Here is a 113,002-nt window from a genome sequence, read left to right on the forward strand (position 1 = left end):
TACGTCTTCCATTGCCACAATCTTGAACACGAGGATATGATGATGATGGCCAATTTCGAGGTGATCTGAATGAGTATCGTAAGAGCGAGTAGCAGCAAATCACTACGGACTGGGAACACCCCCATTCGATTTACTGGGGCAGCACTCGCCTTAATGTCCCAAGTGATACACCTCTGGATTCTCCCCGGAGAATTCGTGGTTACGCTTGTACCCGGTCTATTCTTCCTTGTCGTAGGAATCAGTCAGGGGCTGCTTGGCATTAGTTTACTGTTTGGATCGAGGAAATGGGCACTACGTTTGGGAGTCATGCTCAACCTCCTCATCGTTACTGTCTGGGGCATTACTCGGATTATAAGCCTTCCTGCAATCACGGGGTCAGCACAGTTTAACATAGGAGTGCTTGGGATCGGGTCAGTAGCTGTAGAAATTGCTCTAATAGTGATACTCCTGAAATTACACAAAAACAGGAAATGAAATAGCATACCTCTTGTTGTAGCCGGACTGGAGATGGCATCTATATTCATCAAGCCGGAATTGCTACCGGTTGAAGACTTCATCAAAAACGGTTCAATCATTATTCCGAGGATTAGGTAGCAGTTCAGAATTAGATCCTTCTGATTAACTGTCGAGCAATTTTGAGTGGCTAATACCACTAAATTCGGTAAAATCGGAATATTACAAGCTCCGGAGTGCTGAGCTGAGGATCTTCTAGGGAATCAGAACAGATGTTGCAGCGTCCCGAACCAATTCAAATACCTCAGAGATCCCCGTTATTACCCCATCGTCGAGCAAATTTTGGAATCTCAGAATTATCCCCGAGCTCGTCGAGGTTGTTTTTACGCCCTCAAATCGGCCCGACGAGATTCTTCTTCGCTTTGAGGGCGTCATGTTGGCTTGCATATCGCGGATTTCGTCTAAAGAAAGAGGTGATATGCAATGTGCGAAGGCCGCTGGCTCTCTCAGGCCGAGGGGCCGTCACAGAGATATTGGATTCACGGAATTAGCATTAGATTGTACGTTCGTGGCGGATAGTCACTGATCTGGCTCATCACCACACCTGTGATGGATCGGCAGTACGATGAGCAGTCACACCCTGATACAAGGATTGACCATACTAGGATCCGCCGGGTCCCTTTTGGAAAGAAAGGGTCACTTTGTCTCTTCGAGGATGCGTTTCAAATTCCGGCCCTCCTCACGCATGTGTGTTCGGACGGCGTCGAACTCTCGACGGTTGAGTCGGGCGCCAATCGGGCCGGTTCGAACTTTGATTCGCTGGGTGAGTTCACAGCCGTTCGGACGAGGCTCGATCGTGAAACTGATGTGCGGCATGAGCAGTCCGATTAGCAGAGAAGTCGGCTTAAACTCGATGTATCGATCCGGATCGGCCTCCACGAATCGCACCGTTTTCTCCTATACCTTCCCTGCGATACGCTCCTTGAAATACGCCTCCGCTCCTGGCTCCAACCCGGTTCCCTCGGTCCACCGGAACGTGATATGATCGGGGTGCCACTCGACGTAGTTGTCCTCCATTTCCTCGAAGAATCGATACACCACGGCCGGCGGTGCCGCCACGGCCGTGGTCTCCTTCAATATCATTTCAACAGAGATAGGCCGTTCGGACGTAAATACTGTGCATCGCATCCCGGGAGGTGACCACTTCAGCGACCAAGGAGTTACCCGCACCTCTCGGTTCGGCGGAGGGCCCCAACTCGATATCGTCTGGCTCGAGGAAGGACCTGGCTGCATAATTAGCGCGTATCGATCACAACGACTCGACGAATTGACTCACGATCCGGTTGAATCGGTCGGGTTCCTCGAGGGTCAGACAGTGGCCACTCTCGTCGAAGAGTTCGAAGCTCCCCTCCGGAACGATCTCCGCGACGTGCCTCGTTGATCCAACGGATCCGCGCTTTTCATCTGCGCCAGCACAGACTACCATCGTCACGTCGATCTCGGGGAGGACGTCTCGATAATCGCGTGTGAGCGCGTCGAAGAGGATCGCGCTCTTGATCGGCGCTGGCACCCGGGAAAGTTCGTCGAACACCAGAGCCCTCGTTTCGCCCGAGGGAGGGTCCTTGAACACCTGCTCGGTGATCCGTTCGATGAGACTCGTCCGATCCTGCTGGGCCAACGCGAGCGTGGTTTGAAGGCCGTCCAAATCGGCGAGTCCGTAGTCGGAGTCGGCCCACTGAAATCGGGACGCTTCCATATCGACGTCCACCAACCCTCGGACTCCCTCAGTCCCGAACTGATCGACGTACTCCCACGAGACGAGTGCGCCCATCGACCACCCGACCAAGACGACGTTGTCGAGGTCGCGCTGGCTGAGAAAGGCCCGAAGGTCGCGGGCGTACTGCGCGACCGTGTGTCCCAACTCCGTCTTCGCTGACTGGCCATGCCCCCTGAAATCGACGGCAATCGTTTGATACTCCCTCGAGAGGGTCGTCAGTTGGGGCTCGAAGAACCGGTGGCTCGCCATGACGCCGTGTAGAAAGACGATCGGTGCCCCCTCGCCGTGGTCCTCGTAGTAGAGATCCGCCCCGTTGCACTGGCTGTACGGCATAACGATGATCGTACGAGAAACGCAATGATAAGCCTATCCCGTAAACCAACGAAATAACGGCAAAGAACACTGCAGAGTCAGAAAGTTCGATCGTCGGTAGGATCTCGTATGGACGAGGCGGGTATGGACACGGATCCAACTAGTGTTCCGGAAGCGGTACTAGCTGTCTACCGGATCGGGTCTCTCTGTGACCCAGTAGTTCGGTCACCCCCGTGACGAAGAGGACACCACCGACACTTGCGAGAAGTATCGCTACCATCGCCGTCGAGAGACCGGTCACGAGGAAGTTACCGAACAGTGCGCCTGCGATAAAGCTGAGCTGAGTTGCGATAACGCTCGCAGTACCCCAACCGCGGCTGACCGGAGCGTACAGGCCGCCGACGGCGACCGTCTCCGCGATCGCGTGGCCAGTGAGGATGGTCAGACCGATCAGGCCGAGCGCTGCGCTCGCTGCGTAGACGCTTGCGATGATCGCTCCTTCAGTAGCGCGGTGAACGAGTATCGCCCCGAACGCTACGTCAGCACAACCGTCGTGTGGCGATATGCCGCGAGCACGGCTATTCCAAGCGATCGTCCCACCGACCATTCCGCCGACGACCGAAAGAGCCCATAGCTGAGTGACGGACGACGCGAATGTTACGAGCCCTACCGCGATCACCACGATGGGCGTCAGTAAGTCGCGACCGCGTTCGACAGTGCGATTCGGTTGCCAGCGCGCGACTGTGTGTAAACCGATCGCGGCGCTGACCAGTGCCGAGAACCCGACCACTACGACGAACGGGACCGTTAAACCGTGGGCGCCAGCATCCCCAGCGGCGCCGTGGGCACTAACGACCATCGGCCACGCGAAGAGCGCAACGAGCAGCATTGGCAGAATCGCGACCGTCACACGGCTCGCCCGTCTCACGTCTCACCAACTCGGGAAGCGAAATTCATACGATTCTAATTCCGATATTTCCGCCGACTTATTTCGGCGGTGTCGTCCGCCATCGATCGGCGGAACCGACGACGGAAAGCCGATGGGGCGTCACCGACGGACCGATGGACGTCGGCGACGTTCGCGCCACCTACATCCAGACGTCGCTGGTGCAGTCGCCGTCGGGCCACCGGATCTCGTGGGCACGGGCCGGGCCTTCGGGGAGCGTTCCGAAGTCGACGAGGAACTCCTCGTCGAGGGTCATCGTCCCCTCGCGCGGGTTCACGTCGGCCTTGAGCATGACCGACCCCCGCTCTCCCTCCTCGGGGAAGAACTGGTCGTCCCACGAGGAGTACAGCGAGGTCGTGAAGTAGAGACGCTCGCCGTCCAGCGAGAGCTGAAGCATCTGCGGCCCGGCGATGATCTCCCGGTCCTTCACCTCGCGGACGTCGCCGAAGAGGCCGCCCACCGAGATCGTATCGGTCAGCCGCGGGTTCGACGGATCGGAGACGTCGTACATGCGGACCTCTCCGTGGAGCCAGTTCGCGAAGAACAGGTACCGATCGTCCATCGAGACCAGCAGGTCGGTGATTAACCCGGGAACCGGCATGTCCCAGTCCTCGTGGTCGCGGGGCTCGACGTCGATGACCTTCGTCGCGCGCCACTCGTCGTCCTCCTTGGACAGATGGAACATGTTCGACGAGAGCGCGGCGCCGACGTAGGCGTGTTCGGATTCGGGGGTGTGGAGGAAGCGAACCTCGAGGGGCACCAGTCCCTCCTCGCCGAGGTCGATCGTCTGTTCGACCGTCTTCTCGTCCCAGTTCCAGACGTGAAGCCGCTGTCCGTACTTCCCGGCTTCGACGTCTTCGAGATCGAATCCCGGTTGGTAGGTCGAGGGGGCGGCCCACTCGCTCGAGACCATCACGTTACGACGCGGCTGGTACCAGAAGTCGTAGTTCATCTCGATGTCCCCAGGCTTGTCCCAGCGGCCGTCGATTTCGAAGTCCTCGTTCAGCAGGAGGAAACCGCCAGGGAGTTCGCCGTCGTCGTTTCCGAGCATGCTGATCATGATCTTCCCCTCCGGGATGCAGTGGACGGTGTGGGGCGCTGAAAGGTCGTGCTCGAAGACCGCTTCCGGTTCAATGACTTTCACGAGTTCGGGGTGCTCCCGGTCTTCGGTATCAACGACGTGGATGCGCGAGGAGCGGTTTCCGGGAACGACGAGGTACCGCCGCTCCGCTCCCTCGACGTGGCAGGACGACGAGCAGGCGTTCCATCCGAAGTGGTGCAGTTCGTCGCCTTTGGTCGGCATCTCGATCCGATCGACGATCTCGCAGTAGGTCGACGAATCGGGGTCGACGTCGACGACGGTCAGCATGTCGGGCGCGTCGATGTCGGTCCCCACGTAAAGGGCCGGAACATAGGCGAGACGCTCGCGAGCGGACTGCTCGATAGCGGCCTGCGGGGTGTCGTATCCGACCGCTCCCGCGTGGTGTCCGTGGGCGTGGCTCTCAGTGGTGTGATGTGAGTCTGAGCTCATGGTATATATTACGAACCAATATACGATAAACAATCTCGTGGAAAACCATGTACATCCTCGCAGTCATGTATTACTGAGAGGTCATTTTCGGGAGGGGTTGGAAGACGTGCGATCGGTCCCGACCGGGCTGCGTCGGGAAGCGACGTCGCCGTTTCCCCGCCGACAGCGAGGAAGCCTCGAGCGGAAGAGACGAGAGACGAGCGGGAAGCCGAAATCGACCCCGCTTCTTGGAATAGCGAAATCGATCGTCGGATCACGGCTCGATTCGATCACGAATCGGGTCGGAGCGGTCTCGATACGTCTCGAAAACGCGTTCGGCCCAGCCGCGGGCGATCGCGGAGTCGGAGTCGACGAACACGCGCATCATCCCGGTCTGATCGTCGTATCCGGCGACGCCGATGCAGTCGTCGAAGATGGCGAGTCCGTACGGGAGCGCCTCGCGCGTCCGGAGGGTCAGATGGCCCGCGTCCATGGCCTCGCGAACCTGTTCGGGGTGGGTCTCGAGGAGAGAGTCGACGACCTCGGGGAGGTAGATGAGTTCCACGTCGCGCCCGTCGAATGGTCGGTCCGACGGTTCCGCGAGCGTCGGCGGGACCATGTGGGTCGTGTTGAACCCGCGAAACGCGTCGCTCCCGCGCAGTAACTGCACGAACCGGGCGAACGGTGCGTACGGGTCTTCGGGGGTCGCCGTCGTCACCGTCCCGTCGGCGAACGGCGCGACGACGAACTCGCGGTGGGCTTCACAGATCGATTCGAGCAACGGAGCGAGCACCGTCGCGGCCCGCAGGTCCCGCTCGAGGTGTCCGATCGCGTCGGCGTAGACCTGGCCCTTACCCGTCAGCGTGAACCGATTGTCGACCCTCCTCGCGAGGTCGTGGTCTTCGAGCCATCGGGTGAACCGGTGGCTCGTCGCTCGAGAGACGCCCAGTCGCGCCTCGAGGTCGTTCCGGTCGAGCGGTTCGTCCGCCAATGCCTCCAAGAGCTCACGGTGGCGGACGACGTCGAGCAGTTCGTCGGTCGCCATTCGCTCGCCGAGTTCGTATGCCGATACCGAAGCGGAGTCCAACTCGCGAGTCGTCTCCAGGATTTCGTCGAGGACTGTGGTTCCCATGTCGATCACGTCGGTGCAGACGATTACTGAACGTACGCGTCTCACTCAGATAGCTCTGTCTCAGCCTGTGAGATACGTCGAATTCCCTGATACCGAAGTTCGGATTCGATAGCACGCTCGGTAAATGACTACACGAGGCTCGGCCGCGTCTATTCGTTCATGGACCACGGAAACGAATCCAGCGGACGAGCGGAATCAACGGACGACCTGAACGAGACCGTGCCGTGGGGGTCTCGGACGGTCCAGATCGTGTTGACGAGCACGGCGCTCGCACCCCTCGGCGTGCCGCTTATCAGCCCCGCACTGCCGGTCTTTCGCGACGTGTTTGGGATCACCGACGCACAGGCGAGCCTCCTAGTGAGCACGTACTTCCTCGTCGGGATCGTCCTCTCACCGTTCATCGGCGTCCTCGCCGATCGAATCGGCCGAAAGCGGGTCCTGGTCGGGGGACTGCTGGCGTTCGGCGTTCTCGGCGGTGCGATGGCGGTCGCGCCGACGTTCGAGGCCCTGCTCGCGCTGCGCGTCGCACAGGGGACCGCAGCGGCGGCGATCTTCATCACGACCGTCACGATCGTGGGCGATGCGTTCGACGGCGTCCAGCGAAACGCGGTCCTAGGTGCGAACGTCGCGGTCCTTTCGGCTACCGCCGCGCTATTTCCCGTCCTCGGCGGGTTCCTCGCCGGAATCGCGTGGAACGCGCCGTTTCTCGCGTACTTGGCAGCAATCCCGATCGCCATGTTCGCGCAGGTCGCGCTGGACGAACCACACCGCGTCGACGACAGAGACGGGGTTTCGTACCTCGTCGACGCCGCACGAGCGGTTCTCACGCCGGCGCTCGCGACGCTGTTCGCCGTCGCGTTCCTCACGGAGTTCCTGCTGTTCGGCGTGATCTTCACGGCGATGCCGTTCGTTCTCGCGGCGACGTTTACTCCCGTACTGATCGGGGTCGTGATCTTGGTCTCCGAGACGGCCTCGATGGTGGTCGCGCTCTCGAGCGGCCGCCTGGCGCGATACCTCTCGAACGAGTGGTTGATCGCAACTGGATTCGCCTGCTACGCTATCGGATTCGCGGCCGCGTGGGCCGCGACCGGACTCGTCGATACGATGGGAGCGGTCGTGGTCATCGGCGTCGGCGTCGGACTCCTGATGCCGGTCGTCGACGCCGCCGTGAGCGATCGGGTCACCACCGAGTACCTAGCCGGGGCGATGAGCCTGCGTAACAGCACCACCTTCTTCGGTCGGACCGCCGGACCGATCGCGTTCGCCGGCCTGGCGATCTCCACCGGGATCGGATACGAACCACTCCTGCTCGCCTCGAGTTGCGTCGCTGTCGTCGCGGCCGGCGTCGCCGTCATCGCCGGACCGGTTCGCCTCGGTCGGGAGACTGCTCGTCAACCGCCGATGTGAGGGTGCTGCCGCGTTCTCAGTGGAGAGTGGATGTAGCACCGTCGTCGCCGCGGATCGAGTTGTCGCTCTATCGGCGGCTCGGAACCGTATTTTGTATTCGGCTGAACACCGGTGTATTGTAAAGAAGTGAATCAATTCATATTCATTGTGGTATGTTAGCGCGACTCTTACGTCCGTCGGCCCCGTATCTTCTCGTATGAACGTACTAGGATTCCTCAGAGAGGCCGATCGAGGAGGAGCCGTCGTCCGAACGTACGACTACGATGACGAGAACATTATCGTCGTCGATCTTGGGCAGACGAGCGATATCGAGACGGACTTGGTCGGAAAGACGGCGATCGTGGTGATCGGTGATCGACAGTTCGAGTTTGAACTCCCTCCCGACGCGAGGGATATATCGATCAAGAACGGGATTCTCACGATCTCAGAGTAATATAGCGCGCTCGTCACACCGACTATGGGACGAGTTTTCTGCCGGCTGATTTCGATTTTCAGACTACGGTGCTCGAGCCAAATTACGGATTCCAAACCACCGAGCGGTCGAACGGCAACTCGAAGAAGAACGAGTTCCTGTCGGATTACTTGACTTCAACGTTCCCGTCTGCCCATACTATGACGTCCCGCTCACAGAATCGGAATTTGACGACCCCCGACCGTCGCTCGTGCTTCGACGTCGGTTCGAACAATTTATCCAACGCAATGGGATCGATTACATCCGCTAATCGGCACTCGAGGTCGGTCGGGTCGACGCCGTTTTTCGCCGCGACTGCCTCGACCACGGCGAGGCTCGGCGGTTTGTCAACGGAATTATCGCGAGACATTCTCCCTATTTACGGCGGTAGTCGACTGTTTCCGACAACGCCGACACGTCGAAGAGTCCGGTCGGGTCCGGTAACGCTTGAGAGAGGAGATCCAGAATAGGGGTGACCGTAACGTTCTCTTCGACTCGGTCCCACTCGACGACGCCCGATTCGGAAAGTATCGGCAGATGAACGTGCTGCAGCTCGAGGAACGCTTCGAATTGCTGGTCGGCGGTCACGTCTTCGCTCGGAATCCCGCGTTCGAGGGCGGCGATCTCGGCAGCTAACCGAGAAACCGTCACTCGATCACGGTGAGTGAGGAGATACTGAAGCGCGTTTCGACGGGATGCGTCGGCCAAAATTACGTAAACCGTGTCGAGGAACTCGGGGCTCTCCAGTCGGTCAATGCTGAGTCGTTCAACCATGATCCGTGATGGAGTTGAACTGCGAAAGCCTTCGCTCCGTACTGCTCATGACCTTTATCTTCGTAGTACTGCTTGTCCTGAATATCGGTATTACCGGTTCCCGCTCCCGGATTGAAGCAACGCGGCACGAAGGACTTTGTCCGCTCCTCGACGTACCCGTTCGGAGAGTGCCTGCACTGAGACGTCAAGTTCTGCAGCGAGTTCGTCGTACTCGACTTTCCGAGGGACTTTGAAGTAGCCGCGCTCGACCGCGAGCGCGAGCGCTTCGTGCTGTGCATCGGTCAAATCGAAGTCGTGACCGTTGGATGGACGCTCGGCAAGCGAGGAAACGCGGTTGAGCCGATACGTAATATCGTGTTCGGCACAATAGTGGTTGAACTGAGCGAGTCCGGAGTGATCCTCAAACCGGATTCGAAATATCCACTCCTCGTCACTGTGCGCCTCGAGTATCGTAGCATTGGTGTTGGTGATCCCGGTAATCAACTGTTCGGCCGGATCTTCCCACACAATCTTGTAGAGCGCCCGATCGTCATATTGGTCGAGGACGGAAATCGATTTTACGTTCGGACTCTCTTCCATCGCGGCCTCGAACGTCTCGAGATCGCTCCCGTAGCCCCAGATATAGGGCATGATCCGTTTTTCGGCGGGCACCACACGTTCGAGTTCGACCGAGAGGCCGTCGTGTTCGGCGATGATCTGCCCGAGGAGAAATTGATTGGCTTGAATCGAAATTTCGGCAATAATAGTCATAGGAGGGATAGGCGTCAATAGGTAATAGATCCTCCCTCACTCGTTCAGACCTATCGACTCGCGTTCGTGCTCGGTCTCTTTTATCTTGTTGCAAGCCGCCCATACATGTGATAGGTTCACACACCACATCCGATCAGAAGTACAACATCGATCTCGGTAAGCTCGGCGCGAAATTGGAGATCGCCCGGACCGAAAACGAGGCGAATGTCGCCATCGTCGAACATACACTTCCGCCGCACACGCTCGCCGCCCCACTGCACCGACACAGCCGGGAGGACGAGATCTCTTACGTACTGGATGGTGAGATGACCGTGCTCGCTGGCGACGAAATCTGGACCGTCCCCGCGGACGAGGCTACCGTCAAGGGCCGGAACGTCTGGCACACCTTCTGGAACGCGGCCGACGAACCGCTCCGGTTCCTCGAGATTATCGCCCCCGGCGAGTTCTCGGAGTTCTTCGCGGAGATCGCGCACGTTTACCCGGTCGATCCCGCGGACGAGGAGGCGCTCGCTCGTTTCGAGGAAATCTGCGAGCGGTACGGCTTCGAGGCCGACCTCGAGAGCGTTCCGCCGCTCTGCGAGGAATACGGTCTGCGCATATAACTGACAGATAGCGGTCGGGTGCTGGTATGCGCAGCAGTACTTTATTTTGTCCGAAGCGCCATTTTCATGGGAATAAGATATTAAATCCATATTCTCGACACTATGTAAACACGTGGTCGCTGGCGGTCGAAAGCGGAACCAAATCTCGCCCACGGACTGGGCAAAGTGCGCCGATTGGCGAGTGCGCTCGAGCTCTCCGATTCGGTCCGTGACCAGGCGTGTCAGCTCTTCCGGAGCGCCCAGAACGAGGATCTGCTTCGTGGCAGACCCATCGAGGCCGTCGCCGCGGCCAGCGTGTACAGAGCCTGCAGGTGCAACGGCCGCTCACGGTTGGTGGGCGGCATCAGCGAGATGGCCCGCGTCGCGGATACCAGGAACGTCACACCAACTACGGTCCGGACGCATCATGAGACGCTCGATGAACTCGCGATCTAGACCGGCCAGGTAGGGAGCGAGGGCGTCCCATTCTCCCAGCGAATCGACTCTATCGCCGCCGGGAGTTGCTGTAGTCGGTCATCGAGGACGGCGAGTGGGTGCGCATCGAGAAACGTCGCGCTATGCCGATCGACCGGCATGTCTTCGTGATTGAGCTGGATGTGACAGGGCCCAAGATCCGGATGATCGGCATCATGGTGGAAGCCGAGCATCAGGTTCTGGTCCGGTTCGACCCAGTTGATGCGATAGTATTCGTGGTCGACACCGGCTGGGTACCAGAACCAAATCTCCAGTCGTGCGGTCTCTGCGTCGTAGGAGTTACTCAGGAACGTGGTTGGATCGATATCCGCGATGACGTACCGGGGTCGGCGTCGAGATGGGCGATAGAGCACGTCCTCACAACCCGCTTGATTCGTCAATCGGTCGTGAACGTCGTGGAGGAGGGTCCGCTGTGTATAGCGGTCGCGACTAGCGAGAAAGATCATACTGTGAGAGAGGGGGATTAGCTCGTAGCGTGGTCAGCCACATCGGTCATCTGTTCGCGAGCGGCTTCGACGTCGGAGTAGAGTTCCAGTGCGTGCTTGATGAGTCGGCGATCTTCCTCGTTCTCGCGCCAGAACGCGATGACGTCGCGGCGTTCGCGGAGTTCCTCACTTGCAAGGTCGCCGTCGGCGAGCGACTGTTCGAGGTCCTCCCACGTCTCGACGTCGTAGGTCGCCTGCCACTCCTCGATCTCCTCGGTGATCGCGGCCAGTTCGTTCCGAAGCTCCTCGCGCGTGTTCTCCTCGATGAGCGAGCGGATTTCCTCGAAGAGCAGTTGCGTGTAGTCCGGCTGGTAGAGCGTCGTCTCGCCGGCCTCGACCCGACGCAACTGCCCCTGCTCGACGAGATCTCTGAGTTCCTCGCTGGTCGTGCTCCAGGCTGCGTCGGCCTGTTCGCTGATCCAGTTGACGGACCGCGGTTCGCGAAGCGTCTCCGCGACCGCCCGAATACGGTCGCGGGCGCTCATCGACTCACTCCACGACTGGACCCCATCTCGCGAGGATTCGGACATGCTTGGCACCTCTTACTACAGTGTTGGCGCTGTACTCCCATATAAGTTTGTACTCTCTCGCATAATCAAGAGGGCGTTGCGAGCGAGGGCGTCCGTACGTTGAAATACGAAACCGACAGAAGTTATGAGCCAACCGATGAACAACCGATATTCTGACTTCGAGGAACTGCGGCCGACCGGCGAGGCACCCACATTCCGGACGAGAAGTTGGACGACGGCTGTGATGGTGACCCCCGGCGGCAACGCGTCGCGACGAGCACGGGGGCTACCCCGATGTACCGATGGCCGCCGACGGCGAGTGCCGATCCTGTGGGGCGTCAATCCCAGACGGGCAGACGAAATGCCGGTTCTGTATCACCAACCATCTCGGGAGTGACGCCACCAGCACGGATAAGGCGGCGACGACGTTCCCCGGAATCGTCCACCTGGTCGTCGAGTCGACCACGTTCTACGGCGCCGTGGCGAAGGGCGGCGGCGCGGCGACCCTCCTCACCGCCAACGAGGCGGAACCGGCCGTCGACGACTATACGCTCATCTACGACCTCGACGAGGCGCCGGCGCGCCAGCTGGCTGAGCAATGGCCCTGACTCCCTGACGCGGTACAGGTGTCGTCAAAAGAGGGTGAGCGGCTTCTCAGTGCCGCCCGTGACCGGACAGGCAGGAACGAGGAAGGAGTGTCGGAGCACCAGGAGCAGCCCCCGACGCGGCTCTACGATCAGCGTGGGAACGGCATCCGCGATGAGTCGCGTCTCGGTGCGGTCATCGACGACGCCGACAATACGGTGTGGCTGGTTCCAGCGATGGCGCTGACCGAATCCGCCGGCGAGGCTGAGGCTGATAGCCAGGTTTCGTCGGTACCGACGATGCAGCAACTGGACTGTCAGAACTGTGGGCGAGCGACCGACCACCGGTTCAAGACCCATGAATCGGTCCCAGATGAGGCGTGGACGGGACAAGCGAACTGGGAGTGCCGGGTGTGTGGCTCGGCTCGCTATGGACCCAGTCTCGAGTAGCCTCAGTGCTGAGCGTCGATTAACCAACAACCTGCGAGTACCGTCGAGGTTCGTTGGTGAAGGCCGCGAGCTCCTGCAAGCCCGACGCCAGTCTCGATGGGGAGTCTTTCCGCGCCGGCGAGCGGTGAGGCGCTTCCGATGGAGCAAGAGTTCAAACAGGGCTACCGGATGCATCGTGTACTCAGCAATATCAACCGACTCGACGTTGACCGGTTGGACGACGCGGATCGAGAACGAGTCGAGACCGCGAGAGGTCTTCTGGAAGAGGTGAGCCTTCTCACGCGGCTGGGCGACGGAGCCGGGGCGGACGCCCACGCAGATTCCTAACTGGAGTCGCCGGCCACGCCTCGGGAGGCACCTCTCGCGTCGGTTTATTGCCCCCGACAGGCGTGCGGGGGCGACCCCGTGAAGTCCAGACATGGCGACACTGCAAGCTGCGACGACGTCGACCGGCGCGATTGTATCGGATCCGTAAACAGTCCGCGAGCTCTGTGAGAGCTACTGCTTCGGGACGCTCGACTGGGAGGTCACTGAGGACGGAGAGCTCACCATCTGGGCGGACGACGACTTCGAGGTGTACGAGACGCGGGAGAACAGCCTCCCGGACTACGAGGGCGGCATCGTGACCCACGAATTCCTGCGAGAACCCGCCGACCACCCCGAAGCCGACGAAGAACTCGATATCCAGACAGCGGGGTTCACCAAGTGCCGCTTTCCTGTGCTGGCGAAGCGGTACGTTGTTCGCGACGGCGAAGTCCTCCACGCGGACCTCAGTTCTCCCGACCCGATCGACGAGTGGCAGTAGGTGATGATACGGTTTCTTTATTCAGATTTAGGGGTGAAACAGACGGTCAGTACAAGGTGGTATCTCACATCCCAAACATGAGGTCGGTAGCTTGCCGCTGCAAGCGAATTCCGGTGTGTGTCGTAATACGAGGGAGAGGTTGTTGTCTTTGACATGAGTGCCAGTAGGGGGTGGCGAACCAATACGACAATAAATCAATAAGTAATATACTATTGCACGTTTATAACGTCCTCTTTGGGGACATAGATGTTCTTACCGGGCGATGTTTTCCGTGTCTTTATTTCTGTATGCAAGGACCGAGAGTCAAATAAGGAGTCCCAATTGTCCTGTGTATAATAAAATATATTCTCGCATTTGGGGCATTCAATTTCAATATGTGTAGGTGGAATGCTCTCATTAGTTAACTTTGCTGACTTTTCATCAGGAATCGTTATAGAGTCGATTCGATGAGGGCAGTACCCACAATCTCTTTCGAACATCCCCGTCTCGATCTCGTGCATATCTGAGCATTATATGCCCTTTACAAATGGATATTGTGCCTCCCAATCATACAACATAAGCAGATTCACTTACCGATTTATCCCCCTGATTACAGTACTAATCTCGGGTAAAAATCCTCGCTAGCAACTACTGGAGCGTTGTTCGTCCCCCGGGAGGGGTGCGGGGCAATCGAGTCGCGGTCGCCCCGTGAGGTGATTGCTCGATAGAACACCGCGCACTCGTTGCGTATGAACGCACAGACGGACAGTACACGCTCCACTACAGCCATTGGGGCGCAGCGAACCTGAAGCTCAAACACCGAATCTCGGCGGAAACGCCGTTCGGTGGCGAAGACACCGATTCGAAGTGGGCGAAACAGCTGCTGGCGGAACTGGCCGATGGCCTCGAGGCAGATGCCGTCGCGTACTGGTCAAATGAAAGACCGGCATTAGATATGCGGTAGGAGAGTTCTGTTTGGGAAATTCCTGTTGATAGTGGCACTTGAGCTTCAATCAGTTTGGACCGAGCTGTGTCGGACTGCAGCTGTTCGCAGGCTCGTATGTCTGCTTCGATCACCGGCGCCGTATCAAGATAGGTTTGTTGAGCAGTGAGGTTCCGATCGAACACATCACGTTGAACACGAAGAGAGTCGGTGACTTATTGCTGACTTTGGACAAGTTTGCGGCCCTTGGGAGTAACCCTCAGGATCTTTTTTGCCTGAGTAAGTTGCGTTACGGACCCTTCGAATGTCCAAGATCGAAGGCGGCTACGGAATCATACCCCGTCAGCGATGGTGGAATTCCAGCACCTATTTTCATGGGACAGGGGTTGCTACGGGCGCGGAGCAGCCTTTTGTAGTGCTGTCTCAGCAATATTACCACCGTAGTCGGCGCTTCGAGAGAGCGAGTCGACGATCAGCCCTAGCAACTGGGCCTGAACCGGCTCAAGGTTGCGGAGCATGTCGTCGATCCGTCTGGTGGACTCATCAATATCGACGACGGCCGCAAGCGCATCATGGCCGAGCTGATTGGCTTCGTCGGTGTCGTCAGCGAGCAGTGCATCCATTGATTGCTCGAAAATGCTGCTGGCCTCGTCGTGGAGCCCGTTGAGAGCGTCGGCAACATCATCGGGGATCTCCTCGAGCTTGAGCGCGAGGTTGCTGATCTTGACGGCGTGATCGGCGATCCGCTCGAGCTGGCGGGCACTCGAGTGAAAGTCAAAACAGTCCTCGCGGGAGACACCGAGTTCTTCGACAGCCCGGGGCGAACGGAGGGTGGAACGGAAAATTCGGGAAACGACAAGCCAGAGACGGTCGACGTCGTCGTCGCGATTGATCACGTCGTGGGCGATGTCGTCGTCGTTCTCGATTAATGCCGTCACCGCGTCCTCGAACATCGACTTAGCGATCAGGCGCATCCGCGTAACAGCATTGACGATTGATAGCTCCGAGGAGTCCAGCAGGTCTTGAATCACCACACTGTCGCTCGTCTCCTCAAGCACTTCGACGCCAACGAGCCGCTGGGCCGCGTTCCGGATGGCGTTGCGCTGCTTGGTCGTGATATGTCCGGCCTCAAGGCGGATTATGTCGAAGCCGCTAACGTACATCGTCATCACAGCTCGCATCAGCTGTTCGTCTTCGAGTCCGGATACATCAAGCGTTCCCTCTTGCCGATACGTTTCGCGTTCGGGTGTCAAAAAGAGTTCCTCGCCCTCTGGATAGAACTCGACTGTCGTTCCGCTACTAATGTCATTCTCGGTCGCCCATGTCTTCGGGAGCGAGACCGTAAACGTCGACCCACCAGTTACTTGCACCTTCCGGGTCTCCATATAGGAGGCTTTCTACGGTCGGGATATAAAACTACTTGTGTCTATAGAGGTGTTTCTGGAATTCTTATTACCCCAATTAGGCAGTTTTCAGCGCTCTACTATCCCTGTTTGGTGTATAGGACTGTTCACAAATATATGACTATATATTATTATGAAAAGATAAATAGCCAATATCAACACAAGCAAAATAGATACTATACAAACAGGTATGATTCGTCTTAGAAGAGCGTTCGAAGATTTCACATATCGTTCTGATCGAAATGATCAATTCGACAGATTAGTGCGTAGCTCTATTGAGAATCTTTCACAACGTAGCGCGTATAATAGTCAATACGCCTAGCTTAGCGAGGTATAACTACACACAGTACCCGACTGCGAGTACAGGCATGAAAACAACGACTCCGCTTTGGGCCCGCCCAGATAGGCCAGCAAACCGATCACTTCGGCTCACCTTCGGCTTCCTGTGGCTCACCGACCTTGTCGCCACTGTCTGTCTCTTTCTTGTTCCGTTTGCAAGAGAACTCAATCCGATCACCATCTTCTTTTACGAGAGTATCGGCCTAACAGGCGTTGTGCTAGCAGGAACCACCTATGCAGCCCTCGTCGTTCTAACTGGGTCTTTTCTTCGGAAGCCGATAGACGGACTCTTCGTCGCAGGTGCAGTTTCAGTATACGCCGTTTGTGCCACCAACAACGTCGTCTTATTGGTAACCCGTGTCCCGATTGTACAAAACATGCTTCTCTGAAGCCCATGAACGACAAGACCTTCGGTGCGGTACAGAACAAACATTGCCGAGAATTGTTACCCGCACTCCTCAAACATAATCGCCGGAACCGTTACCAAAGAGATGCCTGCGAGTGGGAAGATAGCAGCTCGACCGCTCATCAAGCACCGCGAGTTCTCGTCGATTTACAAGGCGTGGAACGCTCGACTGGACGCCGACCTCTACGGTCAACGGAGTCAGAACGAGACGGTGAACTCCCGGCTTAAACGGAAATATGGCGCATTCATTCACTCACGATTCTGGTGGAAACAGTTCCGTGAACTCGTCGTCGGCTGTTTCACTCACAACATCGACAAGGCGATCTGAACGGTAGATATAGGGACAAACATCGGTCAGCGTGATATCACTCGCCAGTAATCGACTGACAGTCTGCTTCGAGCCGAATGTCCGGTGTCCTGTCCTGAGCATTCTCTACGTAGATCTCGATACCGGCCTCATTCGGGCCGTCGCAGGGAAGTGTCGATCGCTCAAAGCCGGGCCAGTCGCGTTCAAACCGGGTTCCGTCAACGGTCACCACGATTGTTTCGGGGTCGGTCGATGCTGGAAACGTCGCATCCTCGTCAGCCTCGTTACTGTCTGAGAGCTGGTATTCCTTCTCGAAAAGGACATCACCACCCTCGTTCGTAATCGTGACCGAGACGTGGTGGGTCTCATCACGGTCACCAAGATACATCTTCACCCAATGCGGGGCGGATTCTCCCTCGCTCTGATTCGAGGACGAACCTAGAGCCGAACAGCCGCTAAGAGAAGTGAGTACCGCACCTGTCCCCGCTAGAAGTGCACGTCGGCTAATGGAGGACATTGTATCCTGCTATTCAATCCCGTTTTCCCAAAATGGTTACTATTAGTGCTATATAGGTGGTCGAACTCAGTGACTATATCGCCCACCTACCTACCGACCGCTTCAGCGGGAAAGTGTCGAGGTAAGATGATTTCAACAGAGCCAATCAATTAAATGGTATTCATTCGCCGGTGAAGTCGGGACTCGGTGGCTCTGTACTGAGCAATTCTACTCGAGGCATTCGCAGTCGCGTGCGACCTGCTGAATGGCGATACCGGCGATGTTCGCCCCGTACTCGGCGGTCCGACGGATACTGTCGAGAAGGAGACCGACGACGTACGCCTCTGCGGGGTCGTCGTGCGTGTAGAGTTCCCGGTCCAACTTCCTGAGGTCGTCCGTGAGATCGTCCCGTTCGGTAAGTGCGGTGTGTGCCCCCTCGATACCGGTGTCGGCAAGGATTACGTCCGCGGCAGTATCGATGACATGCCTGGAACTCGAGGCCAGCAAATCGATTCGATCCTCGAAATTCGCCGGTATCGTGACCTCGGGATCGAGGGTGAAGCGAGCGATCTTCTCGGCGTGATCGGCAATGCGCTCGAACTGCCGGCTGACGTAGTAGTATTCGAACAGTTCGTCCCGGGTGTACTCGAGTTTCTCGACCTCGTGGAGGTTCGTCAGTGCCCGTCGGAAGTGGCGGGTCACCATTGCGAACAACTTGTCGGCTTCGTTATCCCGGTCGATGACGCGCTGTGCCAGCGTCTCGTCGTCAGTCAGGACGGCACTCACCGCGTCACGGTGCATCCCGAGCATTACGAGGCGGAGGCGCAGTGTCGACTTGCGTATGTCGACGTTCTCGGCGTCGATGAGGTTCGTCAGCTGGATCCTGGTGTCGCCGGCCTCCAGCAACTCGAATCCGGAGAGGTTCGCGACCGTGTCCTCAACAACCGTACGGCGCTCAGCGGAATGGCCCGTCCTGTCGACCAACGTTACCGTATCGAAGCCGACGGCGTGAAGCGCGTGAATCCACTGTCTGATGCCGCTGTCCGAGTCAGTCGAGACGTCTACGGTCGTCGACCGCGTCTCAGTCGACCGGTCGGCCTCCGCCTCGACCAGCAGCGAACCGTCGCCATTGGGATACAACGAGAGCGCTGACCCGGCGTCGATGCCGTGTTCCTGTGCCCACGACTTCGGAAGCGAGATCGTGTACGTCGTCCCTCCGGAGAGTTGGACTTTGCGTGTTTCCATACGTGAACCGTCATGGGCCGATGAAACCTTAGATTTGGTATGAATAGTCCGTGCCGATAATGAGACGCATATATCAGTACACCATGCACAAGAGAGTTGATTCAAGATGGGATCGATTCGATTCAGTCATGAAGCTATATAATCGTCCGAACAATTTGTGGACCAACCCTAATACCGGCAGCCGCGACCAGCAGGTATGTCCCGTCGAACATGGCAGCGCCCGCTGGGAACGGGTGGTCGTGACGCGACGCGTGCCCAGGTCGTCGAATCGATCGACAGGATCGCACCGGAAACCAAAGAAGAACTGGCGCGCACTGTCGGCATCTCCGAACAGTATCTCTCGGAGCTGCTGCAGGAACTCAAAGCCGAAGAGATAGTGCAAAAAGGCTACGTCGTTGACGACGCGGCGCTGTACGACAATTCGAGACATATCTCGAAACTGTTTGACGACGATCCCGACGGCGCGGAGATAGCATCGGACGGAGAGACCAGTGATCGCGGGACGGAAGTACTGGAACTTCTCGACCGCCTGGAGTCAGTGACCACGCGCCAGTATGACGCCGCCCGTGCGGCATTTCTCGGCGAGAGCGCAGAGCACTCAGCAAAGACTCTGGAGTCGCTCACCAACGAGCGCTACTCGGCGGTCCTCGCGGAATTGAAATCGTACACGTTGACCACCGATTGGCCGAGCAACCGCGTCGCAGCGGACCTGTCGACCATCGCGACGAACCTCGAGATCGTCGGGGATCGTGCCTGCTTCATCGCTGATGTCGTCGACCGCGAAGGCACCGGCCCGAATGGAATCGTCGGCGAGCGGATGGCAGACATCTTCGCGTCGGGTACGCAGATCAACGAGTACTTCTCGGAAATCCTGTTCGACTGTGAGCTCACGGTCCATCGACAGCTCCGCGATCAGGAGGAGACCGTCCACCGAGACTTAGACGAACTGTTTGAGCTCGTGACGGCGTACGATCCGGACATGTACGGCTATCTGGTGACGGTTACGCGGGCGCTCGAGCGAGCGATCTATTACTGGGTCGACGCCGCGGAACTAGCGGTGCAAATACACTCCGGCCATCAGCCGGATCACGTCGAGATTTGAAGTGCGCGGACTGACACCCATCCACGAACGACCGGCACGGGCTCCGTTAGGAACTGACCGAGCAAGCTCACAGCCGTCATCGACCCACGACTGAAGTCATGGGCTTCCGCCTTGCATCTCTGTGAGCGAGCCCAGCCACTGTGGTCCGTGAACAGCAAGCGTTAGCTGCCACAGAGCTAGTCGCAGTGTACTCGTAGAGACGGTCGACACCGATCCCCCGCTCAGGAAAGACGTCCCGTCTCTCGGCGCGAACATAGTTGCCAAGTGGCGATACATGTCGGTACTGACATTGGCGGCGGGGCATAGAGGCTTGACCTCCTCCACGCCCTGACGGACGTGGAATCCTACCATGGAATTTCCGCCGAGTGTGACGTTTGAGGTTCCAACCCGCACTTATGGGGAACCGGCGGCATACCGGAGAAACTCTCGTTTCCTCCCCTCTATAGGGCTGTGGCCCGGTCAATGAGACCCCATCAAATACCATGTCATCGCCGTGTGAGGAACAGACCGCCTTCCTCACCACCCCTTGTCTGTTCGGGGACGGCATCTCACGGTATTCGTTTCATTTTCTATTACACGGTGTCTCACCAAAATATTTACGAAAGAAATCCGGTCCAGCTACTGACAACAGGTGTCGAACAGACCCCATCGCTCGACCTGCGCCTGAAGACGCAGGTATGCGCTATTGGTCTGTATCAGTCCGGGGTTGCCCGGTCAGTCTCTGCAGGCGCGTATCTCGAGAGAAAGGTATCCAGATCGCGGAACGCGTCGAGTCGCTCGGCCAGCGTCGCGTGGTCCCAGTGCCACCACTCGGTTGCCTCAATGCGAGCGGCCACGTCCTGGGGGAACCGCCGACGGATCGATTCGGCAGGGACCCCACCGACGATGGTATAGGAGGGAACGTCCTTGGCGACGACGGCACCGGCACCGACGACCGCACCGTTACCGATAGTAACTCCAGGTAGGACGACCGCACCGTGCCCGATCCAGACGTCGTGACCGACCTCGACCGGCTGATCGGCCCGCCACTCGAAGATCGACTCGTCGTCGCTCCCGAGGTCGTACATCGCTGCCCGATAGGTGAAGTGGTGGGCCGTCGGGCGGTAGATCGGATGATTCGTCGGTCCGAGCCGGGCGTCGGCCGCGATATTGCCGAACTTCCCAACGGTGGCGTAATCGAGCTGGACGCGCTCCATGAGATAGGTGTAGTCACCGATGGCCGACTCGTTGAGCCGTGCGTTCCGCCGAACTTCGGTCCACGCACCGAGTTCGCTCTCGGTGATCGAGACGGGGTCGTGCAGCGTCGGTTCCGGCTCGAGCGTACGCGTCCGATCCGGTCCGTGGTCCTCGTAGTAGGTCATCATTCGCGTCGCCCCATCGTTGAGGCGAGGATGTTCCTCGGCGCGTTGGCGAACGCCTCGATGATGCCCGACTTCTCGACATCGTCGTCGTCGCGGAGGGCCGAGCGGACGCGCTGGCTGACCAATTCGACTGAGCCTGCCAGCAGGAAGATGAGGATGATACAGGCCATCATCTCCGTGTAGTTGAACGTCTGGCGCTGGACGTACAGTTCGAGTCCGAGTCCACCGGCACCGATGATACCCAGCCCGATCGCGGCCCTGACGTTGTGTTCGAGGTCGAAGGCAATCCAGGCGATGAACTGCCGGAATACCTGACTCAACATACCGAAGGAGACGATCTGTGAACTGCTCGCGCCCGTCGAACGGATACCCTCGATCGGGCCGTCTTCGATCTCTTCGAGTTCATCGGTAAAGAGCCTCCCGAGGTAGCCAGTTGTATCAACCATGATCGCCAGGGCGCCAGTAAACGGTGTGACACCAGCCAGCGGAATTAAGATCAGAAACCACACCAGTCCCGGAATCGCACGGATGAGGCTCATCGTCCCGCGAAAGACGAAATTGAAGGGGTACGGAATGACCCGTTCGCTGGACATGACGCCGAAAAACAGAGCGAGCGGCAGGCCAAGTACCGTCCCGGCGAAAGCGACGGCCATTGTGACGAACATCGCGCCCCAGATAATCTGACCTCCCTCGACCGTGAGGATCAGGTTCTCTTCGATTATGAAGCTCACGTAGGCGCCCAGATCGACGAACGGGATGCCGAAGTACGTCGTCGGTGGGAAATACCCAAGCAGCGCGTCGTAGAACTGGTCGAGTTGGCCGACCAGTTCAGCCAGCTTGAACTCGATGAGGCGAAGACTAGCAAAAAACAGCAGATATGTGATGACGATCCCGGCGAATGCCCAGAGCCGCCGTTTCGTCTTGCGGCGTTTCAGGTCCTGAAGCTTCTGTTCGGCTGGCGAATCGCCGATATCGGCGTAGCCGAAGTACGCTGCGAGTGAGCTCCACTTCGAGGGCGGTGCACTCATGCTTCGATCCCCCGCTCGATGTCGCCGAGCGGTACCTCCTCGTCCTCCCTGTTCTCGGTTGTGCTCGCTTGCTCGGCGAGGCTGACGGTCTCGACACTGCCATAGAGGTCGTCGATCAGCTCAGGGGTGAGTTCCCCCCGTCCGACATCGAACAGCTTCTGTCCATCACGGAGCCCGATAAACCGATCACCGAAGTAGGCGGCGACGTTCACTTGATGGAGGCTTACGAGCGCGGTCACATCGTGCTCCTTCGCCGCCTTACGGAGATACTCCATCACCGTCTCGGCACTGGAGGGATCGAGACTGGCGACCGGCTCGTCGGCCAGCAACAACTGCGGGTCCTGAACGAGTGCTCTGGCGATCCCGACGCGTTGCTGTTGACCGCCGGACATCTGTGCGACCTTCTGGTGACTCTCTTCCAGTAATCCGACTGTTTCGAGGGCTTCCAGCGCTCGGACCTTGTCCTCTTGAGACTGCCACTGGAGCATACTTCGGAGCATCGAGACGCGGTTGAGCGAGCCCGTCAACGCGTTGAGATACGCCGAGACACCCTCGACGAGGTTGTGCTGCTGGAAGATCATCCCGATATCAGTCTGCGAGCCCGAGACCTCCTCGTCCTCGAGATAGATGGCACCCTCCGTCGGCTCAGTCAACCCGTTGACACACCGCAGCAGCGTTGACTTACCTGCACCGGACTCGCCCAGCAGGACGACGAACTCGTCTTCGATCTCGAAGGAGACGTCTTCGAGTGCGGTCACGTCTCCGTAGTGTTTCGACACGTTTTCGACTGTTAATGTACTCATTTGATTAAAAATCACCAGGTTGACGGTTATTCTGAGGGATCGATACCGACTGCGTTCATGCGCTCGATGACCGGCTGGTAGTCGTCTATGGATGTGTCTTCCAGTGTCGTGAACGGCAGTTCTTCCTCGTTGTAGTCGTCAGGATAGTGCTGTTCGATCTTCTCTTGCGTAGAGTTGCGGAGGACCTCACCGACTTCCTCTTTTATGTCCGATTCCCAGGAGCTACGGGCGTACATCGGTTGTTTCGGTATCGGGAACGACCACCAGATCGGTTTGAACTCCGGCGTCTCGGTTCCCATCGTATCCAGGAACGAGCTGTTCTCCTCAACCCGGTCGGGTAGATCCGTTCCCTCTGGGATGTGCGGGATACCGTTGCCACCCCAAGTGGTCGCACCGTCGGCTTGGCCCTCGGCGAGTCGCTGGAGCGCTTGGTCGTGGTCAGTCCAACTGCCCTCGAAGTCGACCGGATCGTCCTTTGGCGCTCCACCGATATCGAGTCCGGCCTCCTGAAGCGTATAGAGCGCGAAGATCGAACCGCTCGTCGAGAGTCGGTCTGCGAAGGCCCACGTCTTCCCTTCGACGTCGGTGCGTTCTTCGATATCCGAATCCGGCTGGACGAGCATCATCGAGAAGTAAAACGCCGAGCCGCCGGTGACGGTCGTCCCGTAGATGTCCATCATGTCCGGTTTCGAGAGCACCGTCACGTCGTCCATCCCGATCTCGGCCTGCTCGCTTTCCAGTGCTGGACGGATTGCCGAGTAGTCCGTCGGGACTTGCATCTCGAACTCTGCATCGTCGATTTCTGCGTTGAGGAGGTTCTGAACGGGTTTGTACCGACGGCGAGCGTCTGCCGGTGTCCCCGGTGTCAACAGCATCGTAACGACGCTTTCGTCCGCGGTCCCGCCAATGACGCCCCCACAGCCTGCTAAACTCGCAGTGAGGGCGGTCGCCGCGGTCCCTGAAATGAACCCGCGTCGACCGACTGAATGTCTTCGACTGTTTCCATTGAGTGTTGATTCGCCCATTCCGTCGTCGCTCTGTCTGTCAGACATCAATTCGACACTGGAAAACCGACCGAATAACGATTGACTGGGTAGAGTCCGAAGGCTCCGTATCAGTCCTTCTGCCACCTAGATATGTATCCCGACTATCACGCGGAGTACGTACCCGACCGTACTCGACACACCGATCGGTGGGATCAACCCCGGCGACGAGCGATCCATAGAGAGTACCGAGAGAATCCTTATGCAGTCGTTTGGACGTGTTTCGACCGAGTGTATGGTTGATCCACACGACAGATCCGATCGGTTCGAGCTGATCGCCGCCTGCGAGGGGGCGACACTCGCTCAGTTCGCCAACGACGTGCTCGAAGGGGACCCGCCGCTGTCGGTCCGTCAAGAACCACGGCCACAGTTACTGATGCAACAGGTGTGTGACCCGGTCGAACGTCGCCCGTTCAACCTCGGCGAAGTTCTGGTGACACCCGCGGAGGTCGAACTCGAAGGGACACGCGGCTTTGCCATGGTGCCGGGCAAGGGCGAACGGGCCGCGCTCTCGGGCGCGATCGTCGATGCTGCTGTCGCCGCGGGCCACGAGGAGACGCCCGCGATCGTTGCTGCCCTCGAAGACGTGGCCGCTCGGGAACGCGAGCAGCGACGACAGGATTGGGCCCAGAGCAAACACACCGCCGTCGAATTCGAGACGATGGAGGGGCAAGAGTGAGAGCCCTCGGCATCGATCCCGTTCACGACACCCGCCGGACGTTCGACGGGCTACTGGAGGCGATGAGCCGGCCCGGAACCGTCCACGCCGTCCCAGCGCCCGCGGACCACGCCGTCGTGGCGACCCTCGTCGATCACGAGGTGACGCTGGCGACCGACGACGAGACCGTGCGGGCCGCCCTGTCCGATCAGGGCCGGCTTCAACGCGCTCCGTTCGGGGAGGCGGACATCGTCCACGCCCGCGAACACCTCGATTGGGATGTGCAGGACTGCAGGCGTGGCTCGCTGACCGAGCCCAGCGACGGGGCGACCGTCGTCTACCGCGTCGAAACACTCGACGACGACGCGGGCGACGGAACAACACTGAGCCTCTCGGGCCCAGGTGTCGACGGGACGGCAATGCTATCGGTGGCGCTGCCCGAGACGGAACTGTCCGCACTCGCTGCGGCCCAGTCCGACTACCCGCGCGGCGTCGACGCTATCTTCGCCACCGAGGATCGCGTGGCCGCACTCCCGCGGTCGGTAACGTTGGAGGTGGTCTGAGTGGGGTACGTCGCGGTTACTGCCGGGGAGGAACTCGTCGAGCGCGCCGAGCAGTTGTTCGAAAAACAGCGCATCGACGACGACTCCGACGATATCGGCGTCGATCAGATCGAGGGGCAACTCGGCCGCCTCACCGCACAGGCGATGAGTGAGGGCGGCCTCTACGCTCCGCGACTGGCCGCGCTGGCGATCAAGCAGGCCCAGGGCGACACGGTCGAGGCCGCGTTCCTGCTGCGGGCGTACCGCTCGACGCTGGAACGGTTCGACGAAACTGCCACAGCCGATCCGGCCGAAATTATCGCCAGTAGGCGGGTTTCACCGGCGTTCAAGGACGTCCCCGGTGGCCAGATCCTCGGTGCGACCAAGGACTACACCCAGCGACTACTGGATTTCGATCTCGCTGACGACGATCCCGAGGACCCCACTGCCGAGTGGGACCTCGACGACGAGGGTGATCCCGAGCGGCTGACTAACGTCACGGAACTGCTCCGGGAAGAAGGGCTGTTGCACGAACCCGACGAACCGATGGTCGACGAACCCAACGACACGACCCGGGAGTCGGTCACATACCCGCCCGAGCGCGACGAGGTCCTCCAAGAGCTAGCCCGCGGCGAGACCGGCGCGGTGACCGCGCTGGGCTACTCCGCGCTGCGGGGGTACGGCCAGGTCCATCCGACGCTGGCGGAGGTTCGGGTCGGACGCCTGCCTGTCCGGATCGAACACCCGTACACCGGTGAGGAGGTGACCGTCACCCACACCGAGGTCACCGAGTCCGAGGCGGTCGTCCCCGTCTACGAGAAGCGCGAGGACCCACAGTTCGCGTTCGGATACGGGCTGACCTTCGGCCGCAACGAGCGCAAGGCTATCGGAATGACGGTTCTGGACGCCTCAATCCAGCTCGACAGCGACGACGAACCCGCCGAGAACGCCGAGTTCGTCCTCGACACGGTCGACGGGATGGACTCCTTCGGGTTCATCGAACACCTCAAACTGCCCCACTACGTCACGTTCCAGTCGATCCTGGACCGCATCCGCGCCATCAGAGAGCGCAAGGGGTTGAGCGAGGGCGGCCGCATCGAAACCGGCGAACAACTCGCGGATCCAGCAGTCGCGGGAACGAGTGACGATGACTGAACAGACCACAACCGACGACGTATCGCCTGGCGGGGGCACGCCCATCGCGACAGACTCCGTCGACGCCGCTCTCGAGTCCCTGGACAGTGACGGCCTGGAGGGGTACAATTACGCGTACCTCGACGAGCACACCAAACGCGAGGTCCGACGCTCGATACTGAAAGCCGTCGCCATCCCCGGCCATCAGGTGCCCTACGCCTCCCGGCCGATGCCGCTGGCCCGCGGGTGGGGAACCGGCGGTATTCAGGCCTCGCTGTCGATCCTCGATCCCGAGGACACGTTCAAAGTGATCGACCAGGGCGCGGACGAGAGCGTCAACGCCGCCAACATCCGTCGGCTGGCGGAGAACACCGCCGACGTGGCGACGACGACCGACACCACTGAGGCGGACCTGATCCAGAGTCGCCACCGCATCCCCGAGGAGGTGCTGACCGACGAGCAGCGCCTGGTGTTGCAGGTTCCGATCACCGACGCGCTGCGGACGGTCGATCCCTCGGACGCGGCCAACCGTCGGCGACACGCTCACAAGAACTACGGGAAAATGTGGGTCCACCTGTACGAGAACATCGTCGAGTACGGCGAGATCAAGATCGCCTCTCGGTATCCGACGATGGTCGCCGGGCGCTACCTGATGGACCCCTCGCCGATCCCGCGATGGGACGTACCGAAACTCGATCACGCGGACCATCTCACGGTGTTGGCTGCGGGCCGGGAGGCGCGTATCTACGCCGTCCCGCCACACACCGAGGTCGAACCACTGGCCTTCGAGGACCGGCAGTTCACCGTCGAGCGCTTCCCCGAGCAGGCCTGCCACGCCTGCGGGTCGACCGACACATACCTCGTCGAAGTCTCAGAGGAGGCCACCGAGGACGGAGATGACGCCTTCGAAACCCGCTACGCCTGCAACGACTCGAGCTTCTGTGAGAAACGCCGCGAGAACCCCGACCTCCCGAAGGACCATCACCTCGACGAGGAGGTCGACTGGGGGCCGGGAACGCCCGACGCGGGCGCGGATGACGCCGGAGCAGCGACCGAACAGGGAGGTGCCGAGGAATGACGCTGTTGGAAGCCCACGACTTGCAGACGCGCTACGGACCCGGCTGTCCCCGCTGTGTCGAGTCGACCGGCGACCGCGCTGGGACGAACCAGTGCCCCCACTGCGGTAGCGTCGTCGCCTGTGCCGAGGCGGATCTCAGCGTCGAGGCCGGGGAGGTGTTGGGTATCGTCGGCGAGTCCGGGTCCGGTAAGTCCAGCCTCGCGGAACTGCTCGCGATCGAGCGCGACGACGACGCTACAACTGCCGGCGAGGTCAACTACGCGGGCCACGACGGTAATCTGCTCGAGGTAGACTACGAAACGCGCCACGATCTCCGCACGGGAGAGATCGCGCTCGTCCACCAGCACATCCGCGACGGCCTGAATCTCGAGTTCACTGGCGGCGGCAACGTCGCGGAGAAACTGCTCTCGGCCGGGAACCGTTCGTATGAGGATGTCCGCGGGCGCGTTCGGGATCTTTTCGATGAGACGGAGATCCCGGTCGCCCGGATGGACGACCCCACCAGCACCTACTCCGGGGGGATGCAGCGGCGCGTCCAGATCGCCCGCGCACTGGCGACCGACCCGGACCTGGTCGTGCTGGACGAACCGACGACGGGGCTCGACGTGAGCGTCCAAGCCCGCGTACTGGACATGTTCCGCCGCGTCCAGCGCGAAGAGGGCGTCGCCGCCATTGTGGTCTCACACGATCTGAGCGTCGTCCGCCTACTCGCCGATCGGACGCTCGTAATGCGCCACGGTCGCATCGTCGAGTCCGGTCTCACCGATCGCATCATGGAAGACCCGCACCACGAGTACACCCAGACCCTCATCAATTCAGTCATATGACAGTCCTGTCCGTCGACGGTCTCTCCAAAACCTTCGACATGCACGTGCTCGGCGACACCCAGGTCGTCGGTCTCGACGACGTATCGTTCGACGTCCGCGAGGGCGAGTTCCTCGCTATCGTCGGAGAATCCGGCAGCGGTAAGTCCTCGCTGCTGAAGTGTCTGTACCGCACCTACGATCCCAGTTCGGGCGAGGTCGTCTACCACGGTCCCGACGGCGACGTCGATCTGGCCTCGTGTCTCGACCGGACGGTCATCGACCTCCGAGGGGACAGCATCGGATACACCTCACAGTTCCTCGACGAAATTCCCCGGGTCCCCGCGGTCGACGTGGTTGCTCGGCCCCTAGTCGAACAGGGGGTCGACCGCGAGGATGCGCGGTCGACTGCTCGTGACCTGCTTTCGGCGCTGTCGGTACCCGAAGAGCTGTGGCAGGCGTATCCGGCGACGTTCTCCGGCGGCGAGCGCCAGCGAGTGAACCTCGCACAGGCCCTCGCACCGAAACCGGACCTGCTCCTGCTGGACGAACCGACCAGCGCGCTCGACCCCGACACCCGCCAGGCCGCGATCGACCTCCTTTCGACGTATCTCGGTTCGGAGACGACGGTCATCGGCGTCTTCCACAACACGGATGTGGTCGATGCCGTCGCGGATCGAGTGGTCGTCCTGGACGACGGTCGCCTCCAGCGCGTCGCCTCCATCGAGGCGTACGATGAGGAAGTGGTGATCGGATGAGTTCAACCGCCCAGACCACTGAGGGAAGTGTCGCCGTCGTCGGCGGACGCGTCATCACGCCCGAAGCCGTGCTCGAGGGCGGCGTTCGTATCGAGGGCGATCGCATCGTCGAAGTCGGAGATGTCGATGGCGACGCCGACACCGTGATCGACGCCGACGGCCGGCTCGTCCTGCCCGGTCTGGTCGATCTCCACGGCGACGACATCGAGAATCACCTCCATCCGCGCTCCGGAGCGCGAATGGCGCTCCCCATGGCGCTGGCCTCGGCTGACCGCGCGAACGTTGCGGCGGGAATCACGACGAAGTTTCACGCCATCTCGTTCGAACTTGACGAGGAAGCCGATCGGTCGCCCGAACTCGCGGCGACGTTGACAGCGGCAATCACCGCTGCCGACGACCTCCTCGTGGACCACCGCCTGCACGCTCGCTGTGAAGTCACGCAAAAACGCTGTGTCGACGCGGTTCTCGAAGTCGTCGAGAACGGCGACGCCGACCTCGTTTCGGTGATGAGCCACATCCCCGGCAAGGGCCAGTTCCGCGACGTCGAGGCGTTCAAACGGTACTACGAGAACGCCAGCGAGCACACGGCCGAGGAGGCCGAAGAGATGATCGAAGAGCGAACCGACATCGCGATGGCGACGCTGCGCGAGCGCGTCGACGAGATCGTCGAGGCCGCCCACGACACCGGTGCAGTGACGGCCTCGCACGACGATGAAAATCCCGCGGAAGTCGAGCGATTGGCCGAAGCCGGCGTGGACATCACGGAGTACCCGATCACGTTAGAGACCGCCGAACGCGCAGCCGAACTGGGTATGACGACCGCGATGGGCGCTCCGAATCTCGTCCGCGGAGAGAGCCAGTGGGGCAACCTCTCGACGGGCGACGCCATCGACGCCGGCGTCGTCGACTCTCTCGTGGCCGACTACCACCCGCCATCGTTGCTCGCGGCGGCGTTCGTCGACACCGGTGAACCACTGCCCGAGCGGGTCAACCGCGTCAGCGCAAATCCCGCCGACGCGGTCGGTTTCGACGACCGCGGTCGGATCGAAGTCGAGGCGCGAGCCGACTTGCTCGTCGTCGACCGTGACCCGACACCGACGGTCGCTAGCGCGCTCGTCGCGGGCCAGCCGGTCTACCGCGCCGATCGGGTGGTGCGATGACCCCGAGCGTCGGCGCAGCGATGGACATTCGCTTCGGGGAGACCGTCGAAGAGTTCATGCGCTACGTCACCGACATCGGACTGGACCACGTGGAGTTCAAACGCGAGTACCTCGCGGGCCATCCGGAGACGCCCGGCCCCGAGCGGATTCGGGAACTGTCCGACCGCTACGGCGTCAGCGTCACGTACCACGCGCCCTTCCGAGACTGGAACATCGGCAGTTATAACGAAGTGGTACGGCAGGACTCCGTCGAGCGGGTCAAGCGGACGATCGATGACGCTGCCGAGGCCGGGGCCGGGGCCGTCGTCGTCCACGGTGGGTCGGTCCCGAAGCGCTACCCCGAGTGGGTCCGCGACCGCGCGAAGCAGAACGCGCTGCACTCGCTTGCGGAGTGTGCCGAGTACGCTCAACTGGTTGGCGTGCCGCTGTGTCTGGAAAACCAGCCCATCAATGAGGAGAAGCGGCGCTACACTACGACGCCAGCAGATCTCGCGGCGATGCGGAACACCGTCGACGTGCCACCGCAGTACCTCGGGGTCACGCTCGACGTGGGCCACGCGAAGGTCAACGGCTACGACTGGCGCGCGTTCGTGGAGGAATTCGGCCACCGAATTCGGGTCTGTCATCTCCACGACAACGACGGCACTGCCGACCAGCACGAGCCGTTTCCCGACTACGAGTCGGTCGTCGAGGCGATTCCGGCGGACTACTTCGTCTTCGAGACGAAATCCGTCGACGACCTGGCGACAAGCGTCGGCACCGACGAAATGCCCCCGGAAACGGAGCTACCGGCCTATGAGTGATCGATGGGTGGGCGACTACGATGCCGTCGTCTTCGACAACGACGGTGTGCTGGTCGCGCCGACTGAGCACGAGATACTCGTCGACGCCGTCGTGGACTCGTTTCGAGCCTTCGGCGTCGAGATCGATCGTTCGATCGCCCGACGGACGGTCGCCGAGGATACCGTCCCGATCGAGGCGGCCCGCGAACACGGACTCGATCCGGAAACGTTCTGGCATCACCGCGAGTTGACCGCCAGCCTCGCCCAGCAGACCCACGTCCGGGATGGCGGCAAGCAAGTCTACGACGATGTCGCGGCGCTCGGACAGCTGGACCTGCCTCTCGGGATAGTGAGCAACAACCAGCACGCAACGATCGAGTTTCTGCTCGCACACTACGATCTGGACGGGTTCAGGACGGCCTACGGTCGACAACCGACGCTCGAAGGTGCGGACCGACGGAAGCCGGAGCCGGATTACCTCGAGCGGGCGCTGGCGGACTTAGACTCGAGTGAGGCACTGTACGTTGGTGACTCCGAGAAGGACGTCGTCGCGGCCCGGCGTGCCGGTATCGACTCGGTCTTTCTCCGCCGGGACCACATCGCAGACGTGGCCCTCTCAGTCGAGCCGACTGCTGAAGTGCCGGATCTCCGGACGCTGGTTGAAATACTGACCGAACAGCGCTGACAGCGACCGATACTCTCTTTTAGCTCCCGAAGCAGACGAAGTACGGACTCTACAGACGATAAGTTCACAGTGAGACTGTTCGGGGGTTGGAGTATGCACCGACGAGCCGTTCTCGGGACGCTTGCCGCAGGTTTCGGGACACTGGTTGCGGGCTGTTTCGGATCGAGAGTTGACGGGGAGGTCATCTCAAACGAAACACCGCTCGCCTTCTCCCACGAGTACTCGACGCAAGCGACGTACTCCGGTACCCGTGTCGTCGTCGATGTGACAGCCGAAAACCAAGGGATCGAACCAATTACGCCGGAGGGACGGGTCCCACGAGTCGTCTGCACGTTCTTGGACAACGGCGGCGAAACGCTGCACCGATCGGGGCTCGAGCTGAAGAGGTCCATCGGCGTCGAAGAAACGATCACGTTGGAGTTCACGCTGGCGGTCGATGTCGACGATGTGAGCCGCTATGCGCTCCGGAGCGAATGGGTCGAGGAGTGACAGTTCCTAGACCTTGACAAAGGGAATTCTGACACCGAGTCGACTGTCCCGGGAAACTCAGAGCGACGCCAGTAGAGATGTCGGATGCCACTCATCAAGAGAAATCCAGACGACCGTCCCTCAAGCCAGGTAGAGCATCTCAAGTAAATCTGGTTCTAACGTTCTCTTGGAGGTACTAACGATCACGATTTTGCTTTCCGAGGGAGCCGCCATTTGGCATCAATCGAGATTTTCGCAAATCCCATGACGGTTTCATCTGCTCCAAATGGCATCGCTACCTGCTGTCCGCTTCCCTTGCCCTGTACTGGTTGCCTATATGATGAACACTACACATTGATTTCTAAATTTCCAATATATATTACTAATATAAAATATGATTACGCGACTGGTCCCCGTTTCAGGTGATGTCACGAGAGACAGACCGAATTGCGAGTCACGTATCGCGACGCAATGTCGTCAAAGGTACTGGTACGATGCTCGGTATCGCATCAATTAGCGGTACTGGTGCAGCGGATCGAAATAAAGGCCACGAGCAAGGCTGGGGAGACGAGATCCGTATCACTGCCCACCGCGGGTTTAGAGACGTCTTCCCGCAGAATACGGTCGCCGCTATCGAGGGATCGTGTCGCCTCGGTACCGACCGTATCGAAATCGACATCGAAGCGACGAAGGACGGCGAGATCGTCGTTTTCCACGATGCGGCCCTAGACGCGCTCACAGACGAGTCAGGACTCGTCGGTGAAACGTCATCGGAAATAGTGTTGCAGGCGGAAGTCCTCAACTCCGGGGAGACAATCCCAACACTCGCCGAGACGCTCGAGGCGGCCAGACCGGACGTCACGATCAACATCGAGTTCAAGAATTCGGGCCCACTCACTTGGACGGAGTTCGCTGAGCGAACACTGCATATCGCATCGTACTACTCAGGCGAGTACTACGCATCCTCGTTCGACCCGGGCGCGCTCAGGGCGGTTCGAGACGTCGACCCGAACGTCGATGTGGCACCCATCTTCGGCGAAAACAAGGCCGAAAACCTGGCTATTGCCCGCGAACTCGACGCTAAAGCAGTCAATGTATCGACCGGAGTGCTCGACGAGGACCTTGTGGAGACCGCACACGAGGAGGGTCGGGAAGTAAACGTCTGGACGATCGACAGCTGGCGGGAAGCCAGCGGACCGGTTGAGCTGGGCGTCGATGCCCTGATCGCGGATTACCCCCATATGGCTACCTTCGCTACCAAAGATACGCATCGTAGCCCGCCGGGTTGGGGGTGGCACGGGTCCAGCGGGGAATAGAGTTACACTCCGGTCAGAGGCCACTGATCGGAATAGAGTTGTAACGGTGAGTTCGCGTTCAAAACGCTCGGACGGCCGGTTATTTTCTAGGCACTGATCAAGGGCCACAGTTGTCGCCGCTGCTCCCACGCCTCAGCAGTGGCCGACGGCGAACAGGGCGATCGATGGCGTTGACGTCTCTCGACCGCCATCAGGTTGCTAGTGCCTGACAGTGAATCGAGAAACACGGCGTAAATAGGCGAGAACGGTTCGGTAAGACGGCGAAAAAGCCGGTCCGAAGACTGCCTACTCGGCCGTACTGAATTCGTTGAACAACGCGACGACGCGGCGTTCGATCTCGTCGCGAATGCCGCGAACTCGCTCCGGATCCCGTCCGTCAGGGTCGTCAAGCGCCCAGTCACGGATGTCAACGTCCTCGCCGACTTGGCCGACATCGAGCGTCGAACAGCCCATCGTTGCGACGTAATCACAGGACTGTAACTCTTCCAGCGAGATCTCTCGCGGCGTTCGGTCCGAGAGGTCGAATCCCGCTTCTTCCATCACGTCGATGACTTCGTCGTGGACGTGCTCGGCCGGGTGGGTCCCACCGGTGAGGATCTCAACGCGGTCCCTGAGCCCACGTTGTTCTCGTTCACGTTCCGCAAAGGCCGTAGACATCTGGGAGCGGCCAGCGTTCTGGACGCACATGAAGGCGATGCGAATCGGTCCTTCTGTTTCAGTGTTGGATGACATTGATTTGGATGGTTAGTCGTCCGTCGCCGAGTCAGACACAGACGAATCGAGACTACCGGTATCGAAGCCGCCCCAGTCGAACTTTCGCTGGAAGTACAGTGCGACGTTGACCAGCGCGAGCAAGACGGGGACTTCAATAAGCGGGCCGACAACGGTTGCGAATGCGACACCAGAGCCGACACCGAATACCGCCACGGCGACGGCGATGGCGAGCTCGAAGTTGTTCGACGCCGCTGTGAACCCGATGGCAGTCGTCGTGGAGTAGTCCGCGCCGATACCTCGCCCCATCCCGAAGCTCACGAGGAACATCACGACGAAGTAGATCGTCAGCGGCACCGCGATCAACAGGACATCGCCCGGCGAGGCGACGATGGCGCCGCCCTGCGTGGCGAACATCACGATCACGGTGAACAGCAGCGCAACGAGCGTTAGCGGATCAATCTTCGGAATAAACTCGTCATCGTACCAGGCTTCACTCTTGGCGCGAGTTCCGACATACCGGGTCAGGAAGCCGCCCGCGAACGGAATCCCGAGAAAGATGACGATCGCCTCAAACACCTGCATCGGCGAGATGTCGAAGGTCGTGATCCCAGCGACGAGCGATTCCATGCCGAGCAGCGGCGGGAGGAACAGCGCGAAGAACCAGACGTACACCCCGTAGGTGATGATCTGGAAGAGGCTGTTGAACGCGACGAGGCCGGTGACGTACTCGGTCGAGCCCTCCGCGAGTTCGTTCCAGACCAGTACCATCGCGATACACCGCGCCATTCCGATGAACACGAGCCCGAGGAAGTACTCCGGCCGCGCTGGCAGGCCGGGGGCGAGCCCACTGAAGAAGACGACTGCCAACCCGAACATCAACGTCGGGCCGATCAACCAGTTCTGGATGAGACTGAGTCCGAGCACACGCCAGTTGCTGAAGACGGTCCGAAGTTGCGAGTAATCGGCCTTCGCCAGTGGTGGGTACATCATCAGAATGAGCCCGATCTCGACGAGATGGAAGTCCTGAATCGGTTGGGTCACCGACGGGGCGACGAAACCGAGTCCAACGCCGATTGCCATCGCACCAAAGATCCAGACGGTAAGGTACTTGTCGAGAAAGTCCATCGACCGCGGGTCACCACAGCTCTCACAGTCGCAGTTGGGGCCGTGGTCGTGGGCGTCGACGTTACTCATCGGCCACACTCCCATCGAGGACGGTAACGAGCGCGACGGCCCGGTTGGTAGCGCGGTACTTCTTCCACCGGCCGTCCTTTCGGCCGTCAACCAGTCCTGCATCGACGAGTTTCGAGAGCGCGTGGCTGAGACCACTCTCGGTCACGTCGACAACCGCGTTCAGCTCACAGACGCAGAGTTCATCTTGCGCGGCAACGAGCACCCGGACGAGCGTATACCGCGTCTCGTTGGAGAGTGCCGAAAGTACATCGAGTTCAGTGTCCACCTGCGCTGTCCCGAGTGCTGCTTCGAGAGTGCTGAGCTCGTCGAGCCGGCGTTCGACGTCCTCATTGCGACACTCCTCGAGTTCGTCGTCGAGATAGCGTCGAAGTCGTTCCGTCGCTTGGGTCATCATCGTCGAATTGAATAGATACTCAAGTAAGAGTTCCGATTATCACTCCATATAGCGCATATTCTCGCTAATAGCCCTAACAGAGCGTGGGAATACTTGAGCACTTTCTAAAGTATGTGATCGGCGGCCGTTATGAACCATGTGGACTCTCGGTCAAAGAAGAACTCAAGAAATACGGATCTATGATCTTACCAGCAACTCATTCTAACGTCGGCCCTTTCCGCTCATTCTACTGCCCGCTCATCAGTTAGCACTTCATCAAATGTTCCACGTAATCGCTCAACTTTTTATCGCCCCAGAAGGGGTGAAGGGGCTGTTCTGTTGTCCCTTCGGAGTCAATGATGGCAACGAGAGATATCTATACGACGGCGTTCGACGAAGACGTCCAGACGACTACAACTACTTGTCCTGACTGTGGGGGCAGTCGCCGAAGAACTGGCCGCGAAACGATTTGTGAGGACTGTGGCCTCATGCTCGAGGAGACCCAGAATGACCGAGGACCAAACTGGGGACGGAGTGACGGGCAGGAATCGAAGAAACGGACTGGCGCACCACTGACGCCAACGCGTCACGATCGGGGTCTGTCCACTGAAATTGGCTATCACCGAGATGGGAACGGAAACACGCTCTCGAGTTAAAAGCGACGGCAGCTGAACCGACTGCGTCGCGAACAGTCTCGCGCACAGTGGCAGTCGAAAGCGGAACGGAACCTCGCGTATGGCCTCAGTGAAGTCCGGCGGATCGTCGCTCGTCTCGGTCTGGCGGAGAGTATCCGTGATCAGGCATGTACGCTCTTCCGACGGGCCCAATCCGAGGGGCTCTGTCACGGTCGATCGCTCGAGGCGGTAGCCGCAGCCAGTGTCTATGCAACGTCCCGATGTAACGGGTTCGGGCGATCACGGGCAGAAATCGCTGCCAGTGCTCGCTGTGATCAGGGGAGACTCACCAACGCCTACGACGCGATGAATGTCGACCTCGAGTTACCGACACAGCCGATATCGTCGATCGATCGCATTCCAAAACTAGCGACGGAGCTCGAGGTTCCAGACCGAGTCCGTCGACGGGCAGTTGAGCTCGCACAGCAGGCGAGTGACGCTGGACTCACGATCGGCCGTCGACCGAGTGGCGTCGCGGCGGGGTGTCTGTATCTCGCTGCCGAGCGAGCTGGATTATGTCTCTCACAGCAGCAAATCGCTGATACTGCAGGAACATCGCCGAACACACTTCGAAATCGACGGGACGAGCTACTCGAGCTCGACGCCTGCTAAGAAAGAAGGACAGGATGAAGGTAGCGAGACTCCACTCGAACGGTGACTCGTGTAGGTTTTTCACCCCCTGAGGGGTGAGGGGCGTTCTCAGAAGTGAGCGTCCGTCATCGAAACCAATGACTATGAGCGACTGTTCGCAGGTGTCCTTCGATAACTCAGACACCAGACGTGAGGAGATGCATAATACGATGGAAGCGTGGGCCGAAGACCTCGTCGAGGAAGTCGACGACGCAGCCTCGAGTAAGCAGTTCCAGGAGTGGCTCGATGTGCAGAGTCGCTTCCATGACTACTCCTACCGAAATACACTCCTGATCAACCGGCAGTGTCCACATGCGACCCGCGTCGCCGGCTATCGGACTTGGCAGACTGAATTCGATCGTCATGTGAAAGAAGGTGAAAACGCGATCTGGATCTGGGCACCAATCATCGCGAAGCAGTGTCCCGACTGTGAGAACTCGCCATCATACCACGAGCGAAGCGACTGTGACTACGACGAGACGCCACCTGAAGAATGGTCGAAAGGTCTTGTCGGTTTTCGGCCAGCACCAGTGTTCAATATTTCCCAGACTGAGGGAGAGCAACTGCCCGAGCTCGAGACCGAAGCGACTGGAGATGTCGATGAACTACTGCCAGCGCTTCTCGAGGCAGCCTCGTCACTCACTGTGGATGTGGCGGTCGTCTCCCGAGACGAATGGTCTCACGGCGATGCCAAGGGTATCTGTCAGTATCGTTCGCCTGCAGAGCCACCACTCGTCGAAGCACGTAACCGTGAGAACAGTGCCGATCTCGCTGTGACGCTCGTCCACGAGTACGCGCATGCCCTCTTACACAATGACACCGACGACAAGACCGAGCGCTCGAAACGCGAACTCGAAGCAGAGGCAGTCGGCTACATCGTCGGGCGGTACTTCGGCCTGGATACGAGCGGGTCGGCGTTCTATCTGGCTGCATGGGAAGGTAACGAGCCGGAGGTTATCTTCGACCGTCTCGAGTGGATCAGTTCGACAGCTGCGGAGATCATCGATGTCGTTGACGGGGTGATGGAGGATGAGTGATCGAAGGCTCCTCCTCGAGATCGTCACTACGCTCGAAGAGCAGGGACTCGGTCGTGACGAGTACCAATTGCAGCGGGCGGTCGATATCGAAGCACTTGAGCAACTCGTTGACTCAGCAGGTGCTGATCTCGAGGTCACATTCTCGGTTGGTGAGTTCCGTCTCTGCGTGACGCAGTCCGATGTGCAAGTTCTCGAAGGCCCGTAGTAGGAGAACCTAGCTGGTTCTCCTATCGTATCGCACTCGATGAATCGTCGATCTTGACAGTCATCGCTCGAGGTGGCTATGGGCGAGCGGACACAGTTGGGAGAGAAAGAAGACCGGTCGCTACCGTCGTGTCTGTACTGGGGGAGAGCAGTGATTCTGGTATACACACGTAGGCAGATAGAACATATCGCATCGCCGTATGGCTGTCGAGTAGCGTCGCCAGACCTCTGTGGAATACTCTGCATCGATGTGATTGCAACCACCGATGCTACATATTTTGGAGCGGCATGATCAACGCGATTTTGAACCGCATTCAGGAGTTAGTCTTCCGGCATCGTCACTCGAAGTTCGCCGTCAACCTCGTAAAAGTAGCCTCGCTCGATCAACCGGGAGAGTGCGTGGGTCGCGTCCTCGGATTCAAGCCCTAAGTCATCAGTACTGCAAAGAACCTCGGTCGCTTGCTCTCGGGGGACTGACTGCACATCTTCCTCTTCAGCTGAATTGAAACTGTGAGTACAAAGGACATCGTACGCGTCTAAAATCCACCTTGGAAGCGGTGGCCGTGGATCGGAAACATCGTTCATATCGAATTCGTATTTGGAACTTCGTCATCGGCTCGGTTAAGAGCATCCCCCAACAGGTACAGAGCTGACTCCGTGAGGTATCACACCACTTCGAGTGCTGTCTCAAACAAACAGAGTCTGAGATACTTTCTACCGCCGATTACCTAATCTGAAAGTGTTTTTCGCGCCTGACGGGTGAGGCGCGTCCACGTGTGCCTCGAGAGTACCCATGAGTACAGATCGGCCAATTCAGAGCAAGCAACACCAAGACCACCAACATGATTGCAATGACACCAGTGACCGAGAGCGACGTTATTCCGGCGACGTTGCTCGACAGAACGAGCACGAACTCGTCGCCATCGACGAGTGGCTGCCAGGCACGGAGCCAACACCGTACGAGATCGATCTCACCGATGGTTTTGAGTACCGCACGCGCTACTGGCGCTGCCGAAACTGCGGTCAAGAACGAAATCGTCGTGACGAGTTCATCGATCGCTGTGAGACACCAGATCCACCAACTCCGCTCGGGGCCGGTGGCTACTCGATTGAGGATTCGCGAACCCGGCGTGCATTGAGCGAGGAGATGGACGTTCGCTTCGCCAGCGTGGGTTCAACCTACGAGGTCGTCAGCGAGAGCGGGAACACCTACGAGGTTGATGTTGAGACAGAGACCTGTACCTGTCCAGATTGGGAACAACGCCAGCCCACCGGTGGTTGCAAACATCTCAGACGTGTTGAACTCGAGATCCGAACTGGAATCATCCCCGCTCCAGATGGGGCGTTCAATTGATAACAGTAGTTGGTATACGGTTTCTTTATCCAGTGTTGGTCAGGAAACTCCGTTCAGTACAGAGATGACATTTGCCGCGGATTTTACGATTCATTCTAAATAGATAAGCCCTGCTACTATCTCCAGATAACTACTCGATCAAAACAGTGAATTCGTCGTCGAGATCGATTGTAGCAGTGGATCCAGCATATGGAAACACAATCGTCTCAATTCTATCACTAGCGAAGAGGTGAACAATTAGAAAATTATGCGATCCAATACACGTTCTAAATAGACATTCATTGATTGTCATTGCAGAAATATTGAAGACATTCCAATTGATACAGTGTAGTATGAGTCCAAGACTCACGCTCGAACCGGTTGACAATATTCCCTCTGACTCCCAAGTATGCCACTACGACGAACTGAGTGAAGACGCGAAAGAAGAACTCCCTCTCCTCACAGTATCTGATGGTGTCTCTGTCGATGGATCAATCGCAGACGGGTTCCATAACTGTGATCTCGTGAAGTCCACTGACTACTACGAGGTTTCTGTTGTCTAATCGATGAACTGTTCCTCCCATCTCTGCCTGTCCTCAATCGCTTCCTCTCCCTTATTAGCAATTGCATAGTAGTTTGTTCGCCTGTCGAGTTGCCCTTTCTCAACCAACTCCTTGTTGACGAGCGTGTCGAGGTTGGATAGAGCCGTCCATGACTGATATCGGCGTTGTAGTACTGTTCAACTTCGTCTTTGACGTACTGACCTGATGGTTGGTCTGCGCCTGCGATGACGTACAACGGGTCGCGTTGGAATCCCGTGAGGTCGTCCACTTCGTTGGATTCCATTGGGCGTGGTGTTTGTTATCCATCCGATATCATATTATAAGCTCACTGTAGTCACCGAATCGGGCGATTCGGTTTCAGAAATCGTTCTGAATACGGGCTACTATCTACTGATAAACTGTGGGTTGAACTGATCGACCGCTCGAGATAATTTGTCGCCCCCAGAGAGGTGCGGAGGCCCTATTGAAGCCTGCCGCAACAATCCATGCGAACAACTGATATAGCACCAGCGTCGCCAGCCGCGGAGACAATTCAGTTCCTGAAGCGAGGTATCGCCAGATGACCGAGCGCAACACGTGTCGGATACCGAATTATTCAGCACTCACTTGCGATCAGGCAGGATACGCTATCCGATTCTGTTCGGATAGCTGTGAGGTCCGAGATGACCACCTGCAGGCGGACGCTCGAGACGCGGCTCAGGAGGCTGCACTCTGATGCTCGAGCAGATCGAAGGACACTGAGTTTGAGGTGACAGCCAAGATTACCGCGCCCGGACTGCTCTCTGGATTGTCGATTAGGGGACCGATCGGCGGGGTAGGTGTTTTTCGTGGATCAGTGATCGTTGGTGTGTTGCTCGTATTGGGTATCGGTGCTGCATGGCAGCTGTGGTCCTACTAACTGATAGTTCTGTGTTGCTGCGAGTCTTCCGAAAAACGTCTACTATCTGCTGGGAATCTCCATGCCGGTGATGAGTATTGTCGTACCAACATTTTTTACGAGTAGATTCAGTAGTGCTATGGTATGGCATCCGATACTCCTCCCAGTACGACGGTCGATACGCCAGCCGCTGATAAGAGTGGGTCCAGTACTGCGATCAACGCGTTGATCGGGGCGGCCGCCGGTGTCATCCTCTCGTTCGTGCCGTTTTCCACATTGCTCGGTGGGGCGATCGCTGGCTACCTCGAGGGCGGCGAACCAGGTGATGGGTTGAGAGTTGGCGCTATCGCGGGGGTTGTCATGCTCATCCCGATGGTGCTCATAGGAATGTTCTTCATGATGTTTTTCGTTGGTTTCGGGACCGGTGGTGCTCCCCTCGCGTTCGGTATGATGGCGATCCTCATGCTGATGTTTGGTGCCTTGTATACCGTCGGTTTGAGTGCTGCCGGTGGTTACCTCGGTATCTACCTCAAGCACGAACTGTGATGCGATGAATTACAATCAGAAGCGCACTTAACTAGCGTGCGATGGCTATCAGGTTCCTTCCCGTGCCGTCCATTCTGCACTTGCCTCGACGGCATTCTCAATCGTCAGCCTCGCGTACTCTGGTGGCGCATCGCTCTCGTCGCCCCCACCATCTGGGAGAAACTCAAACGTTTTCTGCTCACCATCATCACCGATACGGGCAGCGAGTGTGGCGGCTGTCCCCGGCGCAGTGGAGATAAATTCCCGTCGAATGACTGTTTCTCCTGCTGGGATCGTCGTCTCAAGGGTGGCTGATGGGGAATGGTCAACCGTTGTAACGGTGATAGACAAGTCTGACTGTGATGTATTGTAAACCCAGAGCGTCCCGCCGGGGTATTCGGGAGCGGAATCACCTTCAGAGGGAGCATCCCTACACATCCAGATATCGAGACAAGGCCGCCACCTGCCCCCACCGAAAGGAACTGCCGTCTCATCATGCTGGAGATTAGTATACTTATCCTATAAATAGGGCTGGGCCAGAGTCCACACCGTTTCCAAATTAAAATCTCCCCGTCTGATCCATACCTGATTCTACAGAGACCGAGAGATCTGCTGGTGAAAGTTACTCTGTCTCATCACATCGGTATACTTCTGCACGTCAACTGGATCCAGGTCGGCTAAGTTATCTGAGATCAGTATATTATTACATACAGCTGTCTGTTCAGGACTGCTCAGGAGACGCGTCACTATTTCGCTGCCAGCGAAGTGTCGGTCGGACAATTGATGGTATGATTCGTACACGGCCGTTCGTGGAGTGATACCAGAAGACCAGTACTAGGATCGCAATGCCAGCCCCAACGAGGCGTACAGTGACTGCCTCAACTGGAAGGACGAGCGTCTCTGCAACAGTCGTCGTGGATGTTAGTTGAACGAGGGAGACTGACATGGGCTGTGTTCCAAGAAGTCCGCCAGCAAAGTTCACTCCGAAATGGATTCCGATCGGGACGGCCAGACTCCCGCTGAGAACGTACGCGACACCGAGAAGTACGGCCAGTCCAGCGGCCATCACACCGAACACCGCTCCGCGTGCAGAGTGAGTGAGGTAGAAAAAGACCGATGCAATCACCACGGCAATGCCTGCAGCCATTCCACGTGGGAGTACCGGGATACTGTCAAGGCCCTCCATCACGTTCGTGATGAGGTATCCGCGAGCCAGTAATTCCTCCGCGACAACGATCAGGAGTTGCGAAAGACCGGTAACCCCGACAAGGAGCAGCCATACAGCAGGGCCACTGCTCACGTGGACACCGCTCACGTTGTAGTACCCGGTCACCGTTCCGACAGTGACGCTCAGGGCAGTGATACCGGCCCCGATGACAAAACCACCGGCAAACCGACACCATACATGTGAATCAAGCCTGATTCCGAGATCGGAGAGTACTCGCCGATCAAGCACCACACTGACGAGGATCACACCGAGCACGATCCCCATTGATTGGGGGAGGCCCCTTACAAGGGAATTGATCGCTTCCGGGATCGGACCACCATCTGTGAGAAGGGTTGGCCGGTATCCGCTACCGAATCCGGCGAACAGAAAGACGATCACTATTCCGAAGAGAATCCGGATCGGCGAACGGAGTCGACGTTCACTCTCATTCCAGATCAGGCGGAGTGGAAGCCGCAACTGCTCATTCTCGGTGCGAAGTATCCTGGACATGCAGAACTAATCTCTACCGTAGTGGTAGATATATTGACTCTTAAATTCCGGGTGATAATCGGTATCGTCGGTATTGGCGATATTGGTGGACAGTAGAAAGCCAGCACCGGTCAGAGATGGTCGTCGATTCTGGTCGTGCTGAACAAGGATTCCTGTAGTTACCATGCGGACTCATTACATTTCGAAAATTACCGTCCTCAGGTTAACTGTGCCCGGAGTACTCGTGATTCGGCTTTACGCAGGTGTTCGGCAATAGTACTCGGCGCACAGTCCAGTTCAACGGCAATGTCTTCTTGGCTTGCAGTCCGAGGAATGTCGTAGTAGCCCAATTCAACCGCTGTTTCGACGACTTCGTGCTGGCGGACAGTGAGGAGGGTCTCGATAGCAGCTGTCGTACCAGCGAGACCGCCCACCGCTTCGATAGTCACGTCAACCGGGACAGAGATGTCCTTCATTGCATCCTGTAGCTCGTCATCAGGGCCGAATATCGAGAACACCACTGTTCCATCAGGCTCGTATTTGATGGGGGGAACAACGACCAGTCCGCCGGAGGAGATCGGTCCGAACATTTCTTGGAGCGAGTCGGTCGTCGCGTCCCGGATGTACACGTAACAGGACCGCTTATCGATACGTTCTATGTCATAGCCGACGACCTCTGGAATCTCTTGCATCGCTCTCTCGAGCGCATCGGCGTCGCCCAGAACGTAATGGAGGATACCCAGTGCGTCACCGGTGTAGTTCCACTGTACTGCCGTCGCTCGCTCGATGAACGGTGCTTCGGTCATCACGCCGTACATTGGGTGGATATCTCCTGCCTGTCCGTGGGCCATGATGCGCACCCGGACGTGTTTCATAAGTGACGATACGTGATTGAGAACTTAAATCCGCCGAGCGTACTCGGCAGTAACCACTCGGGCTGATGGAACAAATGATCTCCTATGGTCCGAACGCTGGTGACCGGTGCAACAGGTACGCTCGGAACGGCACTGCGGCCGCGGCTCACAGCGGCAGGACACGCTGTCCGGGCGGCGAGCCGTTCACCGCCCGAAGAGACTGAAGAGGATATCGAGTGGGTAGAATTCAACGTGCTCGAGGACACGGGTATCGAGTCAGCACTCGAAAACATTGATGTCGTCATCCACACGGCGACGGCCCCACAGGGAGACACAGCGGCAGTTGACGTACAGGGCACAAAACGACTTCTCGAAGTAGCCGAGGAGGCCAGCATAGAGAATTTTATCTACCCCTCCATCGTTGGTATCGACGACATTCCCTTCTCCTACTACAAACACAAGGCCACCGCCGAGACCGCAGTCGAGGAGAGCAATGTACCGGTGACTATCGTCCGTGCGACGCAGTTCCACTCGTTCGTCGCGGAAATGTTGGGCTATGTGGCGAAACTTCCGGTATGGCCCCTCCCAACAAAAATGCAGATCCAGCCTATCGATGTCGGCGAGGTCGCGGATATTATCGTGGATTACACGACGCTGGAAGCAAGCGGCCGAATCGGCCCCATCGGCGGCCCTCAAATCCACTCAGTAGGCGAGCTCGCACAGGCGTACCGCGATTCGCGTGGGCACCGACGTCCTATCATCAGGCTCCCTATCCCCAGCAAAACTGTGGCGGCGTTTCGGACTGGCCATGCGATCTGTCCCGACCATATGATCGGGACAGTCACTTGGGAAGAGTGGCTCGCAAACCGGTATACGAGCGGAGCAGACGAAACCGACCCTCGTGTGCAGTCGCCAATCTGACCGCTGATGAGGCAACACTAACTACTTTTTGCCGCGGTGGCCAGCCATTTACTGCTGATTGAATCAGTTATAGTGCCAATCCGGCTGTTGAACTGCTAATCAGTCAGTATCCGCCAGGGAGCGAGAATACAAGTCCCAGCAGTGTGAGCGGCACTGCGAAGATTGCCGTGTACCAGACTGCTCCGGCAGTGAGAATGCCCCAGGTAGATGGGCTGTATCCGTTTGGATCCCAGTCTATCCCGAGTCGTGGCAGGCCGATCACGCCGATAACCGGAATCGAAACGACGTAGCAGAGAGACAGTATAGCGGTCAATCCAAGGATCGGTGGTCCCCAGACACCATCTGGATCAACTGTGACGACGACGGCGAGCAGTCCGAACACGTACGGGAGGGACGCAGCAATCGCGACGAAAATGTATGTCAGTACCATCGAATCGAATGGCGGTAGCTGCTTGAATAGGGATCGTATTCGGCTTGACCCCAGGAAGGGCGCCCAGATGAGCGTTGCGACGATGCCTGGAGCCAGCAGATATGCGATGATGAGAGCTACCCCGATCGCCTGGTCCACGAGTGTCTGAAGGATCATACCAAGATATGTGATGGGTAGTAGGAGCTAGGTTCGCTGTCTGATACCATGGCTCGGTGAGAGCGGTCTCACAATACCATATCTCTACGCTTCCCAACAGCAAACAGTATCAAAATGATTCTGGTGTCAGATACGTATTCTCTGATCTACATATACTCCTTGAACAGTACTCAGCGACGGTTCTCTCGCCATCCTTAGACGGGATGGGACGTTGCCAGAGATCCAGTGCAGGTGTTCTCTGATGGATGAATGACGGGTTTAAGTGTGAAACCCATGATAGAACAAGATGTCATGAGTTCTACGCCATCGGAAAGTCCAAACGTGGAAGATTCAACGACGTCTAGTACCCTACTCCCGGAGGTCGTCGACTGGCTCGTAGGAGCCCTCATTGCGCTGGGTGGGTTGATCTTTGTAGCAATCGGGGCCGCCCTTGTGTCTGGTATTGATCGAGAATTGCTCGAACAGGCTATCGAAGAAGAAACCACGACGGTCACAGTCGGTACGACTGAACTTACTGACGCCGAGGCGCTTGAGGTAGCTGACGCGGTCATCTCATGGATGGGCCCAGGTCTGCTCATAACGGGTCTCGGAATGATCGTCTTTGCGATTGGATATATTATCCTCAGACGTCGCGCGCACCGACGGGCTCGGACAGATGACACCGTTAGTTCGTACAGGTCGTTTGCCGTTTTCGGGGCAGTCATCACTGCAATTTTCTCTTTTATCCCGATTTCATCCGCCCTTGGCGGTGCTGTCGCGGGGTATCTTGAGAAGAGTGAGTCTGATCGAACGATCAGCGTCGGGGCGCTTGCAGGTGTCTTGCCCTTACTCCCGCTGCTCATAGTCGGGCTGTTCAGCGTTGGTGGATTCGTCACCGGACTTCTTGCTATTGAACAGGGCGGCAACGCGGCTTTTGTCGGTGTCACGGTGGTTCTCTCGTTGGTAGTGTCCGCAGCCCTTGGGGCCGGCCTCGGCGGTCTCGGCGGATACCTTGGTGGCTGGTTTGCGGAACGCCGAACTACAGCAAATTGACGCTCATCACGCGTTACGATCCGGTGGACAGCAATACACGGTGAGGAGATACAATATTAGGAGTCTCAGTGATTGTGAGTCTTCCCGGGGATCGGTGGTTCAGGCCGAGTAGCAGCCAGGTACGTTCGTCCATAGTAGAGGATGATACCGATCGGGAGTCCAAGGAGAATAGCGAGTTCCGCGAGTTCCATCACGGCCGTGACGTTTGCTACCTCGAGTATTGGCGTCGTGTTGATCATCGTGTGGAAGTGCATCGCGAACAGTACTCCGCCCCGTGTACTGTTGTAGACCCATGCTATCACGATCGAGAAGAGCGGGAGTCCGATGAGGAGAGCGGTTATCTCGCCGCTCTCGTATCCGGCACCGGTTCCACCGATCGTCAGCGGTGCGTGCCATAGCGCCCAGATGATCCCGATGACGACTGCGGCAAACAGTGCCGATCGCTGTTCTTGAAGCCGTGGCTGGAGGAATCCCCGCCATCCAAACTCCTCGAGGGCACCCGCGAGGAACAGGGTGAACACAAATCGAAACCCGATTTCGGATAGGTCGGCGAACGCGACCGGTTCACCGAGAATCCAGCCAACCACGGCCCCGGTCTGGGTCAGTGCCAGTGGAGCAGCGAATGCGATAATATATCACCGGAGTCTCACACCATGTTTCGGGAAGAGCTGTGCAGCCCATGTACGTACGTCGTATCCGGCAGCTTTGGTGACAGCTGCCGCCGCGAGAGGCGGTCCCCACGCACCGACAGCCTGGAGTCCGCGTGTGTCACCGTACCCTAGTGCGATTCCGGAGAGCCGTACGGTCCATGTCCACCCGGATGTGAAGACCAGGAAGGCTGCAATCTGGTACTCCTGGATCACCGCCGAGTAGCCCGTTCCTCGATCGTTCATCACGGTTTTATCAGTGATCGAGGCAGAAATGACGTTTCTCTGAGGAGTCAGGGCCTATCAGATATGCCGCAACAGCAACGTTTATTTCTGCGATGTGCGTTAACGAGTACCACAGAGGTGATCCAACGATAGAACATTATCTGATGATGACCACTGAGTTTTCAATTGTTGCTCGCCAGAATGCCGTGGGCCCGATTTTGTCCGCTGATTCCTCTCCAGTTTCTCGTTACGTAGCGACACGACGACCTCTTGGACCAACTGGACAATTACCTTGGTTATACTTAGCCACGCAGCCGTGTACAATGCTGTTCGCCTATTCTGTCTCGAAATACTGGTGCTACGGCGCACCCCAGTGTGTCCGAGAGAATGAATACCCCTCACCTTCGTACTGGATATAGGGAGAATTTTTCCGATTATGATGCTCCATAAAGTTTAGATCATCTAAGTCAGTCTTTTCCTGTGCCTTGGATCGAATCTCCTCAACTACACGGTTGTATGACGTAAAGTCCTCATCATCCTCGGAGGTAGAGAAGGATCAATCGCTCTCGTCTATTCTGTCAAGGAGGTCATGTGCATCGGTACTGAGATCAGATGCCTTGACAGCATATCTCTTCGTAACGTACTCCCCGAACGAAATAGGATCTTCCCCAACGAGTTCAGCCGTATATCGAACCCGTTCTATAGATGACGAATGTTCTCCCTCCTCTTCCAGTTTGATATACCGATCGCTGAATTTGATGAACTGCTCGTCGATACCGTCAACCAGCAGTGAATTAGCCTGATAGTCTGAATCAAGGTATCCAGCGACCAGCGTATCTGAAAACGGGATTACTCCGCCAGTATCCGATATACTGAGTGAATCATGGAGGAGCCATTGATCATGATACGGCAGGTCCGACATCGGAAGCACGTCTTCTTCTGAGATATCTTGCTCAGTTCCACTCCGCGAGACTTCGTATTTCAGTCCAGTGACCGTCCCTTTCTCAAGTGTTTTCTCACCAATTCTATAGAACGATCCTCCATCGACATAATGAAAAAATGCGTTATAGGATGTGTTTTCCAAAATTTCGATATCCCTGACTTCAAGATCGACCTCATCACCACTGAGGAGTTTATCAATAAGACCGATAACGAGTGGAGACGGAACCAGATCGTCTTTGCTTCCTGTCATACGGTCTCTGACCTCCTCGGACTGAATTGGGACTAAGGAAAAGGAATAGCCTGATTCCATGTTGGCACCCATACAGCCAGCGACAGAGGGAATTGTAGCCACGGGGATACTTTTCAGAAGCTTTCTGCGACGCATATAGAACCAGGATTGTCAAGCAGGTATATGCTTTGTGTAGAGGACGTGTTATGGCTTGTCGCTACTCTCAGAATCATCATCTGAGAGTTTTATCCGGTTCGCACTGATATCCACACAGGTGAGCGTGGTGAGTCACCACCGTGGCTATCCGGCACGACCGTGGTGCTTCCCCAGAGCGGTGAAAGACTGATGGGACCTTGCCTCCGGCAAGATCGGTTTCTGTGCCATTCACAGTGATGAATCTGCAGGAGTATTGAGACCGGATGTTAGTTGTTGCTGCGTTTGGAGTCCGGTCTGGAACCGTTGAACGATCTCTGACTGGTGCTTCGGACACGCCATCGGGACAAGTGCACCGTCCTGGACCTGTATCATGGGATGTGGCGCATTATACGGTGCAAGGCGGCAACTGGGACACGGGAGACCGCCAGCTGGTTTGTGGTGTAGGAGATTAGCTGGATCCTCGGAGGTTAACTCGCAGACCGAGGAGAACTGCTCGAGATGATCGTCACAGCTGATAACGGGGATCGTGAGCTGATCCAAGAGGAGAAATGACAGAGCCTGCTGGCCTCCAGATTGGACAGCAGACTCGCACTCATCACACTGGATGGCTGATGCTGGCTGCTGGACATCTAGTGATGCCATTGTGTATTCGCAGGCCGCCATACGGGAAAGTCATTGGTTGACACTCACTCACAGAATTCCCTAACCGCGTCCGGCGATTGGTTGCAGTAGAAACATCTTTGTCACCAGTTCAGTTACTGTTCTCTCGAGGAGGAACGCCGTAATCGACATGGACTTCCGGCGTACTCGGCGATTCCGGTGCAGAAGTACCGTTCCAATCAACGAGGTGGACGTTCGCCATCTCGCCGGAGAACTGGAACCGCATTACACCGGTCTCGATCGCGCCTTCCGCAGCATGGTCTGTGACGACCGTTGCTTCCTCGAGCGGGTCAGCTCCGACCAATTCGATCTCACCGTCGACGCTAATTTCGTAGTTCGATGGTACTCCCCTGCCAACGATTGTGATGCGATTTGTCAGACTTCCCTCAGATGACATACTCTGAGAACGCGATTATTCCAGTATAAGCCTTCTTGTTGACGAAACCATTGGTTTCGGAGACTATGCGGATCATCCGGAAACAGGTATCTCCCTCAAAGTTCAACGTATTGGTCCTCCCACTCCCGGCGCTCCTGAATCTGTTCTTCACCTGCGTCGGTGATGGCGTAGTAGTTCGTCCGGCGATCGAGTTGCCCTTTCTCGACCAGCTCTTTGTTGACGAGGGTGTCGAGGTTCGGGTAGAGCCGACCGTGGTTGATCTCGGAACTGTAGTACTGTTCTACTTCATCCTTGACGCTTTGGCCGGACGGCTGGTCTGAGCCTGCGATGACGTACAGGAGGTCGCGCTGGAAGCCGGTGAGGTCGTGCATCTCGGGTGAGACTTCAACGAATCTGTATTTGACTTCTTTTCCGAATCAAAGCATATGTATCTTCTATATGAACGTCTCGATCTGATTCATGTCTGACTGCGTGCTTCTCCGTTACTTCCGAGTACCGTCCAGAGTATCGCCGAGAAGACGCTTCTACTGCATACTAGGAGGACATAGATGAAGGAAATCGAATTACAGAGGTTGACGTATTCCAGTACACAGCCGCGTGCAGGAACACAGAGGCGTAGGGTCACAGCGGCCTTCTGATCTTAGGGGCGTCGTAGGGAGTTGACCAGGGTGTTATTCGTTGTCATCACCTCATCTACCCACCGATACATGGTGTCTAATAATAAAGGTTATTGCTAGGGAGAATACGGGAAAAAACACGCTAAAATTGATCAACCAGGGCCGATATAACGAATTATTTTACTCAGTCTAAATTACCCCTCTTTCAGCGTGGTATGGTACCATGATGGGCACTGGCTGAGCACCGAGAAACTTTTACTCATAGCTGAGTAGTGGTTGTTGATGATGTGGCAAGACCTCGTCTTCCTTGTCGGAAGCATTCTCTCGATCGTTTTCCTCGCTCCGACACTGCGAGACAAAACAGCACAGATCCCGCTCGGCTCCAGCATGCCGTCCATGACCATCGGCAGCATCTACACCATCACGTACGCTACAATGGGGATGCGGTTCTCGGCACTCGGCTCGGCCGGCGTTGCCATCATGTGGTCACTGATCGTCTGCTACCGGTCGCCCGGTCCACACGACGGCCCCGTCAATATCCCGGTCTTCCTCAAGGATCTGTCCCGCCAAGGCCGTCGCCTGCTTCAGGAAACCGAGACAGACAACGAACAACCCGGACCTGGCCACCAATCCGCTGACTAAGTTCGTTCAATTCTCCTGTTCTATAAAAAGCAGTTTCATCCGTTCTATGACCGGCTATGAGCGATTGTCCTTTCCGTATACCTGGTACCGGTCTTTTGAAAGGTCCGAGTACAGGTGGTCGTCGTTCAGTAGCCGGATGATGTCCCATTTTTTCCGCAGGTCAGGGATCGCAATTGCCCAGTCTTCGTTCCCGTCACCTTCCTCAACATCGATTGAGAGGTTAAAATCGGAAACAATCTGCTCCACTTCACCCCGCGACAAATTATTGTAAATCCCGACCCGCTTGATCTCCCGCATCTTCCATAGGGCCCGTCGATCGTTTCTCACCGAATCAACAAACCGATCGAAGTCAGCGATATTGATCTCTGATTCCTTGACCGTGGTAAGCACATCGTTTGAATCATCTTTGTACTCGTGGAGGTAATCAAAGATATCCTTGAACTGAGTCGGATTCAGGATATTGATCGAACCATCAAAATAGAAGCAGTCGATCCGATCAATGCTGTCGACGTTCTTTCGCATGGGTATTGCCTAGCGCTTCATCAAGGAAACGATTGATCCGAATACCTCTGAGGGGTTTATATCATCCAGCGGGTTTTTTGTGGCATCACCGGCGTAATGGTTCACGTCTCGAAGAGAGAGATCATCGCCTTCGATTCCGCTCGTTGCAGGTGTTCCGCAGCAGTCGAGCGCGCACACTCCATCTCCTCTGCTATTTCCGTGATCGTCGCATCGCGCGGTGTATCATAGTAACCGACATCCACCGCCGTTTCAACCGTCTCACACTGCCGATCCGACAACTCTCCCAGAACACTCTCGGGACGGACCGATGTGCCACCCACCCGCTCAACATCAACCGGGATGTCCCCCGGTACACCATCAACTGCGGCCTGAATATCCTCCTCAGTACCGATCAGTGCGAACGTACTACTGCCATCATCGTTCCACTCAACAGGCGGAATCGTCATCAAACTCCCACGGTTGAAGTTCGCCCAAAGTTCCTGTGCATCTGCCGGTCCTGTCCCTTCGAGAAAACAGTGACACTCATTGTCCGTGAGTGGAAGAATATCGTAGTCCGAGATCTGCGGATCGTCTTTGATTTCCTCTTCCAGACGACGATAATCACCACGAATCCACAGCAGAAATCCGGCTGGAGGAGTCTTGTTATTCCAGTTCACAGTCTGCACCTCAGAGATATACGGAGCTTCCGTAATACGCCTGTACAGCGCCGGATTCTCCAAATCCTGCGGGTAGATGGTTATCCGAACACGTTTCATGGCGTCCAGTTTGGCGAACGACCTGAAAAGCGTTACCACGGATTTCTGGTCGTACGCACGCTGCTGATAAATCCGCTGGAAATATTCGGAGCAATCAGTTCCCCAAATCCGCTCCAAGGCAGTTACCGATGCGCTCAATCAACGACACAGGCAGTCTCCTCAGGAGCAGTGTAGCGAGGTGGCTATCCCCCGTTACGGCCATAGGGCCGTTTAATCACCAATCAACGGCCGTCTCCACTCCAAGTAGGACCCGTTCGTTTGAGGCGGTAACATGATATCTGATTGGCCGCTGATCATAGCCGGGATCGTCGTCTCAATCCTGCTCATACCGCTATTTGTATCCTGGCAGCTGGTTATCAACCCAACTGGCATCGCTGACCTCCCATTTCTTGTAATCGGATTCATCGCAATGCTTCCCGGCGTTCTCATGGGCGGAATCGGTCTCTGGATGGCTGCACGCGGATGACCGCTACGGAAAATGCTACTGTGTCGATCAGCCGCTGTTTTAAACCGTTGAGAGATATTCGGCCCAATCATTTCTAATCACTCGGCTGTAACTCGAATCAGAAACAATGGATTTTCAGCTTACAGAGGCCCAGCAGGCCCTTCGCGATGAGGCACGTGAATACGCACAGACAACCATCAAGCCAGAAGCTATCGAACTGGATCAAAACGAAGAGCATCCTACCGAAATCCTTGACGAGTTAGGTGACCGGGGATATGCCGGTCTCACGCTTTCCGAGGAGTATGGAGGGATGGGAGAAGGACTGGTCGAACTCACACTCGTCATCGAAGAGCTATCGGCTGCACTCATGCCCGTTGCCAGTGCACTCGGTCTTCACCTCGGCGTTGCAACGATCGTAGAACAGTTCGGGACCAGCCAACAGCGAGACCGATTCCTGCCGTCGATGGCCGATTTCGACACGGTCTGTGCACTCGGGCTCAGCGAGACGAACGCCGGAAGCGATAAACTGGAGATGGAGACAACCGCGGAGAAAAACGGTGATAAATGGGTGTTAAACGGCCATAAGCGGTGGATCACTAACTTTCGCCATGCTGACTACGTCCTCACGTACGCAAAAACCGGTTCTGATGACGAAGCACCGCACAACATCAGTGCCTTTCTCGTCCCCACAGACGATTTCACGGTCGAAACTGTCTGGGACACACTCGGTGCGAATACAGTGAAATCACCGAAAGCAACGCTCTCCGACGTGACCGTACCAGACGACCAGCGGATCGGCGAGCCAGGTGAAGCATACATCCAGCGTGGTGAGGTCAACACTGGAGTCAATGTCCCCGCCCGTGGTGTTGGCATCGCTCGCGCTACGCTTGATGAGACAGTCGCGTACACGAAGCAGCGCGAACAATACGACCATCCTATCGCTGATTTCCAGGGAGTCAAATGGCAGATCGGCGAGATGGCTGAACGCGTTGACACGGCACGGTTGCTTACGTTACGAGCAGCAGAGAAGGCAGACCGGGGACAGGATATTACTCGCGAGTTCAGTATGGCAAAAGTGTCTGCAACCCAGGCCGCTGTCGATAATGCGAATGATGCGCTACAACTCCATGGCGGGATCGGCTACACCACCGAGAAACATGTGGAACGCCATCTCCGTGACGCCCGCCTGCTGACCATTGCTGGTGGACCAAACGAAGGTCACAAGGACACGCTTGGTGAGGCCGTCTACGAGAATCATCCAAAACCAGTAGGTGCTGACAGAGATGGGTGAACACTTGCCAACCCGCATGACGGACGTTATACTTGATGGAGTGGTTGCTGTCAGGTAGATGCAGCTGCTTCGTGAACGGGGTTCGACACGTATCCGTGCAAGTCTTCGGGGCGTGTTGCCCGCTGTAGTGACGCTCGTATTGTTCCTCGGTGGGACCGCATTACTCGGGTTGATCGTTCAGGCAGTCACAGAAGCACACTCCAGTACCGAGGTACTCCTGGCTTCTATTGGGCAGTTCGTCTTGTATGCCGTGCTGATCGGGGTGGCAGTCTGGAGCGCAGCAACACTCGAACACCGGGAGTACACGAACTTCGGATTGACTGTCGACGGGGATTGGATGCGAGAGTTTGCTGCCGGGATCGTGATTACGCTACTTGGGATCATGGTATCGGTATGGTGGGCTGACGTCCGCGGAATTAGAGCTGTTACCCTCACAGCTGCCAGTATTACTGGACCTGAGAGACCGCTTCTACTGGGCGCCGTGTTCGGACTGTTCATCTGCTATTTCTTGCTCGGGAATATTTACGAAGAAGTTGTCTACCGGCGTATCGTGCTCGGTAATTTCGTGGAAGGACTTACTGCACGCGGCGTTTCACCGCAAGTGGCTGTTATCCTTGCCACCGTGGTCAGCCTGTTGCTGTTCGGCGTCTACCATATCCCGCTTCGCGGCAACATCGTAGTAGCACTTGACGCCGCTCTCACTGGAATTCCGTTCGCGCTGGCATATCTCCTTACTGATCGATTGGCGCTTCCTGTCGGGATTCACTTTGGCCGTATCCTGATCGAGTTCCTCCATGGACGCGTGACGAGAGGGGAGTTCAACGTCTCTGCGATCGTGGAGATCACACAAGATACACTGCTGGCGAATCTCGAGTTCAAACTGCTCCGTATCGGGCTGACCTGCCTGGGTATCCTCACGTGGGTCTACCTGCACCACGGAGAAATCCAGATTGCCAAGACGGTTTACCGCCGGAACAGCGATCACGCATAGCGCAGAGTCTAATACTAGATCCCCTCATCAACATGGAGAGTCGTTCTTCAACAGCGTCGCGTATACCTACGATTCTGTCCCGTGCACGTAGACGCCACGCTCAGCTGTACTCTCTCCGGTTTCCACGCGTACCGGGAACTCATCGTCCTGCTTCACCGGATATGTCTCAAACACGAGTGTGATTTGCTCTGTTCCACCGGCAGGAACCGTCATCGCCTGAGTATCCACGGTCTCCGGGTTGTTACCGACCACGAGAGCGACCTCACGTGTCACCTCTGACGTATCCGTATTCTCGAGTGTCGCGTCCACCTCCAAGACCTCACCACCGGTCACCGGGCTATTCGTCCCCTGAATCCTCACGGTAACGCTTCCACCGTTCTCGCCATCATCACCTGCACCGAAGCCTTCGAACTGCCACGGACTGACCGAGGCATGCATATTATTCTCGTCGATCACCCATGCCTCAATCTGACACGTATGACAGCCACCGTCGACCTGGATCGTGGCGGTGTCACTAGATCCAGTAAGATCAGACACACCAAGGATCACGTCCGACTGGGACATCCACCAGACGACACGGTCCAGTTCGGTGGCAGCACTCGACACATCAAGTTCGAGCGTGGTTGTTTCGTCGGCAGCAAGCTCACGCGAGGTTGGCCGCGTAGCATCGACGGTTGGCGGTTCAAGTCCATCCTCAGCTACCGTCACCTCCCAGCGTGAGGCAGTGTTCCCATCGTCAGCAGTCACGGCCGTATCCACGAGGTGTGACCCTGTTGAGTCGAACGTGTGCGTGAAGAGTTCCCGACCAACGTCAGCGAAATACGTTGAAGACCACGGTCCGGCCGGCGTCGTGACGTAGTCGCCGTCAACATACCAGTGTGTGGAGCCTTGCTGCTGTACCAGTTCGGCATCAACCTCGAAGATGATCGTCGTCTCTGGTTGAACTGTTAGCTTCTGACTGCGATCAGGGTACGTATACTGGGCGTCACACGGGTCGACACCAGTGACAGTGACCGTTGTCTCGGCCGTGTCGACCCCAGTCTCAAGCCGTACCGGGAACGTGTCATCGCCGCGGACCGGATACGTCCGAAATTGCAGAAAATCAACAGTGCGTGTCTCGCCTGCCCCAACTGGAACCGTTCGTTCACCTACCATTACTGCGTCCTCACCAATGAGGAAGTCCAGGTCAACCCGTTCATCAGCAGATCCGCTATTCTCAAGTTCGGCAGTCATCTCGAGGAGATCACCACCCTCGAGTGGAGCATTCGTCTCGACGATGTCGATAGAGATGTGCCCGGTCGCCCCACCACTGGATGACACAAGCGGGAGTGTGCTGATGCCCGTCCCAGCTCCAATCAGGTACTGCCGCCGGTTCATGGTAGAACCCATTTCACCTACTGGCAAGAAGTTTACATAGGAATCAGATCAAATAAGTCTTCAAAACCAACACACAGAGCCACGGAGCAATCGAATATCGCCCCTTCCGGTACGAGAGGTGAGAGAATCCCCATTCCAGCGGCCATACACAGAGATTATCCCTGTCCCAGACCTTCGGATACTGGAGACACTCTCTTTAATACCTCAAAACAATTTTGCGGCCAGCCTTGCTACACAGCCACACAGGAAGAATAAATGTATTCGTCCAGTTGCTTGGATGGTTGCTGTTAGGTGTTACCTTCATCGGGAGCTTCCGCCTCTCCCGGTACCTGGCCCGGTCCGACGATGCTGTCCTGTATCCCGAACTGATCGCGTCCACTGTCACCGCCGTCTTCATCATCATCGTTGACGTCGTGATCCTCGTCACTGGCGTGCTGGCCATCGCCCTGCCCACGCTCTGGGCGGTGCAGCGGTTCACCGGGTACGGCCCCTCTATCGATCTGTCCATGCCAGATATCCTCGATCACGACACCGATACAGCGCCTGACGCCGACCACCTAACCTATCCGAATCCGGAGTTGGGTGGACGGCCGTTGTTCGATGTCGTCGGTCACCTCCAGAACAGATTCGACCATATGGTACCGGACTGGCTCGGACAGCAGTCAGACGAGATGGAACCGACCGACATCGTCGAACTCGAGAAGGGTATCGGCCCGGCGCTGATCCACAGCGGTCTCCGTCGCTGCAACATCAATCGTGATCTCCGGGTCGCACCGTGTATAGTCGTCAAACCGGCGGCGTAACCCGGCGACGGCAAACGCTTTCAGTTTCTCGTGGGTTTCGGACTCGGCCGGTCCCGGATCACCGGTAGCTCCGGCCGCAGTACAGCCGCCGACGTTCTCGATATGGTAGAAGTGCCGTGCCCGGCCGTCATCGAATGGACCGCGTACCCGCATCGGACCACCGCAGCTGGTACAGTAGATGGTGTCGCCATCGTCCACATCTTGGGGGATGATAGTGCGGTCGTCCTTACAGGCGATGAACGGCATCTAGAAACGATGTTGTCCGTCAGTTACAATGGACGTATGGTCTACGTGACGGTAGCCCCAGTTTGCCACCAGAACCGCGGTGAACAACCAGAGGTACGAGTGCTGTAGATACGGGGAAGTCCATCCCTCCTCAATCAGAATATATGCCGTCGAGAAGCAAAGCCAAATGTCCGTCGTGCGACTCTGGAAGGATCGGGGAGAAAACGAGAAAGACGAACAGTTCTCCGTCCGGACCCGGTAAAGCAACCATCTGGTACTGCAAGAGCTGCGGTCTCGAATCGGGAAGATTACGCTCATTTACCTCATACCCGTGACGAACTCTCTGCCCTGAAGGACGGAGATCGGAACGTGACGGTAGTCCACGGCTTAGTAGCATCCGTCGGCCCCCGAACCAAGACCGGACGCAGAATCCGCGTCCTCGACAGGGACGACGTCAGTGTGTGAAAGTTCGATGTCCAGTGGGTGTTGACGGCATCCTGCCACAGTTTCACCAGTTCCAGATCCTTTTCCCGGATTACCGCAACCTCCCGGTCACACTTAGTGGACATGTCTTCTCCGCGATCATCTCTGTCTCAACGCCAAGCGTTTACCGGGGCAGGTCTATATACGAGTCCATGGGATTCCCCGGTTCAACTCCGGAAGTCACTCGGGAGGAGGTGCGGGGTGTTTTTACTCAGTTCGATCAGCCGTCGACACCGATCACTGCTGACGAAACCGCCGAAGCCCTCGACTGTCCGCGGCAAACTGCACAGAATAGTTTAGAGGATCTTGCCGATAACGGTGAAATCGAGAGCAGACAGATCGGCGATGGCACACGGGTCTGGTGGCGGCCCGAATCCAGGAAGCTACCTGACCAGATCGACAGAGAGGAGTTTGCGTCCTTCGTGAGCGCTGTCAAGGACTACGCGATTTTCATGCTCGATCCTGACGGCACCGTTGCCAGCTGGAACGAGGGCGCTGAACGGATCAAGGGCTACAAAGAGGACGAGATCGTTGGCGAACACTTCTCCACCTTCTACACGGATACTGCAACCGCTGACGGAGTCCCTGAACAGAACCTCGAGGCAGCAGCGGAATCAGGTCGTACCGAAGATGAAGGCTGGCGCGTCCGCAGCGACGGCACCCGGTTCTGGGCGCACGTCACCATCACTGCGATCCGTGACGATGACGGTACACTTCGAGGGTTCACGAAGGTCACGCGTGACATGACCGAACGACGCGAATACGAACAACAACTCCGACAAGAACGCGATCTCACCGAACAGATCCTCGAGACCGTCCCGGCCAGTATCTGTGTGGTGACCGGTGACGGTGAGTTCGTCCGCGCAAACCAGCGCATGCTCGACCGGATCGGTAGTGACGACACAGAACTCCCGGACTACAGTGTCGACTCATGGGAGATCTACGACGCTGACGACGAGCCAATTCCGGTTGAGGAGTGGCCGTGGACACAGGTCACCGATACCGGCGACCCGGTCTACGATTACCAATGCCAGGTTGAACTCCCGGAGATCGGTCGACGCTGGCTCTCGCTCAATGCCGTGCCACTCGACTCCGAGGAAGATGACGAACCGAGAGTCGTCGTCTCTGTTGACGATATCACCAAGCAGAAAGAACGCGAACAGCAACTCCGCCGCCAGTACAACCAAACTGAACAGCTGTTACGGACGGCACCGGTCGCCATTGCCGTGCAGGACGCTGACGGGAAGACAGTGATGGCGAATCAGCGGGCACAGGATGTTCTTGGCCTCTCTGAACAGGAATTCATCGAGGAACCGGACGACGCCGAGGATTGGGAAATCTACGACACAGATGGTGAGCCGGTTTCCCCAGAGGAAACGCCGTCTGCCCGTGTCCTTGCAACCGGAGAACCGGTGTTCGACGAAGAACTCACGATCGACCCACCGGACAGCGACCCAATGCAGTTCCGGGTAAACGCGGCCCCGCTCTTCGGATCCGACGGATCGGTCGACCGTGTTGTCACGGCCGCGAAGGACATTACTGCACTCAAAGAACGGGAGAAACAACTTGAGCAGCGGAAGACGGAACTTGAGACCGAACTCAACGAAATCCTTGGGCGGATCTCCGACGCCTTCTACGCGATTGATGACGAGTGGCGGTTCACGCACCTCAATGAGCGGGCCGCCGACATCATGCAACAACCCAGAGAGGAGTTGCTCGGGAGAAACGTCTGGGACGTGTTCCCCGAGGCGACAGAGGGCGTATACTGGGATGAATTCCAGACGGCAATGGAGACGCAGGAGCCAGTCAGCTTCAACGTGTACGGGGATGAACTCGACGCCTGGTTAGAGTTCAATGTCTACCCATCTGAGTCCGGTCTGTCGATCTACTTCCGCGATGTGACTGACCAGGTCGAATACGAGCAGGAACTGGCAAAGTATGAAACCATTGTTGAGACAATCAACGACGCGATCTACGTCCTTGATGACGAGTTGCGGTTCACGATGGTCAACGAAGCGTATTCAGAGCTCACTGGCTATGATCGTGATGAACTGATCGGTGAGCACGCATCACTGGTCGTTGACAAGGAGACGATCCAGCAAGGACGTGAGTTACGGGAAAGACTTGCAGAGGGCGATGTCACCGATCCGACGCTGGAGGGAACGATTGAGACTGCGAGCGGCCGCCACGTTCCGGTCGAAGGTTCCTTCACACCACTCTCACAGAATGAAGAGAACCAGCAGCGGATCGGCGTGTTACGCGATATTACGGAACGCAAGAAGAACCGGCGCAAACTCGAGGAGAGTGAACGCCGATACCGGACGCTTGTCGAGAACTTCCCGAACGGTGCCGTCGCGTTGTTCGACGACGATCTCCGGTACACGGCTGCTGGCGGCGAACTTATGGATGCAACCGGCGTGGATCCAGAGGACCGGGTCGGCAATCGTATCTCCAACCTCTATCCGTCCGACATTGTCGAGGAAGTCGAACCGTACTTCCACGATGCACTCGACGGTGAGGCGAACTCGTTCGAGATCGAGTATCTCAACCGCCACCTGCTCGCCTATACGCTGCCAATCCGGGACGCCGACGATGAAATCTATGCGGGGATGCTCGTCGTCCAAGATATCACGGAACTCAAAGAGACACAACGGCAGCTCGAAGAATCCAACGAACGCCTCGAACAGTTCGCCTACGCTGCGTCACACGACCTGCAAGAGCCGCTGCGGATGGTCACCAGTTACCTGCAACTGCTCGAAAGCCGCTATGCTGACGACCTTGACGAGGATGCGGAAGAGTTCATCGAATTTGCTGTCGATGGCGCAGAGCGGATGCGTGAGATGATCGACGGCCTGCTCCAGTACTCACGAGTTGAAACACAGGGCGACCCGTTCGAACCGGTCGATTTAGAGGATGTCCTTGAAGATACACGTGAGAACCTCCAGATGACGATCGAAGAAAGCAATGCCAAGATCACAGCAGACTCCTTGCCGGAGGTCCATGGCGATCATAGCCAGCTCCAGCAAGTCTTCCAGAACCTGGTCAGTAATGCGATCGAGTACAGCGGTGATGAGCCACCACAAATCCAGATCACAGCCGAGCAGAATGGATCGGAATACGTCATCTCAGTTCGTGACGATGGGATTGGGATCGACCCTGAGGATCAGGACCGGATTTTCCAGGTGTTCCAGCGGCTTCACAGCCGGGAGGAGCATCCGGGTACCGGGATCGGGCTTGCACTCTCTCAGCGGATCGTCGAACGCCACGGTGGCGAAATCTGGGTCGACTCCGAACCAGGTGAGGGAACAACGTTCTCGTTCACACTACCTGCAGCGTGATCCTGCCGGATTGAGATGACAGGCTGCAATCTCTGGTTGGTATAGGTATCCCTCATAGAAACCTTCATCACCCGCTGAGAGAGATTTTCCGAGTGCCACAGCATAACCCTGAATCCCACGTTGTGCCTGGCTAGAGCCGCCCTGTATCCCCCTCTCACCACCACACCATCTCAATCGACACGAGATCACCCCTGTCACCGTCAGAGGCACCTCAGATCTCCTCTCCCTGTCCGACCTACCGTTTCAGAGATGAACTGGTCAAGAGTCTTTCCCCCGTGGTTACAGGAGTTGGGAGATACTGGTCAGTCAGCATTCGCTTCTCTGGTTTCGTCCGAGAACGTTGGGAACGGCCTGAACTCTGTTCCCCCGCAGGACGCATATCTCTCATCCCTTCCGGTTCCCGATCGGTCGTATCTCACCGTTCGGTCGCTTGAAAGCCGCATACATCGACCCGCAGTCTTCGCACGCTGCCACGAGTCGATTGCGTTCCCCACCCTTCATTGCCTCTGAATCGGCGAATGCCACAGAAAAGGATGCTGTGAACACAAGAGGAGTAACCTGGCTCCTTATTACAGGGGTAGCAACAAAAGATTGTTCAGTAGAGATGCTAACTAACCGACTCCTATAGTAGCCCTTGAAAGCGTTTTCCCAGTCGTGCGATCGTCTCTGTACTGGTCTTTCAGGAGCTACTAGAGGTGGTACATGTACTGGTGCTAGTAATCAATCGACCGATATAGGACGAAAAGGATGGCGTTAAGCAACCCTGCTAACGCGACAAGAGCTCCGATCTGTAGACCGAACGTCTCTAAGAGGCCCCCGGTACCACCCCAGTTGCTCACGCCGTACGTAAAGAATGCCGCGATAACACCCCAGATCAGCAGGATCGCGGCGATATGAGCGCCATCGGTGATGTACTCAGATACCGAGTGTGCTGATGAAATAGAGGGCGGTGTAGGCACAACTGGTCCTTCCTACAATTACTTGTTAAATACTTTATATACCTTATCTGTAATGCCCGGTTGTCACCATTTCGCGGCGGGTTCAAGAGTGGGATGTAGTTGGTAGAGAAACCGGAATGATGCAACCGGCAACCCGAGACATATGTTGGATTGGGTATGTATAACAGCGGTTAGGGCATCAAGGTGTACGATACTCGCCGATCAGGTACAAAGTACCAGACTGAACTAATTGACAAAGCCCTCGATCCACTTCTCAATCGATATTAGCGATGAACTCATCTAATGTGTCGGTAAGTTCATCGATTGATTCGCCCTCCTGCTTAGCCGAGTAGCGCACAATGATCACGTCCTTTTGATCTGTATTCCGGGCGGTGTCGACTTGTTTGACACCCCTCCAGATTCCTGTGACTTCAACGATTCCGTGTTCTTCGTGATCGTACGTCTCCTCTCGTTCAACGATGCGATCCGACTCGGGGCCGGGGCGGTCAACCGAGTCATCCATGTGAGTTAGTCCTTCTATGAAACCGGCCGGGGGCGTTTGGCTGCTATACTCCTTACTGGAATAAGTATTGACAAAATTTTTACTATTATTCGAGTGATAGAGTATCGAATCGTTTTCCTCGTGTTATCTCGTCCTGATGATGGTCAAACTGGATGATATCATCAGCTTCTAATTCGGGCAGTTCGACGTGATGTAGTTCGTAGACGAGGGTGACGTAACCCTCAGTGCTAAGGGATTCATCGCCCCGAAGAATTGGGGTAGTGTCTATCGTTTTCTCCTCTACGAGTGCCAAAACCACCCGCTCCTTTTGCTTTCGAAGAGTTGTTACCAACTGCTCGCTATGCTCAGATGACTGTTCACTTACTGTCATTCTCCATTCCTCTCCCGAAGTTCGTTCTGGTATTTTCGAGGTTCCTCTCTCGGACGATGTGACATCGAAATCGTCTGGACGTGTTCGGACTAAAGGGGTGCAGACTACGCATTCCCCTCAGGGCTGACCTCGACTGTTCCTTCGCCGAATACGGTCACATCAAACCCTTCATAGGAGAATGAGAGACAGCCGTTTCTCTGGCGTGCGTTGCCTGTCGGGGAGAATAGGTCATTGAGCGCACTTGTATTGACCACCGAATGGAGAGGCGTCAGTTCCTCCGGTTCTGTATTGCTGACCCCAGCTACCGCGGCAACTACTGCTAGACTTGGCTGATCACGACTGCTGTCGTACTCCGCTCGAAAGGTGTCCTCGTCCACGTCAAACTCAACGTTGTCCATTGAGGACACGATCTCGACGGCTCCGATCGCATTTTGGGAGGATTGCATCACCAGAATAGAGGGGCTCTACGGGTTTGACGCTGGATTTTACTCGCGCAACATCCTTTTATATACGTAGATAATCGTCACTCGTCAGATGTTATCAGGGTACTCGCTACGAGCCGTCGAAGACCGCGGTGCAACCGTGATGAAACCGCTTGTCTGCTGATTTCGAGTTCGTCGGCGAGATCATCTTGTGTGGCACCCCGCGGTGAGTCGAAGTAACCTCGGGAGTACGCCAGTACTAGTGCACTGCGTTGTCCCTCTGTCAGATCATACTCTCGATCCGACTTGAGTGTTGAGAGAGCGTGGAGTTGAGTAAGTTCGATTGGAATGTCGTTATCTTGGCAATATGTTTGAAAGTCCGATATTTCCTGTTGCTCATCTGCACGGATTTCGAATGTCCACTGTTCATTATTTCCAATGCCTGAGATAAGATTGACATCAGTATTGACAACCGCCGTGAGAACGCTCTCATGGGCGAGGTTCCAGTCAATCCGAACAAACATCTGTTCCTCCTCCACTTCATCAATTACCTTCACCTGATCAATCCCGAGATCGTTACTCAGGTCTGTTGTAAGTTTGGCGGTGTCATCGGCATGAATCCAGAAGTAGGGGATAACAGCCTCACTCGTTGGGACAACCCGATCCAGTTCGATCGTGGAGTCAGGTAATTGCTCAAAAACAGCACTTAGTGGGAAGTCGGATTGATCGATAGTGAACGAGGCTTCAATGGTCATAGATTCGATTAGCGGTGCTCCCTTTTGAGTTAGTCGCTGATGTGAGAAGTGCTACACAGAAAATGTTCTTTGATGAGACGCTGTTACAAGGCCTATGCCTGAAATAGAGCTTGATGGGGTCGATCGAGCAATTCTCCATGAACTCCAAGAAGATGCACGAAGGACGACTGCCGAAGAGATGGGCGAGGCAGCAGGCGTCGCTGCCAGTACCGTCCGGAACCGGATCGAGAATTTAGAGAAATCGGGGGTGATTCAAGGGTACCATCCCCACATCGACTATGAAGCAGCGAATTACCAACTCCATCTGTTCATCATTTGTCGGGCTCCACCGGCCGAGCGTGCGGAACTCGCTGAAGAGGCTTTAGAGATAGTTGGAACAGTTACTGTCCGGGAGATGATGACTGGGTCAAATAACCTTCATATTGAGGCTATCGCTGAGGATTCAGCTGCAGTCGATACTGTTGCTGAGAAAATTGATGATCTCGGTCTCGAAATTGTGAGTACCGAGGTTGTGAAGGATGAGAAAGTCCAACCTTTCAATCATTTCGGCCCTGCACCCAGTACCGGCGAAGACGGGGAGTAGCTTCCCTCCAGATACAGATGCTGCTCTAAGCCGTGTCTCGTTGAACTGCTAAAACCGCTCCTACTTCTGCGATTTCCTGTGAAATTCCCAGTCCTAAGGACAGCGGATCCCCCAATGTCCTTGTCCATTCGAGCCGTTATTCCCTATGTGACTACGGAATCCCCAAATGAAGGCAGTGAGATGGCTTCCCGGGTAGACAGCCTGTCACTCGACACAATCTTTACTCTACTCTCTCACGATCGCCGTCGCGCAGTCCTCGATTTGCTCCTCACTCACGACCGGGCACTGACCCTCTCCGATCTCCGGAACGAGGTTGTCGAATGGGAGGAGAATGAGGAAATCACGGAGATTCCCGGCGAAAAGGTGAAGCAAGTTCACGCGGATCTCCATCACGTCCACATTCCAAAACTGGCTGAGGCAGGAGTTGTCATCTACGATATTGACCGGAATGTCGTGGAGCCAACAGAGGAACTCAGCCAGATGGAGCCTTTCCTTGTTCAATTGTCGGCGGTTTCTCACTGACATCTCTCACTTGATCGGGGTATCCGCGACCCCGGCGACCGCGGACACAACTGACCGAATCTATTGCGAGAGATAGTCTGCTATCGACACTATTATATTTTCATTCAGTTCCGATAAATCCGTTTCTCCGATCTCATTGGAGTGTTTAACGCATCCGAGTAGAGAAACGATTTAGTAATATCGACAGCAAGTCCTCCTACTATATTGAACGTGTATTTCGCGAGCAGTTCTAGATTAAGAAATCGTGCTGCGGTTTCATGCTAATCTGAGATACTAGTACGTGACACCATTCATACTCGGTCAGTCTGTGAACAGTTACAAGTCCAGAGCTGGCAGCCAGATCGGGGATATAGTTAAGCCCGATCATCTGGAACGGTCTGTTGACAGGTGATCTGACAGATGTCCCTGGCCACTGATCCCCGTCCACCGCTCCCCGATTGGGTGTTGGACGCATACAATATCCTCTGCGATCACATCACCAGGCAGGAACACGGTGAAAGTCAGCGCCACGTCCTGGCGATTCCTCGTGACGAGGCGATCGAAGTGCTGCGATCCACTGACGAGATCAGGCTTGAACAGGGGGATGCTGACCATGCACTGACGCGGCTGCTCGAGCGTGGCTACCTCTACGAGGTTGACAGCGAATTCCGCGTCACCGAGCCACCTGAAGACATCTGAGTCGAAACGCCGCTCCGTATTATTAAGACGAATATCGCAGGACGGCGAGTAGAGAGATCAGCGAAACGCTTTTCCGAGTTACTGGTGAAACAGGCACGAGTGATTTAATATGGGGGGATGGGAGCGGCTGAAACGAGCGGTTTCGATAGATGGGAAACCGAGACGTCCAGATGAACCCGAATACGCGGACGTGATCCATGAGTGCCGGCACTGTGGAACGACTGTGGATCAGCGAACAGAGTACTGTCCGGCATGCGGTGGATCAGAAATCGCGACGTATGCGATCGAGTAACCGAAATACCGGGGACAGCGTGATCTCCCCCGATCGAAATGCTCTCCTATCGAAACATGCCCCGGACGGGTTCTTCCTGCTGGCCCTGCGCCTGCTGTAATTGCTGTGCAACTTGCTGTTTCTGGCGCTGAATCTCCTCCGCTTTCTCCTGTAGCTCACTGGTGTCAATCTCGAACTCAACGAGCGGTTCAAGCGCGTTCTCGATCACGGACCGGGCCGCGGCCGGATCCGGGAGCCGTGGGTCCGCCCGGACGAGCAGCAGCGCTGCCGGAACATCCGCCTGATAGCACGCATTGATGAGTGCACCGGTCACGCCACTCACAGCACCGTCTTCCTCTGCGAGTGCGATATCCGCCTCCTCGAGTTCTGCTTTCAGGTCCTCGGTCGTTGCCACGCCGACAACGTTGCCCTGCTGTTCCTCGGACTGGGCCGGTGCACCAGCAAGGAAGATCGCCCGGTTAAAGTCCTCGACCAACTCCTCCAGTACGCACTGGCTCAGATCGGAGAACGCGTCCTCTGGTATCGGGACATCACTCTGCAACGTCATGATATCAGGATCCGAACCACCGTAGACGCGTACCGTGTCCTGGACCAGACCGTCCGTGAAGGAAGCAACGGGTGGCAAGGTATCGGACCGGATCGCCCCATACTGCTCAAGGCCCAGTTGGTCGGTGATCTGATCGACAGCGATCGAAGCAACCAATCCATGCCCTGGTAGTCCCTCGATCAGTGTCGGTGCCGCCGCATCAAAGTCGGCTGACCGGTGAAATGTTACGTCAGGAGTCTCTGGAGTCATGCCTGGCGACCTACATCGACCAGTCAGATATGCGTACGGGGCACCGGTAGATTCGTGCGGCCACTCATTCTCCTGTATAGCACTACGTGTCCTGATTCTCCGGTGTGAAGAAGTCTTCCTGTGTCTTACCCCGTGGTGAATCCGATCCACGGGATCCACAAGAAAATGTCTACTCGTCCAGAAACTCCACGTAGAAATACTCGTCCTGCGTCTCACCCCGCGGCGGCTCTGCCACGTCTATCTCGGTTGTTTCCTCGCCATCCGCGGCCTCTCCTAATCGACGACGCCGGTTTCAGACCTGTTCAATGGAGTCGATCCCGGAAATCTCGAAACAGGCACCGCCGTCCCGCCCCTCGTGTATGGAGAACGACCAGTCGTGGGCGATCACGATCGCACGGACGATTGCCAAGCCAAGACCGGTTTTCGCATCCTGCGAGACATCCTGGTCCTGTAACCGTTCACGTTTCTCAGCTGGAATCCCCGGCCCATCATCCTCGACGTATATCCCGCCGCGAGTTATTCCCACCTGGACGGTGACCGATGGTCCACCATGTTCCACAGCGTTCCGAAACAGGTTCTCGAACACCTGCCGGAGGAGGTGTTCGTCAGCAACGAACGATTGAGACGCTTCGATTTCCAGTGACGCATCGGCGGTCGGCGTCTGGTCCCATGCTTCCTGAGCGATCGTTGCCAGTGAGACCTGGGTTAGGTCATCCACTCCCTGTGTACGGGCGAATGCGAGGGTCGTATCGATCAGTTCGGTCATCCGGCCGATACTTTCCTGAATAGCTGCAACTGCATCGCCATCCGTCTCTGCTGTCCCGAGCTGCTCGGTGTAGCCACGGATGATGCTAAGTGGGTTGCGGAGATCATGAGAGAGGACGTTGACGATCGTTTCCAGTTGTTCGATCCGTGTATCTCGCTGGAGTTCTGCCTGCTTGCGAGCGGTGATATCGACATGAGCCATGATAGCGTACCGGGTCTCGTCATGGGTGACCGTCGTTGCCTCGAGAAGGAACCACCGCTGATCGTCAGGCGGATGGCACGGGTACTCCAGTCGAAAATGGCTTCGATCGCCAGCGAGCATCGCGTCAAGAGAGTCTGCAACCGTCGTCGCAACCGGGTCGTCGGCCTGGCGACAGACAGTCAGATAGTTTTCTCCAATCCAATAGGCGTCGTGAGTCGCACCGTTGACTTTGCCAAACCGCTTTCCATGCTTCGTTAGCGAACACGATCTGACCCGTCTCATCTACCAGTGCAACCTCGAACGGCAGTGCATGAAATCCGACGTGGAGGAGATTGGGATCAACTTCAGGGCTCACACTCGGCTTAGAGAAGCCATGATGGAGAGAAATACCTGACGGCCTTCTGACTCACCCCTACCCTGTCGCCATCAAAAAACTTTCTCAGAACAAATCGGACAAGATACAGTTATAGTAGACGTTCAGATCCAGTCCTTAGCAGGCGTACCAGGATTCAATCGAACCGTCTGACTGTAATGTGAGCCCGATATCTTCACCGTCGCAGTCCATGTCCAGATCAGGTGCGTACTCCCATGTAGCGGAGACACCGTCTGGAGTGAATGCTGTTACCGTTGCCGGGGTCGTTTCAATTCCAGCAGAGGAGTCAAGGTGACCAGATTCAAGCTCGTATACACGGCTGAATAGCACCTCTCCATCGTCATCCTCAACTCGGACTCCGATCTGGGCACGGTCATCCGTCCGGTTCTCAACCATGATCTCGATGGTATCCCCTTCTCCTTCTGATCCATTCGATAAGACTGTATCACTACAGCCAGCAACGGAAACTGGGATGATCATACCGGTTGTAGCAAGCAGTTCCCGTCGAGAAACCCGGTTACTAGGAGACAGAGATAGCAGAGACGTATCAGGCATTGTTTCTGTACTAGTCACTTCCCTCGGTAAATAGTTTTTACCCGACTCTATTTGATGCGAGGGAAGTGATCGTCGGACTCGGGATTCTGCTCGTTTTGGCTTACTTGACCGCAGACGCGTGGGCGACAGTCCAGCGGTTCGCGGGTCTTGAGCCCCGACCGAATGGCGTGGCGGTCTCAACGCATGTGACAGGGCTCGTTCTCGGAATGCTGTGGTTCGGCTGGCGGGCGTTGCGGCACGGACTGGACGACGCATGATGAGCGCTCCGTGAGCTACTTACGCTTTGTATTCAGCAGAAACTGAACGTTCTACTCAAATTCTGTCAGAAGATGCCTGCTGACTATAGAGGATGGTTGCAGCACGATCATTTAGTTTGTTTCACGCTTAATCACACGGACCGGCCGTTCCGGCGATATGCCACGTTAGCAACTGACCGGGAGTATGGCGCGAGGCCATGTGTTACTCTCCTGACCCTCCGTGTTTCTCAACGATGCCGAGTCCGTACATCGTCAGGACTGTGTCGCCATTCTGGTTCGTAGTCGTGACCAGTATCCGCGTGTGGCCATACGCAGGGTTCTCGCCAGTGCGCTTTTCCACCAGCTCGGTCGTCACCGAGAGGGTGTCTCCGGCGTACACTGGCTGGTGCCATCGGACCTCGTCCATCCCCCGACCGCCGAGGGTTGCATTGTCGTTCATATATTCCGTCACGAGCAGGCGAGCCGATAGCGCGCAGGTTAACCACCCGCTTGCGATCAGGTCGCCGTACATCGACTCCCTCGCAGCGTCCTCGTCAACGTGGATCGGCTGCGGGTCGTAACGCTCTGCAAAGTCCAGCATCTCCACCTCAGTCACTTCGATACTCCCACAGTCGTAGGTCGCTCCCTCCTCCAGATCTTCGAAGTACCGATTGTCAGTGTCTGTCATGGACACAGGGTTTCAGAATGGACGCCGGAACAAATAGCTGAGTGAATCCAGTGGTGATTAAATCGAGTTCATAGTCGAGACGGAGAGCAGATAGCAACAACAGCCGTCTTGACCGATCCTGCCTCCTAAAATCGACTACACCGCTGTGCAAGATACGCGCTAGGTATTCAGCACGGTCTGAACATTCTGCCAGAATACGGTCAGGAACGGCTTGCGAGATACAGAGGGTGAATGCATCACGGGGTTGCCGTTCATTTCACGTCGAGACGGGTGAACCAGCCACTCACTATATCTGCATACTGATCAGCTGCCGTCAGTAGCTTCGTCAAAATCTTCTTCGTCTACTCGGGAGAATGATGTCCCGCCACATCTGCAACCATTTCGAGAACCAATCGGGACTATTTCTCCATCGTCAGTATTCATGGCCGCATATGCGTTTCCGCATCGGTCGCAGACCACGAGAAAATCTTGATCTTCCCCCATAGGTTAAGAGTTCCCAACTTCGTCAGATTACTTAAACTTTACAGGGAGCTAAACCAGTTCTGATTGAACACACCAGCTCCTGTACTAAACGGCAACTACGTGTACGAACTGATCGCGGCTCCAACACAGACCATTTCAACCCCAACTGATAATCAGCGTATGTCACGTGCGTGCCGTCGTTGGTCGTTATCGTGTGCTGGTTAGTGTCCTTCAAATGGTTGGAAGCTCAGAATCCATAGCGAGGATTGCCGAAAGGTGGGACTCTTCTCGTCCGACTTGGGCTGTTGGCTCTACCACTTGCCCCTCAAGGTCGTATTGGATGAACCCGGCCTCGGCTAACTTCGGAAGATGAACGTGTTGAAGGCTGGTCTGAATCTGTGTGACAATCTCGTCAGCAGTCTCTGCCAGTGGCATGTGATGATTGTGTTTGGCGATTGCGCTTGTAAGGTCAGTTTTCGAGACTGACTGTTGCTGATTTGCGAGTGTCGCAAGGACGATACGGCGATGCTTGTGTCCACAGACGTCAAGAACTGTGTCGAACGGGATGGGAATTTCGCTCATTACATTATCATCTTCAGAGGCCTACACGAATCACTCACACGTTTTAATGGCCAATGCGCTTTTAAACCCACTCTCAAGGGGGAGCCGATACGTCGGATAGCGTATTTCCGAGGATGTGTTTGATTCCGCGCCGGAGTCTGGATGCGACGGCCTGCGGTGTGATGCCGAGTTCGTCGCCGAGGTCTGCCATCGTCACGTCACGGGGTGTGTTGAAGTACCCTCGCTTGTACGCGAGCACCAGTGCCTCCTGCTGGGTGTCGGTGAGTGTGGTTTCAGCCTCCGAGTCGATGGGTGTGAGCGCGTGCAATTTGGTGAGCGTCGTCGAAATGCCTAAATCCCGACATTTTTCTTGACACGCCGCGATGGCACGTTGGTCGTCACCCTGAATATCGAACGTCCACTGCTCGTTGGTGCCGACCACTTTAATAGGGGTAACCCCCGTTTCTATCAGCGCGCTCAGAACGCCGTCGTACCCCATCTCCCACTCGACGCGCAACAGATGCTCGTCAACAACGGAATCGACGAACCGGATGTTCTCCACGCCCGGATGTTCGACAAACGCATTCTCGATGTCGTCAACATCAGTCCCGCGAACCCAGAAATAGGGAATCATAACATCTTTGGCCGGAATAATTCGCTCCAGTTCGACAATCACTTCCGGTAATTGTTCGAACAGGGTTCCTAAGGGGAACTGGCCGGACGGAATCGTAAACGTCGCTTCGGTAGCCATTATCGAGTCAGTCTTCCACCCCAGTAAAGTAATAGTAGCCATACAAATAATCGAAAAACGCAATTTCACATAGAGACACGCGACTGCTATCTGAAACGATAAATTCGCTCTGTACTGAGCGATCACGACCTTCGTAAATCGAGCTGGGTCTCGGCTGCATTTGCGCATTCTATTCAGCAGCGGCTGCTCATTCTGCGTAAACACTGTCAGAAACGGCGTGCTGACTACAGAGGATGTAGTCAGCGCCTCTGTTCGGCGTTTTTTTGACCTCATAGATGGTGCACCAGTCTATGGAAGAGGACATCCCTCTCGATGGCCGGACGCTTATTGGCGTTGCAAATACCGATGCTGGCGAAGTGAGTGGGGATACCCGCTTCGAGTTTGAGCAAGAGAGCCACCGGATTTACGCACACTATTCAGGTGGGGACATCGTCGATGGGCATCTCGTTGGGACGTTCGATGGTCGTGAGTGGGACATCAGGTATTCACAAATCAACTCGGAGCACGAAACTGCGAGTGGCCACTCCGTAGGTACCGTCGAACTGCTTGACGACGGTCGCGTGCGTATCGAAGACGAGTGGGAGTGGGAATCGCGGGATGGCAGTGGCGAGTCAGTGCTCGAAGAGCTCTCCTGAAACAAACCTCTGCCCTGACCGATACACGCTCTCTATGCAGGAGGTGAACCACATACCCGGCGGCTGTCAGTAGCGATGTGCCCGATAAAGAGGGTCTATACAGTATCGAATACGACACCGGTAATCTGGACTAGTGCACTACCATCGGGGCATTCGGTCACATCGAATATTCTAGCCGTGTACACCGACAACAGCGAGTTGAAGTCCCTAAGACTGACGAATTGACAGATGAGCGTGGACGCTACTTTCCGGATGCCGAACGGGGCTGAGCCAAGAGCGATCAATCAATAAGGGTTGTAACCACGAGTACCCACTAAATCATGGACTGGTCCGTGGTAGGACGAAGAAATGAGTCCTCCACGAGTCCGTCCAGATAGTCGTTGATGCCCTCCGCGATGAGTTGCCGTCGCTTGGCGAGGAACTCCTCGTAGTTCTCAATTTTCCAGAGCTGTTCATCTAGCGGAATAAACGCGGGTTCCAGCGCACCTAGATGATTCTCGCGGACGGTTGGGAGATACTCAGTCGGTCGTGAATCGAATATGTCAAGGTATCCCGATTAGGTGAGTGGGACACGGTTCGCGACTTCATTCACACGCTTCCTGTCGTGGTGGTTGTTCCCCGAATCGTATCCTGTCCGTTCTAACTGGGCTCGCGGGAAGATATGATGGCTTTGAATTGCGTAACGATCTCCACCGTTACAATCCAAACCTTGCAACTGAGCCGGTATGTATGACACATCTTTGTCAATAATAATTAAGTAAGAGGCTACACTTCAGAAAGATGATGTTCTCTAATAACCAAACCGACCAACCTGAACTGCAATCGGTACCGACACCCGCTGTGGCGACCACCGCAGCGGAGGAGGTGGGCCGATGAGCTCGCCAGAGCAGATGTCCGATGGCGACATCGACCATGCGACCGAGACGGCACAGGCGTACCTGGCGGAGCTCGAGGATGCGATGCGCCGGGAGGATGCCGCCGCTGCGGCGGAGATGTTCTGTGAGTCGAGCTACTGGCGCGACCTGGTCGCGTTTACCTGGAACATCAAGACGGTGGAGAATCCCAGTGGCGTCGAGGACATGCTCGAGGAGACACTCGCGCACATCGGTCCGTCGGACTTCGAGCTTAGCGAGCCGGCGGAGGAGGAGGATGGGATCATCACCGCCTGGTTCACCTTCGAGACCGAGGTGGGTCGTGGTGAGGGTGTCGTCCGGCTGAAAGATGGCGGTGCGTGGACCTTCCTGACCGCACTGACGGAGCTGAAGGGGCATGAGGAGCCCAAGGGCAGAGACCGACCGATAGGCGCAGAGGCAGTTGCGGACCCAGACCGCAAAACGTGGACAGAGCGCCGTGAGGAGGAGCTGGAGAACCTGGGGTACACCGAACAGCCGCACACCGTGATCGTCGGTGGGGGACAGGGCGGCATCGCACTCGGTGCACGGCTCCGCCAGCTCGGCGTGCCCACGATCATCGTCGAGAAGAACGACCGGCCGGGCGACTCCTGGCGCAACCGGTACAAGGGGCTCGCGCTGCACGACCCCGTCTGGTACGACCACCTCCCGTATATCAAGTTCCCCGACAACTGGCCGGTGTTCTCACCGAAGGACAAGCTCGGCGATTGGCTGGAAATGTACACGCAGGTGATGGAGCTGAACTACTGGTCGAAGACCGAGGCCACCAGTGCACAGTACGACGAGGAGACGGGCACTTGGGAGGTCGAGGTCAACCGCGACGGTGAGGAGCTCGTGCTGCGCCCACAAGAGCTCGTGATGGCGACGGGCATGAGCGGCAAGCCCAACGTACCCGACCTCTCCGGCGAGGAGCGCTTCAGCGGCGAGGTACACCACTCATCCGAGCACCCCGGCCCCGACGAGGAGTATGAGGGCAAGTCCGTGGTAGTGGTGGGCTCGAACAACTCAGCCCACGACATCTGTGAGGGGCTCTGGGAGGTCGGCGCGGACGTGACGATGGTGCAGCGGTCATCGACGTGCGTCGTCAAGAGGGACTCAATGCTGGAGCACGCACTCGGTGATCTGTACTCCGAGCAGGCCGTCGAGAACGGCATCAACACCCACCGGGCGGACATGATCTTCGCATCCGTCCCGTACCGCATCATGCATGAGTTCGAAAAACCCAAGTATGACACGATCAGAGAGATCGACGCCGACTTTTACGAGGCGCTCGAGGACACCGGATTCATGATCGACTTTGGTCCCGACGACTCGGGGCTGTTCATGAAGTACCTCCGCCGTGGCTCGGGCTACTACATCGACACCGGCGCCAGTCAGCTCATTATCGACGGTGAGGTCGAGGTGGCCCGTGGGCAGGTGACCGAGTTCACCGAGGATGCGATCCTGCTGGAGGATGGCACCGAACTCCCCGCCGACCTTGTCGTGTACGCCACGGGGTACGGCTCGATGAACGGCTGGGTGGCCGGCCTGATGGATGAGGAGACGGCGCGGCAGGCGGGGAAGGTCTGGGGGCTCGGCTCAGACACGCCCAAAGACCCCGGACCGTGGGAGGGCGAGCAGCGCAACATGTGGAAGCCGACGCAGGTGGAACAACTGTGGTTCCACGGTGGCAACCTGCACCAGTCACGCCACTACTCGCTGTATCTGGCGCTGCAGCTGAAGGCACGCTATGAGGAGATCCCCACGCCGGTGTACGGCAGGCAGGAAGTCCACCACGAGGGGATCTAGCGGCCGCTCTCCCAAGGACGGTCGCCTGACAGGCGATACCCCTTCGGAGATCGGATGGCTGGTCGGCATCACCTCAAGTGGTGCTCGCCGTCCGCACTCACCGGCCGAACTGCGCCGCAGGTGGTGTGTCCATCGCAAGCACGTGCGCCCCGACCAGATCCATCTCCACCTCGAGGTGGGCCGCCAGTGAGATCAGCTCCTCACGGGCGGCCCAGCTCACACACGCATCGGCACCGATCCGTTCGTTCGAGCGCTCGCCTTAGCCCCGCTCGTCGAGTTCGGCAGCGACCCCGAACTCGAACGTGTTCGTCGCGAACTCGACCGCGCCGAGAAACTGGAGGCGTCGGAATGACCGCCTCAATCACCGTCGGCGGTCTCATCGACGAACCGTCGCGCCGTGTCGATTACTTTGGGATCACCCCAAGGGCCTCGACGAGCGGTTCCATCTCACCGAGCCGGCCACGGCGAATACCGTGATCAACCACAACGTGATCGAGGAGATCTCCAGCGCCGAGACGATCCTGTCGGAAGCCGTTAAGATCGACGGAGACGGGAGTGGCCTGACGTTCCGGGCGAACAAGTTCCTCGTCGCGATCGGTCTCAATAATAAAAACGGTACTGATGACGGGAGTCGAGAACTATCCAGTGATCGACGCAAAAACAACTGGTGGGGAAGTGTGGACGGTCCTGAGGAAGCAACGTTCAATCAGGACGCTGATGAGGACGGTCGCAGTGATGTTATCGGGAATGCCACGGTCAAGCCGTTCCTCCGCAATCCTCCAGGTAAGGAGAGGCAGGGCAAGGGCAACGGAAACTAAACAAGTAACAATATTTTATATGATTGAGTTGCTCCGATTGTGTCTCAAACACGTTATGACTCGTTACAGCAACGATTTTACCCGTAATTTGTTGGATGTACCCTCTGTACTGACCGATCCAATCTGATCGAATTGGGAGAGAATTCTGTGGGAGATACGCGCTTTGTATTCAGCACGACTCGCTGAACATCATCTGAAACTGGCACGATCCTCAACGGTATCTCCGCAGATCTACTTACAACCATATCAGGGCCGAATGATACGTAATTTACCACATCTGTCTCTACTACTCACACGTGCCGTCTTGGAAACCCCCCTTTCAGACATATCCTCAATTAACGTTAGAACTAACAAGCAAGCTAACGTTGGTGGGAGCAATGCCGAAGCGAACCACGACGAGGGTCTCCCAGAACAGTAACGGCCAGTACCAAGTGACGATCCCGAAGGCGATGGGCGACGCTCTCGACCTTGCTGGCGAGGACGTCGAGTGGGATATCGTCTCGTCAACGAAACTCGCCCTCGAGAAAGCTGATGAGTAGGGCTGCTGCGTTCATCCGCAAGTCACAAGGGAGCGACGACGACGTCTCCCTCGAGTTGCAGCGCAAACGTGTCCCGGAGCTCGCGGAGAGACTGGCCGATGAGGTCGACGTGATCGACCTCGGTGTTCACACCGGATTCAGCGTGCACATGAAGGGCGCCACCGAGGAACGGATCGACGCGAACCCGGAGGTAGAGACATTACTCGAGACACTCCACGGCGGTGAATACGACTACCTCGTCGCGTGGGATGATACTCGCTTGGCTCGTGACCAATTCTACTGGGAACTAAAACGGGCGGCTGTCCTCGGCGACTGTCTGTTCGAGTTTGTCGAGGACCCACCGGAGGACGAACTCACCTTCCGAGTCCAAAGAGCCGTCGAGAGCGATGTCAAACGCCGGGAGATAAAGAAATCGCAGGCCGCGATGGATGCCCGTGAACAGCGTGGGGACGACCACGGACGTCCGCCCTTCGGCCTCTGCTACGACGAGGACGGCAGACGGTGGATCCCCGATCGCGAGAGTGGGGAGTTCGCGACTGCCCTCGAAGTGATCCGACTTCGAGAAACTGGCCGTTCCTGGAGAGACATTGGTGACGAAACGGGTGTGAACCGATCAACCGCCCGTGGAATCTACAATCGGCGAGACCGCTATCTCGAAGAAGCCGAAACCGGAATGGTAGCATGATCAGCGATTTGCTCAAGTGGCCTCTCGAGTCAAGGTCAACCCCTAGGCAACCAAAAACGACACCGGAAGGGAATACTCCTCCCGGTGGCCGATCGAAGCGAGCGGTGTCGTGCGGGACTGTCGTTCGCTGCGTCTTGTCGCCGGTCGCGCCCTTACCATGAACGCGGGTAGATGTTGGTGGGTGCCTCTGGCCATCGACCAGCACAACATGGTCTAATCCGAGAGCAAATAGGACTGCTACTTGCATGAGACTATGACACTCAGCACGATACTATGAAAAACCGTGTACTATTACGGTTTGGCCTATTTCGAGGTCGGTCGTTTATGCCCAGGGTGTCTGTAAACGGGGTTTCCCAGACAGTCCCGTAGGAGACAACAGTTACTAATAAATTCCGCGTGCCGTTGAGCTAATTAGGCCAGTAAGTACACATGCGGACATACCGCTGAGTTACCTTGTCAACAATACCTACACCCGTGTATTTATACTGAGCTAAACGCGCATAGGACACATGACCGGGAGTGGCACTGTCGAACGAATTTTTATCGCACCTGAAGCCGAAGCGGAGATGGAAGAACAGACCGACGTTGAAGCAGTTGCCGGAAGAGGTCTTCGAGGTGATCGCTACTTTAGCGAGATTGAGACGGGAACCTTCGTCGAGTGGGAGCCAGATGAAGAACGCCACGATGGGTATGACCTCACGTTGATCGAGCAGGAGGCTGTCACAGCAATCGAACGTGAAGCGGGAATCGAACTCGCACCAGGAGAACACCGACGAAACATCGAAACCCGCGATGTCGCACTCAATCATCTCGTTGGGCAACGATTCCGAGTCGGTGACGCCATCTGTCGAGGGGATCGACTGTGTGAACCGTGTAATCATCTGCAGCGCATCACTCAGGACGGCGTATTGCAGGCACTCACTCACCGCGGTGGACTCCGAGCGAACATTCTCGAAGATGGAATTATTCGCCCCGGAGACGTTATCGAACCGCTCGAATAATCTGCGTTCTCTCGTTTAGAAACAGTTCGCATTCCCGCTTGCGGCTGTCACATCTGGTGGACAATCGACCCGCTTGCGGATCGGAATGGTTGGGAGGAAAGGGAAACGTGCGTCTATGGTAGCGCCTTCTGGAGGTCCTCGCAGAGGTCATCGGCGTCTTCGAGGCCAACGGATACCCGGACCAACGTCTCGGAAATCTTCGCTGAACCCTCACTTCGACTGAATTCGTCGGGGATCATTAGTGAGGGGACCTCAATAAGGCTCTCGGCCCCACCGAGACTTGCTCCCGGCGTGAATACCTCGAGTCCCTCGATGAATGCCTCAAGTTCGATGAGTGTGCCATCAAACTCGAAGGACAGCATCCCGCTGTACCCCGACATCTGCTCACTCGCAAGATCGTGTTGCGGGTGGCTCTCAAGACCCGGATAGTAGACACGAGCGACCCGATCGTGGCTTTCGAGGAATCGGGCAACTGCCATTGCGTTCTTTTCGTGATGTTCCATCCGAGCGGGCAGCGTCTTGATGCCTCGCGCAACGAGGTAGCAGTCGAACGGCGAAAGTATATTCCCAAACCCAACCCGCTGCGCGAACGCTAATTCCTCGAAAACCCCACTGTCGTCGGTGATAACGGCACCGCCGATCGAGTCGGAGTGTCCATTGAGATACTTGGTGGTGCTGTGAACGGCGATGTCAGCACCCAGTTCGAGTGGGGCTTGGTAGTACGGACTCGCAAAGGTACTGTCCACGCCGAATAGAGCATCATGGTCATCGGCGATGGCGGCTATCGTTTGGATATCGCACAACCTCATCAAGGGGTTCGACGGTGTTTCTGCCCAGATCAAGTCAGTGTCCGCGTTGACTGCACCGGCGACGTTGTTGGGGTCACGGACGTCAACAAAGTCGATGTCAACGCCGAGATGTCCAGCCATGTGTTCTGTGAGCAGTTTTTCGGTTCCGCTATAGATGGTGTCGGAGGAGACAACGTGACCTCCCGGAGGGACCACTGACAGCATCGTCGTCGATGTGGCGGCCATTCCGGAGGCGAACACCAACCCATGTTCACCGCCTTCGAGGCGGGCTAACTGCTCTTCAAGGGCTGCCCGCGTCGGATTGCTCTCGCGCGAATAGTCGTGTTCATTAGCGTCCTCCCCGCTGGCCCACTCGAACGTAGTCGAAAGGTGGATCGGCGGGACGACGTCGTTCGTTCCATCTCTGTGAGGTTGCGTTTCGGTTTCAGCTGCACCGACTGCAATGGTTGCGAATCGATTTCTGTCGGACTGGCTATTGTGTCGTGTCATCAGATACTCACCACGGGACCCACTTGGACCCGATTTAGAGGGGTGTTCATAGGAATGTTCCCAATTTCGAAGGATAGGTGTGAAGTTCCCGGCGATGGTGGCCAGAAACCCGAACCCAACTCGGGCGCGGGTCAGCGAGTTGTCGGTTGCTAACCGTTGTCTGCTCTCAGGGAAAGCGTCTCGTTTGCGTGGACTAGTGAACAGTCCTTACTCTGTACTTACCGCTGACTCGAGTTCGATTCTACGAGTCTGTTCTGATTCTCGGACACAGCACTTTTGGTACTTACAGATGCGTAGTGAGCAGTAGTTTCACTATAACAAGTGTATAATGAATAATATTTCACCAGAGTCTTGTGAACATAATCGCTGGACGACATCGTTATCTGTGTCCCATGCTTGGATCCTGTGAGCGTTCGGGGCGTGCTCACCGCCCTGATCCCTCTATCCATCATGGAAGCCAATCACCCCTCCACTGATGCATCGGCCACATTCGAACACGAACTCAAGGAACTAATCATCTCGGCGTATGGCCGTGGAGTCACCATCGAAGATATGTGGGAGTTTCCCGGACCTGTTTCCGATGCCCCGAATTGGCGAGTCACGATCGAAAAAGTGCCGCCTGCTGAGCGGACATACGATCCATCGCTGCTCGAAGAGTAATCAGGAAGCCGGACGGATAACCCGAACCGATCGACAGCATACATGGAGTGTTAGTTTTCTAGTACTATAAGTGGACAATAAGATTTATAGTGATCGTTCACACACGTGGTGCCATACGTACTCTGCTGAAGTTGGTGCGCGAGGAAGTGTTGGAGAAAACGCCGTGTAGGTACAGTACCAGCAGATAACCATGATGCCAAAAACCGGAAACCCGAACCAGCCCGACGATGAGCGCCGCGATATTACTCCGACGCAGTTTTTTACGGCCTTTTCGAACGAACGTCGGCAGCACGCAGTGGCATATCTGGCGCAAAAACCGGCAGCCGTCCGGCTCGGCGATCTGGCCGAGTACATCGCGATCAAAGAAGGCGAACCGACGTACGAACGGTACGAGCGCGTTCTCACCGACTTGGCGCACTGTCACCTGCCGCATCTCCATGATGCGGGACTCGTTCGATACAACACGGACGAGGAACAGGTGGAATTAGTCGTCAAGCGAAATATGGTTGCGCCGTATCTGGAACTTGCCGGTCACGCTGACGCATAGACGACTACCCTACAGTTTTTCGCGAGACGTTCCTGTGTGGTGACGATAGTAACTTGTCAGAACGTAGTTTATACTGCTGGTAGTGTGAACGAGAATGTTGCTCCCTCACCGGGTTCAGAATCGACCCAAATCTCCCCGTCGTGACGTTCAATAATCCGTTCGCAGACTGCGAGACCAATTCCCGTGCCAACGTAGTCCTCACCCCCATGTAACCCCTCAAAGACTTTGAAGATGCGGTCGTGGTCCTCTGGATCGATGCCGATCCCGTTGTCGGTGACAGACACGATCCAGTCCGCTCCGTTCTGCTCGGCAGAGACATGCACCTGTGGTTGCTCCTCACCACTGAATTGAATCGCATTCGATAACAGATTCTGAAACACCTGTTGTAACTGTCCCTCGTCACCCTTGACACGGGGAAGGGATTCAGCGGTGATTTCGGTATCGGTCTCTTCGATTTTCATCTGAAGGTTTTTACGAACGTCGTCCAGAACAGTGTCGAGATCGACCGGCTCAAACTCATCTCCCCGTGTCTCAATTCGGGAATACTGGAGCAGCCCATCGATCATCCTCCGCATCCGCTCAGACCCGTCAACGGCGAACTCAAGGAATTCTTCAGCTTCCTCGTTCAGTTCGTCACCGTATCGGCTCTCTATCAGTTGCAGGTAACTTGAGACCATTCGCAAGGGTTCCTGCAGGTCGTGCGAGGCTGCGTATGCGAATTGCTCCAAGCGCTCGTTCGATTCCTCGAGATCGGCGACTAATTGTTCGAGGTCCTCTTGATACTGCTTGCGCTCAGTGATGTCTTGGGATATTGCGATAATCGAGTCTACCTCTCCATCGTCATCAGACAACGGATGTGTTCGAAATTCAAATATCCGCCCTTGGAATTCCAGTTCAAACGTGGTTGGCTCACCATTGAGTGTTGCACGATAGTTCGATTCAATAACCTCTAAAACTTCATCTGAATAGATATCCTGTACCCGTTCACCTCGAAAATTACTGGCGCTGATACCGATCTTCTCAAATCCTTTACCTGCAATGAGAATGTGTCGCAACTCATCGTCCAGTAGTGCAACTGCCCCGTTCGGGAAGTTCTCCGTCACGGTGCGGTATCGCTGTTCGGATTCTTCAAGGCGGTCTACTGTTTCTTCGAGTTCTGTTTGAGTTTGCTGGAGTTCCTGATTGCGCTGTTCGAGAGTATATTCCCGTGTTTTGGCCCGTGCATCGTGGATACCTGCACCGAAGCCAGCAAGTGCAGCAAGTGCTGGGAGGATAAGGAAGTTAGCCGCTGGATCATTGAGGGAGTCAATAAGTTCTATGAAAATGAGGATGCCAATCATTACCCCAATACCACGGAAGCACCAGATGGCAATGCTGCGAAAAAACTCAGGATGAATCTCAGTCTGCGGCAGGCGATGGCCACCATAGAGGAGGACAATGCCAGCCCCACCGACCAAGATGGAAATGGTCAAGCTTTCTGTGAATGCCGTGTCTCCAGCGACTTGGATGAACGGCCAAATAACACCAATTGAAGTGTACGCTCCCCCCAGAGCTAAAATAGCATGTCGTCCATCAACGTCAGAGAAAATTTGAGTCACAGGCTCCATCCCCTCCTAAGAATACCGCCAATCAATTAGTGGTTCTGAATCGGGTATGAGGCAGCCCTGTTTACTGTGGTGATTCCTTTTCAGCATTCAATGTAGAGTTCGGCTCTGTTGAAATCCTCTTCTTTAGATACCTTATGTGGGAAAACTACTGCTCACTATACGTACGAACCGAACACAGAAAGTTATGTCAGATACCGGTTGGGTTAGCTGAGTTGTGCTAGATACACAGCGCGAATGTTAATCACCAGCTCACGAGGTCGGCTCAGTGAGGGCTCGATCCGCGAGGGGATCTATCGACTCACGAAACCGTGTGAGATCGGTGAATGCCCACACGATAAGGATCCAAAGACATGCGAATACCGCGACCACAGCCAACGGTCTGGCTGTCCATCGTCGCGGTCCTCGCATGGGATTCGACGTGGATCGATCACTCACCACTTGCGGACTGGATCTCCACAGGAGGTCGTCTCCGAACGAGCAAACGTCTCCGGCGACATCCTCGACCAGCACTACGACGAACGGACCGATCGCGAGAAGATGGAAATTCGTCGCGAGTTCCTGGAGGGGGTGTAACCAATGATGGACTCCACTCCACGTAGAAACAGTGTGCGTTCTACCATAGCCTCGGCAGGCATCCGTATCGATCAAGCCCCGGCGTATACATCAGTATTCGTGGGGCGGTCAGTCAAGCGGGAGATGTGCCGGCGGTACGCGCTCCGATAGAGTAGACGGTACTGACGAGAAAGCCAACGCCGCCCAGAATCACAAGTGCCGCTGCAATAGTAACAACAAAACCATTCATGGTGACACCGAGGCCAAATCCAAGGGTCGTCACTCCGGCTGTAATTGCGGGAATCTTCTCATGGAGACTCACGGCACCGAGAGTGGCAACACCCGCAATAGCAGTCAGGATAACGCCTGCTTCTTGACCAAATTTTGGTTCACAAGCCGAGCGACACCGCGTTCGACTCGACGACGCAGCTGGCCGTCTTCCATCGGGGCTGGACGGCCGGCCACGACGCCGACGAGGAGGACGAGTGATGCAGCAGACACTCATCGGCTGTGCGTTCTACGACGCTCTGCCCGGCACCGAGACTGGTGAGGCCCATACCTGGGGGCAGGACGTCATTGAGAGGGATATCCGTTCTTGGCGACAGCCGTGACTCAAGAAGTCTGCTACCGATGGTCTGAGCGAAGAGTGAGAAGACCGTATTTCAGGCGTTGACCGTGGTCCGTACCTCAACCGCACCGGTTCCGCGTACCACGACGTCGTATCCTGCGTACTCGAAGGAGATTTTGTTGACAGCAGGCTCAGCTCGAGAAGTGAACAACGCGTTCAGCGCGTCTGGATTGATTGCGTCATAGAGTGGGGGCAGTTCAACCATATCCAGACCAGACGCTTCTGACACCGCCGAAACAACCGCATAGACAGGTGTATTCTCGGTGTCCTGCACCCATTCAGCGGTAGCAGATAGAGTCAGTTTAGCTGAAGAGTCATCCGTATTAACCTGTGTGCCCATCTTTCCCATGGATCCTGAACTCCAATACTCCGATATAAAAGGATTTCCAAACTCTGTTGAAGGAGTCACGGTCTTTCATGTTTGACGGGACGCTGTCATCCCCATTCTTATGTCGCTGACTATCAGGAGGAATTATATGTACGATCTGACCGGTTTCCAGCGTGATCTGTTGTACGTGGTTGCGGAACTGGAGGAGCCGCACGGCCTGGCTATCAAAGAAGCCGACCGTGCCGATCGAGAACGACGCTCGTCGTGGCATCACCCAGCAATAGCAGCGCCAGGAGGAAGAAAACCAGCGTGAGGTGAAACCGGTCGTCGCCGCATCGAACGAGTCGACGGCTCCCAGCACGAATAGTAGTGTAACGCTGAGGAGACTCAAGACGACGTACGGCATCGACCGGGTCAGCCACAGGACGAGCGCCGAGAGGAACACCGCCAGCGTCCGTTGCCCTTCGACGGACAACGATGGCAGTGGGTCGAGTGTCGTTCCGACGACAAGGATACCGGCGGCCATTAGCAGTCCGGCCGTTTACCATGACGCTATCGATGACTCCAGCACCGACTGCTTTCCTACCCGATCTCTCATCACTCGGACCGTTGCCGCTCCCGCCCATGAATCTGATGACACCACACTAGGACCGAATTTGAACCGGCAGCACCTATTCAATTAGAACCAGTTGAAGAACGAAGGCGTTCGAAATTGAGAGGTTAGCTCTTCACCAAGAAATAATCATTATAATTCAGGCCACGCAGAAATAAGGGTACAAACATACACTTTTGTTGGTGGGCAGGAGACGAGCGACCACAAATGGACGAGGACGCGCTCGAGTATCATAAGACAGATCCACCAGGGAAGATCGAAATATCGACGACGAAATCGACGAACACGCAACGGGACCTCTCGCTGGCGTACTCTCCGGGCGTTGCCGCCCCGTGTCGCGAGATTGCCGCGGAACCGGATGACGCCTACCAGTACACGACAAAGGGAAACCTCGTGGGCGTGATCTCGAACGGGTCGGCCGTCCTCGGACTGGGTGATATCGGCGCTCAGGCCTCGAAACCAGTCATGGAGGGGAAGGGCGTCCTGTTTAAACGATTCGCCGACATCGACGTCTTCGACATCGAACTCGATCTCGACGATCCGGACGCGTTCGTCGAGTCGGTCGCGGCGATGGAGTCGACCTTCGGCGGAATCAACCTCGAGGACATCGCGGCACCGGACTGTTTCGAAATCGAGGAGCGCCTCCGCGACCGACTATCGGTTCCCGTGTTTCACGACGATCAGCACGGCACCGCCATCATCTCCGGCGCTGCTCTCCTCAACGCCGCGGAGATTGTCGGCAAGGATCTCGCAGACCTCGAGGTTGCGTTCGCCGGTGCAGGTGCCGCCGCGGTCGCAACCGCGAAGTTCTACGTCTCGCTGGGCGTCCCCCGAGAAAATATCACTATGTGTGATATCGACGGTATTTTGACGACGGAACGGGCGGAATCCGGCGAGCTGAACGAGTACAACCGGCAGTTCGCTCGGAACGGACCCGATGGCGATGTCGCGGACGCGATGGAGGATGCAGACGCGTTCGTCGGACTCTCTGCCGGCGGTATCGTCAGCCAAGAGATGGTCCGATCAATGGCCGACGATCCAATCGTCTTCGCGATGGCAAATCCCGAGCCGGAGATCGGCTACGAGGAAGCCAAGGCGGCCCGCGACGATACCGTCATCATGGCGACCGGTCGGTCGGACTACCCCAACCAGGTCAACAACGTCCTCGGATTCCCCTTCATATTCCGCGGTGCGCTCGATGTCCGTACCACTGAGATCAACGAGGAGATGAAGATCGCGGCGGCCCATGCGCTGGCAGATCTGGCCAAGCAGGATGTCCCCGATTCGGTAGTCAAAGCCTACGGCGATCAGCCGCTACAGTTCGGCCCGGACTATATCATACCCAAACCTCTCGACACTCGCGTCCTCTTCGAGGTCGCACCCGCGGTCGCACAGGCGGCGATCGAGTCAGGCGCGGCTCGCATCGAACTCGACGTTGACGAGTACGTCGAACGCCTCGAGGCCCGCCTCGGTAAATCTCGTGAGATGATGCGCGTCGTGCTCAACAAGGCCAAGTCCGATCCCAAACGGATTGCGCTAGCCGAGGGGACCGACGAGACGATCGTCCGTGCGGCAGCCCAAATCGAAGAGCGCGGAATCGCGAAGCCGGTCCTGATCGGCGACGAAAACGAGATTCATAGTACGGTCGTGAACCTCGGCCTGGAGTTCGACCCGGACATCGTCGACCCCGCTGGCGGGGAGTGTGAGGCGTACGCCGACCACCTCTACGAGCGACGACAGCGCGACGGTATCACCCAACGTGAGGCCGAATCACTGATCCGCGACGACACCAACTATTTCGGCAGCGTCATGGTTGATCGCGGCGACGTCGACGCGATGCTCACCGGATTGACGAACCACTATCCGTCGGCGCTCCGCCCGCCGCTACAAGTCGTCGGAACGGCCGACGACGCCGAGTACGCCGCCGGCGTCTACATGCTCACGTTCAAGAATCGCGTGATCTTCGTCGCTGACGCCACGGTCAACCAGGCTCCCGACGAAGACGTCCTCGAGGAGGTTACCCGCCACACCGCCGAATTGGCCCGTCGATTTGACGTTGAACCGCGCGCCGCCTTACTCTCGTACTCCGATTTCGGTAGCGTCGACAATGAAGGTACCCGCAAACCTAGCGAAGCGGCCCGCCGCCTACGTGAGGACTCCGACATCGACTTCCCCGTCGACGGTGAGATGCAAGCCGACACCGCCGTCCTTGAGGAGATGCTGACCGACACCTACGAGTTCACCGAGTTAGAACGGCCCGCGAACGTGCTGATCTTCCCGAATCTCGAGGCGGGCAACATCGGCTACAAGCTACTCCAGCGCCTCGGTGGGGCCGACGCCATCGGCCCGATGCTAGTCGGGATGGATAAGCCGGTCCACGTGCTCCAGCGCGGTGACGAGGTCAAGGATATTGTCAACCTCGCGGCCGTTGCAACGGTCGACGCCCAAGATAGCCATTCGTGAGCGGTTAAATCGATTCCTCGGTACGATCCTACTGGAATTGTCCTCCCGGTAAGTGAGCACATCCTCGATCAGCGGGTGAGTGTCCGGCAATAGGTCCTCACAAAGCGGTACGTCATCCACGACGGCGAAGTCCTCCACGCGGATCTCAGTTCCCTCGAGTCGATCGACGTGTAGCGTTGTTCTCCCCCAGCAGGGGGTGCGGGGCGACACAGCACAAGCATCGCCTCGTGAGGTGATTGAATCATGGGATACCGCGCACTTGTTGCGTACGAACGTACCGATGACCAGTACCCACTCTATTACTCTCACTGGGGTGCTGCAGACCTGAAACTGAAGTACCGCATCACGGCCGAAACCCCGTTTGGTGGCGAGGGCACCGATTCCAAGTGGACGAAACTGCTACTGGCAGAACTGGCGGATGGCCTCGAGGCAGTCGGTCGGTGAGGCAGTCCAAGAGATCCGCGACCGAACCTCGAGGAACGCCGAGCGGGTGTGATACAAAAGGCCAAAGGGACGATTCTGGCTGATTGGTAATCGGAGGCGCATTGATAACCCCCGAGACGAACATATTCACTGTCGCGCTCCCCCTGCGCGACACAGATCCGATCAGCATCCACCCGTGACATCCACCTACCACGCCCGGCGGCCATCCCCTTTGTGCCCATCCGGGCGGGTTTGAGGTATTCTTCGAACACGCTAGTACGGCGCTCCTCGCGCTCGTTAGTGGACGTCCTCCAGCCACGTCTGTAGATCGCTATCGACAACATCGTCGATCGTGACCCCATACTCGCTTGCTCGATCGCGGGCTACTATCCACGCCTGTCGCGCCTGATCGGGATCACGCTCTCGGAGGAACTCGTGATAGGCCACGAGAGCTTTTATGATGAGTACCTCATCGGGCGACGGCGTCGGCATACACTCCGACTAACGACTAACAATATAAAACAATCGAATTACATGTTCGCTTCGTAATCTCGAGCGCGTCGACGGCCTCGCGCGGCCCGACGTCGTGCTCGCCGTCGACGGCTTCCTCACCGACGAGTTCGGCGGGACGAATTTCCCACTCATTCACGCGGTGTTGCAGGAGCCGCGGATCGTCCCAACGCCACGGCTCATCTGTGACTATGCCCGGAACAGCCATATGACGAACGATGAAGCCAAACGCTGTTAGCAACAATTAGTCCACACCGGAACTGGGGAACAGCCCCTATGTTGCCCAGCTGCGATACTTCCTCGACTGGTCATTTTCCAATTCACCTCGGTCATCTCCGCAATTTCGATGGCGGGACCATTCCCCGTACCGTCATCGATGATCAGAGTTACTTCCAGGCAGTCTGTGAGTACGAGAACGTCTGGGAATAATCTCTGATCGCCAAGACAACTCCCCAACCCGACTGAATTTGCATCATCGCGAGCGTCGCGAAGTCCACTACCTCTTGCCGAAGCCATCTGGTCAAGGAGCTTCTCCACGAGCAGTTCGCTGAGCCTGAGGAAGCCGTCGCCCCGAATGGTGGCCGAACCGACGATGTCCGTGACAGGCTAGTCGTCGATGACCCACAACCATAGGACGACTTCGAGTCCAAAATGCAGGTGACGAATCTTCGGGAAGAGTGAACCCTGTCCGCGAATCCGGTCGAGTCGGACAGAGTCACCCCAATCTCACCCTCAAGCACCGTCGAAAGGACTAGATTGCCAGCCGTTCTTGTTCGGGATGCAGAATTTACTGCCACGGACTAGGTGTCCACTGACAAGCCCGCGACTTTGGTCGTGGGTAGCTGACATACCCAGTTGCTCCTATCAATACCGTCATGACCGAGGCCGCCGAAGTGGCTGAGAGCCATGGGAGCAGCGCGCAATCGACAGTGGCGGCTCACGGAACGACCGACCGGCGAACCGACGGCCGACAATTTTGAACTGACTGACGACCCGATCCCAGAGCCGGGACCGAAGGAGGTGCTCGTCCGGACCGAATACCTCTCCGTCGATCCGTACATGCGCGGTCGGATGCGCGACAGCCAATCCTACGCCGACCCGTGGCCCGTCGGCGAGCCAATGCGAGCACGGGCCGTCGGCACGGTCGTCGAATCGAACCACGCCGCGTTCGAGGCCGGCGACACCGTCTTGGGCAACCTGTACTGGGCCGAGTACGCGGTCGTCGACGGCACCGACCTCGAGACGGTCGACACGGGAACGGCGCCGGTCCCGACGGCGCTCCACGTCCTCGGGATGCCCGGCCGGACCGCCTACGTCGGCACCGTCGACATTGGCGAGGTCGAACCCGGCGATACGGTCGTCGTCTCCGCCGCAGCTGGCGCAGTCGGCTCCGTCGCCGGCCAGATCGCTCGGATTGCCGGCTGCCGCGTGGTCGGGATCACGGGCCAGGACGAGAAGGCCGACTGGCTCACCGACGACCTCGGCTTCGACGCGGCGATCAACTACCGAACGACCGACGACCTCTCGGCGGCGGTCGCCGACGCCTGCTCGCGCGGCGTCGACCTCTACTTCGAGAACGTCGGTGGGGAGGTGACCGACGCCGTCATGGACCACCTTGTCGACCACTCTCGAGTGGCCGTCTGCGGGAAGATCGCCCTCTACAACGCGGAAGAAGGCGACGACCGGCTACGCGGTCCGCGACGCCTCCACCAGCGGACCCGCACTCGCGTTGAGGGGTTTATCGTCAGCGATCACGCCGATCGGTTCGACCACATCAATGCTCGGCTCCGGCGGTGGGTCGAGGAGGACCGGCTCCAGTATCGAGAGACGGTCACCGACGGCATCGAAAACGCTGCCGATGCGTTCCTGGGGCTGTTCGACGGGACGAATATCGGGAAACAACTTGTCCGGATCGACGCGGAGTGAGCCCGCTGGGGACCCCCTCGAGCGAGTACGAACGGGCCTCGAGTCGAGCACCTCCTGTACGATCATGACGGAAGCTACTGCTCAGCACCGCCAAATGGCGTCAAAAACGTAATTGACAGCTGCTACCGATCTCCCTTCTACGAGATAATCGCGAATGCGCCGCCCCTGGGGATAGGTGAACGTGACCGTCCCGTGGAGGACCGACGGGGTCGAGAGCGGTTCTGACGGATTCCATAGTGAGAAGTAAGTATGGCCGCCGGAAGTGACTAGCCCGAGATTCCCGATGAGATGTCCCCTGAAGAGGCGCGGCAGTATCCTATCCGGTTCCTCGGACGACAAGACCTCGACGAGCACGAGGAAATCTACAACGAACTTGCGACTGAATAGGGCCCAGTCTGGTAGTCTCGGGGTGTCCGTTCATCCTTCGATACAATGTTTGTCTTCCCCGAGATGTGTCTTTAGAGAAAGCATCTCACGGGAGTGTGAGCACAGACCTGAGGTTCAAATACCATCCCGGTTGAAATTCTGAGCCAATCGATGAGCAATCACTACGCCGACTTCGAGGAACTGCGGCCGACCGGTGAGGCGTCCCACATTCCGGATGAACAAGGGTGTGATGCCGATCCCGAACGGCAACGCGTCTCGACAACACGGGTGGCTACCCCGACGAACCGTCGGACACCGGCGCGGAGTGCCAGTCCTGTGGCGCGTCGATCCCGGCTGGCCAGACGAAATACCGGTTCTGTCTCGCCAACCACCTCGGTAACGAATCCGCCAGTGCGGACGACACGGCGGACGCGACGCTCCTCGAGTTCCGTTACGTAACGTCGTCTCCCGTTTGAACGGTCCCAATAGGACGGTGGACCGTTTTGCGTCCGTTCTCCCAGAGGAGGTCGAAGAGTTGCGATTGAGTCCTGTAGAGCGTATTGCTCGTAGTCGAGATCCCGACGTAGCCGTCGGAGTTGGTGGCGGCGAACGCGACCAGTACGTGCGCGTTATCGTAGAGATAAATCCTCCCTTCGATGGTCTCGACGCGGCGGATGTCCATTATTTCCCCGGCACGATCGTAGACGGCGGGTTCGATCGTCTGGCCCTCCGATACGACCGCCTGGATCGTCGCTCCCGCCTCCGCCTTCCGCGTCAGTTCCTCAACGTGGTGGTTGAGAATGCGCTCGAAACTGACCGGTGTCGTTATCATCCTGATCTCCGCAGTCGCTGTGGTCGTGAGTTCGGAGAGTTTCTCGAGAATGCGGTGGCGATCGGAGTACGTCCAGCAGATCTCAGATCGCTCGCTCGGCGCCGTCTTGTCGTCGACCGCCTCCGTGAGACGTTCTCCGAGGAGTTGCATTCGAGACAGTTCCTCGTCGTACTGGCGCTGTTTGAACTCACAGAAGCGCTCGATCGCGGTCTCGGGGTCAACGGGACCGAACTTTTTCGGCCGGCCCGGTTGGACGTCGACGAACCCCTTCTGTGAGAGGTCATCGAGCGCGTCGTACACCCGCGGTTGCGGTACACCGGCACCGTCGGAGATCTCCTGAGCGGTAGAGATACCCTGCTGTAGGAGACAAGCGTACGCATGGGCCTCGTATTCCGATAACCCCAGTTCCTTGAGGTACATCGACGGGTCGGTTTCCATACGCCATAGACCCACATCTGTGGTTGAAGTATTTTTCCTATACCACTCATAATACCGCCTAATTGTATAATTATGGACATAGATTATACAAACATCGAATATATAGCGACAATACTGTTGATTTCAATATAGTCTCTGCTCGCACTTACTACTGGCCAGTTGTGACCAGTGTATAACACACATGCATCGATAAATGTCGAGTGAAGATGGGAGACAACCCAATAGAACGGTAATTAGTAAACTATGATTGAGATAATACCGCGAGAAAACGATATATGTCCACAGCTCCTGTGGCAGCACGTAACGTTCACCGATCTGTCTCGTCGGGCGTCGCGTCCGACCTCGCGCGATCCCATGGCCCCGCCAATCAGCAGACAGTCCTCGAGTCAGCAGCCGGCGACCGGCTCGATCCGGGTGAGTCGATGGTAGCGATTCCGCTACAGGCCGATCCGGAGGTCGTCGCTGAGGGTGTCAACCTCATGTGGGTCCTCGTCGCGACTTTCCTCGTGTTCTTCATGCACGCGGGCTTCGGCATGCTCGAGTCTGGACAAGTCCGCTCGAAGAACGTGGCCAACCAACTAACGAAGAACGTGCTCACGTGGGGCGTCGGCGTCATCGCCTACTTCTTCATCGGTGCCGGCGTTTCGGTGGCCGTCGCCGCGCTCACTACCGGTGGGGGGATAGACGGCGCGTTCAGCTACATCAACGGCGGGTCGACAGTCTGGACGAACTGGCTGTTCGGCGCGGCGTTCTCGATGGTGGCCGCGTCCATCGTCTCGGGTGCCGTCGCCGAGCGGGCACAACTCGGCGGCTACCTCGTGTTCACGGTGTTCGTCGGAGCGCTGATCTACCCCGTTGCGACGGGGCTGACCTGGGGCGGGGGTTTCTTAGCGGAGCTCGGATTTCAGGACTTCGCCGGCGCAGCGATCGTCCACATGACCGGCGGCATCTGCGGTCTCACCGCCGCGTACGTCATCGGGCCGCGGATCGACAAGTTCGACGATAACGGGGCCGCCAACGTCATTCCCGGCCACTCCCTCCCATACGCGATCCTCGGCACGCTCATTCTCGCGTTCGGATGGTACGGTTTCAATGTCGGGACCGCGATCGAGGTCTTTCAAGTCTCCGACGGCGGCGAACTGGCGCTCGGCGACTACGCCTACGCGGGCCGCGTCGCGCTCAACACGGCCCTAGTGATGGGTGCCGGCAGCATCGGCGCCGCAGCCGTCGGCTACGCCCGCCGGGGCAAGGTCGACACGCTCATGACCGCCAACGGGCTCCTCGCGGGTCTCGTCAGCGTCTGTTCCATCGCGGCGGTCTCGAGCTGGACCGGGACGCTCGTGGTCGGCCTCATCGCTGGGATCCAGGTCCCGCTGGTGTTCGACCTGCTCGAGCGCGTCGGTATCGACGACGTCTGTGCGGTCTTCCCGGTTCACGGCTCCGCCGGCGTCCTCAGCGCCCTCGCCTACCCCTTCGTCGACACGACCTCGGCGTTCTCTGTCTCACAGCTCGTCTCGCAAATCGCCGGCGTCGTCGTCCTCGCGATCTGGGCGGCCGGAATCACTCTCCTCATCTACGGGCTACTGAAGGCCCTCGGCTGGGCTCGAGTGACCCGCGAGGAGGAAATCGAGGGACTGGACGCGTCGGAACACGGACTCGAAACCTACCCCGAATTCGGAAAGAACTTCCTCGACGACGCCACCGCATCCGCTCGCGTTCCGGACGGAGCCGACGGGACGCCCGCCGCCGACGGCGGTGAGCGAACCGACGGCGGCGAGGTGAGCGGCGATGACTGACATCGAACTGGTGGTCGGCTACATTCGACCCGACAGGCTGGGCGCGGTCAAACGGGCGCTCGCCGAGGTCGGTGCGCCCTCGCTGACGGTCACGAACGTCTCGGGTCGCGGCTCGCAACCCGTGAAGAAGAGCCAGTGGCGCGGCGAGGAGTACACGGTCGACCTCCACCAGAAGGTCAAAGTCGAGTGCGTCGTGGCGGATATTCCCGCGAACGATGTCGTCGACGCCATCGCCGACGCCGCGAAGACCGGCGAAGCGGGCGACGGCAAAATCTTTGTGATGCCGGTCGAGAGCGCGTACCGTATCCGCACCGGTGCGAGCGGAACGGACGCGGTCTGAGTCGGTCATGGATTAATTCGACGATCGGCTCGTCGACGCCTGTCGACGAACCGGCGACGTGACCAACCGTGACGGGACAACGAAGCTCGTCCGGAGTCGATTGCGACTGCTCGAGACCGATGACGCGCTCGAGGACGTGGCGGTCCGCGTCAATTACGACCGACTCGGCTATCGCACCGGTGTCATCCGGCTGTCGGTCGATATGATCGGCGTTGATCGCCGCGTCGAGCGACTCCAAGCGCGTCCGGCCTTCGTTACCGTCTACGAGGTGTCGGGGACGCCGGACGTCTTCGCCGTCGGCAAGTTCCCGCACGAACTGGCGCTCGCGACCTGTCTCCAGGATCTGCTGACGGCGTCCGACGTTCGATCTGTGTCGGTCGATCGCGTGGAGACGGTCTCGAGGAAGGGGCGCCGATCGATCCACCGGTCGCGGTCCGTTCTCGCTGAGTGGCGACCGGTCGTCGATTCCGCCGCGGTGCGTTCCGTTTTCGCCGGCTTCGGTTTGAGGCAATAGCCGCCGGTCCCGCGCTATCGGTCTCATCTCGCCGCTTACTACGATTGGGTTGTAAACAATATCCAATACGAAACCGACTATAGAGTGGATTGTCGGCTCGCTCACTCGACGAACGTCCGGTGAACGGGCCAGATCAAACCATGAGTAAACAACGAGAAACCACGACAGTCGATCATCCGCTTGATCCGCTCACCGCCGACGAGATCGAAGCGGCCGTCGAGATTTTCGAGGCGGAGACGGATCTCGGCGAAGAGATACAGTACCACAACGTTACGCTTGAAGAACCATCCAAGGCCGTTGTCAAGGAGTTCGAATCCGGCGACCCGGTCGAGCGAGAAGCGACGATCGTCGCGAGGGACGACGGCGAAACGTACGAGGCAAACGTCTCTCTCACCGATCGAACCGTCCACAGGTGCGAGCACCTTCCCGAGGCCCAGCCCGCGGTGATGCCCGAGGAGATCGAGGCGGCTCGAGAGGTCGTCAAGAACGATCCCGAGTGGCGAGAGGCGGCGGCGAAACGCGGCGTCGAGAACTTCGACCTCGTCATGGTCGACCCCTGGTCGGCCAGCGGGTTCGAACCGGAAGAACACGAGGGAAAACGCCTCTGTCGGGCGCTATCGTGGATCAAGACGAGCGAGAACGACAATGGTCGTGCACGACCGATCGAAGGCCTGTTCGCGTTCGTCGATCTCGACGAAATGGAGGTCGTGGACATCGAGGATAACGGCGTTCCGGACGAGGACAGTCCGCTGCCGCCTGAGGACGCGGACTACCGGGCCGACAGGGTCGAGACGAGAGACGACTACGAACACTTAGACGTCGTCCAGCCCGACGGTCCCAGCTGGGAGGTCGACGGAAACACAGTCGAGTGGCTCGACTGGGAGCTACAGGTCGGCTGGACCGCTCGCGAGGGACTCGTCTTCCACGACGTCACGTTCGACGACGGCGACGAATCTAGACGGGTCCTTCACCGCGCATCCGCCTGCGAGATGGCCGTTCCCTACGGTGATCCGGATCCGAACCACTCCTGGAAGAACGCCTTCGACATTGGCGAGTACCACGTTGGCCGGATGGCCAATCGGCTCACGGAGGGCTGTGACTGCCTCGGCGTCATGAAGTACTTCGACGTCGAGATGAACACCATCGAGGGCGAGGCCGAGACCCTCGAGAGCGCGATCTGTATGCACGAGGAGGACGACGGCATCCTCTGGAAACACACCGAGGAGCGCAAACCCCACACCGAGGTCCGCCGCCGCCGTCGCCTCGTCATCTCCTTCATCGCGACGGTGTACAACTACGACTACGGGTTCTACTGGTACTTCTACCCTGACGGCAGCATCGAGGCCGAGGTCCGCCTAACGGGCGTTGACTCCAACGGCGTCGTGCCGGCCGACGAGACCGCCGAGGACACCTACGGCCAGTACGCGCTCGTCGCGCCGCAGGTGAAAGCGCCCATCCACCAGCACTTCTTCAACTTCCGGCTGGACTTCGACATCGACGATAGCCCGATGCGGGCTTACGAGGTGCACAACGAACCGACGGGTAGCGAGCGCGGCCGGAAGAACGCCTTCCGGGCGAAGGAGACCCTACTCGAGCGCGAAAACGATGCCCGCCAGGACATCGATCCGAACCGGGGGCGGTACTGGCGGATTGCCAGCAGCGAGACCGAAAACTCCTACGGACGCAGCTGCGGCTACAAGCTCGAGCCCCACACCAACGTCTCAGCGCCGATGAAGCCGACCTCGAGCTACATGCGCCGCTCCGGGTTCATCCAGAACCACTTCTGGGTGACGCCGTACGACGACGACGAGCGGTTCGCCGCGGGCGACTATCCGAACCTCAACGACGACACGACCGGACTGCCCGAGTGGACTGAGGAGGATCGATCGCTCGTCGACGAGGACCTCGTGGTCTGGTACACGCAAGGGGTCAATCACGTACCTCGAGCGGAGGACTGGCCCATCCTGCCGGTCGAGATCGCGAGCTTCCACCTCAAGCCGGAGGGCTTCCTCGACAGCAACCCCTCGATCTCCCTGCCGCCCGAACCGTGTCACACCGAGTACGACATCACCAGCACTGGCGACGACTGTTCGTCCGGTGACGGCTGCTCATCGGCCGACGACTGAGCGCGACGGGAGTATCGACGTCGAGATCGACCGGTTCCCGGAAGCCGTTTTCGCGTTCGTTTTTACGTCCGTCAAGCAACCGTGATATGGGAATCTCGACACCTCTCTCGGCGACAACTGTCGAGTGGTAACTAGGTTCCTTGACCCTCGCTCTCGGTTAGTAATATGATATGATACCGCTTTCATCCAGTTTTCGTCCGCCCGATCGGAGGTGTTGCGATGATCGAACTGGCGGTACTGGCGCGCGTTGACCTCGCGCTGTTCTTCGTGATCGGCGCTTTCGGTGGCGCCCACTGTATCGGGATGTGTGGCCCGGTCGTATCAATGTACGACGACGCGTGGACACGAGATCCCTCGACCGGCCGACTCTCGACACAGGCGATGTACCAGCACGGGTTGTTCAACCTCGGCCGAACGACGAGTTACGCGGCACTCGGCGGGCTGTTCGGAGCGCTGGGTAGCATCCTCTATGTGACGATGGAGACACTGCTCGCAGTCACGAATGTGATCCGCGGATCAGTCGGCGTCGTCCTCGGCGTACTCATCATCTGCCACGGGATCGGTGCTGTCGTCGGCCGACATGGAAGCATCCTTCACAGGCTTCCGATTCCGGGGCTCTCGATCGATCGGCTCATGAGCGGCGCCTCGAGCCGACTCGCTCGTGTCGCCGACGGACCAAGTATCGTTGGGTTGGGACTGGTTCATGGCCTCGTTCCGTGTCCGATGCTATACGCCGCGTTCGTCTACGTCTTTGCCATCGGCTCTCCCACAGTCGGCGTTGCTTCGCTCGCCGCGTTCGGTCTCGGGACTGTCCCGGCGGTCTTTCTCTACGGAACGGCGCTCGGCTCGCTCGCTCCGATTCGAACGACCCGACTGCACCGCGTCCTCGGCGTTGCGTTCGTTGTTCTCGGCTACGTGCTATTCGCACATGGTGTAATGGCGCTCGGCGTCCATCTCCCTCACCCGCAGTTGCCACATTATTTACCTAGTAAATTACCCCGCCCTACTCCGTCGGCACTGATGTGCCTGGGTCGTTGAGGGGAGGGTGGTTTATGCCGGTACTGTGTCGTCGGCCGGGCTCAACATCGAGCTGTGTTAGGAGATTCGTCGTATAGATTTCAGCCTGGTTTGGGGTTTTATTGGGTGTCAGTTTCTGATATTCGGCATCCAACTGTGTCGTCACGCCGTCACCTCGCAAAAGCTGGCGCTGCACAGCACGAGGGGGATGTAACGACGCTTTCCGGGAATTGAGTCCGGCGTCATAAGTGAGGTTTCATCGTCTAGAATTCCGGCCGTTCGATTTTCATACTGTCTCTGAACGACGCTCCTCCCCAATCATAATTATTCTTTCGTCCATTGTATACACCATCCTGTATCTGTAGAAATAATCCCACATATTTACATTAAATGCCAGATATAGACCCTATATGTCCATACTAGCAGCAATAGATGCGACGAATGAACACAGTGCCGTCGTCGAAACCGGACAGGATCTGGCTTCGGCCTACGGAACGGAACTGTCCGTCCTCCACATCGTCTCGCGAGAGGAGTTCGAGTCGCGCAAGGAGACCGTCGAGCGCGTCTCGGACGGACGGAGTTATAGCAAGTCCCAGCGCGAAGATGCAGCGGCGAACGCCGCAAAGGCGGTCGTCATCGAGACGCTCGAGGACGCCTCCCACGAGGGGATCTCGACCCTCGGGCGCGTCGGCGAGCCCGTTCCGGCGATTCTGAACGTCGCCGCCGATATCGGTGCCGAATACATCGTCATCGGCGGCCGAAAGCGATCACCAGCGGGAAAGGCCTTGTTCGGCAGTACGACCCAGTCCGTCCTACTCGAGGCCGATCGACCGGTCGTGACGGTGATATCAGACGAAACGTAGTACGAAACGATGTCCCTACCCCTCGGTAGCAACGCTTGAATCGTCACCGTTCGAGGAGGCGGGTTCGCTGATGCGGACGCGTTTGATTCGCGCATCGTCGACGCGTTCGACGATCAGTTCGACGCCCTCGTACACGAACGTCTCGCCGGGTTCGACTAAGCGCCCGGCGCGATTGAACACGAAGCCGGCGATCGTCTCGAACTCCTCGCCTTCCGGAAACTCGATGGCGATCACGTCGTTGACGTCCTCGACGTTTACCTCGCCGCCGACCCGGACCGTTCGATCGTCGACGGTCTCGATCGGGTCCGCTTCCTGCGTATCGAGTATCTCGCCGACGACCGATTCGACGATGTCTTCGGTCGTGACGATGCCCTCCGTCGTCCCGAACTCGTCGATTACGACGACCTGTTCGACGCGCTCCCGGCGCATTTCGCGGAACAGTTCGTCGACGTGCTTGCTCTCGGGGATCTGCAGGGTCTCTTCGATATGACTCTCGAGCGAGCCGTTATCGCCCGGATCTCCGGCCTGGTAGTCGCGGACGAGATCGCCGAGCGCGACGACGCCGACGACGGTGTCGAGACCGCCCTCGTAGACCGGCAATCGAGTGTGACCGCTCTCGATGCATTTAGCGACGGCGTCGTCGACCGTCGCAGTTCGACAGATGGCGGTGACGTCTAACCGCGGCGTCATCACCTCTTTCGCGATCGTATCGTTGAACCGTAACACGCGCTGGAGCATTTCGCGCTCGTCGGTCTCGATGATCCCCTCGCTCTCGCCGGTGCGAATCAGCTCTCGAATCTCCTCGCGGGTGACGTACGACGATTCGACGGCGGTCCCGCCGGTCAGCCCGTTGATGACGCGAGTCAGCCTATCGAACGTGACCACCAGCGGGTACAACGCATGCTGCGAGAGCCGCAATGGTCGGGCGACCGAGAGGGCCCACGACTCCGTATTTTCGATCGCGTAGGACTTCGGAGCACTCTCGCCGAACAGCAGGACGACGGCCGTCACCCCGAACGTAGCGGCGAGCACCGCCTCGCCCTGCCCGACGTACATCGCGAGCAGTCCCGTCGCGATCGACGACATCGCGATGTTGACGAGGTTGTTACCGACGAGGATCGTCACCAGCAGCCGGTGGGGGTCGTCCTTCAAGGCATGCACGGTCTCGGCACCGGGCGTGCCATCAGTGACGAGCGCCTCGATGCGGTGCTGGGCCAGCGAGAACATCGCGATCTCCGCCGAGGAAAAGAACCCCGACAGGACGAGCAACACGAGCAGTGTTCCGACACCGACGGCAGCCACGAGACTCGTCGGGAGGTCGAGACCGACGACGGATTCCAGCATTGCGATCGCCGTGAGGCCGGGCATGGAACTCAGTCACCTATCGAATCGGCATTCGAGGATCCCGGGACCTCCGGATCGTCGACCGCCGACGCGGTCGGCTCCCCGTCGTTGTCCGGGAAGTAACACGCTGCCCGATGTGTCTCGTCTCCCGTCTCGGTGATCGCCGGTTCACTCTCCCAGCACGATTCCTGGGCCTTCGGACAGCGCGGAGCGAACGCACAGCCCGAAGGGAGATCGACCGGGTCCGGTGGCTCCCCCTCGAGGAGGACGCGGGCTCGATCGGCGGTCGGATCCTTCTCCGGCGCGGCCGAGAGCAGCGACGAGGTGTAGGGATGGTTGGGCCGGTTCGCGACGCGATCGACGTCGCCTTCCTCGATGATCCGGCCGAGATACATGATCGCCAGCCGGTCCGAGACCTGCGTCAGGCTCGCGAGGTCGTGGGAGATGTAGACGATCCCGATATCCTCGGTGTCGGCCAGTCCTCGCAGCAGGTTCAGCAGATTAACTTTTAGCGACACGTCCAGCATCGACGCAGGTTCGTCACAGATCAGGAAATCGGGATCCAACACCAGCGCCTTGGCGACCGCGACGCGCTGTCGCTGCCCGCCGGAGAGCTCGTGCGGGTAGCTGTCCAGGAATTCTTCGGCGGGGGTCAGCCCCACCTTCTCGAGCGTCTCGACGATCGCCTGCTCCGTCTCGTCGGTGCGATAGCCGTGGATCGTCAGCGGTTCGCCGACGATCTTGCGGACGGTCTGGCGGGGATTCAGCGAGTCGAAGGGATCCTGGAAGATGATCTGGACCTTCCGCCGGAATTCCTGCAGATTGCCGTCCTGATAGTGCTCGTAGGACTCCCCGTCGAACGTCAACTCGCCTCCCGTCGGATCCTCGAGTAAGGCCATCGTTTCTCCGAGCGTCGACTTCCCGCAGCCGCTCTCCCCGGCGATGCCCAGTACTTCGGATCGGCGGACCGACAGCGAAACGCCGTCGACGGCCTTCACGTAATCGGGATCATCGCCGCGGAACTTGCTCAGGAGGTTCTGACTCTGCTCGTAGTGTTTCTCGAGGTCGTCCGTTTCGAGGATGACCTCGCCGCGGTCTGAGTCGGCGTCCCCGTCGTCGGGGATGTTCCACGTCTCCGGATCGTCGGCGTCACGTCGCAGCTGGGCCGCCTCTTTGACGCGGTGGCAGGCCGATCGGTGGTTTCGGTTGGGGAGATCGACCAGCTCAGGGTGGGACTCGCCGCACTCGTCCGTGGCGAACGGACACCGATCCTCGAAGACGCAGGCAGTCGGCTCGCGGCTCAGGTTCGGCGGGGAGCCGGGAATGGCGACGGGGTCGTCGCTCTCGTCGATCTCCGGGAAGGAGTTCTTCAACCCCATCGTATAGGGGTTCGTGGGATTGACCAGCACGTTGTCGACACTTCCCTGTTCCATCACCTTTCCGCCGTAGAGGATCGACAATTCGTCGCAGGTCTCCGCGATGACGCCGATCTCGTGGGTGATCAACAGCAGGGAGCTGTCCATCCGCTCCTGGATCTCGAGGATCTTGTCGATGATCTTGTCCTGAACGATGACGTCCAGCCCGGTCGTCGGCTCGTCGGCGATGATGAGGTCCGGCTCGAGCGCGAGCGCCATCGCGATGGTGACCCGCTGACGCATCCCGCCGGAGAACTCGTGGGGATACTCGTCGATCCGGTCCGGATCGAGGCCGACGATCTCGAACAGTTCCCTGACGCGATCGCGCGCCTTGGCGTCCGTGACGTTGCGGTGGGTGTGGATCGCCTGTGCGATCTGATCGCCGGTCGACATCACGGGATCGAGCGAGTCCATCGCGCTCTGGGGGATGTAAGCGATGTCTTCCCAGAGGATGTCACGGCGCTCGGCGTCCGAGAGAGACATGAGGTCCGTCCCGTCGAACTCGATCGTCCCGCGCTCGACGGTTCCGTTCCCCGGGAGCAGTCCTAATAGCGCCTCCGCGACGGTGGATTTCCCGGAGCCAGACTCGCCGGCGAGGCCGTAGTTGACGCCCTCGTCGATACTGAACGAGACGTCGTTGACGGCGTGGATTGTTTCGTCGTCGGTCGCGTACGTGACTTTGAGGTCTTCGACGTTGAGTAGCGTCATTGGTCGGTCTGAATTTCGGGATTAATGACTTCCTCGTAGGCCCGTCCGATGAGGAACACCGATGTGGTTATCGCAGCGATACCGATGGCGGGCGGGAGCACCCACCACCACGCGACGCGTATGTTCCCCGACGCGAACACCTGCCGGAGCATTCGACCCCAGCTGGTCATCGTCGGATCGCCGAAGCCAAGGAACGCGAGACTCGCCTGTGCGGCGATGGCCCAGGCGACGCCGTATGCGGTGTAGAGGAACCCGATCGGCAACACGTTCGGCGCGACGTGGTACAGCATCGTCCGCAGATCGCTGGCGCCGCTGGCTCGAGCAGACTTGACGAACGTCCGCTCGCGGACTGACAGCACCTCCGAGCGGACGACCCGCGCCGGCATCTTCCAGAGGAAGCCGGCGATGATCGCCGTGATCAGCCAGATATTCGGCGTCACGAACGTCAACAGCAACAGCGCCATCGGCATGAACGGCAGCGAGAACGTCAGATCGGTCAGCCGCATCAGGAGTTCGTCGACCCAGCCGCCGTAGTAGCCGCTGACGACGCCGACAGTGAAGCCGAGCGCACCCGTCCCCAGACCGCCGAACAGGCCGACGATGAGCGTCGGGCGCGCGCCGGCGAGGAACTGGCTCAGGACGTCCTTCCCGAACGCCGTGGTTCCGAAGAACGCGTCTAGACTCGGGGCGGAGAGTCTGAGCACGGATCCGGTGTCGCCGCGAACGGTGTGTTCGATCGGGTCGTGGGGCGCCAGAAACGGCCCGAACAATCCGAGGAAGACGAACGCCGCGACGACGAGCATCCCCGCGAACGCCAGCGGATCCCGTCGTAGGAAGGCGAACTGGTCGCGAACGAGCGTCCACAGCGCGTCGACGCGTCTGTACAGCTCGGCCTTCGGCTTCGTTTCGGTACTCATGCGGACCCACCTCCGCTCGTGGAGACCGTCGGATCGAAGTACGCGTAGAGGACGTCCGCAGCGAGGTTCGCGATGATAACTGCCAGCGCCATGATGAAGACCGCGGCCTGCACGAGCGGATAGTCCTGCTGCTGGATGGCCAAGACGAGTTCGCGGCCGATACCGGGCCAGCTGAAGACCACCTCGAGCAGGATCAGTCCCTGAAAGATCATACCCAGCCGGAGGGTGAAGTACGTCAGAATGGGCAGCATCGAGTTCCGGCCCGCGCGGGCCAGCTGTTCCATCTCCGAGAGTCCCTTCGCTCGGTGGAGCTTCAGGAACTCCGATCCCCGCTTCTCGACGACGCCGTTGCGGGCGAGCAACAGGAAATCACCGCTGTAGTAGAGGACGGCGACGGTGAAGGGCAGCATGTAGTGATGGAGGAAGTCCAGCGAGACGAACGTCTCGAGGTAGCCGTCCGGCGTCGCCCGGATCGATCGCATCCCGAGCGCGGGGACGATCTCCAGATTGTATGCGAAGACGATGATGAAGAAGATCGCCGTGATGAAGACCGGCGTCGATCGCAGCAGCGTCGTCGAAACGATACTGAACTTCTCGAGGCGGCTCCCGCGATTCCAGCCGGCGTACATACCTACCACCGAACTCAGAACGGCCGTCGTCACGAGGGCCGGAACGAGCAAGATCAGCGAGTTGATCAGCCGCGGCTCGAGGACGTCCCAGACCGGCTGACTCCGCAGGATGGAATAGCCGAACTGGAAGGTCAGCAGACTCCCGAGGTAGTTGATATACTGTTTCCACATCGGCTCGTCGAGCCCGTACATCGCTCGGATCTCGTCGATCTGCGCCTGATTGAGGTTCCCCGAAGTCACGAGCGCCTCGAAGGGGCTCCCCGGCAGGAGCCGCAGAACGACGAAGATGACCGAGACCGCGATCAGCGTCAGCAGGACGGAGATCGCGAGCCGCTTGAGCAGGAACCGCTGGAACTTCGTCATCGGTCGTCCCCCCGAATGACTGCGGTGTGGGTCGCTGACTGCGTCGCCGCGCCGACGGTCGCACGGCGGCCGACTGCGGCGCGCTCCACTCGAGCAGTGGCGCGGTCAGGGTGCCGGTTCGTTTCGGATCGGGTCCGCTCCGGAGAGTATCGGTCGATGATCGGATGCATTGGGTTTCGTCTCCTCATGAGAAATCGGGCTGGTCGAGATCCGCACGGCGCTTGTTCGTGTTCTCGGGCTGGATCCGCTCGACGAACGCCCCCCACGCCTCCCCGTTGGGGAATCGCAGGTTGTCGTCGCCGTCCCAGGTGTAGCCCGCCCGCTCGAGGACGGTGCGTGCGTCGTCGACGTCGTGCTCGTAGTCGGTCGTCTCGGCGTTGTGCCACGGCGTGAGCGACGAGATCGGGTTCTCGCCAGCTGGCACCGTCGCCTGACCCTGCAGGAAGTCCTCGACGAACCCCTGGGAGTCGACCGCTTTCGCCAGCGCGACGCGAAACTCCTTGTCCCGAATCAGCGGACAGGAGAACATGAGCTTCGCGTCCAGGGGGGCGTAGCTCCCCGCCGACATTTTCTCGATACCGTCGGTGTTGGCCGCGCGGCCCGCCTGGAGGTCCGAGAGATTCGTTCCGATAGCGTCGATCGAACCGCTCTGGAGCGAGCCGATCAGCGCGTCGACGTTGCTCACGTTGATCCAGATGACGCTGTCGACGCCGGGCCCGCGCTCGGCCTGGTCGCCGAGGGCGTCGGCCCGCCAGTCGTCGTCGAACATCCAGTGACCGTCGTTGCGCGAGGCCTCGAATCGGGTCCCCTGCTCCCAGTCCTCGAACTGGAAGGGGCCGGTTCCGACGGGGGCGTCTGGGTTGTGCTGTGACGGATTGCCGACGTCCTCCCACCGGTGTTTCGGGAGAATGACGCTCCGGACGACCCGCTGGGTCATGAACGACGCGTCGGGGTTCGTCAGGTTGAACCGAACCTCGTGATCCCCGAGTACCTCGACCGTCTCGATCGGGTCGTAGAACGGTACCTGACTCGTGGAGGCGTACTCCTCGTACAGTTCGACGGTGAACTTCACGTCCTCGGCGGTGAACGCCTCCCCGTCGTGCCACTCGACGCCCTCGCGCAGGGTGAGCTCGACGGTAGTGTCGTCGACGAACCCGCCGCCCGTCGCCAGCGCGGGGACCACCTCGAGGTCGGGTGTAGCGTCGAACAGGCCGTCGTAGATGAACGTCAAGCGTTTCGCCTCGGCCCCGCCGGCGGCCCACGGAAGGTTCAGCGAGTTCATCGACGTCGAAACCCCCTTGACGTAGGTCCGGTTGTCCGTCTCGGGCTGGAGGTTGACCTCGGTCCAGACGAACGAGTCCATCGTCGGGCCGTTCCCCGGCGTCTCGACGTACCCGGTCCACCGCTCCGTGTTCACGGCCGTGATGATGTTCGGAAACAGCGTGATGAGTGCCCCGACGTCTTCGGCGAAGATCTCCTGTGCCCGATCGACGAGCTCCTCTCGTCGGGCCCGCTCGGTCGTCTGGGCCTGCTCGGTGAGGACTTCCTGTAGCTCGGGATGGTAGTAATTATCGTAATTCGAGAGCGAGCCCTCCGTCCGACGCATCAACAGCGGGTTCGGATCGAGTCCCCGCTGCGGATCGGGCCCGTGCGTGCTCATCGAAATGACTGCTTCGAGCCCGTTCGCCGTCCAACTCTGCGCGTACAGCTGATTCAACGGCCGGTCATTGAGCGTCACGGCGATTCCGAGGTCGTCGAGCCCGCGCTGGACCATCAACGCGTGCTCGCGCATCCACGGATCGTCCTCGCTCGAGAATTCGACGGGTAACGAGTCGAGGACGGAACCCGCCCTGGCGCTGTAATCCAGCGGCGGCGACTCGGCGTCGACGGTCTCCCACTCGCGCCAGTACTGCGTCTCGACGGTCTCCGGGACGCCCTCGGGCACGTCCGGCTCGAGGCTCTCGCCACGGCTACTGCTACAGCCCGCGAGCGCGCTCGTTCCGAGCGCCGCGGCGGCCGTGGCGATATAGCCGCGTCGCGTGATCCGATCACGTGCCCCGGTGACCGAATTGTCATGGTTTTCTCTTTGCGACATCCACTCCCACGTTACGGGCTAACTAGAATCGTTTTACTCCCGATAGCGACCGATAGCTATCATTCTTTAAGTCGGGGAGAGAATACAGAGGGCGGTTCGCGATCGGGGGCGGATTCAGACCGGTCTCATTCGCGGGGGCCGTAAATGAGTTCGAGCAACGTTCGCTCGGCGGTCCGGAGTCGCTCGTTGATCGTCGACTGGGTAATACCGAGTTCGTCCGCGAGGTCCGTCTCCGACGTTTCCCGGGGAACGTCGAAGTAGCCGTGATTGTACGCCGTCTCGAGAACTTCGAGCTGGTCGCTGGTGAGTTTCGAGACGAGCACCTCCGTTAATCGTCCGCTATCTAGCGGCTCGCCGGGCTCCTCGTTCTGGGTGACAGACAGCAGTTCGAACTCGCCGAGGGTCTCCTGCACCTCGTCGGCCATCGATCGGAACTGATCCCAGTCCCGCGTGGTCGCCACGATTTCGAAGACGTCGTTCTGGAGGACGATTCGGTTCGGAATCGCTTCCTGGCGGAGAATCAGACTCAGGATGAACGGGTACGACTCGTTCGCCAAAATCGTGAGTCGACGGATCTCGAGCTCCTCCGAGGCGGTCGGGATCTTGCTACTGTAAAACAGCGAGACACCTGAGATCTCTTCGAGGACCGTTTCGGGATCGAATTCGGTGTTCGACGCGACGGTCAGCGATTCGATCCACGTGCCGTCTTCGACGTAGAACGCATTGTCGAGTTCGATACTCCGGACGTCGTCTAACGTCTCCTGGAGTTTCGCCATCACGCCCGTCGGCACAGTCGTAAACTCGACGCGTAGAATAGGGAAATCCTCCGTACAGAGAAGAGTCCGATCCGATCATATATAGCTCACGCTTACCCGAGTCAAACCACAAGCGGCCAGTAGACGAGCCACGAAACAGTGGCGACGGCGACGGATAGTGCCATCGTCACGAGACCGAACGAGGCGACGTCGCGATGCGACAGCGGCCCTCGGTCCATCGACACCAGTACCGCCGTCGTATTGAAGGGAAGAACCGTCGTCGAGCCGACGACGAGCAACACGGTGAGCGCGAGGAATAGTTGATTGATTCCGAAGACGCTCGCGAACTCGAGGACGATGGGGAGTACGACCACGATCGCTGCCGAGGCGGTCGAGAACAAGATTCGAATACCGATCGCGATGAGTATCAGTACCGCGACGATCTGCCACTGAGCGAGCGCTGCGAACGGGACCCATCCCGTGAGGCCGTCGACCACCGCCGTAATCGCGCCCGTCGCTTCCATCGCGTCCAGAATCGATAACATTGCACCGATAAGGAAGACGATCCCCCAGCTCACCTCCGAGATGTCCTCGGCTGTGATGACCCCCACGGATGGAATCGAGAGTACGACAACCGCGGCGACGGCCGGCAACACGGTCGGGAACCCGACGAACGAGCCGACGATCCAGCTCACGATAGCCCCGAGAAGAACCGTTCCGACGAGGCGTTGGTCCCGAGTCAATCGTGCCGTTCCGTCCCCGTCCGTTTCCAGTCGCGCGGTATCGTCCGTCTGTATCGTCACGTCTTCGTCGACCAACGCGAACAGGCCAGCGCAGAGCACCGCCAGCGTATAGAGGAGAATCGTCGGCGGAAGCATCAGTACGGCCCAGTCGACCCACGTTATCGGCCGCACCGAAGTCGCGACGATTTCGGAGGTGACCAGCGCCATTCCCCCGCCGGTCATCAACGCCATCGACGCGATCGGGTTGACGTGACCGAGAACGAGAAACGCCGCGCTCTCGAACCCGCCGTCGGTGTCAGATCCGAGCCCGCCGGCGAGCCGCTTCACGATGGGGATGAACGTTACCGCGCGGGCCATCGCGGAGGGCATCACGAACGCCAGTGCGAGGACACTCCCGGCGACGGAGTGTAACGCACGGCGCGGCGTACTATTCGCAGACAGTAATCGTCTCGCTAGCTGGCGGTCAAGACCGACACTCGTCGTGGCGTCGCCCAACAACAGCAACAGGAGCAGAAAGAACACGAGCGTCGACGTGAACCCTGTCGTCGCCGCACCGAACGAATCGATGGCTCCCAGTGCGAACAACAACGTGACGCTGAGAATACTCGAGACGACGTACGGCACAGGTCGGGTCAACCACAGCACGAGCGCAGAGAGGAACACCGCCAGCGTCCGTTGTCCCTCGAGAGTCAGGGCCGCCGGTGGGGAACTCGTCACACCGAGCGCGAGTACGATAGCGGCAGTGAGCAATCCCAAAGATTGCCACGAGAACAGCTCCGTCTTCGACATGCCCCGCACGTCGAACCGATCTCCCATTACGGTCACCGTCGCTGCTCTGTCTGAAGAATCTGGTGACACTGCTGCCGAAATCACTGAGCAGTTTCAGAGCCGTTGTTTTCCGCTCGAGGAGGACCTCGAAGCCTCGAGATAGGCGATACGGTGTCGGCATATTCTATCTGACCCCATGTGTCGAGTGAAATAGATCATCCATCAGGGTGCTCGGCTAATCGGGTTGAACACGCGCCACATTTTCCGTGGACGCAATAGCGTGGTCGGTGGCTGTTCCATCGTCAGCACCCGAAAGAACGCGCTGGACAGCGTGCTATCGGTGTGAGCTTTGTGAATCAACCGAGTGAGATACCAGCTGATGAGGTCAGTGCCGAACGGTTTGGGCCCGGTCGTTTGTGGAAACGCGAAGTCACTGCCTGCCGCCAACAACCACGCCATGTCGATGACCTCTTCGGCCCGATCGAAAAACCGAGGCGGGAGATCCTCAAGACCGTCCCTAGCCAAGGCCTGATGAAGCTCGAGTGCCTCGAGAGCCGCCACAGACATACCCTGCCCGTAGATCGGGTTGAAGCTCGCAATCGCGTCACCGATAACGACCAATCCATCAGGGAATCGGTCGAGGTCCCCATAGCGGTACCTTCTATTGGTCGGGAACGGGTAATACTCGATGTCCGTAGAGACCTGTCGATGGTCGTCGAGGAGGTGCCTCACCTCAGGAGTGAGAAGGTTTGCTGCGAACTCCACCAATCCCTCAGAGTCCGTCGGGGGATGGTCACCGTGTACGCCATGTACGCTCACCACCCAGCGGTTTCCTTCGACGGGCGCAGCCATGCCACCGCGTGTGTGCGGGGAAGACGGCGGAACGAGAAACGTGCGCAGGTCGTCGGCAGGTCGCTCGATAAAGGTGGTGCTGTAGGCCACGTCGATGCGCACCTCCTCGACCTCCGGCGGCGTGTAGCCGTGGTTTTCGAGCCATGTCGGTGTTCGACTCGTCCGGCCAGTGGCATCCACGACCAGATCCGCGGTGATCTCCGTCTGCTCACTACCTTCACGGAGTACCACGCCTTCCACGGCCGTCCCGGTATCGTCGAGGAGGTAGTCGGTGACCTGGCAGCCCGAGCGGATGTGAACGCCGTCGAGATTGGAAACATGCTCTCTGACTACCTGCTCGATCAACGGTCGAGTTGCGGAGTACGTCTCCATCGGAGTTGAACCGTGGGCGAGGAAGTCTCCCTCGCCGTAGAAATTCACATCGCTGGCGAAATCGACGACAACGCCTCCAGCGGCGATGAGATCCTCTCCGAACCCGGGGAACAGGTCCTCCAACGTTGCCCGTCCGGCTTCGAGCAGCGCGTGGGGATGTGCGCCTTGCGGCACTCCTCGGCGTACAACTGGCTCGGTTGGAAGGTAATCTCGTTCGATGATCGTGACTTCAGTAAATCTGTCAGCTAGAATGCGACCTGCGAGCAGGCCAGCTATACTCGCTCCACTCACCACCGCTTTCTCACGACTTTCAGGCAGTTGATCGCCGTTGTACCGCGGAACGGTTGCTAAGGTCATGATGAAGTCACTACGACTTCGAGGGATAGGTAGTCAGCTAGTGATTATCACGCACCCAGTGGCCAACTTTCATCGTCTGCAATGACGTTTGTGGCCATTGAAATGCCTCCAGATACCCATTCATCTGGTCAATAATGTTCGTCTGGGTTGGAGGTGTCACCCAGCGTAGCGTACAACAAGAGGTTCATCTACGCCAGCACCTCGTCGATCATGCCCTGTGCGTTGAATCGCTTGGCAACCTCTCGAACAATGAACGCACCCGAGCCGATGCCATGTATCACGTGAAACCGGGAAAAGGCCATGTTATTCAATAGCCTCTAATTCACAGCTACTAGTAGTTCAGTATGAGCCCGAACTCACCTTCTACCATCAATGCGTCCGTATTATCTAGTTCGAGGACCATCGATATCCTTCATATCGAAGACGATCAGAGGTTTGCGGATCTTGTTGCTACGTTCCTCGAACGTGAACGCGAGAGCTTTGCTATACATACTGAGACAGATCCTCAGGACGCGCTCACCACGCTCCGAGACAGTGCCACCCAGTTTGACTGCATCGTCAGCGACTACGACATGCCCAAATTGAACGGTCTTGAGGTCCTCCAACACGTCCGAGAAGGAAATCCCGATCTTCCGTTTATCCTCTTCACTGGGAAAGGGTCTGAAGAGATTGCGAGTGAAGCGATCACTGCGGGCGTCACGGAGTACCTGCAAAAGGGCGGTGGCACCGAACAGTACCAGGTACTCGCTAACCGCATCCAGAACGCTGTCGAACGCTACTGGGCCGAACGATACCTTGACCGCGGACTCAAAGCTATCGAAACCGCTCATGACGGGATTGCCATCCTAAGCGAAGATGGTTACATCGAGTACCTGAACTCAACGTACGCCGAGTTACTCGGGTACGAACGTGACGAACTCATTGGAATTCACTGGGAGACGCTCTACCGTGATGAAGACATTGATGATATCTATGATGTGTTGCTACCTGCTGCTAGGGACGGTCGCTGGCACGGCCATACGTCGTTCGTCCGGAAGAATAGAACTGTGATCAAGCTTGAACACACCCTCTCGTACACAGACGACGGCTCACTCATCTGTACGCTCTCGAATCCGACCACTGACGAGTCCACCGAATCGGAACTGTCAGTGCGAGAACGAGCGATGAACGAAGCATCTGTCGGCATCACCCTCACCAACCCTCATGCCGAGGATAACCCGATCATCTACGCGAACGACGAGTTCACCGCTCTCACCGGCTACGAGAGGGATGAGGTACTCGGGCGGAACTGCCGGTTCCTCCAGGGCGAGCAAACAAGCGAAGAACCAGTGGCCGAACTTCGGGACGCAGTCGAGAACAGGGAGACTGTCACTGTCGAACTTCGGAACTACCGCGCAGACGGCACTGAATTCTGGAACCGAATCCGTATCGCACCACTCTTTGACGACAACGGCGATATCGAGTATTTCGTCGGCTTCCAGGATGACGTGACGGAAAAGAAAACGCAGGAAACGCAGTTACGTTCACAGACTGCACGGCTCGAAGCACTTTTTGAACACTCCCCGGACATGATTGCCATCCACGACGCTAATGGCATCATCTGCGATGTCAACCAACGCATGTGCACGGAACTCGGCTATACGGAAGACGAAGTTATCGGGAAACCCGTCTGGGAGCTCGACACGTCCTCCGACCCGGATCGTGCACGGTCGTTCTGGGAGGGCTTACCGACAAACACTCCACAACGGTTCGAAGGGGAACTCAAACGGAAGGACGGAACGACAGTTTCCGTTGAAGTTCATCTCATCCGTCTCGATCTGGACGGCAAAGACCGGTTCGTGGCGATGGACCGCGACATCACCGAACAAAAGAAACAACAAGAAGAACTTGTCGATCAGAATGAACGTTTAGATCGATTTACGAGTATTGTCAGTCATGATCTCCGGAACCCTATCCAACTCGCACAGGGAAGGCTTGACTTACTCCAAGAAGAGTGTGACAGCACTCACATCGCGGATATCGAGCACGCACTCGATCGAATGGATTCGCTCACTAAAGATTTGCTCACGCTCGCACGAGTCGGTGATGATGCAATAGAGATCGAACAGGTGGCAGTCGATGGAATTCTTCAAGAGTGTTGGGACACTGTGGCAACGAAAGACGCAACGCTCGCTGTCGAAACGGATCGTATAGTTGCGGCTGATCGGGATCAACTCAAGCAATTATTCGAGAATCTATTCCGGAACGCGATTGAACATGCCGGTGAGAGCGTAACAGTGACTGTCGGCGAGACAGCCGACGGATTCTATGTCGAGGATGATGGTCCAGGAATTCCGGAATCAGCGTACGACGAGATTTTTGAAGCCGGATACACGACGGTAGAGAACGGAACTGGATTCGGACTAAACATTGTCTCCCGCGTCGTAGATGCACATGACTGGACGATTGCAATTACGGAGCGATCCGAAGGTGGCGCTCGATTCGAAATTAATACTTAAAAAAGCGGTTGCGAAGAGGGTTCATTTTCGGTTGAGCGGTTATCATTGCTGATTCTCAATGTGAATATAATAACAATACCAACAGGTTAATAGTATATCAGTTCAAACCCGGAATTGGCGAGGAATAAGATTCGGTTGTTGTCAGACTGAATCTGTCCGACTCTGAGACATACGGTCCTCGCCTCTCGAGATCGGCCACCTGCAGTCAATAGCCAGCTTGTGTCCCGATCTCGAGCCCTCCCCGATTGACACACCAGATGGGGGAAGGGAGCTCCACCACCAACTCCTCGTTGGTGGTATTCTTAACGAATGCCTATCAAATTTGACATAACTATATTATTCAATTCTTAATAATAATTTATTATGATAATAAGTTAATTTTTCTATAAATAGAATGTAAATTCTTTCTTAGGGATGAGCTGGGATTGTGAGATTTACTTAGCAGGATTAAGGCGCTAAGCCCCCATCCTCACGGAGCGAGCGCAAGCGAGCGAGTAGGGTGGGGTAATTCACTAACTCGGTAACCATGATACCTCAAGTAGGCGGACGACGAACGAACAGTATAGGTTCTGGACGATGACTGCAATCGATATCAACTGCGATATGGGCGAGAGCTTCGGCAACTGGACCATGGGGCGCGACGCCGAGGTGATGCCGTATATCACCTCTGCGAACATCGCTGGCGGCTATCACGCAGGTGATCCACACGTTATGCGTGAAACCGTCACGCTCGCTGCGGAATACGATGTCGGGATCGGTATCCATCCCGGCCTCCCAGACAAGATGGGGTTCGGTCGCCGGTCGATGGACGCGACGCCCGAGGAAGTGCGCGACTACGTCGTCTACCAGTTGGGTGCGCTGATGGCATTCGCGAATCGTCACGGAGCGAGCGTCCAGCACGTCAAACCTCACGGTGCGATGTACTCGATGCTCTCCGAGAGTGAAGCTCACTGCCGTGCCGTCATGGAAGCTCTTCTCGAGGTCGATCCTAGTCTCGTCTATTTGGCAACCGATATGAACATCTACGAGGTCGCCCAGGAGTACGACGAGTTAGACGCCGTCTTCGAAGGGTACGTCGACCTCGACTACAACCCCGACCGCACGCTGATCGTCGAGAAAGAAGTTGAACCGAAAGATCCGGACTTGGTCGCAGATCGGGTCATTTCCATCGCGACACGGGGCGAAGTCGAGGCTGTCGACGGAACAGTAATCGACGTTCCCGCGTCGTCGATCTGTATCCACGGTGACGGGCCGAACTCGGTTGAACTACTC

The 113,002-nt window shown here is 57.7% G+C and carries 109 protein-coding genes and 13 pseudogenes (2 of these 122 cut by a window edge); 66 read left to right on the forward strand and 56 right to left on the reverse strand.

The genetic code is table 11. The features are described 5' to 3' along the window. Nucleotides 1–69: the 3' portion of a multicopper oxidase family protein gene (locus LDB05_RS21895; protein WP_226007981.1), read on the forward strand. The gene continues 1,491 nt to the left of window position 1, outside the view; 69 of the gene's 1,560 nt are visible here — the last part of the coding sequence; its start codon lies off the left edge, out of view; the stop codon is at nt 67–69. Then, entirely contained in the window at nt 70–474 is a 405-nt protein-coding gene (locus LDB05_RS21900; RefSeq protein ID WP_226007982.1) for a hypothetical protein, read from the forward strand. It abuts the gene before it with no gap. Nucleotides 475–1,410: 936 nt separating this feature from the next. Here the strand turns inward: LDB05_RS21900 and LDB05_RS21905 are convergent. The 5 genes from LDB05_RS21905 to LDB05_RS21925 form a co-directional block, all read right to left on the reverse strand. Beyond that, entirely contained in the window at nt 1,411–1,596 is a 186-nt protein-coding gene (locus tag LDB05_RS21905; protein ID WP_226007983.1) for an SRPBCC family protein, read from the reverse strand. A gap of 166 nt (nt 1,597–1,762) precedes the next feature. Further along, a complete protein-coding gene (locus tag LDB05_RS21910; RefSeq protein ID WP_226007984.1) occupies nt 1,763–2,563 on the reverse strand; it encodes an alpha/beta fold hydrolase in 801 nt (266 codons plus the stop codon). A gap of 139 nt (nt 2,564–2,702) precedes the next feature. Next, nucleotides 2,703–3,431 carry a hypothetical protein gene (locus tag LDB05_RS21915; protein ID WP_226007985.1) on the reverse strand — a complete coding sequence of 243 codons (729 nt, stop codon included), beginning with the start codon at nt 3,429–3,431 and terminating at the stop codon, nt 2,703–2,705. 199 nt (nt 3,432–3,630) lie between these two features. Continuing rightward, nucleotides 3,631–5,019, reverse strand: coding sequence for a selenium-binding family protein (locus LDB05_RS21920; RefSeq protein WP_226007986.1), 1,389 nt, complete (start codon nt 5,017–5,019; stop codon nt 3,631–3,633). 253 nt (nt 5,020–5,272) lie between these two features. Continuing rightward, nucleotides 5,273–6,130: a helix-turn-helix transcriptional regulator gene (locus LDB05_RS21925; protein WP_226007987.1), complete on the reverse strand. Its 858-nt coding sequence runs from the start codon at nt 6,128–6,130 to the stop codon at nt 5,273–5,275. 159 nt (nt 6,131–6,289) lie between these two features. On the opposite strand from LDB05_RS21925, the gene LDB05_RS21930 reads away from it, so the two are divergent. Together LDB05_RS21930 and LDB05_RS21935 are read left to right on the forward strand one after the other, a co-directional pair. Beyond that, entirely contained in the window at nt 6,290–7,537 is a 1,248-nt protein-coding gene (locus LDB05_RS21930; protein WP_226007988.1) for an MFS transporter, read from the forward strand. A 196-nt stretch (nt 7,538–7,733) separates the two neighbouring features. Then, nucleotides 7,734–7,970, forward strand: a complete 237-nt coding sequence (locus LDB05_RS21935; protein ID WP_226007989.1) for a DUF7127 family protein — start codon at nt 7,734–7,736, stop codon at nt 7,968–7,970. Between the two features lie 145 nt (nt 7,971–8,115). On the opposite strand, the gene LDB05_RS21940 is transcribed toward LDB05_RS21935, so the two are convergent. From LDB05_RS21940 to LDB05_RS21950, 3 genes are all read right to left on the reverse strand, one after another. Continuing rightward, the gene (locus LDB05_RS21940) at nt 8,116–8,358 is read right to left on the reverse strand and encodes a HalOD1 output domain-containing protein (protein ID WP_226007990.1); all 243 of its coding nucleotides are present in this window, start codon (nt 8,356–8,358) and stop codon (nt 8,116–8,118) included. 5 nt (nt 8,359–8,363) lie between these two features. Beyond that, nucleotides 8,364–8,762 carry a DUF7344 domain-containing protein gene (locus LDB05_RS21945; protein ID WP_226007991.1) on the reverse strand — a complete coding sequence of 133 codons (399 nt, stop codon included), beginning with the start codon at nt 8,760–8,762 and terminating at the stop codon, nt 8,364–8,366. 90 nt (nt 8,763–8,852) lie between these two features. After that, entirely contained in the window at nt 8,853–9,512 is a 660-nt protein-coding gene (locus LDB05_RS21950; protein ID WP_226007992.1) for a helix-turn-helix domain-containing protein, read from the reverse strand. A gap of 107 nt (nt 9,513–9,619) precedes the next feature. On the opposite strand from LDB05_RS21950, the gene LDB05_RS21955 reads away from it, so the two are divergent. Both LDB05_RS21955 and LDB05_RS21960 read left to right on the forward strand, forming a co-directional pair. Further along, nucleotides 9,620–10,114 carry a cupin domain-containing protein gene (locus tag LDB05_RS21955; RefSeq protein WP_226007993.1) on the forward strand — a complete coding sequence of 165 codons (495 nt, stop codon included), beginning with the start codon at nt 9,620–9,622 and terminating at the stop codon, nt 10,112–10,114. Nucleotides 10,115–10,222: 108 nt separating this feature from the next. Then, nucleotides 10,223–10,537: pseudogene (locus LDB05_RS21960) on the forward strand (transcription initiation factor IIB family protein); the annotation flags it as partial. A gap of 8 nt (nt 10,538–10,545) precedes the next feature. On the opposite strand, the gene LDB05_RS23520 reads toward LDB05_RS21960, so the two are convergent. Together LDB05_RS23520 and LDB05_RS21970 are read right to left on the reverse strand one after the other, a co-directional pair. Further along, nucleotides 10,546–11,034 (reverse strand): hypothetical protein, encoded by a 489-nt coding sequence (locus tag LDB05_RS23520; RefSeq protein ID WP_343232925.1) that lies wholly within the window; start codon nt 11,032–11,034, stop codon nt 10,546–10,548. A 17-nt stretch (nt 11,035–11,051) separates the two neighbouring features. Next, a complete protein-coding gene (locus tag LDB05_RS21970; RefSeq protein ID WP_226007995.1) occupies nt 11,052–11,603 on the reverse strand; it encodes a DUF7342 family protein in 552 nt (183 codons plus the stop codon). Nucleotides 11,604–11,739: 136 nt separating this feature from the next. Here LDB05_RS21970 and LDB05_RS21975 point away from each other — a divergent pair. The 4 genes and pseudogenes from LDB05_RS21975 to LDB05_RS21990 all read left to right on the forward strand — a co-directional run. Then, nucleotides 11,740–12,616: pseudogene (locus LDB05_RS21975) on the forward strand (biosurfactant protein 1). A 138-nt stretch (nt 12,617–12,754) separates the two neighbouring features. Next, nucleotides 12,755–12,943 (forward strand): DUF8012 family protein, encoded by a 189-nt coding sequence (locus LDB05_RS21980; protein WP_226008313.1) that lies wholly within the window; start codon nt 12,755–12,757, stop codon nt 12,941–12,943. 91 nt (nt 12,944–13,034) lie between these two features. Then, nucleotides 13,035–13,421: pseudogene (locus LDB05_RS21985) on the forward strand (hypothetical protein). Between the two features lie 703 nt (nt 13,422–14,124). Further along, a pseudogene (locus tag LDB05_RS21990) lies at nt 14,125–14,322 on the forward strand (DUF6735 family protein); the annotation flags it as partial. A gap of 410 nt (nt 14,323–14,732) precedes the next feature. On the opposite strand, the gene LDB05_RS21995 reads toward LDB05_RS21990, so the two are convergent. Next, entirely contained in the window at nt 14,733–15,728 is a 996-nt protein-coding gene (locus tag LDB05_RS21995; RefSeq protein WP_226007996.1) for a phosphate uptake regulator PhoU, read from the reverse strand. Nucleotides 15,729–16,114: 386 nt separating this feature from the next. Here LDB05_RS21995 and LDB05_RS22000 point away from each other — a divergent pair, with 386 nt between their 5' ends. Beyond that, nucleotides 16,115–16,474, forward strand: a complete 360-nt coding sequence (locus LDB05_RS22000; protein WP_226007997.1) for a hypothetical protein — start codon at nt 16,115–16,117, stop codon at nt 16,472–16,474. A 129-nt stretch (nt 16,475–16,603) separates the two neighbouring features. Continuing rightward, nucleotides 16,604–16,819, forward strand: a pseudogene (locus tag LDB05_RS22005) (IS5/IS1182 family transposase); the annotation flags it as partial. 37 nt (nt 16,820–16,856) lie between these two features. Here LDB05_RS22005 and LDB05_RS22010 read toward each other — a convergent pair. Both LDB05_RS22010 and LDB05_RS22015 read right to left on the reverse strand, forming a co-directional pair. Next, nucleotides 16,857–17,186 carry a hypothetical protein gene (locus tag LDB05_RS22010; protein WP_226007998.1) on the reverse strand — a complete coding sequence of 110 codons (330 nt, stop codon included), beginning with the start codon at nt 17,184–17,186 and terminating at the stop codon, nt 16,857–16,859. A 336-nt stretch (nt 17,187–17,522) separates the two neighbouring features. Further along, on the reverse strand, nt 17,523–18,539 hold the full coding sequence (locus LDB05_RS22015) for a phosphate signaling complex PhoU family protein (RefSeq protein ID WP_226007999.1): 1,017 nt from the start codon (nt 18,537–18,539) through the stop codon (nt 17,523–17,525). A 196-nt stretch (nt 18,540–18,735) separates the two neighbouring features. Between LDB05_RS22015 and LDB05_RS22020 the strand changes: the two genes are divergently transcribed. Next, entirely contained in the window at nt 18,736–19,641 is a 906-nt protein-coding gene (locus LDB05_RS22020; protein WP_226008000.1) for a PhoU family transcriptional regulator, read from the forward strand. A gap of 695 nt (nt 19,642–20,336) precedes the next feature. Here LDB05_RS22020 and LDB05_RS22025 read toward each other — a convergent pair. The 4 genes from LDB05_RS22025 to LDB05_RS22040 are packed head-to-tail and all read right to left on the reverse strand — an operon-like array spanning nt 20,337 to nt 23,885. After that, entirely contained in the window at nt 20,337–21,002 is a 666-nt protein-coding gene (locus LDB05_RS22025) for a DapH/DapD/GlmU-related protein (RefSeq protein ID WP_226008001.1), read from the reverse strand. Next, nucleotides 21,002–22,030 carry a phosphonate ABC transporter, permease protein PhnE gene (gene phnE, locus LDB05_RS22030; protein ID WP_226008002.1) on the reverse strand — a complete coding sequence of 343 codons (1,029 nt, stop codon included), beginning with the start codon at nt 22,028–22,030 and terminating at the stop codon, nt 21,002–21,004. The genes LDB05_RS22025 and phnE overlap by 1 nt, the downstream gene beginning before the upstream one ends. Beyond that, nucleotides 22,027–22,833 carry a phosphonate ABC transporter ATP-binding protein gene (locus LDB05_RS22035; RefSeq protein WP_226008003.1) on the reverse strand — a complete coding sequence of 269 codons (807 nt, stop codon included), beginning with the start codon at nt 22,831–22,833 and terminating at the stop codon, nt 22,027–22,029. Before LDB05_RS22035 ends, phnE begins: the two co-directional genes overlap by 4 nt. A 26-nt stretch (nt 22,834–22,859) precedes the next feature. Beyond that, nucleotides 22,860–23,885: a PhnD/SsuA/transferrin family substrate-binding protein gene (locus tag LDB05_RS22040; protein ID WP_226008004.1), complete on the reverse strand. Its 1,026-nt coding sequence runs from the start codon at nt 23,883–23,885 to the stop codon at nt 22,860–22,862. 226 nt (nt 23,886–24,111) lie between these two features. Between LDB05_RS22040 and phnG the strand changes: the two genes are divergently transcribed. The 11 genes from phnG (at nt 24,112) to LDB05_RS22095 (ending at nt 33,260) form a co-directional block, all read left to right on the forward strand. Further along, nucleotides 24,112–24,555, forward strand: a complete 444-nt coding sequence (phnG, locus tag LDB05_RS22045) for a phosphonate C-P lyase system protein PhnG (RefSeq protein ID WP_226008005.1) — start codon at nt 24,112–24,114, stop codon at nt 24,553–24,555. Then, nucleotides 24,552–25,097: a phosphonate C-P lyase system protein PhnH gene (phnH, locus tag LDB05_RS22050; protein ID WP_226008006.1), complete on the forward strand. Its 546-nt coding sequence runs from the start codon at nt 24,552–24,554 to the stop codon at nt 25,095–25,097. The genes phnG and phnH overlap by 4 nt, the downstream gene beginning before the upstream one ends. Beyond that, nucleotides 25,098–26,231, forward strand: coding sequence for a carbon-phosphorus lyase complex subunit PhnI (locus LDB05_RS22055; protein ID WP_226008007.1), 1,134 nt, complete (start codon nt 25,098–25,100; stop codon nt 26,229–26,231). After that, nucleotides 26,224–27,288, forward strand: coding sequence for an alpha-D-ribose 1-methylphosphonate 5-phosphate C-P-lyase PhnJ (locus LDB05_RS22060; RefSeq protein ID WP_226008008.1), 1,065 nt, complete (start codon nt 26,224–26,226; stop codon nt 27,286–27,288). The genes LDB05_RS22055 and LDB05_RS22060 overlap by 8 nt, the downstream gene beginning before the upstream one ends. Further along, nucleotides 27,285–28,115: an ATP-binding cassette domain-containing protein gene (locus LDB05_RS22065; RefSeq protein WP_226008009.1), complete on the forward strand. Its 831-nt coding sequence runs from the start codon at nt 27,285–27,287 to the stop codon at nt 28,113–28,115. Before LDB05_RS22060 ends, LDB05_RS22065 begins: the two co-directional genes overlap by 4 nt. Then, the gene (locus LDB05_RS22070) at nt 28,112–28,849 is read left to right on the forward strand and encodes a phosphonate C-P lyase system protein PhnL (RefSeq protein WP_226008010.1); all 738 of its coding nucleotides are present in this window, start codon (nt 28,112–28,114) and stop codon (nt 28,847–28,849) included. The genes LDB05_RS22065 and LDB05_RS22070 overlap by 4 nt, the downstream gene beginning before the upstream one ends. Beyond that, nucleotides 28,846–30,009, forward strand: coding sequence for an alpha-D-ribose 1-methylphosphonate 5-triphosphate diphosphatase (locus LDB05_RS22075; protein ID WP_226008011.1), 1,164 nt, complete (start codon nt 28,846–28,848; stop codon nt 30,007–30,009). Before LDB05_RS22070 ends, LDB05_RS22075 begins: the two co-directional genes overlap by 4 nt. Continuing rightward, complete coding sequence (locus tag LDB05_RS22080; RefSeq protein ID WP_226008012.1) at nt 30,006–30,812, forward strand: sugar phosphate isomerase/epimerase family protein; 807 nt, start codon at nt 30,006–30,008, stop codon at nt 30,810–30,812. Before LDB05_RS22075 ends, LDB05_RS22080 begins: the two co-directional genes overlap by 4 nt. Beyond that, nucleotides 30,805–31,476, forward strand: a complete 672-nt coding sequence (locus tag LDB05_RS22085; protein WP_226008013.1) for an HAD family hydrolase — start codon at nt 30,805–30,807, stop codon at nt 31,474–31,476. Before LDB05_RS22080 ends, LDB05_RS22085 begins: the two co-directional genes overlap by 8 nt. 93 nt (nt 31,477–31,569) lie before the next feature. Beyond that, nucleotides 31,570–31,965, forward strand: a complete 396-nt coding sequence (locus LDB05_RS22090) for a hypothetical protein (protein ID WP_226008014.1) — start codon at nt 31,570–31,572, stop codon at nt 31,963–31,965. Between the two features lie 473 nt (nt 31,966–32,438). Next, nucleotides 32,439–33,260 carry a glycerophosphodiester phosphodiesterase gene (locus tag LDB05_RS22095; protein WP_343232926.1) on the forward strand — a complete coding sequence of 274 codons (822 nt, stop codon included), beginning with the start codon at nt 32,439–32,441 and terminating at the stop codon, nt 33,258–33,260. A 285-nt stretch (nt 33,261–33,545) separates the two neighbouring features. On the opposite strand, the gene LDB05_RS22100 is transcribed toward LDB05_RS22095, so the two are convergent. From LDB05_RS22100 to LDB05_RS22110, 3 genes are read right to left on the reverse strand one after another with little or no spacing between them, the layout of a single operon-like run. Further along, nucleotides 33,546–33,992, reverse strand: a complete 447-nt coding sequence (locus tag LDB05_RS22100; protein WP_226008016.1) for a low molecular weight phosphatase family protein — start codon at nt 33,990–33,992, stop codon at nt 33,546–33,548. Between the two features lie 12 nt (nt 33,993–34,004). Then, a complete protein-coding gene (arsB, locus tag LDB05_RS22105) occupies nt 34,005–35,168 on the reverse strand; it encodes an ACR3 family arsenite efflux transporter (RefSeq protein ID WP_226008017.1) in 1,164 nt (387 codons plus the stop codon). Continuing rightward, nucleotides 35,161–35,559: an ArsR/SmtB family transcription factor gene (locus LDB05_RS22110; RefSeq protein ID WP_226008018.1), complete on the reverse strand. Its 399-nt coding sequence runs from the start codon at nt 35,557–35,559 to the stop codon at nt 35,161–35,163. Before LDB05_RS22110 ends, arsB begins: the two co-directional genes overlap by 8 nt. Nucleotides 35,560–35,900: 341 nt before the next feature. Between LDB05_RS22110 and LDB05_RS23695 the strand changes: the two are divergent. The 3 genes and pseudogenes from LDB05_RS23695 (at nt 35,901) to LDB05_RS22125 (ending at nt 38,087) form a co-directional block, all read left to right on the forward strand. Next, nucleotides 35,901–36,827, forward strand: a pseudogene (locus LDB05_RS23695) (transcription initiation factor IIB). A 116-nt stretch (nt 36,828–36,943) separates the two neighbouring features. Next, nucleotides 36,944–37,882, forward strand: coding sequence for an ArdC-like ssDNA-binding domain-containing protein (locus LDB05_RS22120; RefSeq protein ID WP_226008314.1), 939 nt, complete (start codon nt 36,944–36,946; stop codon nt 37,880–37,882). Further along, nucleotides 37,875–38,087 carry a hypothetical protein gene (locus LDB05_RS22125; RefSeq protein WP_226008019.1) on the forward strand — a complete coding sequence of 71 codons (213 nt, stop codon included), beginning with the start codon at nt 37,875–37,877 and terminating at the stop codon, nt 38,085–38,087. The genes LDB05_RS22120 and LDB05_RS22125 overlap by 8 nt, the downstream gene beginning before the upstream one ends. Nucleotides 38,088–38,407: 320 nt before the next feature. On the opposite strand, the gene LDB05_RS22130 is transcribed toward LDB05_RS22125, so the two are convergent. Continuing rightward, nucleotides 38,408–38,671, reverse strand: a complete 264-nt coding sequence (locus tag LDB05_RS22130; RefSeq protein ID WP_226008020.1) for a hypothetical protein — start codon at nt 38,669–38,671, stop codon at nt 38,408–38,410. A 208-nt stretch (nt 38,672–38,879) separates the two neighbouring features. Here LDB05_RS22130 and LDB05_RS22135 point away from each other — a divergent pair, with 208 nt between their 5' ends. Both LDB05_RS22135 and LDB05_RS22140 read left to right on the forward strand, forming a co-directional pair. Further along, a complete protein-coding gene (locus tag LDB05_RS22135; RefSeq protein ID WP_226008021.1) occupies nt 38,880–39,440 on the forward strand; it encodes a hypothetical protein in 561 nt (186 codons plus the stop codon). A gap of 332 nt (nt 39,441–39,772) precedes the next feature. After that, on the forward strand, nt 39,773–39,982 hold the full coding sequence (locus LDB05_RS22140; protein WP_226008022.1) for a DUF7979 domain-containing protein: 210 nt from the start codon (nt 39,773–39,775) through the stop codon (nt 39,980–39,982). On the opposite strand, the pseudogene LDB05_RS22145 reads toward LDB05_RS22140, so the two are convergent. Further along, nucleotides 39,979–40,250: pseudogene (locus LDB05_RS22145) on the reverse strand (PadR family transcriptional regulator). The gene LDB05_RS22140 and the pseudogene LDB05_RS22145 overlap by 4 nt on opposite strands. A gap of 753 nt (nt 40,251–41,003) precedes the next feature. Here LDB05_RS22145 and LDB05_RS22150 point away from each other — a divergent pair. Continuing rightward, nucleotides 41,004–41,405: a DUF5518 domain-containing protein gene (locus tag LDB05_RS22150; RefSeq protein ID WP_226008023.1), complete on the forward strand. Its 402-nt coding sequence runs from the start codon at nt 41,004–41,006 to the stop codon at nt 41,403–41,405. A gap of 700 nt (nt 41,406–42,105) precedes the next feature. Here the strand turns inward: LDB05_RS22150 and LDB05_RS22155 are convergent. Further along, entirely contained in the window at nt 42,106–43,101 is a 996-nt protein-coding gene (locus LDB05_RS22155; RefSeq protein ID WP_226008024.1) for a CPBP family intramembrane glutamic endopeptidase, read from the reverse strand. Nucleotides 43,102–43,298: 197 nt separating this feature from the next. Beyond that, on the reverse strand, nt 43,299–43,955 hold the full coding sequence (locus tag LDB05_RS22160) for a helix-turn-helix domain-containing protein (protein WP_226008025.1): 657 nt from the start codon (nt 43,953–43,955) through the stop codon (nt 43,299–43,301). Between the two features lie 84 nt (nt 43,956–44,039). Here LDB05_RS22160 and LDB05_RS22165 point away from each other — a divergent pair, with 84 nt between their 5' ends. Then, nucleotides 44,040–44,855, forward strand: coding sequence for an SDR family oxidoreductase (locus LDB05_RS22165; RefSeq protein WP_226008026.1), 816 nt, complete (start codon nt 44,040–44,042; stop codon nt 44,853–44,855). Between the two features lie 103 nt (nt 44,856–44,958). Here the strand turns inward: LDB05_RS22165 and LDB05_RS22170 are convergent, their stop codons facing one another. Beyond that, nucleotides 44,959–45,441 carry a DUF8162 family protein gene (locus LDB05_RS22170; RefSeq protein ID WP_226008027.1) on the reverse strand — a complete coding sequence of 161 codons (483 nt, stop codon included), beginning with the start codon at nt 45,439–45,441 and terminating at the stop codon, nt 44,959–44,961. Between the two features lie 291 nt (nt 45,442–45,732). Here LDB05_RS22170 and LDB05_RS22175 point away from each other — a divergent pair, with 291 nt between their 5' ends. Then, nucleotides 45,733–46,473, forward strand: coding sequence for a DUF5518 domain-containing protein (locus LDB05_RS22175; RefSeq protein WP_226008028.1), 741 nt, complete (start codon nt 45,733–45,735; stop codon nt 46,471–46,473). A 65-nt stretch (nt 46,474–46,538) separates the two neighbouring features. Here LDB05_RS22175 and LDB05_RS22180 read toward each other — a convergent pair whose 3' ends face one another. The 4 genes from LDB05_RS22180 to LDB05_RS22195 form a co-directional block, all read right to left on the reverse strand. After that, nucleotides 46,539–47,060, reverse strand: coding sequence for a CPBP family intramembrane glutamic endopeptidase (locus LDB05_RS22180; RefSeq protein ID WP_226008029.1), 522 nt, complete (start codon nt 47,058–47,060; stop codon nt 46,539–46,541). Between the two features lie 841 nt (nt 47,061–47,901). After that, nucleotides 47,902–48,537, reverse strand: a complete 636-nt coding sequence (locus LDB05_RS22185; protein ID WP_226008030.1) for a hypothetical protein — start codon at nt 48,535–48,537, stop codon at nt 47,902–47,904. Between the two features lie 886 nt (nt 48,538–49,423). Further along, the gene (locus LDB05_RS22190; protein ID WP_226008031.1) at nt 49,424–49,729 is read right to left on the reverse strand and encodes a hypothetical protein; all 306 of its coding nucleotides are present in this window, start codon (nt 49,727–49,729) and stop codon (nt 49,424–49,426) included. A 95-nt stretch (nt 49,730–49,824) separates the two neighbouring features. Next, nucleotides 49,825–50,100 carry a PadR family transcriptional regulator gene (locus tag LDB05_RS22195; protein ID WP_226008032.1) on the reverse strand — a complete coding sequence of 92 codons (276 nt, stop codon included), beginning with the start codon at nt 50,098–50,100 and terminating at the stop codon, nt 49,825–49,827. 531 nt (nt 50,101–50,631) lie between these two features. Between LDB05_RS22195 and LDB05_RS22200 the strand changes: the two genes are divergently transcribed. Then, entirely contained in the window at nt 50,632–50,988 is a 357-nt protein-coding gene (locus tag LDB05_RS22200; protein ID WP_226008315.1) for a hypothetical protein, read from the forward strand. Nucleotides 50,989–51,042: 54 nt separating this feature from the next. Here LDB05_RS22200 and LDB05_RS22205 read toward each other — a convergent pair whose 3' ends face one another. Both LDB05_RS22205 and LDB05_RS22210 read right to left on the reverse strand, forming a co-directional pair. Beyond that, complete coding sequence (locus LDB05_RS22205; protein ID WP_226008033.1) at nt 51,043–51,510, reverse strand: Kiwa anti-phage protein KwaB-like domain-containing protein; 468 nt, start codon at nt 51,508–51,510, stop codon at nt 51,043–51,045. A gap of 101 nt (nt 51,511–51,611) precedes the next feature. Then, nucleotides 51,612–52,265, reverse strand: coding sequence for a helix-turn-helix domain-containing protein (locus LDB05_RS22210; protein WP_226008034.1), 654 nt, complete (start codon nt 52,263–52,265; stop codon nt 51,612–51,614). Nucleotides 52,266–52,536: 271 nt separating this feature from the next. Here LDB05_RS22210 and LDB05_RS22215 point away from each other — a divergent pair, with 271 nt between their 5' ends. The 3 genes from LDB05_RS22215 (at nt 52,537) to LDB05_RS22225 (ending at nt 54,992) form a co-directional block, all read left to right on the forward strand. After that, a complete protein-coding gene (locus LDB05_RS22215) occupies nt 52,537–52,731 on the forward strand; it encodes a hypothetical protein (RefSeq protein WP_226008035.1) in 195 nt (64 codons plus the stop codon). Between the two features lie 106 nt (nt 52,732–52,837). Next, the gene (locus LDB05_RS22220) at nt 52,838–54,001 is read left to right on the forward strand and encodes an acyl-CoA dehydrogenase family protein (protein ID WP_226008036.1); all 1,164 of its coding nucleotides are present in this window, start codon (nt 52,838–52,840) and stop codon (nt 53,999–54,001) included. 58 nt (nt 54,002–54,059) lie between these two features. Then, complete coding sequence (locus LDB05_RS22225) at nt 54,060–54,992, forward strand: CPBP family intramembrane glutamic endopeptidase (protein ID WP_226008037.1); 933 nt, start codon at nt 54,060–54,062, stop codon at nt 54,990–54,992. A gap of 66 nt (nt 54,993–55,058) precedes the next feature. Here the strand turns inward: LDB05_RS22225 and LDB05_RS22230 are convergent, their stop codons facing one another. Next, nucleotides 55,059–56,369, reverse strand: a complete 1,311-nt coding sequence (locus LDB05_RS22230; protein ID WP_226008038.1) for a hypothetical protein — start codon at nt 56,367–56,369, stop codon at nt 55,059–55,061. Between the two features lie 227 nt (nt 56,370–56,596). On the opposite strand from LDB05_RS22230, the gene LDB05_RS22235 reads away from it, so the two are divergent. Next, the gene (locus LDB05_RS22235) at nt 56,597–57,172 is read left to right on the forward strand and encodes a hypothetical protein (RefSeq protein ID WP_226008039.1); all 576 of its coding nucleotides are present in this window, start codon (nt 56,597–56,599) and stop codon (nt 57,170–57,172) included. A gap of 860 nt (nt 57,173–58,032) precedes the next feature. Then, entirely contained in the window at nt 58,033–61,218 is a 3,186-nt protein-coding gene (locus LDB05_RS22240; protein WP_226008316.1) for a PAS domain-containing sensor histidine kinase, read from the forward strand. Between the two features lie 1,212 nt (nt 61,219–62,430). Here LDB05_RS22240 and LDB05_RS22245 read toward each other — a convergent pair. The 4 genes from LDB05_RS22245 to LDB05_RS22260 all read right to left on the reverse strand — a co-directional run bounded on the left by LDB05_RS22245 (nt 62,431) and on the right by LDB05_RS22260 (nt 64,226). Next, nucleotides 62,431–62,679 carry a hypothetical protein gene (locus LDB05_RS22245; protein WP_226008040.1) on the reverse strand — a complete coding sequence of 83 codons (249 nt, stop codon included), beginning with the start codon at nt 62,677–62,679 and terminating at the stop codon, nt 62,431–62,433. Nucleotides 62,680–62,764: 85 nt separating this feature from the next. Further along, complete coding sequence (locus LDB05_RS22250) at nt 62,765–63,049, reverse strand: hypothetical protein (RefSeq protein ID WP_226008041.1); 285 nt, start codon at nt 63,047–63,049, stop codon at nt 62,765–62,767. 104 nt (nt 63,050–63,153) lie between these two features. Further along, nucleotides 63,154–63,495, reverse strand: a complete 342-nt coding sequence (locus LDB05_RS22255) for a HalOD1 output domain-containing protein (protein ID WP_226008042.1) — start codon at nt 63,493–63,495, stop codon at nt 63,154–63,156. A 77-nt stretch (nt 63,496–63,572) separates the two neighbouring features. Continuing rightward, nucleotides 63,573–64,226 (reverse strand): helix-turn-helix domain-containing protein, encoded by a 654-nt coding sequence (locus LDB05_RS22260; protein WP_226008043.1) that lies wholly within the window; start codon nt 64,224–64,226, stop codon nt 63,573–63,575. A gap of 94 nt (nt 64,227–64,320) precedes the next feature. Here LDB05_RS22260 and LDB05_RS22265 point away from each other — a divergent pair, with 94 nt between their 5' ends. The 3 genes from LDB05_RS22265 to LDB05_RS22275 all read left to right on the forward strand — a co-directional run bounded on the left by LDB05_RS22265 (nt 64,321) and on the right by LDB05_RS22275 (nt 66,009). Further along, entirely contained in the window at nt 64,321–64,809 is a 489-nt protein-coding gene (locus tag LDB05_RS22265; protein ID WP_226008044.1) for an Lrp/AsnC family transcriptional regulator, read from the forward strand. Nucleotides 64,810–64,956: 147 nt separating this feature from the next. After that, nucleotides 64,957–65,331: a DUF7344 domain-containing protein gene (locus tag LDB05_RS22270; RefSeq protein WP_226008045.1), complete on the forward strand. Its 375-nt coding sequence runs from the start codon at nt 64,957–64,959 to the stop codon at nt 65,329–65,331. 399 nt (nt 65,332–65,730) lie between these two features. Continuing rightward, nucleotides 65,731–66,009, forward strand: a complete 279-nt coding sequence (locus LDB05_RS22275) for a hypothetical protein (RefSeq protein WP_226008046.1) — start codon at nt 65,731–65,733, stop codon at nt 66,007–66,009. A 338-nt stretch (nt 66,010–66,347) separates the two neighbouring features. Here LDB05_RS22275 and LDB05_RS22280 read toward each other — a convergent pair whose 3' ends face one another. From LDB05_RS22280 to LDB05_RS22305, 6 genes are all read right to left on the reverse strand, one after another. Next, nucleotides 66,348–67,097 (reverse strand): proteasome assembly chaperone family protein, encoded by a 750-nt coding sequence (locus LDB05_RS22280; RefSeq protein ID WP_226008047.1) that lies wholly within the window; start codon nt 67,095–67,097, stop codon nt 66,348–66,350. A 292-nt stretch (nt 67,098–67,389) separates the two neighbouring features. Further along, nucleotides 67,390–68,346 (reverse strand): sensor histidine kinase, encoded by a 957-nt coding sequence (locus LDB05_RS22285; RefSeq protein ID WP_226008048.1) that lies wholly within the window; start codon nt 68,344–68,346, stop codon nt 67,390–67,392. Nucleotides 68,347–68,554: 208 nt separating this feature from the next. After that, entirely contained in the window at nt 68,555–68,917 is a 363-nt protein-coding gene (locus LDB05_RS22290; RefSeq protein WP_226008049.1) for a hypothetical protein, read from the reverse strand. 534 nt (nt 68,918–69,451) lie between these two features. Continuing rightward, the gene (locus tag LDB05_RS22295; RefSeq protein WP_226008050.1) at nt 69,452–69,916 is read right to left on the reverse strand and encodes a MaoC family dehydratase; all 465 of its coding nucleotides are present in this window, start codon (nt 69,914–69,916) and stop codon (nt 69,452–69,454) included. Nucleotides 69,917–70,609: 693 nt separating this feature from the next. Beyond that, a complete protein-coding gene (locus LDB05_RS22300) occupies nt 70,610–70,960 on the reverse strand; it encodes a DUF7344 domain-containing protein (protein WP_226008051.1) in 351 nt (116 codons plus the stop codon). Nucleotides 70,961–71,033: 73 nt separating this feature from the next. Beyond that, entirely contained in the window at nt 71,034–71,690 is a 657-nt protein-coding gene (locus tag LDB05_RS22305; protein ID WP_226008052.1) for a helix-turn-helix domain-containing protein, read from the reverse strand. 290 nt (nt 71,691–71,980) lie between these two features. On the opposite strand from LDB05_RS22305, the gene LDB05_RS22310 reads away from it, so the two are divergent. The 6 genes from LDB05_RS22310 to LDB05_RS22335 all read left to right on the forward strand — a co-directional run bounded on the left by LDB05_RS22310 (nt 71,981) and on the right by LDB05_RS22335 (nt 78,067). After that, nucleotides 71,981–72,325 carry an avidin-fold protein gene (locus LDB05_RS22310; RefSeq protein ID WP_226008053.1) on the forward strand — a complete coding sequence of 115 codons (345 nt, stop codon included), beginning with the start codon at nt 71,981–71,983 and terminating at the stop codon, nt 72,323–72,325. Nucleotides 72,326–73,215: 890 nt separating this feature from the next. Next, nucleotides 73,216–75,024, forward strand: a complete 1,809-nt coding sequence (locus LDB05_RS22315; RefSeq protein ID WP_425498621.1) for a flavin-containing monooxygenase — start codon at nt 73,216–73,218, stop codon at nt 75,022–75,024. A 488-nt stretch (nt 75,025–75,512) separates the two neighbouring features. Then, entirely contained in the window at nt 75,513–75,842 is a 330-nt protein-coding gene (locus tag LDB05_RS22320) for a hypothetical protein (protein ID WP_226008055.1), read from the forward strand. A 377-nt stretch (nt 75,843–76,219) separates the two neighbouring features. Beyond that, on the forward strand, nt 76,220–76,381 hold the full coding sequence (locus LDB05_RS22325) for a hypothetical protein (protein ID WP_222914010.1): 162 nt from the start codon (nt 76,220–76,222) through the stop codon (nt 76,379–76,381). After that, nucleotides 76,374–77,066: a recombinase family protein gene (locus LDB05_RS22330; protein ID WP_226008056.1), complete on the forward strand. Its 693-nt coding sequence runs from the start codon at nt 76,374–76,376 to the stop codon at nt 77,064–77,066. Before LDB05_RS22325 ends, LDB05_RS22330 begins: the two co-directional genes overlap by 8 nt. A 509-nt stretch (nt 77,067–77,575) precedes the next feature. Continuing rightward, nucleotides 77,576–78,067, forward strand: coding sequence for an MOSC domain-containing protein (locus LDB05_RS22335; RefSeq protein WP_226008057.1), 492 nt, complete (start codon nt 77,576–77,578; stop codon nt 78,065–78,067). 113 nt (nt 78,068–78,180) lie between these two features. Here the strand turns inward: LDB05_RS22335 and LDB05_RS22340 are convergent, their stop codons facing one another. Further along, the gene (locus LDB05_RS22340) at nt 78,181–79,365 is read right to left on the reverse strand and encodes a trans-sulfuration enzyme family protein (protein WP_226008058.1); all 1,185 of its coding nucleotides are present in this window, start codon (nt 79,363–79,365) and stop codon (nt 78,181–78,183) included. Between the two features lie 405 nt (nt 79,366–79,770). Between LDB05_RS22340 and LDB05_RS22345 the strand changes: the two genes are divergently transcribed. Then, on the forward strand, nt 79,771–80,025 hold the full coding sequence (locus LDB05_RS22345; protein WP_226008059.1) for a hypothetical protein: 255 nt from the start codon (nt 79,771–79,773) through the stop codon (nt 80,023–80,025). 193 nt (nt 80,026–80,218) lie between these two features. Then, entirely contained in the window at nt 80,219–80,572 is a 354-nt protein-coding gene (locus LDB05_RS22350; protein ID WP_425498613.1) for a DUF7344 domain-containing protein, read from the forward strand. 68 nt (nt 80,573–80,640) lie between these two features. Here the strand turns inward: LDB05_RS22350 and LDB05_RS22355 are convergent, their stop codons facing one another. Next, nucleotides 80,641–82,170, reverse strand: coding sequence for a sensor histidine kinase (locus LDB05_RS22355; protein ID WP_226008061.1), 1,530 nt, complete (start codon nt 82,168–82,170; stop codon nt 80,641–80,643). A 447-nt stretch (nt 82,171–82,617) separates the two neighbouring features. Between LDB05_RS22355 and LDB05_RS23460 the strand changes: the two genes are divergently transcribed. The 3 genes and pseudogenes from LDB05_RS23460 to LDB05_RS23465 all read left to right on the forward strand — a co-directional run. Then, nucleotides 82,618–82,752 (forward strand): hypothetical protein, encoded by a 135-nt coding sequence (locus LDB05_RS23460; RefSeq protein WP_284145797.1) that lies wholly within the window; start codon nt 82,618–82,620, stop codon nt 82,750–82,752. A 354-nt stretch (nt 82,753–83,106) separates the two neighbouring features. Continuing rightward, nucleotides 83,107–83,220: pseudogene (locus tag LDB05_RS23740) on the forward strand (DUF8069 family protein); the annotation flags it as partial. Beyond that, a pseudogene (locus LDB05_RS23465) lies at nt 83,220–83,303 on the forward strand (DUF7558 family protein); the annotation flags it as partial. The pseudogenes LDB05_RS23740 and LDB05_RS23465, both read left to right, overlap by 1 nt. 90 nt (nt 83,304–83,393) lie before the next feature. Here LDB05_RS23465 and ddfA read toward each other — a convergent pair. Continuing rightward, nucleotides 83,394–83,708: a DdfA family disk-determining factor gene (gene ddfA, locus LDB05_RS22360; protein ID WP_226008062.1), complete on the reverse strand. Its 315-nt coding sequence runs from the start codon at nt 83,706–83,708 to the stop codon at nt 83,394–83,396. A 127-nt stretch (nt 83,709–83,835) separates the two neighbouring features. Here ddfA and LDB05_RS22365 point away from each other — a divergent pair. The 3 genes and pseudogenes from LDB05_RS22365 to LDB05_RS22380 all read left to right on the forward strand — a co-directional run. Next, a pseudogene (locus LDB05_RS22365) lies at nt 83,836–83,919 on the forward strand (PadR family transcriptional regulator); the annotation flags it as partial. A 588-nt stretch (nt 83,920–84,507) separates the two neighbouring features. Then, nucleotides 84,508–86,763 (forward strand): NADP-dependent malic enzyme, encoded by a 2,256-nt coding sequence (locus LDB05_RS22375; protein WP_226008063.1) that lies wholly within the window; start codon nt 84,508–84,510, stop codon nt 86,761–86,763. A gap of 243 nt (nt 86,764–87,006) precedes the next feature. After that, a pseudogene (locus LDB05_RS22380) lies at nt 87,007–87,195 on the forward strand (DUF6735 family protein); the annotation flags it as partial. Nucleotides 87,196–87,483: 288 nt separating this feature from the next. On the opposite strand, the gene LDB05_RS22385 reads toward LDB05_RS22380, so the two are convergent. Then, complete coding sequence (locus LDB05_RS22385) at nt 87,484–87,678, reverse strand: hypothetical protein (protein WP_226008064.1); 195 nt, start codon at nt 87,676–87,678, stop codon at nt 87,484–87,486. A gap of 97 nt (nt 87,679–87,775) precedes the next feature. Here LDB05_RS22385 and LDB05_RS22390 point away from each other — a divergent pair. The 3 genes and pseudogenes from LDB05_RS22390 to LDB05_RS22400 all read left to right on the forward strand — a co-directional run. Beyond that, nucleotides 87,776–88,076 (forward strand): annotated as a pseudogene (locus LDB05_RS22390) (hypothetical protein); the annotation flags it as partial. Nucleotides 88,077–88,602: 526 nt separating this feature from the next. Continuing rightward, the gene (locus LDB05_RS22395) at nt 88,603–89,622 is read left to right on the forward strand and encodes an NADP-dependent oxidoreductase (protein ID WP_226008065.1); all 1,020 of its coding nucleotides are present in this window, start codon (nt 88,603–88,605) and stop codon (nt 89,620–89,622) included. Between the two features lie 537 nt (nt 89,623–90,159). Continuing rightward, nucleotides 90,160–90,431: pseudogene (locus tag LDB05_RS22400) on the forward strand (biosurfactant protein 1); the annotation flags it as partial. Nucleotides 90,432–90,439: 8 nt separating this feature from the next. On the opposite strand, the gene LDB05_RS22405 reads toward LDB05_RS22400, so the two are convergent. Then, nucleotides 90,440–91,258 (reverse strand): TrmB family transcriptional regulator, encoded by an 819-nt coding sequence (locus tag LDB05_RS22405; protein WP_226008066.1) that lies wholly within the window; start codon nt 91,256–91,258, stop codon nt 90,440–90,442. Between the two features lie 275 nt (nt 91,259–91,533). Here LDB05_RS22405 and LDB05_RS22410 point away from each other — a divergent pair, with 275 nt between their 5' ends. The 6 genes from LDB05_RS22410 to LDB05_RS22430 all read left to right on the forward strand — a co-directional run bounded on the left by LDB05_RS22410 (nt 91,534) and on the right by LDB05_RS22430 (nt 97,914). Beyond that, nucleotides 91,534–93,054 (forward strand): ammonium transporter, encoded by a 1,521-nt coding sequence (locus tag LDB05_RS22410; protein WP_343232928.1) that lies wholly within the window; start codon nt 91,534–91,536, stop codon nt 93,052–93,054. After that, a complete protein-coding gene (gene glnK1 / locus LDB05_RS23535; protein ID WP_343232929.1) occupies nt 93,047–93,394 on the forward strand; it encodes a nitrogen regulatory protein GlnK1 in 348 nt (115 codons plus the stop codon). The genes LDB05_RS22410 and glnK1 overlap by 8 nt, the downstream gene beginning before the upstream one ends. A gap of 58 nt (nt 93,395–93,452) precedes the next feature. Beyond that, on the forward strand, nt 93,453–93,908 hold the full coding sequence (locus LDB05_RS22415; RefSeq protein WP_226008067.1) for an Lrp/AsnC family transcriptional regulator: 456 nt from the start codon (nt 93,453–93,455) through the stop codon (nt 93,906–93,908). A gap of 140 nt (nt 93,909–94,048) precedes the next feature. Beyond that, on the forward strand, nt 94,049–96,034 hold the full coding sequence (locus LDB05_RS22420) for a primary-amine oxidase (protein ID WP_226008068.1): 1,986 nt from the start codon (nt 94,049–94,051) through the stop codon (nt 96,032–96,034). Nucleotides 96,035–96,253: 219 nt separating this feature from the next. Then, a complete protein-coding gene (locus tag LDB05_RS22425; RefSeq protein WP_226008069.1) occupies nt 96,254–97,072 on the forward strand; it encodes a sulfite exporter TauE/SafE family protein in 819 nt (272 codons plus the stop codon). Between the two features lie 389 nt (nt 97,073–97,461). After that, complete coding sequence (locus LDB05_RS22430) at nt 97,462–97,914, forward strand: universal stress protein (RefSeq protein ID WP_226008070.1); 453 nt, start codon at nt 97,462–97,464, stop codon at nt 97,912–97,914. Nucleotides 97,915–97,929: 15 nt separating this feature from the next. On the opposite strand, the gene LDB05_RS22435 is transcribed toward LDB05_RS22430, so the two are convergent. The 9 genes from LDB05_RS22435 to LDB05_RS22475 all read right to left on the reverse strand — a co-directional run bounded on the left by LDB05_RS22435 (nt 97,930) and on the right by LDB05_RS22475 (nt 109,232). Beyond that, on the reverse strand, nt 97,930–99,282 hold the full coding sequence (locus LDB05_RS22435; RefSeq protein WP_226008071.1) for a hemolysin family protein: 1,353 nt from the start codon (nt 99,280–99,282) through the stop codon (nt 97,930–97,932). A 5-nt stretch (nt 99,283–99,287) separates the two neighbouring features. Next, nucleotides 99,288–101,381, reverse strand: a complete 2,094-nt coding sequence (locus LDB05_RS22440; RefSeq protein WP_226008072.1) for a dipeptide ABC transporter ATP-binding protein — start codon at nt 101,379–101,381, stop codon at nt 99,288–99,290. Continuing rightward, nucleotides 101,378–102,298: an ABC transporter permease gene (locus tag LDB05_RS22445; RefSeq protein ID WP_226008073.1), complete on the reverse strand. Its 921-nt coding sequence runs from the start codon at nt 102,296–102,298 to the stop codon at nt 101,378–101,380. The genes LDB05_RS22440 and LDB05_RS22445 overlap by 4 nt, the downstream gene beginning before the upstream one ends. Then, a complete protein-coding gene (locus LDB05_RS22450) occupies nt 102,295–103,290 on the reverse strand; it encodes an ABC transporter permease (protein ID WP_226008074.1) in 996 nt (331 codons plus the stop codon). Before LDB05_RS22450 ends, LDB05_RS22445 begins: the two co-directional genes overlap by 4 nt. Next, nucleotides 103,287–103,460, reverse strand: a complete 174-nt coding sequence (locus LDB05_RS22455) for a hypothetical protein (protein WP_226008075.1) — start codon at nt 103,458–103,460, stop codon at nt 103,287–103,289. The genes LDB05_RS22450 and LDB05_RS22455 overlap by 4 nt, the downstream gene beginning before the upstream one ends. A gap of 14 nt (nt 103,461–103,474) precedes the next feature. Next, nucleotides 103,475–105,385 (reverse strand): ABC transporter substrate-binding protein, encoded by a 1,911-nt coding sequence (locus tag LDB05_RS22460; RefSeq protein WP_226008076.1) that lies wholly within the window; start codon nt 105,383–105,385, stop codon nt 103,475–103,477. 125 nt (nt 105,386–105,510) lie between these two features. Next, the gene (locus LDB05_RS22465; protein ID WP_226008077.1) at nt 105,511–106,161 is read right to left on the reverse strand and encodes a helix-turn-helix domain-containing protein; all 651 of its coding nucleotides are present in this window, start codon (nt 106,159–106,161) and stop codon (nt 105,511–105,513) included. Nucleotides 106,162–106,262: 101 nt separating this feature from the next. After that, complete coding sequence (locus LDB05_RS22470; protein ID WP_226008078.1) at nt 106,263–107,699, reverse strand: SLC13 family permease; 1,437 nt, start codon at nt 107,697–107,699, stop codon at nt 106,263–106,265. A gap of 174 nt (nt 107,700–107,873) precedes the next feature. Next, nucleotides 107,874–109,232: an FAD-dependent oxidoreductase gene (locus LDB05_RS22475; protein ID WP_226008079.1), complete on the reverse strand. Its 1,359-nt coding sequence runs from the start codon at nt 109,230–109,232 to the stop codon at nt 107,874–107,876. Between the two features lie 344 nt (nt 109,233–109,576). Here LDB05_RS22475 and LDB05_RS22480 point away from each other — a divergent pair, with 344 nt between their 5' ends. Continuing rightward, on the forward strand, nt 109,577–111,730 hold the full coding sequence (locus tag LDB05_RS22480) for a PAS domain S-box protein (RefSeq protein ID WP_226008080.1): 2,154 nt from the start codon (nt 109,577–109,579) through the stop codon (nt 111,728–111,730). Nucleotides 111,731–112,306: 576 nt separating this feature from the next. Then, nucleotides 112,307–113,002 carry the 5' portion of a LamB/YcsF family protein gene (locus LDB05_RS22485; RefSeq protein WP_226008081.1) on the forward strand. Its footprint extends 66 nt past the window's final position, so only the first 696 of its 762 coding nucleotides appear in the window; its start codon is at nt 112,307–112,309; its stop codon lies beyond the right edge, outside the window.

This window comes from Natrinema salinisoli, assembly GCF_020405205.1.
Classification (GTDB): Archaea; Halobacteriota; Halobacteria; order Halobacteriales; family Natrialbaceae; genus Natrinema; species Natrinema salinisoli.

What these genes read in the sequence shown, in the direction of transcription:
- LDB05_RS21900 (WP_226007982.1), top strand. Translation starts at nt 70, where the DNA reads ATGAGTATCGTAAGAGCGAGTAGCAGCAAATCACTACGGACTGGGAAC.
- LDB05_RS21905 (WP_226007983.1), bottom strand. Translation starts at nt 1,596, where the DNA reads ATGATATTGAAGGAGACCACGGCCGTGGCGGCACCGCCGGCCGTGGTG.
- LDB05_RS21910 (WP_226007984.1), bottom strand. Translation starts at nt 2,563, where the DNA reads ATGCCGTACAGCCAGTGCAACGGGGCGGATCTCTACTACGAGGACCAC.
- LDB05_RS21915 (WP_226007985.1), bottom strand. Translation starts at nt 3,431, where the DNA reads ATGCTGCTCGTTGCGCTCTTCGCGTGGCCGATGGTCGTTAGTGCCCAC.
- LDB05_RS21920 (WP_226007986.1), bottom strand. Translation starts at nt 5,019, where the DNA reads ATGAGCTCAGACTCACATCACACCACTGAGAGCCACGCCCACGGACAC.
- LDB05_RS21925 (WP_226007987.1), bottom strand. Translation starts at nt 6,130, where the DNA reads ATGGGAACCACAGTCCTCGACGAAATCCTGGAGACGACTCGCGAGTTG.
- LDB05_RS21930 (WP_226007988.1), top strand. Translation starts at nt 6,290, where the DNA reads ATGGACCACGGAAACGAATCCAGCGGACGAGCGGAATCAACGGACGAC.
- LDB05_RS21935 (WP_226007989.1), top strand. Translation starts at nt 7,734, where the DNA reads ATGAACGTACTAGGATTCCTCAGAGAGGCCGATCGAGGAGGAGCCGTC.
- LDB05_RS21940 (WP_226007990.1), bottom strand. Translation starts at nt 8,358, where the DNA reads ATGTCTCGCGATAATTCCGTTGACAAACCGCCGAGCCTCGCCGTGGTC.
- LDB05_RS21945 (WP_226007991.1), bottom strand. Translation starts at nt 8,762, where the DNA reads ATGGTTGAACGACTCAGCATTGACCGACTGGAGAGCCCCGAGTTCCTC.
- LDB05_RS21950 (WP_226007992.1), bottom strand. Translation starts at nt 9,512, where the DNA reads ATGACTATTATTGCCGAAATTTCGATTCAAGCCAATCAATTTCTCCTC.
- LDB05_RS23520 (WP_343232925.1), bottom strand. Translation starts at nt 11,034, where the DNA reads ATGATCTTTCTCGCTAGTCGCGACCGCTATACACAGCGGACCCTCCTC.
- LDB05_RS21970 (WP_226007995.1), bottom strand. Translation starts at nt 11,603, where the DNA reads ATGTCCGAATCCTCGCGAGATGGGGTCCAGTCGTGGAGTGAGTCGATG.
- LDB05_RS21980 (WP_226008313.1), top strand. Translation starts at nt 12,755, where the DNA reads ATGGAGCAAGAGTTCAAACAGGGCTACCGGATGCATCGTGTACTCAGC.
- LDB05_RS21995 (WP_226007996.1), bottom strand. Translation starts at nt 15,728, where the DNA reads ATGGAGACCCGGAAGGTGCAAGTAACTGGTGGGTCGACGTTTACGGTC.
- LDB05_RS22000 (WP_226007997.1), top strand. Translation starts at nt 16,115, where the DNA reads ATGAAAACAACGACTCCGCTTTGGGCCCGCCCAGATAGGCCAGCAAAC.
- LDB05_RS22010 (WP_226007998.1), bottom strand. Translation starts at nt 17,186, where the DNA reads ATGTATCTTGGTGACCGTGATGAGACCCACCACGTCTCGGTCACGATT.
- LDB05_RS22015 (WP_226007999.1), bottom strand. Translation starts at nt 18,539, where the DNA reads ATGGAAACACGCAAAGTCCAACTCTCCGGAGGGACGACGTACACGATC.
- LDB05_RS22020 (WP_226008000.1), top strand. Translation starts at nt 18,736, where the DNA reads ATGTCCCGTCGAACATGGCAGCGCCCGCTGGGAACGGGTGGTCGTGAC.
- LDB05_RS22025 (WP_226008001.1), bottom strand. Translation starts at nt 21,002, where the DNA reads ATGACCTACTACGAGGACCACGGACCGGATCGGACGCGTACGCTCGAG.
- phnE (WP_226008002.1), bottom strand. Translation starts at nt 22,030, where the DNA reads ATGAGTGCACCGCCCTCGAAGTGGAGCTCACTCGCAGCGTACTTCGGC.
- LDB05_RS22035 (WP_226008003.1), bottom strand. Translation starts at nt 22,833, where the DNA reads ATGAGTACATTAACAGTCGAAAACGTGTCGAAACACTACGGAGACGTG.
- LDB05_RS22040 (WP_226008004.1), bottom strand. Translation starts at nt 23,885, where the DNA reads ATGTCTGACAGACAGAGCGACGACGGAATGGGCGAATCAACACTCAAT.
- phnG (WP_226008005.1), top strand. Translation starts at nt 24,112, where the DNA reads ATGGTTGATCCACACGACAGATCCGATCGGTTCGAGCTGATCGCCGCC.
- LDB05_RS22060 (WP_226008008.1), top strand. Translation starts at nt 26,224, where the DNA reads ATGACTGAACAGACCACAACCGACGACGTATCGCCTGGCGGGGGCACG.
- LDB05_RS22065 (WP_226008009.1), top strand. Translation starts at nt 27,285, where the DNA reads ATGACGCTGTTGGAAGCCCACGACTTGCAGACGCGCTACGGACCCGGC.
- LDB05_RS22070 (WP_226008010.1), top strand. Translation starts at nt 28,112, where the DNA reads ATGACAGTCCTGTCCGTCGACGGTCTCTCCAAAACCTTCGACATGCAC.
- LDB05_RS22075 (WP_226008011.1), top strand. Translation starts at nt 28,846, where the DNA reads ATGAGTTCAACCGCCCAGACCACTGAGGGAAGTGTCGCCGTCGTCGGC.
- LDB05_RS22080 (WP_226008012.1), top strand. Translation starts at nt 30,006, where the DNA reads ATGACCCCGAGCGTCGGCGCAGCGATGGACATTCGCTTCGGGGAGACC.
- LDB05_RS22085 (WP_226008013.1), top strand. Translation starts at nt 30,805, where the DNA reads ATGAGTGATCGATGGGTGGGCGACTACGATGCCGTCGTCTTCGACAAC.
- LDB05_RS22090 (WP_226008014.1), top strand. Translation starts at nt 31,570, where the DNA reads ATGCACCGACGAGCCGTTCTCGGGACGCTTGCCGCAGGTTTCGGGACA.
- LDB05_RS22095 (WP_343232926.1), top strand. Translation starts at nt 32,439, where the DNA reads ATGCTCGGTATCGCATCAATTAGCGGTACTGGTGCAGCGGATCGAAAT.
- LDB05_RS22100 (WP_226008016.1), bottom strand. Translation starts at nt 33,992, where the DNA reads ATGTCATCCAACACTGAAACAGAAGGACCGATTCGCATCGCCTTCATG.
- arsB (WP_226008017.1), bottom strand. Translation starts at nt 35,168, where the DNA reads ATGAGTAACGTCGACGCCCACGACCACGGCCCCAACTGCGACTGTGAG.
- LDB05_RS22110 (WP_226008018.1), bottom strand. Translation starts at nt 35,559, where the DNA reads ATGACCCAAGCGACGGAACGACTTCGACGCTATCTCGACGACGAACTC.
- LDB05_RS22120 (WP_226008314.1), top strand. Translation starts at nt 36,944, where the DNA reads ATGACTATGAGCGACTGTTCGCAGGTGTCCTTCGATAACTCAGACACC.
- LDB05_RS22125 (WP_226008019.1), top strand. Translation starts at nt 37,875, where the DNA reads ATGAGTGATCGAAGGCTCCTCCTCGAGATCGTCACTACGCTCGAAGAG.
- LDB05_RS22130 (WP_226008020.1), bottom strand. Translation starts at nt 38,671, where the DNA reads ATGAACGATGTTTCCGATCCACGGCCACCGCTTCCAAGGTGGATTTTA.
- LDB05_RS22135 (WP_226008021.1), top strand. Translation starts at nt 38,880, where the DNA reads ATGAGTACAGATCGGCCAATTCAGAGCAAGCAACACCAAGACCACCAA.
- LDB05_RS22140 (WP_226008022.1), top strand. Translation starts at nt 39,773, where the DNA reads ATGAGTCCAAGACTCACGCTCGAACCGGTTGACAATATTCCCTCTGAC.
- LDB05_RS22150 (WP_226008023.1), top strand. Translation starts at nt 41,004, where the DNA reads ATGGCATCCGATACTCCTCCCAGTACGACGGTCGATACGCCAGCCGCT.
- LDB05_RS22155 (WP_226008024.1), bottom strand. Translation starts at nt 43,101, where the DNA reads ATGTCCAGGATACTTCGCACCGAGAATGAGCAGTTGCGGCTTCCACTC.
- LDB05_RS22160 (WP_226008025.1), bottom strand. Translation starts at nt 43,955, where the DNA reads ATGAAACACGTCCGGGTGCGCATCATGGCCCACGGACAGGCAGGAGAT.
- LDB05_RS22165 (WP_226008026.1), top strand. Translation starts at nt 44,040, where the DNA reads ATGGTCCGAACGCTGGTGACCGGTGCAACAGGTACGCTCGGAACGGCA.
- LDB05_RS22170 (WP_226008027.1), bottom strand. Translation starts at nt 45,441, where the DNA reads ATGATCCTTCAGACACTCGTGGACCAGGCGATCGGGGTAGCTCTCATC.
- LDB05_RS22175 (WP_226008028.1), top strand. Translation starts at nt 45,733, where the DNA reads ATGAGTTCTACGCCATCGGAAAGTCCAAACGTGGAAGATTCAACGACG.
- LDB05_RS22185 (WP_226008030.1), bottom strand. Translation starts at nt 48,537, where the DNA reads ATGACAGGAAGCAAAGACGATCTGGTTCCGTCTCCACTCGTTATCGGT.
- LDB05_RS22190 (WP_226008031.1), bottom strand. Translation starts at nt 49,729, where the DNA reads ATGTCATCTGAGGGAAGTCTGACAAATCGCATCACAATCGTTGGCAGG.
- LDB05_RS22195 (WP_226008032.1), bottom strand. Translation starts at nt 50,100, where the DNA reads ATGCACGACCTCACCGGCTTCCAGCGCGACCTCCTGTACGTCATCGCA.
- LDB05_RS22200 (WP_226008315.1), top strand. Translation starts at nt 50,632, where the DNA reads ATGTGGCAAGACCTCGTCTTCCTTGTCGGAAGCATTCTCTCGATCGTT.
- LDB05_RS22205 (WP_226008033.1), bottom strand. Translation starts at nt 51,510, where the DNA reads ATGCGAAAGAACGTCGACAGCATTGATCGGATCGACTGCTTCTATTTT.
- LDB05_RS22210 (WP_226008034.1), bottom strand. Translation starts at nt 52,265, where the DNA reads ATGAAACGTGTTCGGATAACCATCTACCCGCAGGATTTGGAGAATCCG.
- LDB05_RS22215 (WP_226008035.1), top strand. Translation starts at nt 52,537, where the DNA reads ATGATATCTGATTGGCCGCTGATCATAGCCGGGATCGTCGTCTCAATC.
- LDB05_RS22220 (WP_226008036.1), top strand. Translation starts at nt 52,838, where the DNA reads ATGGATTTTCAGCTTACAGAGGCCCAGCAGGCCCTTCGCGATGAGGCA.
- LDB05_RS22225 (WP_226008037.1), top strand. Translation starts at nt 54,060, where the DNA reads ATGCAGCTGCTTCGTGAACGGGGTTCGACACGTATCCGTGCAAGTCTT.
- LDB05_RS22230 (WP_226008038.1), bottom strand. Translation starts at nt 56,369, where the DNA reads ATGAACCGGCGGCAGTACCTGATTGGAGCTGGGACGGGCATCAGCACA.
- LDB05_RS22240 (WP_226008316.1), top strand. Translation starts at nt 58,033, where the DNA reads ATGGGATTCCCCGGTTCAACTCCGGAAGTCACTCGGGAGGAGGTGCGG.
- LDB05_RS22245 (WP_226008040.1), bottom strand. Translation starts at nt 62,679, where the DNA reads ATGGATGACTCGGTTGACCGCCCCGGCCCCGAGTCGGATCGCATCGTT.
- LDB05_RS22250 (WP_226008041.1), bottom strand. Translation starts at nt 63,049, where the DNA reads ATGACAGTAAGTGAACAGTCATCTGAGCATAGCGAGCAGTTGGTAACA.
- LDB05_RS22255 (WP_226008042.1), bottom strand. Translation starts at nt 63,495, where the DNA reads ATGCAATCCTCCCAAAATGCGATCGGAGCCGTCGAGATCGTGTCCTCA.
- LDB05_RS22260 (WP_226008043.1), bottom strand. Translation starts at nt 64,226, where the DNA reads ATGACCATTGAAGCCTCGTTCACTATCGATCAATCCGACTTCCCACTA.
- LDB05_RS22265 (WP_226008044.1), top strand. Translation starts at nt 64,321, where the DNA reads ATGCCTGAAATAGAGCTTGATGGGGTCGATCGAGCAATTCTCCATGAA.
- LDB05_RS22275 (WP_226008046.1), top strand. Translation starts at nt 65,731, where the DNA reads ATGTCCCTGGCCACTGATCCCCGTCCACCGCTCCCCGATTGGGTGTTG.
- LDB05_RS22280 (WP_226008047.1), bottom strand. Translation starts at nt 67,097, where the DNA reads ATGACTCCAGAGACTCCTGACGTAACATTTCACCGGTCAGCCGACTTT.
- LDB05_RS22285 (WP_226008048.1), bottom strand. Translation starts at nt 68,346, where the DNA reads ATGAGACGGGTCAGATCGTGTTCGCTAACGAAGCATGGAAAGCGGTTT.
- LDB05_RS22290 (WP_226008049.1), bottom strand. Translation starts at nt 68,917, where the DNA reads ATGATCATCCCAGTTTCCGTTGCTGGCTGTAGTGATACAGTCTTATCG.
- LDB05_RS22295 (WP_226008050.1), bottom strand. Translation starts at nt 69,916, where the DNA reads ATGACAGACACTGACAATCGGTACTTCGAAGATCTGGAGGAGGGAGCG.
- LDB05_RS22300 (WP_226008051.1), bottom strand. Translation starts at nt 70,960, where the DNA reads ATGAGCGAAATTCCCATCCCGTTCGACACAGTTCTTGACGTCTGTGGA.
- LDB05_RS22305 (WP_226008052.1), bottom strand. Translation starts at nt 71,690, where the DNA reads ATGGCTACCGAAGCGACGTTTACGATTCCGTCCGGCCAGTTCCCCTTA.
- LDB05_RS22310 (WP_226008053.1), top strand. Translation starts at nt 71,981, where the DNA reads ATGGAAGAGGACATCCCTCTCGATGGCCGGACGCTTATTGGCGTTGCA.
- LDB05_RS22315 (WP_425498621.1), top strand. Translation starts at nt 73,216, where the DNA reads ATGTCCGATGGCGACATCGACCATGCGACCGAGACGGCACAGGCGTAC.
- LDB05_RS22325 (WP_222914010.1), top strand. Translation starts at nt 76,220, where the DNA reads ATGCCGAAGCGAACCACGACGAGGGTCTCCCAGAACAGTAACGGCCAG.
- LDB05_RS22330 (WP_226008056.1), top strand. Translation starts at nt 76,374, where the DNA reads ATGAGTAGGGCTGCTGCGTTCATCCGCAAGTCACAAGGGAGCGACGAC.
- LDB05_RS22335 (WP_226008057.1), top strand. Translation starts at nt 77,576, where the DNA reads ATGACCGGGAGTGGCACTGTCGAACGAATTTTTATCGCACCTGAAGCC.
- LDB05_RS22340 (WP_226008058.1), bottom strand. Translation starts at nt 79,365, where the DNA reads ATGACACGACACAATAGCCAGTCCGACAGAAATCGATTCGCAACCATT.
- LDB05_RS22350 (WP_425498613.1), top strand. Translation starts at nt 80,219, where the DNA reads ATGCCAAAAACCGGAAACCCGAACCAGCCCGACGATGAGCGCCGCGAT.
- ddfA (WP_226008062.1), bottom strand. Translation starts at nt 83,708, where the DNA reads ATGGGAAAGATGGGCACACAGGTTAATACGGATGACTCTTCAGCTAAA.
- LDB05_RS22375 (WP_226008063.1), top strand. Translation starts at nt 84,508, where the DNA reads ATGGACGAGGACGCGCTCGAGTATCATAAGACAGATCCACCAGGGAAG.
- LDB05_RS22385 (WP_226008064.1), bottom strand. Translation starts at nt 87,678, where the DNA reads ATGCCGACGCCGTCGCCCGATGAGGTACTCATCATAAAAGCTCTCGTG.
- LDB05_RS22395 (WP_226008065.1), top strand. Translation starts at nt 88,603, where the DNA reads ATGGGAGCAGCGCGCAATCGACAGTGGCGGCTCACGGAACGACCGACC.
- LDB05_RS22405 (WP_226008066.1), bottom strand. Translation starts at nt 91,258, where the DNA reads ATGGAAACCGACCCGTCGATGTACCTCAAGGAACTGGGGTTATCGGAA.
- LDB05_RS22410 (WP_343232928.1), top strand. Translation starts at nt 91,534, where the DNA reads ATGTCCACAGCTCCTGTGGCAGCACGTAACGTTCACCGATCTGTCTCG.
- glnK1 (WP_343232929.1), top strand. Translation starts at nt 93,047, where the DNA reads ATGACTGACATCGAACTGGTGGTCGGCTACATTCGACCCGACAGGCTG.
- LDB05_RS22420 (WP_226008068.1), top strand. Translation starts at nt 94,049, where the DNA reads ATGAGTAAACAACGAGAAACCACGACAGTCGATCATCCGCTTGATCCG.
- LDB05_RS22425 (WP_226008069.1), top strand. Translation starts at nt 96,254, where the DNA reads ATGATCGAACTGGCGGTACTGGCGCGCGTTGACCTCGCGCTGTTCTTC.
- LDB05_RS22430 (WP_226008070.1), top strand. Translation starts at nt 97,462, where the DNA reads ATGTCCATACTAGCAGCAATAGATGCGACGAATGAACACAGTGCCGTC.
- LDB05_RS22435 (WP_226008071.1), bottom strand. Translation starts at nt 99,282, where the DNA reads ATGCCCGGCCTCACGGCGATCGCAATGCTGGAATCCGTCGTCGGTCTC.
- LDB05_RS22440 (WP_226008072.1), bottom strand. Translation starts at nt 101,381, where the DNA reads ATGACGCTACTCAACGTCGAAGACCTCAAAGTCACGTACGCGACCGAC.
- LDB05_RS22445 (WP_226008073.1), bottom strand. Translation starts at nt 102,298, where the DNA reads ATGAGTACCGAAACGAAGCCGAAGGCCGAGCTGTACAGACGCGTCGAC.
- LDB05_RS22450 (WP_226008074.1), bottom strand. Translation starts at nt 103,290, where the DNA reads ATGACGAAGTTCCAGCGGTTCCTGCTCAAGCGGCTCGCGATCTCCGTC.
- LDB05_RS22455 (WP_226008075.1), bottom strand. Translation starts at nt 103,460, where the DNA reads ATGCATCCGATCATCGACCGATACTCTCCGGAGCGGACCCGATCCGAA.
- LDB05_RS22460 (WP_226008076.1), bottom strand. Translation starts at nt 105,385, where the DNA reads ATGTCGCAAAGAGAAAACCATGACAATTCGGTCACCGGGGCACGTGAT.
- LDB05_RS22465 (WP_226008077.1), bottom strand. Translation starts at nt 106,161, where the DNA reads ATGGCGAAACTCCAGGAGACGTTAGACGACGTCCGGAGTATCGAACTC.
- LDB05_RS22470 (WP_226008078.1), bottom strand. Translation starts at nt 107,699, where the DNA reads ATGGGAGATCGGTTCGACGTGCGGGGCATGTCGAAGACGGAGCTGTTC.
- LDB05_RS22475 (WP_226008079.1), bottom strand. Translation starts at nt 109,232, where the DNA reads ATGACCTTAGCAACCGTTCCGCGGTACAACGGCGATCAACTGCCTGAA.
- LDB05_RS22480 (WP_226008080.1), top strand. Translation starts at nt 109,577, where the DNA reads ATGAGCCCGAACTCACCTTCTACCATCAATGCGTCCGTATTATCTAGT.